This window comes from Amycolatopsis sp. FBCC-B4732 (genome assembly GCF_023008405.1).
GTDB classification, from domain to species: domain Bacteria; phylum Actinomycetota; class Actinomycetes; order Mycobacteriales; family Pseudonocardiaceae; genus Amycolatopsis; species Amycolatopsis pretoriensis_A.
The window spans coordinates 345559-458039 of record NZ_CP095376.1; the positions used below are offsets into that span (position 1 = coordinate 345559).

Annotated in this window: 108 protein-coding genes (2 of these 108 only partly in view); 47 read left to right on the top strand and 61 right to left on the bottom strand. The window is 71.6% G+C overall.

Annotated features, from left to right (window positions below; genetic code table 11):
• On the top strand, positions 1-148 hold the 3' portion of the coding sequence (locus MUY14_RS01240; RefSeq protein WP_247019918.1) for a hypothetical protein. It extends 32 nt beyond the left edge of the window; the window shows 148 of its 180 coding nt (coding positions 33-180); the start codon falls outside the window, past its left edge; the stop codon is at positions 146-148.
• 115 nt (positions 149-263) lie between these two features.
• Here MUY14_RS01240 and MUY14_RS01245 read toward each other — a convergent pair whose 3' ends face one another.
• The 6 genes from MUY14_RS01245 to cbiE form a co-directional block, all read right to left on the bottom strand.
• Positions 264-3353, bottom strand: coding sequence for an arabinosyltransferase domain-containing protein (locus MUY14_RS01245; RefSeq protein WP_247019920.1), 3090 nt, complete (start codon positions 3351-3353; stop codon positions 264-266).
• Positions 3354-3371: 18 nt separating this feature from the next.
• On the bottom strand, positions 3372-4031 hold the full coding sequence (gene bluB / locus MUY14_RS01250; protein ID WP_247019922.1) for a 5,6-dimethylbenzimidazole synthase: 660 nt from the start codon (positions 4029-4031) through the stop codon (positions 3372-3374).
• Positions 4028-4747 (bottom strand): cobalt-precorrin-6A reductase, encoded by a 720-nt coding sequence (locus tag MUY14_RS01255; protein ID WP_247019923.1) that lies wholly within the window; start codon positions 4745-4747, stop codon positions 4028-4030. Before MUY14_RS01255 ends, bluB begins: the two co-directional genes overlap by 4 nt.
• On the bottom strand, positions 4744-5760 hold the full coding sequence (locus MUY14_RS01260; RefSeq protein WP_247019925.1) for a Gfo/Idh/MocA family protein: 1017 nt from the start codon (positions 5758-5760) through the stop codon (positions 4744-4746). Before MUY14_RS01260 ends, MUY14_RS01255 begins: the two co-directional genes overlap by 4 nt.
• Positions 5757-6518 (bottom strand): precorrin-4 C(11)-methyltransferase, encoded by a 762-nt coding sequence (gene cobM, locus MUY14_RS01265; protein ID WP_247019927.1) that lies wholly within the window; start codon positions 6516-6518, stop codon positions 5757-5759. Before cobM ends, MUY14_RS01260 begins: the two co-directional genes overlap by 4 nt.
• 175 nt (positions 6519-6693) lie before the next feature.
• Positions 6694-7887: a precorrin-6y C5,15-methyltransferase (decarboxylating) subunit CbiE gene (gene cbiE, locus MUY14_RS01270; RefSeq protein ID WP_247019929.1), complete on the bottom strand. Its 1194-nt coding sequence runs from the start codon at positions 7885-7887 to the stop codon at positions 6694-6696.
• A 67-nt stretch (positions 7888-7954) separates the two neighbouring features.
• Here cbiE and MUY14_RS01275 point away from each other — a divergent pair, with 67 nt between their 5' ends.
• From MUY14_RS01275 to MUY14_RS01295, 5 genes are all read left to right on the top strand, one after another.
• Positions 7955-9913 carry a putative cobaltochelatase gene (locus MUY14_RS01275; RefSeq protein WP_247019931.1) on the top strand — a complete coding sequence of 653 codons (1959 nt, stop codon included), beginning with the start codon at positions 7955-7957 and terminating at the stop codon, positions 9911-9913.
• Complete coding sequence (gene cobO / locus MUY14_RS01280; RefSeq protein ID WP_247019933.1) at positions 9913-10527, top strand: cob(I)yrinic acid a,c-diamide adenosyltransferase; 615 nt, start codon at positions 9913-9915, stop codon at positions 10525-10527. The genes MUY14_RS01275 and cobO overlap by 1 nt, the downstream gene beginning before the upstream one ends.
• Positions 10521-11852: a cobyrinate a,c-diamide synthase gene (locus MUY14_RS01285; protein ID WP_247019935.1), complete on the top strand. Its 1332-nt coding sequence runs from the start codon at positions 10521-10523 to the stop codon at positions 11850-11852. The genes cobO and MUY14_RS01285 overlap by 7 nt, the downstream gene beginning before the upstream one ends.
• Positions 11845-12861, top strand: coding sequence for an Rv2231c family pyridoxal phosphate-dependent protein CobC (gene cobC, locus MUY14_RS01290; RefSeq protein ID WP_247019937.1), 1017 nt, complete (start codon positions 11845-11847; stop codon positions 12859-12861). Before MUY14_RS01285 ends, cobC begins: the two co-directional genes overlap by 8 nt.
• A gap of 81 nt (positions 12862-12942) precedes the next feature.
• On the top strand, positions 12943-13299 hold the full coding sequence (locus MUY14_RS01295; protein ID WP_247019939.1) for a VOC family protein: 357 nt from the start codon (positions 12943-12945) through the stop codon (positions 13297-13299).
• Here the strand turns inward: MUY14_RS01295 and MUY14_RS01300 are convergent.
• From MUY14_RS01300 to MUY14_RS01315, 4 genes are all read right to left on the bottom strand, one after another.
• Positions 13283-13972, bottom strand: a complete 690-nt coding sequence (locus MUY14_RS01300) for a YafY family protein (protein ID WP_247019941.1) — start codon at positions 13970-13972, stop codon at positions 13283-13285. The genes MUY14_RS01295 and MUY14_RS01300 overlap by 17 nt on opposite strands.
• Positions 13973-14004: 32 nt before the next feature.
• Positions 14005-14712, bottom strand: a complete 708-nt coding sequence (locus tag MUY14_RS01305) for an adenosylcobinamide-GDP ribazoletransferase (RefSeq protein ID WP_247025026.1) — start codon at positions 14710-14712, stop codon at positions 14005-14007.
• 241 nt (positions 14713-14953) lie between these two features.
• Positions 14954-15967 (bottom strand): nicotinate-nucleotide--dimethylbenzimidazole phosphoribosyltransferase, encoded by a 1014-nt coding sequence (gene cobT, locus MUY14_RS01310; RefSeq protein WP_247019943.1) that lies wholly within the window; start codon positions 15965-15967, stop codon positions 14954-14956.
• A 12-nt stretch (positions 15968-15979) separates the two neighbouring features.
• Entirely contained in the window at positions 15980-16582 is a 603-nt protein-coding gene (locus tag MUY14_RS01315) for a bifunctional adenosylcobinamide kinase/adenosylcobinamide-phosphate guanylyltransferase (protein WP_247019945.1), read from the bottom strand.
• Positions 16583-16618: 36 nt separating this feature from the next.
• Here MUY14_RS01315 and MUY14_RS01320 point away from each other — a divergent pair, with 36 nt between their 5' ends.
• Positions 16619-17545, top strand: coding sequence for a cobalamin biosynthesis protein (locus MUY14_RS01320; RefSeq protein WP_247019947.1), 927 nt, complete (start codon positions 16619-16621; stop codon positions 17543-17545).
• A complete protein-coding gene (locus MUY14_RS01325; RefSeq protein ID WP_247019949.1) occupies positions 17542-19023 on the top strand; it encodes a cobyric acid synthase in 1482 nt (493 codons plus the stop codon). Before MUY14_RS01320 ends, MUY14_RS01325 begins: the two co-directional genes overlap by 4 nt.
• Here the strand turns inward: MUY14_RS01325 and MUY14_RS01330 are convergent, their stop codons facing one another.
• Together MUY14_RS01330 and MUY14_RS01335 are read right to left on the bottom strand one after the other, a co-directional pair.
• Entirely contained in the window at positions 19024-19782 is a 759-nt protein-coding gene (locus MUY14_RS01330) for a CbtA family protein (RefSeq protein WP_247019951.1), read from the bottom strand.
• Between the two features lie 18 nt (positions 19783-19800).
• A complete protein-coding gene (locus MUY14_RS01335; protein ID WP_247019953.1) occupies positions 19801-20010 on the bottom strand; it encodes a CbtB-domain containing protein in 210 nt (69 codons plus the stop codon).
• Between the two features lie 195 nt (positions 20011-20205).
• Between MUY14_RS01335 and MUY14_RS01340 the strand changes: the two genes are divergently transcribed.
• A complete protein-coding gene (locus MUY14_RS01340; RefSeq protein WP_247025027.1) occupies positions 20206-21102 on the top strand; it encodes an ROK family protein in 897 nt (298 codons plus the stop codon).
• On the opposite strand, the gene MUY14_RS01345 is transcribed toward MUY14_RS01340, so the two are convergent.
• On the bottom strand, positions 21099-21890 hold the full coding sequence (locus MUY14_RS01345; protein WP_396126683.1) for a DeoR/GlpR family DNA-binding transcription regulator: 792 nt from the start codon (positions 21888-21890) through the stop codon (positions 21099-21101). The two genes, MUY14_RS01340 and MUY14_RS01345, sit on opposite strands and share 4 nt — an antisense overlap.
• Before the next feature lie 103 nt (positions 21891-21993).
• The gene (locus MUY14_RS01350; protein WP_247019954.1) at positions 21994-22626 is read right to left on the bottom strand and encodes an RICIN domain-containing protein; all 633 of its coding nucleotides are present in this window, start codon (positions 22624-22626) and stop codon (positions 21994-21996) included.
• A 259-nt stretch (positions 22627-22885) separates the two neighbouring features.
• Here MUY14_RS01350 and MUY14_RS01355 point away from each other — a divergent pair, with 259 nt between their 5' ends.
• On the top strand, positions 22886-23872 hold the full coding sequence (locus tag MUY14_RS01355) for a helix-turn-helix transcriptional regulator (protein ID WP_247019956.1): 987 nt from the start codon (positions 22886-22888) through the stop codon (positions 23870-23872).
• A 45-nt stretch (positions 23873-23917) separates the two neighbouring features.
• Here MUY14_RS01355 and MUY14_RS01360 read toward each other — a convergent pair whose 3' ends face one another.
• The gene (locus MUY14_RS01360; protein WP_247019958.1) at positions 23918-24526 is read right to left on the bottom strand and encodes a TetR/AcrR family transcriptional regulator; all 609 of its coding nucleotides are present in this window, start codon (positions 24524-24526) and stop codon (positions 23918-23920) included.
• A gap of 84 nt (positions 24527-24610) precedes the next feature.
• Here MUY14_RS01360 and MUY14_RS01365 point away from each other — a divergent pair, with 84 nt between their 5' ends.
• Positions 24611-25486 carry an SDR family oxidoreductase gene (locus MUY14_RS01365; protein ID WP_247019960.1) on the top strand — a complete coding sequence of 292 codons (876 nt, stop codon included), beginning with the start codon at positions 24611-24613 and terminating at the stop codon, positions 25484-25486.
• Between the two features lie 55 nt (positions 25487-25541).
• On the opposite strand, the gene MUY14_RS01370 is transcribed toward MUY14_RS01365, so the two are convergent.
• Positions 25542-26990: a glutamate synthase subunit beta gene (locus tag MUY14_RS01370; protein WP_247019962.1), complete on the bottom strand. Its 1449-nt coding sequence runs from the start codon at positions 26988-26990 to the stop codon at positions 25542-25544.
• On the bottom strand, positions 26983-31554 hold the full coding sequence (gltB, locus tag MUY14_RS01375; protein ID WP_247019964.1) for a glutamate synthase large subunit: 4572 nt from the start codon (positions 31552-31554) through the stop codon (positions 26983-26985). The genes MUY14_RS01370 and gltB overlap by 8 nt, the downstream gene beginning before the upstream one ends.
• A 530-nt stretch (positions 31555-32084) precedes the next feature.
• Between gltB and MUY14_RS01380 the strand changes: the two genes are divergently transcribed.
• Entirely contained in the window at positions 32085-32717 is a 633-nt protein-coding gene (locus tag MUY14_RS01380) for a YigZ family protein (RefSeq protein ID WP_247019966.1), read from the top strand.
• Between the two features lie 512 nt (positions 32718-33229).
• On the top strand, positions 33230-35941 hold the full coding sequence (locus MUY14_RS01385; RefSeq protein ID WP_247019968.1) for a GH92 family glycosyl hydrolase: 2712 nt from the start codon (positions 33230-33232) through the stop codon (positions 35939-35941).
• Between the two features lie 46 nt (positions 35942-35987).
• Here MUY14_RS01385 and MUY14_RS01390 read toward each other — a convergent pair whose 3' ends face one another.
• The 3 genes from MUY14_RS01390 to MUY14_RS01400 form a co-directional block, all read right to left on the bottom strand.
• Positions 35988-36554: a GNAT family N-acetyltransferase gene (locus MUY14_RS01390; RefSeq protein ID WP_247019970.1), complete on the bottom strand. Its 567-nt coding sequence runs from the start codon at positions 36552-36554 to the stop codon at positions 35988-35990.
• A 40-nt stretch (positions 36555-36594) separates the two neighbouring features.
• On the bottom strand, positions 36595-36852 hold the full coding sequence (locus tag MUY14_RS01395; protein WP_247019972.1) for a hypothetical protein: 258 nt from the start codon (positions 36850-36852) through the stop codon (positions 36595-36597).
• 137 nt (positions 36853-36989) lie between these two features.
• On the bottom strand, positions 36990-37448 hold the full coding sequence (locus MUY14_RS01400; RefSeq protein ID WP_086862591.1) for an Lrp/AsnC family transcriptional regulator: 459 nt from the start codon (positions 37446-37448) through the stop codon (positions 36990-36992).
• A 76-nt stretch (positions 37449-37524) separates the two neighbouring features.
• Between MUY14_RS01400 and MUY14_RS01405 the strand changes: the two genes are divergently transcribed.
• On the top strand, positions 37525-38559 hold the full coding sequence (locus MUY14_RS01405; RefSeq protein ID WP_247019974.1) for a Glu/Leu/Phe/Val dehydrogenase dimerization domain-containing protein: 1035 nt from the start codon (positions 37525-37527) through the stop codon (positions 38557-38559).
• Positions 38560-38562: 3 nt separating this feature from the next.
• On the opposite strand, the gene MUY14_RS01410 is transcribed toward MUY14_RS01405, so the two are convergent.
• A complete protein-coding gene (locus tag MUY14_RS01410) occupies positions 38563-39375 on the bottom strand; it encodes a PHP domain-containing protein (RefSeq protein ID WP_247019976.1) in 813 nt (270 codons plus the stop codon).
• Between the two features lie 94 nt (positions 39376-39469).
• Between MUY14_RS01410 and MUY14_RS01415 the strand changes: the two genes are divergently transcribed.
• Positions 39470-42205 carry an FAD-binding and (Fe-S)-binding domain-containing protein gene (locus MUY14_RS01415; protein WP_247019978.1) on the top strand — a complete coding sequence of 912 codons (2736 nt, stop codon included), beginning with the start codon at positions 39470-39472 and terminating at the stop codon, positions 42203-42205.
• On the opposite strand, the gene MUY14_RS01420 is transcribed toward MUY14_RS01415, so the two are convergent.
• The 7 genes from MUY14_RS01420 to MUY14_RS01450 form a co-directional block, all read right to left on the bottom strand.
• Entirely contained in the window at positions 42182-43084 is a 903-nt protein-coding gene (locus MUY14_RS01420) for a phosphotransferase family protein (RefSeq protein ID WP_247019981.1), read from the bottom strand. The two genes, MUY14_RS01415 and MUY14_RS01420, sit on opposite strands and share 24 nt — an antisense overlap.
• A 30-nt stretch (positions 43085-43114) precedes the next feature.
• Positions 43115-43678: a TetR/AcrR family transcriptional regulator gene (locus tag MUY14_RS01425; RefSeq protein ID WP_247019983.1), complete on the bottom strand. Its 564-nt coding sequence runs from the start codon at positions 43676-43678 to the stop codon at positions 43115-43117.
• Positions 43679-43721: 43 nt separating this feature from the next.
• Positions 43722-43919: a ferredoxin gene (locus MUY14_RS01430; protein ID WP_247019985.1), complete on the bottom strand. Its 198-nt coding sequence runs from the start codon at positions 43917-43919 to the stop codon at positions 43722-43724.
• Positions 43920-43923: 4 nt separating this feature from the next.
• Positions 43924-45138, bottom strand: coding sequence for a cytochrome P450 (locus MUY14_RS01435; protein WP_247019987.1), 1215 nt, complete (start codon positions 45136-45138; stop codon positions 43924-43926).
• Positions 45135-45644 carry a PadR family transcriptional regulator gene (locus tag MUY14_RS01440; protein ID WP_247019989.1) on the bottom strand — a complete coding sequence of 170 codons (510 nt, stop codon included), beginning with the start codon at positions 45642-45644 and terminating at the stop codon, positions 45135-45137. The genes MUY14_RS01435 and MUY14_RS01440 overlap by 4 nt, the downstream gene beginning before the upstream one ends.
• A gap of 123 nt (positions 45645-45767) precedes the next feature.
• Positions 45768-46622 carry a hypothetical protein gene (locus MUY14_RS01445; RefSeq protein WP_247019991.1) on the bottom strand — a complete coding sequence of 285 codons (855 nt, stop codon included), beginning with the start codon at positions 46620-46622 and terminating at the stop codon, positions 45768-45770.
• Positions 46623-46786: 164 nt separating this feature from the next.
• Complete coding sequence (locus MUY14_RS01450; RefSeq protein WP_247019993.1) at positions 46787-47425, bottom strand: hypothetical protein; 639 nt, start codon at positions 47423-47425, stop codon at positions 46787-46789.
• 226 nt (positions 47426-47651) lie between these two features.
• Here MUY14_RS01450 and MUY14_RS01455 point away from each other — a divergent pair, with 226 nt between their 5' ends.
• Together MUY14_RS01455 and MUY14_RS01460 are read left to right on the top strand one after the other, a co-directional pair.
• The gene (locus MUY14_RS01455; RefSeq protein ID WP_247019995.1) at positions 47652-48842 is read left to right on the top strand and encodes a cytochrome P450; all 1191 of its coding nucleotides are present in this window, start codon (positions 47652-47654) and stop codon (positions 48840-48842) included.
• The gene (locus tag MUY14_RS01460) at positions 48836-49060 is read left to right on the top strand and encodes a ferredoxin (protein WP_396126685.1); all 225 of its coding nucleotides are present in this window, start codon (positions 48836-48838) and stop codon (positions 49058-49060) included. Before MUY14_RS01455 ends, MUY14_RS01460 begins: the two co-directional genes overlap by 7 nt.
• On the opposite strand, the gene mtnA is transcribed toward MUY14_RS01460, so the two are convergent.
• Positions 49057-50022, bottom strand: coding sequence for an S-methyl-5-thioribose-1-phosphate isomerase (gene mtnA, locus MUY14_RS01465; protein ID WP_247019999.1), 966 nt, complete (start codon positions 50020-50022; stop codon positions 49057-49059). The two genes, MUY14_RS01460 and mtnA, sit on opposite strands and share 4 nt — an antisense overlap.
• Positions 50023-50069: 47 nt before the next feature.
• Between mtnA and MUY14_RS01470 the strand changes: the two genes are divergently transcribed.
• Positions 50070-50468, top strand: a complete 399-nt coding sequence (locus MUY14_RS01470; protein ID WP_247020001.1) for a RidA family protein — start codon at positions 50070-50072, stop codon at positions 50466-50468.
• A 6-nt stretch (positions 50469-50474) separates the two neighbouring features.
• Here MUY14_RS01470 and MUY14_RS01475 read toward each other — a convergent pair whose 3' ends face one another.
• Positions 50475-51269, bottom strand: a complete 795-nt coding sequence (locus MUY14_RS01475) for a PIG-L family deacetylase (protein WP_247020003.1) — start codon at positions 51267-51269, stop codon at positions 50475-50477.
• Between the two features lie 88 nt (positions 51270-51357).
• On the opposite strand from MUY14_RS01475, the gene MUY14_RS01480 reads away from it, so the two are divergent.
• Positions 51358-51840, top strand: a complete 483-nt coding sequence (locus MUY14_RS01480; RefSeq protein ID WP_247020005.1) for a DinB family protein — start codon at positions 51358-51360, stop codon at positions 51838-51840.
• Here the strand turns inward: MUY14_RS01480 and MUY14_RS01485 are convergent.
• From MUY14_RS01485 to MUY14_RS01495, 3 genes are read right to left on the bottom strand one after another with little or no spacing between them, the layout of a single operon-like run.
• Positions 51837-52631: an Fpg/Nei family DNA glycosylase gene (locus tag MUY14_RS01485; protein WP_247020007.1), complete on the bottom strand. Its 795-nt coding sequence runs from the start codon at positions 52629-52631 to the stop codon at positions 51837-51839. The genes MUY14_RS01480 and MUY14_RS01485 overlap by 4 nt on opposite strands.
• A 38-nt stretch (positions 52632-52669) precedes the next feature.
• Positions 52670-53308, bottom strand: a complete 639-nt coding sequence (locus MUY14_RS01490; protein ID WP_247020009.1) for a hypothetical protein — start codon at positions 53306-53308, stop codon at positions 52670-52672.
• A 40-nt stretch (positions 53309-53348) separates the two neighbouring features.
• The gene (locus tag MUY14_RS01495; RefSeq protein ID WP_247020011.1) at positions 53349-53969 is read right to left on the bottom strand and encodes a glyoxalase; all 621 of its coding nucleotides are present in this window, start codon (positions 53967-53969) and stop codon (positions 53349-53351) included.
• 122 nt (positions 53970-54091) lie between these two features.
• On the opposite strand from MUY14_RS01495, the gene MUY14_RS01500 reads away from it, so the two are divergent.
• From MUY14_RS01500 to infA, 3 genes are all read left to right on the top strand, one after another.
• Entirely contained in the window at positions 54092-55486 is a 1395-nt protein-coding gene (locus MUY14_RS01500) for a hypothetical protein (RefSeq protein ID WP_247020013.1), read from the top strand.
• A 223-nt stretch (positions 55487-55709) separates the two neighbouring features.
• Positions 55710-56414 carry an N-acetyltransferase gene (locus tag MUY14_RS01505; RefSeq protein WP_247020015.1) on the top strand — a complete coding sequence of 235 codons (705 nt, stop codon included), beginning with the start codon at positions 55710-55712 and terminating at the stop codon, positions 56412-56414.
• A complete protein-coding gene (infA, locus tag MUY14_RS01510; protein WP_086862560.1) occupies positions 56414-56635 on the top strand; it encodes a translation initiation factor IF-1 in 222 nt (73 codons plus the stop codon). The genes MUY14_RS01505 and infA overlap by 1 nt, the downstream gene beginning before the upstream one ends.
• A 51-nt stretch (positions 56636-56686) precedes the next feature.
• Here infA and MUY14_RS01515 read toward each other — a convergent pair whose 3' ends face one another.
• Positions 56687-56884, bottom strand: coding sequence for a hypothetical protein (locus tag MUY14_RS01515; protein ID WP_247020017.1), 198 nt, complete (start codon positions 56882-56884; stop codon positions 56687-56689).
• A 77-nt stretch (positions 56885-56961) separates the two neighbouring features.
• Between MUY14_RS01515 and MUY14_RS01520 the strand changes: the two genes are divergently transcribed.
• Positions 56962-58095: an IS701 family transposase gene (locus tag MUY14_RS01520; RefSeq protein ID WP_247013887.1), complete on the top strand. Its 1134-nt coding sequence runs from the start codon at positions 56962-56964 to the stop codon at positions 58093-58095.
• A 175-nt stretch (positions 58096-58270) separates the two neighbouring features.
• Here MUY14_RS01520 and MUY14_RS47190 read toward each other — a convergent pair whose 3' ends face one another.
• The 6 genes from MUY14_RS47190 to MUY14_RS01545 all read right to left on the bottom strand — a co-directional run bounded on the left by MUY14_RS47190 (position 58271) and on the right by MUY14_RS01545 (position 62363).
• Positions 58271-58732, bottom strand: a complete 462-nt coding sequence (locus MUY14_RS47190; protein WP_396126633.1) for a transposase — start codon at positions 58730-58732, stop codon at positions 58271-58273.
• A gap of 40 nt (positions 58733-58772) precedes the next feature.
• Positions 58773-59180 carry a transposase gene (locus MUY14_RS47195; protein WP_396126634.1) on the bottom strand — a complete coding sequence of 136 codons (408 nt, stop codon included), beginning with the start codon at positions 59178-59180 and terminating at the stop codon, positions 58773-58775.
• Positions 59181-59267: 87 nt separating this feature from the next.
• Positions 59268-60080 carry a hypothetical protein gene (locus MUY14_RS01530; RefSeq protein WP_247020019.1) on the bottom strand — a complete coding sequence of 271 codons (813 nt, stop codon included), beginning with the start codon at positions 60078-60080 and terminating at the stop codon, positions 59268-59270.
• Positions 60081-60259: 179 nt separating this feature from the next.
• Entirely contained in the window at positions 60260-60721 is a 462-nt protein-coding gene (locus MUY14_RS01535; RefSeq protein ID WP_247020021.1) for a phage tail protein, read from the bottom strand.
• Positions 60722-60846: 125 nt separating this feature from the next.
• Positions 60847-61509, bottom strand: coding sequence for a dienelactone hydrolase family protein (locus tag MUY14_RS01540; protein ID WP_247020023.1), 663 nt, complete (start codon positions 61507-61509; stop codon positions 60847-60849).
• Positions 61506-62363 (bottom strand): arginase family protein, encoded by an 858-nt coding sequence (locus MUY14_RS01545; RefSeq protein ID WP_247020025.1) that lies wholly within the window; start codon positions 62361-62363, stop codon positions 61506-61508. Before MUY14_RS01545 ends, MUY14_RS01540 begins: the two co-directional genes overlap by 4 nt.
• A 65-nt stretch (positions 62364-62428) precedes the next feature.
• Here MUY14_RS01545 and MUY14_RS01550 point away from each other — a divergent pair, with 65 nt between their 5' ends.
• Complete coding sequence (locus MUY14_RS01550) at positions 62429-63781, top strand: TrpB-like pyridoxal phosphate-dependent enzyme (protein ID WP_247020027.1); 1353 nt, start codon at positions 62429-62431, stop codon at positions 63779-63781.
• Here the strand turns inward: MUY14_RS01550 and MUY14_RS01555 are convergent, their stop codons facing one another.
• Entirely contained in the window at positions 63782-65056 is a 1275-nt protein-coding gene (locus MUY14_RS01555; RefSeq protein WP_247020029.1) for a diguanylate cyclase, read from the bottom strand.
• Positions 65057-65262: 206 nt separating this feature from the next.
• Here MUY14_RS01555 and MUY14_RS01560 point away from each other — a divergent pair, with 206 nt between their 5' ends.
• The gene (locus MUY14_RS01560) at positions 65263-65520 is read left to right on the top strand and encodes a hypothetical protein (protein ID WP_247020031.1); all 258 of its coding nucleotides are present in this window, start codon (positions 65263-65265) and stop codon (positions 65518-65520) included.
• A gap of 31 nt (positions 65521-65551) precedes the next feature.
• Here MUY14_RS01560 and MUY14_RS01565 read toward each other — a convergent pair whose 3' ends face one another.
• The 3 genes from MUY14_RS01565 to araD all read right to left on the bottom strand — a co-directional run bounded on the left by MUY14_RS01565 (position 65552) and on the right by araD (position 70417).
• Complete coding sequence (locus tag MUY14_RS01565) at positions 65552-66751, bottom strand: MFS transporter (protein ID WP_247020033.1); 1200 nt, start codon at positions 66749-66751, stop codon at positions 65552-65554.
• Between the two features lie 51 nt (positions 66752-66802).
• The gene (locus MUY14_RS01570; protein WP_247020035.1) at positions 66803-68584 is read right to left on the bottom strand and encodes a VanW family protein; all 1782 of its coding nucleotides are present in this window, start codon (positions 68582-68584) and stop codon (positions 66803-66805) included.
• Positions 68585-68704: 120 nt separating this feature from the next.
• Positions 68705-70417, bottom strand: a complete 1713-nt coding sequence (gene araD, locus MUY14_RS01575) for an L-arabinonate dehydratase (RefSeq protein WP_247020037.1) — start codon at positions 70415-70417, stop codon at positions 68705-68707.
• A gap of 77 nt (positions 70418-70494) precedes the next feature.
• Between araD and MUY14_RS01580 the strand changes: the two genes are divergently transcribed.
• The 3 genes from MUY14_RS01580 to MUY14_RS01590 are packed head-to-tail and all read left to right on the top strand — an operon-like array spanning position 70495 to position 72644.
• The gene (locus tag MUY14_RS01580; protein ID WP_247020039.1) at positions 70495-71148 is read left to right on the top strand and encodes a GntR family transcriptional regulator; all 654 of its coding nucleotides are present in this window, start codon (positions 70495-70497) and stop codon (positions 71146-71148) included.
• Complete coding sequence (locus MUY14_RS01585; RefSeq protein WP_247020041.1) at positions 71145-71648, top strand: metallophosphoesterase; 504 nt, start codon at positions 71145-71147, stop codon at positions 71646-71648. Before MUY14_RS01580 ends, MUY14_RS01585 begins: the two co-directional genes overlap by 4 nt.
• Positions 71649-71657: 9 nt before the next feature.
• Positions 71658-72644, top strand: coding sequence for a PHP domain-containing protein (locus tag MUY14_RS01590; protein ID WP_247020043.1), 987 nt, complete (start codon positions 71658-71660; stop codon positions 72642-72644).
• Here MUY14_RS01590 and MUY14_RS01595 read toward each other — a convergent pair.
• The 3 genes from MUY14_RS01595 to MUY14_RS01605 form a co-directional block, all read right to left on the bottom strand.
• Positions 72634-73269: a L,D-transpeptidase gene (locus MUY14_RS01595; RefSeq protein ID WP_247020045.1), complete on the bottom strand. Its 636-nt coding sequence runs from the start codon at positions 73267-73269 to the stop codon at positions 72634-72636. The two genes, MUY14_RS01590 and MUY14_RS01595, sit on opposite strands and share 11 nt — an antisense overlap.
• Positions 73270-73308: 39 nt before the next feature.
• On the bottom strand, positions 73309-74148 hold the full coding sequence (locus MUY14_RS01600) for a chitosanase (RefSeq protein WP_247020047.1): 840 nt from the start codon (positions 74146-74148) through the stop codon (positions 73309-73311).
• Between the two features lie 681 nt (positions 74149-74829).
• Positions 74830-75420 carry a TetR/AcrR family transcriptional regulator gene (locus MUY14_RS01605; RefSeq protein ID WP_247020049.1) on the bottom strand — a complete coding sequence of 197 codons (591 nt, stop codon included), beginning with the start codon at positions 75418-75420 and terminating at the stop codon, positions 74830-74832.
• Positions 75421-75486: 66 nt separating this feature from the next.
• On the opposite strand from MUY14_RS01605, the gene MUY14_RS01610 reads away from it, so the two are divergent.
• Positions 75487-76959, top strand: coding sequence for an NAD(P)/FAD-dependent oxidoreductase (locus tag MUY14_RS01610; RefSeq protein WP_247020051.1), 1473 nt, complete (start codon positions 75487-75489; stop codon positions 76957-76959).
• The gene (locus tag MUY14_RS01615; RefSeq protein ID WP_247020053.1) at positions 76946-77845 is read left to right on the top strand and encodes an SDR family oxidoreductase; all 900 of its coding nucleotides are present in this window, start codon (positions 76946-76948) and stop codon (positions 77843-77845) included. The genes MUY14_RS01610 and MUY14_RS01615 overlap by 14 nt, the downstream gene beginning before the upstream one ends.
• On the opposite strand, the gene MUY14_RS01620 is transcribed toward MUY14_RS01615, so the two are convergent.
• The 3 genes from MUY14_RS01620 to MUY14_RS01630 all read right to left on the bottom strand — a co-directional run bounded on the left by MUY14_RS01620 (position 77818) and on the right by MUY14_RS01630 (position 82202).
• A complete protein-coding gene (locus MUY14_RS01620; RefSeq protein ID WP_247020055.1) occupies positions 77818-78738 on the bottom strand; it encodes a hypothetical protein in 921 nt (306 codons plus the stop codon). The two genes, MUY14_RS01615 and MUY14_RS01620, sit on opposite strands and share 28 nt — an antisense overlap.
• Positions 78739-78815: 77 nt before the next feature.
• Entirely contained in the window at positions 78816-80915 is a 2100-nt protein-coding gene (locus MUY14_RS01625) for a M4 family metallopeptidase (RefSeq protein ID WP_247020058.1), read from the bottom strand.
• A gap of 126 nt (positions 80916-81041) precedes the next feature.
• On the bottom strand, positions 81042-82202 hold the full coding sequence (locus tag MUY14_RS01630; protein ID WP_247020060.1) for a trans-acting enoyl reductase family protein: 1161 nt from the start codon (positions 82200-82202) through the stop codon (positions 81042-81044).
• Positions 82203-82315: 113 nt separating this feature from the next.
• Here MUY14_RS01630 and MUY14_RS01635 point away from each other — a divergent pair, with 113 nt between their 5' ends.
• From MUY14_RS01635 to hrpA, 3 genes are all read left to right on the top strand, one after another.
• The gene (locus MUY14_RS01635) at positions 82316-83485 is read left to right on the top strand and encodes a lactate 2-monooxygenase (RefSeq protein ID WP_247020063.1); all 1170 of its coding nucleotides are present in this window, start codon (positions 82316-82318) and stop codon (positions 83483-83485) included.
• Between the two features lie 126 nt (positions 83486-83611).
• Complete coding sequence (locus MUY14_RS01640; RefSeq protein WP_247020064.1) at positions 83612-83860, top strand: hypothetical protein; 249 nt, start codon at positions 83612-83614, stop codon at positions 83858-83860.
• Positions 83861-83963: 103 nt separating this feature from the next.
• Positions 83964-87857, top strand: coding sequence for an ATP-dependent RNA helicase HrpA (gene hrpA, locus MUY14_RS01645; protein ID WP_247020066.1), 3894 nt, complete (start codon positions 83964-83966; stop codon positions 87855-87857).
• A 9-nt stretch (positions 87858-87866) separates the two neighbouring features.
• On the opposite strand, the gene MUY14_RS01650 is transcribed toward hrpA, so the two are convergent.
• Positions 87867-88616, bottom strand: a complete 750-nt coding sequence (locus MUY14_RS01650; protein WP_247020068.1) for a TIGR03084 family metal-binding protein — start codon at positions 88614-88616, stop codon at positions 87867-87869.
• Between the two features lie 118 nt (positions 88617-88734).
• Between MUY14_RS01650 and MUY14_RS01655 the strand changes: the two genes are divergently transcribed.
• Positions 88735-90450 (top strand): sialidase family protein, encoded by a 1716-nt coding sequence (locus MUY14_RS01655; protein ID WP_247020070.1) that lies wholly within the window; start codon positions 88735-88737, stop codon positions 90448-90450.
• A gap of 34 nt (positions 90451-90484) precedes the next feature.
• Here the strand turns inward: MUY14_RS01655 and MUY14_RS01660 are convergent, their stop codons facing one another.
• Positions 90485-92173 (bottom strand): bifunctional 3'-5' exonuclease/DNA polymerase, encoded by a 1689-nt coding sequence (locus tag MUY14_RS01660; protein WP_247020072.1) that lies wholly within the window; start codon positions 92171-92173, stop codon positions 90485-90487.
• Positions 92174-92385: 212 nt separating this feature from the next.
• Between MUY14_RS01660 and MUY14_RS01665 the strand changes: the two genes are divergently transcribed.
• Positions 92386-94020: an acyl-CoA synthetase gene (locus MUY14_RS01665; RefSeq protein ID WP_247020074.1), complete on the top strand. Its 1635-nt coding sequence runs from the start codon at positions 92386-92388 to the stop codon at positions 94018-94020.
• Positions 94021-94041: 21 nt separating this feature from the next.
• Here the strand turns inward: MUY14_RS01665 and MUY14_RS01670 are convergent, their stop codons facing one another.
• Positions 94042-94965 carry a hypothetical protein gene (locus tag MUY14_RS01670; protein ID WP_247020076.1) on the bottom strand — a complete coding sequence of 308 codons (924 nt, stop codon included), beginning with the start codon at positions 94963-94965 and terminating at the stop codon, positions 94042-94044.
• A 360-nt stretch (positions 94966-95325) separates the two neighbouring features.
• Between MUY14_RS01670 and MUY14_RS01675 the strand changes: the two genes are divergently transcribed.
• The 4 genes from MUY14_RS01675 to MUY14_RS01690 are packed head-to-tail and all read left to right on the top strand — an operon-like array spanning position 95326 to position 98714.
• Entirely contained in the window at positions 95326-96078 is a 753-nt protein-coding gene (locus MUY14_RS01675) for an SDR family oxidoreductase (RefSeq protein WP_247020078.1), read from the top strand.
• Positions 96075-97130, top strand: a complete 1056-nt coding sequence (locus MUY14_RS01680) for a phosphotransferase family protein (RefSeq protein WP_247020080.1) — start codon at positions 96075-96077, stop codon at positions 97128-97130. Before MUY14_RS01675 ends, MUY14_RS01680 begins: the two co-directional genes overlap by 4 nt.
• Complete coding sequence (locus MUY14_RS01685; RefSeq protein ID WP_247020082.1) at positions 97130-97786, top strand: histidine phosphatase family protein; 657 nt, start codon at positions 97130-97132, stop codon at positions 97784-97786. The genes MUY14_RS01680 and MUY14_RS01685 overlap by 1 nt, the downstream gene beginning before the upstream one ends.
• 10 nt (positions 97787-97796) lie before the next feature.
• Positions 97797-98714 carry an SMP-30/gluconolactonase/LRE family protein gene (locus tag MUY14_RS01690; RefSeq protein ID WP_247020084.1) on the top strand — a complete coding sequence of 306 codons (918 nt, stop codon included), beginning with the start codon at positions 97797-97799 and terminating at the stop codon, positions 98712-98714.
• Here MUY14_RS01690 and MUY14_RS01695 read toward each other — a convergent pair whose 3' ends face one another.
• Positions 98715-99365, bottom strand: coding sequence for an SDR family NAD(P)-dependent oxidoreductase (locus MUY14_RS01695; protein ID WP_247020086.1), 651 nt, complete (start codon positions 99363-99365; stop codon positions 98715-98717).
• A gap of 62 nt (positions 99366-99427) precedes the next feature.
• On the opposite strand from MUY14_RS01695, the gene MUY14_RS01700 reads away from it, so the two are divergent.
• Entirely contained in the window at positions 99428-99979 is a 552-nt protein-coding gene (locus MUY14_RS01700; RefSeq protein ID WP_247020088.1) for a TetR/AcrR family transcriptional regulator, read from the top strand.
• Here the strand turns inward: MUY14_RS01700 and MUY14_RS01705 are convergent.
• From MUY14_RS01705 to MUY14_RS01720, 4 genes are read right to left on the bottom strand one after another with little or no spacing between them, the layout of a single operon-like run.
• Positions 99976-100803: an enoyl-CoA hydratase family protein gene (locus MUY14_RS01705; protein ID WP_247020090.1), complete on the bottom strand. Its 828-nt coding sequence runs from the start codon at positions 100801-100803 to the stop codon at positions 99976-99978. The two genes, MUY14_RS01700 and MUY14_RS01705, sit on opposite strands and share 4 nt — an antisense overlap.
• Positions 100800-101492, bottom strand: coding sequence for an SDR family NAD(P)-dependent oxidoreductase (locus MUY14_RS01710; RefSeq protein ID WP_247020092.1), 693 nt, complete (start codon positions 101490-101492; stop codon positions 100800-100802). The genes MUY14_RS01705 and MUY14_RS01710 overlap by 4 nt, the downstream gene beginning before the upstream one ends.
• Entirely contained in the window at positions 101489-103000 is a 1512-nt protein-coding gene (locus MUY14_RS01715) for a benzoate-CoA ligase family protein (protein WP_247020094.1), read from the bottom strand. Before MUY14_RS01715 ends, MUY14_RS01710 begins: the two co-directional genes overlap by 4 nt.
• On the bottom strand, positions 102993-103745 hold the full coding sequence (locus tag MUY14_RS01720; protein ID WP_247020096.1) for a creatininase family protein: 753 nt from the start codon (positions 103743-103745) through the stop codon (positions 102993-102995). The genes MUY14_RS01715 and MUY14_RS01720 overlap by 8 nt, the downstream gene beginning before the upstream one ends.
• 48 nt (positions 103746-103793) lie before the next feature.
• On the opposite strand from MUY14_RS01720, the gene MUY14_RS01725 reads away from it, so the two are divergent.
• The 5 genes from MUY14_RS01725 (at position 103794) to MUY14_RS01745 (ending at position 108663) form a co-directional block, all read left to right on the top strand.
• Positions 103794-104609 carry a PaaX family transcriptional regulator C-terminal domain-containing protein gene (locus tag MUY14_RS01725; RefSeq protein WP_247020098.1) on the top strand — a complete coding sequence of 272 codons (816 nt, stop codon included), beginning with the start codon at positions 103794-103796 and terminating at the stop codon, positions 104607-104609.
• Positions 104606-105400 carry a tryptophan 2,3-dioxygenase gene (locus tag MUY14_RS01730; protein WP_247020100.1) on the top strand — a complete coding sequence of 265 codons (795 nt, stop codon included), beginning with the start codon at positions 104606-104608 and terminating at the stop codon, positions 105398-105400. The genes MUY14_RS01725 and MUY14_RS01730 overlap by 4 nt, the downstream gene beginning before the upstream one ends.
• Positions 105397-106590 carry a kynureninase gene (locus tag MUY14_RS01735; protein ID WP_247020103.1) on the top strand — a complete coding sequence of 398 codons (1194 nt, stop codon included), beginning with the start codon at positions 105397-105399 and terminating at the stop codon, positions 106588-106590. The genes MUY14_RS01730 and MUY14_RS01735 overlap by 4 nt, the downstream gene beginning before the upstream one ends.
• 193 nt (positions 106591-106783) lie before the next feature.
• The gene (locus MUY14_RS01740; protein ID WP_247020105.1) at positions 106784-107857 is read left to right on the top strand and encodes a Glu/Leu/Phe/Val dehydrogenase dimerization domain-containing protein; all 1074 of its coding nucleotides are present in this window, start codon (positions 106784-106786) and stop codon (positions 107855-107857) included.
• Positions 107854-108663, top strand: coding sequence for a serine hydrolase (locus MUY14_RS01745; RefSeq protein WP_247020107.1), 810 nt, complete (start codon positions 107854-107856; stop codon positions 108661-108663). Before MUY14_RS01740 ends, MUY14_RS01745 begins: the two co-directional genes overlap by 4 nt.
• 32 nt (positions 108664-108695) lie before the next feature.
• Here MUY14_RS01745 and MUY14_RS01750 read toward each other — a convergent pair whose 3' ends face one another.
• Positions 108696-109643, bottom strand: a complete 948-nt coding sequence (locus tag MUY14_RS01750; RefSeq protein ID WP_247020109.1) for a LysR substrate-binding domain-containing protein — start codon at positions 109641-109643, stop codon at positions 108696-108698.
• A 90-nt stretch (positions 109644-109733) separates the two neighbouring features.
• Here MUY14_RS01750 and MUY14_RS01755 point away from each other — a divergent pair, with 90 nt between their 5' ends.
• Positions 109734-110660: an MBL fold metallo-hydrolase gene (locus tag MUY14_RS01755; RefSeq protein ID WP_247020111.1), complete on the top strand. Its 927-nt coding sequence runs from the start codon at positions 109734-109736 to the stop codon at positions 110658-110660.
• A gap of 62 nt (positions 110661-110722) precedes the next feature.
• Here MUY14_RS01755 and MUY14_RS01760 read toward each other — a convergent pair whose 3' ends face one another.
• Together MUY14_RS01760 and MUY14_RS01765 are read right to left on the bottom strand one after the other, a co-directional pair.
• The gene (locus MUY14_RS01760) at positions 110723-110911 is read right to left on the bottom strand and encodes a DUF5302 domain-containing protein (protein ID WP_247020113.1); all 189 of its coding nucleotides are present in this window, start codon (positions 110909-110911) and stop codon (positions 110723-110725) included.
• Between the two features lie 71 nt (positions 110912-110982).
• Complete coding sequence (locus tag MUY14_RS01765) at positions 110983-111939, bottom strand: helix-turn-helix domain-containing protein (protein WP_247020115.1); 957 nt, start codon at positions 111937-111939, stop codon at positions 110983-110985.
• Positions 111940-112077: 138 nt separating this feature from the next.
• Here MUY14_RS01765 and MUY14_RS01770 point away from each other — a divergent pair, with 138 nt between their 5' ends.
• Positions 112078-112481 carry the 5' end (the start) of a carotenoid oxygenase family protein gene (locus MUY14_RS01770; RefSeq protein WP_247020117.1) on the top strand. It continues 1072 nt past the right edge of the window, so only the first 404 of its 1476 coding nucleotides appear in the window; the start codon lies at positions 112078-112080; its stop codon lies beyond the right edge, outside the window.

The following is a 112481-nucleotide window of genomic DNA, read 5'->3' on the forward strand; positions in this document are numbered from 1 at the left end:
AATCGTGCGCCGTGGAAATGCGCTGTGGCTGCTCGTGATAGCGGGTGTGCTGCTGCTTGCGTTGTTCGTGATCGATCGGGGCGATCCAGCCATGCTCGTCGCGCTGGCCGAACTCGTGAGAAGCATCGGCGGCGCGACCGGGCCATGATCAGGATTGCCGTTACCGGCCTTTGTGGTGCGACTGGCTCATCGGGACCCGACCAGAAAGTGGGAAGGCCACCTTGAAGAACATAGAGTTCCTCAAGGTGGCCTTCACGACCGCGTCAGCGGGTGGGGTCCTTGCCGTTCGGCTGGCGGGGGCCGGGACCCGGGGACCACCAGCCCGGCACCGTCTTCTCGCCGTGCACCACCGTCGGGGCGATGCCCTCCGTGAACGGCTCGATCTGCAGCAGCTGGCCCCACGACTGGCTCGGCTGCCCGATCAGGTAGCTCGGCACTTCGGGCTCCTCGGCCAGCTCCTCCAGCCACCCGATCGGCCCGCCGTTCGTCGACGACGCCCACTGGGCCTCGTCCGCCAGGCCGCCCGCCGTGATGCGGTACGCCGGGACCTGCGAGATGCCGTCGTGGGACGTCACCGGCTGGACGCACGGGTACACGAACGACGCCGGCCAGTCCACGTACACCGGCTTCGAGCCGATGCGGTCGGTCAGGGTCGTGAACGTCGGGACGCGGGGGGCGGACGCCGCGATCCAGCCGTCCTCCGTGAGGTCGTTGTCGACGATGTTGATGCGGACCGCGTCCGTCTCCGGGGGGAGGTCGCGCAGGTTGATGCGGGTGTCGTTCCAGCCGCCGGTACCCGCGCCCGGGGGGAGCATGAACTGGCTGCGGACGATCTTCACGCCGTCCGGGGTGTTGTGGCCGTAGTCGAGGCTGACCGACGTCGGGCGGCGGGCCGCGCCCGCGGTCGCCACCACGACCTGGCCGTCCGCCCGCTTCTCCGTCAGCGCGTACCAGTCGCTGCGCAGCCGGCCGGCGCGCGTCTCGGGGTCGAGGAAGCTCGACCACATCGGGACCTTCTCCGGCGTGAACCCGTGCGGCGGCTCGGCCAGCGGGTCCTTGTCGTCGACCGGGCGGGTGTGGAAGCCGGTCTGGACGCGGCCGTTGTCCTGGTCCGGGTTCGGCAGCGGCGAGTTCTCCTGCGGCTTCTCCGCGACGGTCCGCTGCTCGGACTGCGTGTGCAGGATGCTCGTCGCCGCGTCGCGCTCGACCATCACGTGGTCGGAGAGGTTGCAGCTCTTGCCGAACAGGTGCCCGACGTTCGCCGCGCCCAGGCTGTAGCTGCCGGCCTGGTTGTGGATCGCCCACGCCATCGTGACGAACTCGCCCGCCGCCACCAGGCCGCAGACCACCACCAGCGACAGCGACCCGAGCCGCAGCGCGCGCAGCCGGCCCTCCTGCACCGGCGGGGGTGCGTCCGGCCGGTGCGCGCGGACGTTCTCGACGAACGCGTATATCCCGGCGATCGCCGCCGCCACCAGCAGGATCGTCGACAGCGGGATGCCGCCGATCGACGGCGCCACGTTCGTCCACTGGACGCCGAGGCGCGAGACGAACCAGTACGTGTTCGGCCCGGTCGCGGCCAGCGCGGCGACGACCAGCAGCCCGGCCAGGAAGGCTGCCCGGTTGCGCTGGGACCGCAGCACGGTCGAGCTGGTCGCGAGCGCGGTCAGTGCCGCCATCGACGCGCCGACCGCGGCGAACGCGCCGAAGTGGTGCGTCCACTTCGTCGGCGTCAGCGCCAGCAGCAGGAAGAACAACGCCGTCGTGCCGATCAGGCGGCGCGCGGGGCCGAGCGCCGCGCCCTGGATGCGGCCGCGGCGCAGCAGCATCACCAGGCAGGTGGCGGTGCAGAGGCCGACCAGCAGCACCGGGAAGCGGCGGGGCGCCGAGCCGTCCGGCAGGCTTTCGAACAACAGCTGGTAGCGCGCGAGTTCCTGGAACCACGACAGGTTCGGGCCGACCTGGGTGCGGATCCGGGTCGCCTCCTGCACCGTCGCGAACGTCTGGTCGGCGAACACCACGACCAGCACGAGCAGCCCGGCCGCGGCGACCGGCGCCAGCACCGGCAGCCAGCCGCTCTCGTTCGCGCGCTGGCGCACCAGCTTGAACAGCGGCCGCGCAGCGACCAGGAACGGCGCCACCGCGAGCAGCCCGGTCGGCGTCGCGGCCAGGGTGAACCCGGCGGCGGTCAGGCCGAGGCAGAGCGGCAGCAGCCGTCGCGTCACCAGCGTGCGCTCGACCGCGCAGATCGCCAGCAGCGAGCCGAGCGCGGCCACCGGTTCCGGCCGGACGCCGTTGTTGTAGGGCATCCACCAGATCAGGAACACCGTCGCCGCGGCCCAGCTGGCCGGGCGGCTGGTGCGGATCTGGGTGCCCAGGCGCGGCATCACCTCGCGGCTGATCAGCAGCCAGCTGAGCACGCCGAGCAGGAACGACGGCAGCCGGATCCACGGCGGCACCGTGCTGACGTGCGTCATCAGCTCGAACACGTGGTAGAACCAGCCGAACGGCGCCTCGGCGACGCCGAACCAGCGGTGGTAGTTCGTCAGGTAGCCGGTCGATTCGGTGACCCGGGCCATCGTGAGGATGTAGCCGTCGTCCGAGGTCACCGGCCCGATGAAGACCCACGCGCCGAGCGCTGCGATCACCGTCGCGTCCCGCAGCGTCAGCCGCCACCAGCCGACCGGCGCCCAGCGCGGGGCGCGGCGCGCGAAGCCGGAGTCGCGCCGCCAGACCGCGATCATGCAGCCGATCAACGACAGGATGGCGACCACGCCGACGACGATCTTCAGCGCGGTCGGCGACGTCTGGTAGCGCGTGTCCGGCACGACCGAGACGTGCAGGCCGGCGATCGGGTCCTTGCTCGAGTTGATCGAGGAGTAGATGCCGACGACGCGGGGCCGCACGTCGCCGTTGGCGTGGAAGATCGGCGTCCCGGCCACGGCGAGGGTCATCTGCGTCGCGTCGACGTCCAGTTCGACGTCGCACTTCTCGGCGGGCAGCGGCTGCTGGGCGATCTGCTGACCCTGGCTGGAGGCGAGCAGCACGCCGTTGTCCACGCGCAGCTGCATGCCGACGCCGTTGCCCGACTTCGGGTCGGTGCGGCCGTCCGGCACGGTGGCGAACAGCAGACCCGGGCCGTTCGTGCGGGCGTCGACCGAGCGGATCGCCGCGCACGGCAGTTCGGCACGCAGGTCCTGGGCCCAGTACCCGGTCAAGGGCGCGTTGACGGAGCGGGTGTCGCTGCCGGTCGGCCAGACGACCTCCGCCGTGTCCTGCACCACCGGCAGGAAGGGGAAAGCCAGCGCGCACAAGGCCGAGAGCAACCCCAGCGCTACGGCAATCAGACGCATCGGCGCAACGCTAACGGGTCAGCGGTCGGCGGCTGACGCAGCCCCCGGATCACGTGGGGTGAACCGCCCGTGGTGGACCGCCTCCGTCAGGGGACGGCGGTTGCGCCAGCCGTGGCGCTCCAGGTCCGGCACGCTCTCGAGCCGGCTCACCGGGCCCACGCAGAGCCACGCGACCGGCCGGACGCCGTCCGGGATGCCCAGCAGCTCGCTCAGGAACGGCTCCCGGTAGAAGCTCACCCAGCCGACGCCGAGGCCTTCCGCGGTGGCGGCGAGCCACAGGTTCTGGATGGCCAGGCACACCGAGTACAGGCCGGCGTCGGCGATGGCGTGCCTGCCGAGCACGTCGGGCGCGCCGCGGGCCGGGTCGTAGGTGACGACGATGCCGAGGCTCGACTCGAGGATGCCCTCGATCTTGATGTTCGCGAAGGTGCCGGCGCGGTGCTCGGCCAGCTGCGCGGCGAACACCTCGCGCTCTTCGTGGACGTGCTTCGCGAACTTCTCGCGCGTCGGGTGGTCGTCGACCAGCACGAAGTCCCAGGGCTGGGTGAGCCCGACGCTGGGCGCGGCGTGCGCGGCTTCCAGGACCCTCGTCAGAGTCGCTTCCGGGACGGGCGCGCCGGTGAACTCGCCGCGGACGTCCCGCCGCTTGCGCAGGACTTCGTAGAACTCTTCGATCATCGGTGCAGCACCCATTCGACGGCTTCCGGGACGGTCGCGGCGGTCTCGGTCACCGGCCGCGGCGGGCGCCGGACGACCAGGACGGGCTTGCCCAGCTCCCGGGCCGCGGTCAGCTTCGCGCTGGTCCGGCCGCCGCCGGAGTCCTTGGTGACCAGGACGTCGACGCGGCCGAGCAGCTCACGCTCGGCGGCCACTTCGTACGGCCCGCGGGCGAGGATCAGCTCGTGGTGGCGCGGCAGCGGCGGCTCGGGCGGGTCGACGCAGCGGATCAGGAACCACAGGTCGTCGAGGTGCGCGAAGGCGGGCAGCCCTTGGCGGCCGCTGGTGAGGAACACGCGCTTCCCCAGGCCGGGGAGCTTTTTCGCGGCGTCGGCGAGGTCGTCCGCCCAGTGCCAGACGTCCCCCGGGCCCGGCTGCCAGCCCGGGCGGGCGAGCCGCAGCAGGGGAGTGCCGGTGATCCCGGCCGCCTTCGCCGCGTTGGCGCCGATGCGTTCGGCGAAGGGGTGCGTGGCGTCCACGACGGCTTTCACTGCGTTCTCGCGGAGCCACGCCGCGAGTCCTTCTGCGCCGCCGAAGCCGCCTACGCGCACTTCGCCGACGGGCAGCCGTGGCCGCGCCACGCGTCCCGCGAGCGAAGAGACAACGCGGACTTCGCGCGCTGTCAGGTCTTCGGCGAGCTCCCGCGCTTCGCCGGTGCCGCCGAGGATGAGGATCACCGGGGACGTCCGTACCCGACGGCCTCGCGCCACCGGTCGAGAGTTCGCAGGTTGGCCAGGGTTTCGGCCCAGGTCAGCTCGGGGGCCTGCCGGTTCCCGACGTGCGTGGCGACGTGGTCGGCTTCGCGCGCGAAGACACCCTGGGTCGCTTCGACCTCGATGACCTCCGGTTCGCCGCCGGCCGGCGTCAGGATGATCTGCGACGTGCCCGGCGTCCGCAGCGGGTGGATCCACGCGGGCCGCGGGATGTGGAGGTGCCCGCGCGAGCCGTACACGCGGATGCCGTCTTCGCGGGTCAGGCGGATGCCGCACGAGATCGTCGCGAGGATGTCGCCGGGCAGCCGCAGCAGGCCGGTCGCGTACTCGTCGACGCCGTGCTCGCTCAGCCGGGCCATCCCGCTGACTTCGAGCGGCTCGACGACGTCTTCGCCGGTGGCGGCCTGGGCGACGAGCCGGGCGAGCGACGTGCAGTAGCAGCCGACGTCGAGGATCCCGCCTCCCCCGAGCGCCGGATCGCTGAGGCGGGCGGTCTCTTCGGGGTTGCTGTCGAAGGAGAACGAGGTGTCGACCGCGCGGACTTCGCCGATCGCGCCGCTCGCGACGAGTTCGGCCAGCCGCCGCGTCTGCGGGTGCAGCCGGTACATGAACCCTTCCATGAGGAAGACGTCGTGCGCCCGCGCGGCGGCGATGACCTCTTCGGCGTCGGCGGCGGTGAGCGTCAGCGGCTTCTCGCACAGCACGTGCTTGCCCGCCTCGGCGGCGGCGATCGCCCAGTCCTTGTGCAGGGCGTGCGGTGTCGAGATGTAGACGGCGTCGACGCCGGGGTCGGCGAGGAGGTCTTCGTAGCTGCCGTACGCCTTCGGGATGCCGAACCGCGCGGCGAAGTCCCGCGCCCGCCCGGCATCTCGCGCGCCGACGGCGGCCAGCGTGCCGTGCTCGCTCTCTTGCACACCCGCGGCGAAGTGGCCGGCGATCGTCCCGGCGGCCAGCAGGCCCCAGCGCAGTTCCGTCACAACGACTCCGGTTGGTCGGCCCGGTCACGGGCACTCGAGTAGAGGAAGCTGTCGGGGAAGTTCGTGGCGGCCAGCACCCGCCCGACGAAGATCGTGGCCGCGCGGGTCATCCCGGCTTCGCGGACGAGCGCGGGGAGATCGCCCAGCACCCCGCGCACGACGGTTTCCCCGGGCTGGCTCGCGAGCGCGACGACGGCCACGGGGCAGTCGGCGCCGTAGTGCGGGACGAGTTCGCCGGCCACCCGCTCGACGTGGTTGATGGCGAGGTGCAGCGCGAGCGTCGCCCCGGTGGCGGCGAACCCGGCGAGCGTCTCCCCGGGCGGCATCTTGGTGGACCGCGCCTGGACGCGCGTGATGACGAGGCTCTGCCCGATCTCGGGCACGGTGAGCTCCCGTTTCAGCGCGGCGGCCGACGCGGCGAAGGCGGGCACGCCGGGAACGACCTCGTACGGGACACCGGCGACGTCGAGCCGCCGCATCTGTTCGGCGACGGCGCTGTAGAGCGACGGATCCCCGGACGTCAGCCGAGCGACGACCTTCCCGTCCTGGTGCGCACCGACCATCCGCGCGACGATCGCTTCGAGCGCGAGGTTCGCGGTGTCGATGAGGATCGCCTCCCGCGGGCAGTACGCAAGGAGATCGGTGGGCGTCATGCTGCCGGGGTAGAGGCAGACGCCGCACCGGGCGAGAAGGTCCCGGCCCCGCACGGTGATGAGGTCGGCGGCACCGGGCCCGGCGCCGATGAAGTGGACGGTCACCGGCGGCTCCCGAGGATGCGGCCGGCGGCGGTGGTTGGCCGCCCGCGTAGACTCGGGCGCGTGCGGCCGGCGGTGGCGGTGGTTGGCCGCCCGCGTGGACTCGGGCGTGTGCGGTGGGTGGTGGCGGTGGTTGGCCGTGCGCTCAGCCTCGGCCGTGTGCGGCTGCTTTCCGTGCTCATCGGCTGCTCCACTGCGTCACCACCCGGGCCGGCGACCAGCCCGTGAAGCCGCCCAGTGGGGCCGCTCGCTCCACGCCGATGCGCACCAGCTCGCCGCCGTGCTCCGCGTATGCCCGGGCCAGCACCTGTTCCGCCTCCACCGTCACCCCGTGCGCCACCACGCGCGCTCCCGTGGCCACACATGCCTCCAGTACTCCCGTCACCGTCACGCCGCCGCCGATGAACACCGCGTCCGGGGCGGGCAGTGCGCTCAGCACCTCCGGTGCCTCTCCCGTCACCACCTCCAGTTCCGGTACGCCCAGGTCCACCGCGTTGCGGCCGATCCGCTCCGCTCGCTCGGGGTCTCGCTCGATCGCGATCGCCCGGTTCAGCCCGTTCAGCCGCGACCACTCGATGCCGACGCTGCCCGCGCCCGCGCCGACGTCCCACAGCAGCTCGCCGGGGCTCGGCGCGAGCCTCGACAGGGCCGAAACCCGCAGGTCGCGCTTCGTCAGCTGGCCGTCGTGGGCGTACACGTCGTCCGGGATGCCGATCAGGGGCAGTGCCGGACCCACGCACTCCAGCGCGAACACCGTCAGCGGGCCGGGATCGCCGGACCAGCCGTCGGTGATGCGCTCCTCGGGGCCGCCCAGGTTTTCCAGCGCGAACAGCTCGCTCTCGCCATACCCCCGCACGGTGAGGAGGGAGCGCAGCGCCGTCGCGTCGGCACCCAGGACGAGCACCCGCCGCCGCGGGGCCAGCACCCGGGCGACGCGGGCCGACGAGCGGCCGACGATCGTCACCACCTCGGTCTCTTCGGCGGACCAGCCCAGCCGGGCCCGGGCCAGTGTCACCGACGAGACCGCGGGGAACGCGTCGACCTCGTATCCATGTGCCACGAGCGTAGTGCCGACCCCCGACAAAAACGGGTCCCCGCTGGCCAGGACGCAGATCCGCTGCCCTTCGTGCTCCGCGATGAACGCGTCGAGCGCCGGCAGCAGCGGCGAGGGCCACGGCACCCCGCCGACCTCCGGCGGCAGGTACGCGAGCTGCCTCGGCGCACCCAGCACGACGTCGGCGCCGAGGACGAGGGCCTGGGCCGGTTCGGACAGGCCGGGCCACCCGTCGGCCCCGATCCCCACCACCGTCAGGCGGGTGGGGCCGTCGGGTGCCGCCTGTTCCGAGCCAGGTCGACGTGATTTTTCGCGCACGATTTCCCACCCTAAGCGAGGCGGGCGCTGTGCGATGATCGGCCGGTCGCCGACCTCAGGAGTGCTGTTGAAGCCCTACCCGTTCACCGCCGTCGTCGGGTTGCCGGACCTGCGTCTCGCCTTGGTCCTCTCCTCGATTTCGCCCGCCGTCGGCGGGGTGCTGGTGCGCGGCGAAAAGGGCACCGCGAAGTCGACGATGGTCCGCGCGCTCGCCGGGCTGCTGCCGGGCGTCGACGTCGTGGACGGGTGCCGGTTCTCCTGCGATCCCGCCGCGCCCGACCCGCTCTGCCCGGACGGCCCGCACGACGGCGCCGCGGCGCACCGGCGGCCCGCCAAGCTGGTCGAGCTGCCGGTCGGCGCGGCCGAAGACCGCGTCATCGGCTCGCTGCACCTCGAACGCGCGCTGGCCGAAGGCGTCACGGACTTCCAGCCCGGCCTGCTCGCCGCCGCGCACCGCGGGCTGCTCTACGTCGACGAGGTCAACCTGCTGCACGACCACCTCGTCGACACCCTGCTCGACGCCGCCGCGATGGGCCGCGCGACCGTCGAGCGCGAAGGCGTTTCCGTTTCGCACGCCGCGCGGTTCGTGCTGATCGGCACCATGAACCCGGAAGAGGGCGAGCTGCGCCCGCAGCTGCTGGACCGGTTCGGGCTGACCGTCGAGGTCGCCTCCAGCCGCGACCCCGAGCAGCGCGTCGAGGTCGTCCGCCGGCGCCTCGCCTACGAAGCCGATCCCGACGGTTTCGCCGCGCGGTACGCCGAAGAGGATGCCCGGCTCGCCGAGGAGATCGAGTCGGCGCAAAAGCTCCTGCCCGCGGTCAAGCTGCCCGACGACGCCCTGCGCCAGATCGCCGAGATCTGCGCGTCCTTCGAGGTCGACGGCATGCGCGCGGACATCGTGACCGCCCGCACCGCCGTCGCGCACGCGGCCTGGGCCGGCCGCGACGAGGTCACCACCGAAGACGTCCGCGTCGCCGCGCGGCTCGCGCTGCCGCACCGGCGCCGCCGCAACCCGTTCGACGCGCCCGGCATCTCGGAGGAGCAGCTGGAGCAGGCCCTGCAGGACGCCGGGGCGGGAGAGCAGCCCGGTCCCGAGGACGACGGCCCCGGCTCGGGTTCGACGCCGGACGAGGCCCCGCAGGAGGTTCCCCAGGGCGACGCTCCGCAGGGGCAGCCGCCGCAGCAGCACCAGAACGGCGGGCAGCAGAACACCGTCGGCGCCGGGGAAACGTTCAAGGCCAAGGTCTTCCGCGTCAAGGGCATGGGCGAGGGCGAGCGTGGCCGGCGCTCGCGCGCGATCACCGACAGCGGCCGCACCATCGGCGTGCAGCCGCCGAGCGTCCGCGACGGACGGCCGCACCTGGTCGCGACCGTCAAAGCCGCGGCACCGCACCAGAAAGCCCGCGGCCGCGACGGCGCCGCGCTGAAGCTGTGTCCTGAAGACCTGCGGTACGCGCGGCGGGAAGGCCGCGAGGGCAACCTCGTGCTGTTCTGCGTCGACGCGTCCGGCTCGATGGGCGCGAAGGCCCGCATGCGCGAGGTCAAGACCGCGGTGCTGTCGCTGCTGCTCGACGCCTACCAGCGCCGGGACAAGGTCGGGCTGGTCACGTTCCGCGGTGCCGCCGCCGAACTGGCGCTGCCGCCGACGATCAGCGTCGACGCCGCCGCGTCCCGCCTCGAAGGCCTGCCCACCGGCGGCCGGACGCCGCTGGCGGAAGGGCTGCTGGAGGCCGCGCGAGTGCTGCGCGTCGAGGAGATCCGCGACCCGCGGCGCCGTCCGCTGCTCGTCGTCGTCACCGACGGCCGCGCCACCAGCGGCCCGGACGCCGTCGCGCGCGCCCAGGCCGCGGCCGGGCTCCTGACCGGCGTCACGACGGTCGTGATGGACTGCGAGAGCGGCAAGATGCGGCTCGGCCTGGCCGCCGACCTCGCCGCCCACCTGGGCGCGGACCACGTTCCCCTCGCCGACGTCGCCGCCGAATCGCTGGCGGGCGCCGTCCGCGCCCGGACCGGAAGGGCCGCCTGATGCCGCAGGGCAAACCGGAAACCGTGCCGGACGACGGGCTGACCACGCGCCAGCGCCGCAACCGGCCGTTGCTCGCCGTGCACACCGGCGAGATGAAGGGCAAGTCGACGGCTGCGTTCGGGATGGCGCTGCGGGCCTGGAACCAGGGCTGGTCGATCGGCGTGTTCCAGTTCGTCAAGTCCGCGAAGTGGCGCGTGGGCGAGGAAGCCGCGTTCAAGGCGCTGGGCAAGCTGCACGTCGACACCGGCGAGGGCGGCCCGGTCGAGTGGCACAAGATGGGCGAGGGCTGGAGCTGGGCGCGCAAGTCCGGCACCGAAGACGACCACGCCGCGAACGCGCGTGAGGGCTGGGCGGAGATCAAGCGCCGGCTCGCGGCCGAGGCGCACGGCTTCTACGTCCTCGACGAGTTCTCCTACCTGCTCAAGTGGGGCTGGCTCGAGGTCGACGACGTCGTTTCCACCCTGGTCTCGCGGCCCGGGCACCAGCACGTCGTCATCACCGGCCGGTACGCGCCGCCGGAGCTGATCGATGCCGCCGACCTGGTCGCCGAGATGACCAAGGTGAAGCACCCGATGGACGCCGGCCAGAAGGGCCAGCGGGGGATCGAGTGGTAGCGCGCGTGGTGATCGCCGCGCCCGGCTCCGGGCACGGCAAGACCACCGTCGCCGCCGGGCTGATGGCGGCCCTGCGCACGGCCGGGCACCGCGTGTCCGGGCACAAGGTCGGGCCGGACTTCATCGACCCGAGCTACCACGCGCTCGCCACCGGGCGGCCCGCGCGCAACCTCGACCCCTTCCTGCAGGGCGAGGACCGGCTGATCCCGTTGCTGCGCCACGGTTCGGCCGGCGCCGACATCGCCGTGATCGAGGGCGTGATGGGCCTGTTCGACGGCGCGCTCGGCACCGAGGGCTACGCCTCGACCGCGCACGTCGCCCGGCTGCTCGACGCGCCGGTCGTGCTCGTCGTCGACGCTTCGGCCGCTTCGCGCAGCGTCGCCGCGACCGTGCTCGGCTTCGCCCACTACGACAACCGCGTGCGGCTCGCCGGCGTCATCCTCAACAAGCTCGGCTCGCAGCGCCACCTCGATGAGATCGCCTCCGCGCTCGAGGCGACCGGCGTGCCGCTCTTGGGCGCGTTGTACCGCAACGAGGAGATCCACGCGCCGAGCCGCCACCTCGGGCTCGTCCCGGCGGCGGAACGGGCCGCGGAAGCGCAGCACGTGCTGCCCGCGCTGGCCGCGTGGGTCACCGAAGGCGTCGACCTCGAAGCGATCGTCCGGATCGCCTCCGCCGCACCGGGGCTTTCGGCGCCGCCGTGGGAAGCGCCCGGTGTGGACGGTCCGCGCGTGACGGTCGCCGCCGCCGGTGGCGCGGCGTTCACCTTCCGCTACACCGAGAACGTCGAGCTGCTGGCCGCGTGCGGGGTCGACGTGGTCGACGTCGACCCGCTGCGCGACGAAGCCCTGCCCGAGGGGTGCGCCGGGCTGTACTTCGGCGGCGGGTTCCCGGAAGTGCACGCGGCCGAGCTGTCGGCGAACACGGCGTTGCGCGCGCAGGTCGCTTCGGCGATCGAGCGCGGGATGCCGGTCAGCGCCGAATGCGCCGGGCTCCTTTACCTGTGCCAGTCCCTGGATGGCCTCCCGATGGTCGGTGCGGTGCCCGCGGACGCGAAGATGACCGCCCGCGGCAAGCTCGGTTACCGGCGCGCGGTCGCCGTGGAGGACAACCTCCTGGCCGCGGCCGGGCAGCGCGTCACCGGGCACGAGTTCCACCGCACCGAGGTGACGCCTTCGCACGGCGCCAAGGCGGCCTGGGGCTGGGACCGGCAGCTGGACGGGTTCGCGTCGCCGACGCTGCACGCGTCCTACCTGCACGTCCACTGGGCCGGGTACCCGGAGCTGGCGCACCGGTTCGCCGCGCGGGTGCGGGTCCGTGCCTGACTACGACCTCCACCACCACGGCGACCGCGAGGTCGGGCCGGGGCTGGTGGACCTCGCGGTGAACGTCCGCCTCGCGCGGCCGCCTTCCTGGCTGCGTGCCGAACTGGTGTCCGCTTTGGACGCCCTGGCGGCTTATCCCTCCTCGGCGGACGCCGCGGCGGCGGTGGCCGCGCGGCACGGGCGTGCGGTGGAAGAAGTCCTGGTCACGGCCGGTGCCGCGGAGGCGTTCACGCTGCTGGCGTCGGCTTTGCGGCCGCGCCGCGCCGTCGTCGTGCACCCGCAGTTCACCGAGCCGGAGGCCGCGTTGCGAGCCGCCGGGCACGACGTTTCGCGCGTGATCCTGTCCGAAGCGGACGGCTTCGTCCTCGACCCGGCGCTGGTCCCGGCCGACGCCGACCTGGTGTTCGTGGGCAACCCGACCAACCCGACTTCGGTGCTGCACCCCGCTTCGGTGTTGCTGGCCTTGACGCGGCCCGGGCGGCTGCTCATCGTGGACGAGGCGTTCCTGGACGCGGTGCCCGGCGAAGGGGAAAGCCTCGCCGCCGGCCACCCCGGTGTCGTCGTGCTGCGCAGCCTGACCAAGACGTGGGGCCTGGCCGGGCTGCGGGCGGGGTACGTGCTCGCCGAACCCGGCGTCGTCGAGCGGCTGCGGGCGGTGCAGGTGCCGTGGTCGGTGTCGACCTTGGCCGGGGTCGCCACGGTGGCGTGCTGCCGGCCGTCCGCTTTGGAGGAAGCCGAGAAGCTGGCCTACGCGGCGGAGTCCGACCGCGAATACCTGGTGTCCGGGCTGGCTTCGGCGGGCCTCGCCGTGCTCGGCGACCCGCGCGGCCCGTTCGTGCTGGTGCGGGCCCCTGGCGGCGCGGCGCTGCGGGAGCGGCTGCGCGACGCCGGCTACGCGGTCCGCCGCGGGGACACGTTCCCCGGCCTCGGCCCGGACCACCTGCGCCTGGCCGTGCGTGACCGCGCGACGACGGACGCGTTCTTGAAGGCGCTGGAAGAAGTTCGCTAAACACCGACAGGGGGCTGTCGCCGCCACCGCCCAGAGTGGGCGGAGCCGGGAAACACCCGGTGTGGCAGCGAAAGGAACAGCATGCCCGGATTCAACGACGTCGCCTGGTTCGAGATCGGCGCCACCGACCCGGCGGCCGCCGAACGGTTCTACGGTGACGTCTTCGGCTGGAAGGTCGCGCAGGACGACACGGCGAGCACCGACACGGCGTACCGGGTGATCGACACCGGCGGCTCGCGCGGCGGGCTCTCCACCGGTACCGAGGACTACGCGATCTTCACCGTGCTCGTCGAGGACGTCGCCGCCGCGTGCGAGCGCGCCGAAGCCGCCGGGGGCCGCGTGCAGCGCGCGCCCACCGTCAACCCCGTCGGCGTCACCTTCGCGCACCTGCTCGACCCGGCCGGCAACCATTTTTCCGTGTTCACCCCGCCAAAGTGAGCTGGTCGACGACGCCGTAGGGGATGTCGAGGTCCTCGCGCCGCAACGGGCGGGGCGGGGGCACCTCGGCGGTGACGGCGACGGAGGTGATCCGGTCGGTGCGGAAAGCGCGGATCTCCTCGCGCAGCCGGCACCACGCCACCAGGTACCAGTGGCCGGGCTTGCCGACGTACCCGAGCGGCTCGACGTCCCGCCGCGTCACGGCGCCCGCGCGATCGCGGTAGCCGATGCGCAGGACGCGGCGGGTGTCGAGCACCTGCGGCATCGGCGGTGGGCTGCTCGCGTCGCCGAGCAGGTGGACGCGGGAAGCGAGGTCCTGCGCCGCGGCGGCGTCGTCCTGCCGCATCGCCGCGACGAGCTTGCGCAGCGCCGAGCCGGCTTCGGCGCGGAAGGGCGTGCCGTCCAGCCGGCGCAGCGCGAGCGCCATCGCGACGGCTTCGCCGGGCGTGAGGTTGACCGGCGGCAGCGTGTGCGCGCGGTCGAGGCAGTACCCGCCGGTGCGGCCGGGTTCGGCGTAGATCGGGACGCCGGATTGCTGCAGCGCGCCGATGTCGCGTTCCACGGTGCGGGCGCTGACCTCGAACCTGGCCGCGAGCCAGCGCGCGCTGCGCGGCCTCGGTGCCACGGCGCGGAGCTCTTCGACGAGCGCGTACAGACGGTCGGTGCGGTTCACGCGGCCGACTTTAGGGGTGGGGTACGACAGTTTCAGGCGAGCGCGAGGAGGGCGGCCGCGACGGCGGCTTCGACCCCGGCGCCGAGGACGTCTCCGGTGATGCCGCCGAGCCTGGTCGTGCACCGCTTGAGGAGGAGGGCGGTGACTCCGTAGGCGAGGAGTACCGCGAGCGGTCCGCGCCACCAGGGGAGCCCGGGCAGCAGCGCGCTCAGCGCGGCCGCGGCGAGGCCGATGGCGAGCGCGGCGGTGCGGGGGACCGAGCCGGCGACGGTGGCGCCGAGGCCTTCCGGGCGCGCGGAGGGGACGCCGTTCGCACAGGCCATGGAGAGCGTGCACCTTCCGATGAGGACGGCGGCGAACGCTTGGTAAGGGGTGGTGAGGGCGCCGGCTTGGACGAGGAGGGTGAGGACGAGGGTGGCGACGCCGGTGGGGCCCGCGTCGCCGCGGCGCATGACGTCGAGGGCTTTGGTGCGGTCGTAGGACGCGCCGAGGCCGTCGGCGGTGTCGGCGAGGCCGTCGAGGTGGAGGCCGCGGCTGCCGAGCGCGACGGCCCCGATGGCGAGGGCGGCGGTGGCGAGGGCCGGGAGGTGGAGCGCTTGCCCGGCGGCGACGACGAGCCCGGCGGCGAGCGCCAGGGGGACGGCGGCGAGGGGGGCCAGGAGCATGGCGCCGCCGGCCGTGCGGCGGTCGATGACCCGGGGTGCCGGGACGGGGATGGTGGTGAGGGTCCCGACGGCCATCCGCGCGGAGTCGGCCCAGCGGCTCACGGCTGGTTGTCCACAGGTGGCTCGGCGGCGGCTGAGTTGTCCACAGATCGCCGAGCGGGGGTTTCGGCGGTGGGGCGGCCGGTAGACTGGACTTGGGACGGCCCCCTGGGAGTGGTGGGGTTTTGTCTTCTCCCGGGGGCGGCCAGGCAGCAACCGCCCGGGCCGGAGCCGGGGGCCGTGGACGTCAGGTCGGGGCCCCCGGGCGGCTCGTGCGTCACGCCAGGTCCGCCAGCAGGCCCATATCCGCCAGGATCGCCCGGGCCGCTCGCAGGGCCGGGACCGCCTGCACCGCGCCGCTGCCTTCGCCCAGCCGCAGGCCGAAGTCCAGGATCGGCTCCAAGCCCAGTGCCTTCAGCGCGAACGCCTGCGACGGCTCCGTCGACCGGTGCCCGGCCAGCCACCACTGCTCCACGCCCGGGGCGATGTCCCGGGCGACCAAGGCCGCCGCGCCGGAGAACACGCCGTCCAGCAGGACCGGGATGCCTCGGACCGCCGCCTCCACCAGGAAGCCCGCCGTGGCCGCGAGGCATGCGCTGCCCAGCGTCGTCAGGCGGTCGAACGGGTCCTCGACGCGGCCCTCTGCCCGTGACAAGGCCGCGGCCACCGCCGAAGTCTTGCGGGACAGGCCCGCCGCGTCCACGCCCGTGCCCGTGCCGACCACCTCCGCGGCCGGGAGGCCCAGGGAAGCCGCGACCACCGCCGCGCACACCGCGGTGTTGCCGATGCCCATGTCGCCCGGGATCAGCAGGTCCGCGGCGGCCTCCTCGGCGGCGATCGCCCGGCCCGCCTCGAACGCCGCGCGTGCTTCGCCGGGAGCCAGGGCGTCCTCGACGTCGATCGAGCCCGAACCGCGGCGGATCTTGTGGGCCGTCACCGCGGCCGGTACGTCCGAACCGTCCCAATCCACGCCGAGGTCGGCCACCCGGACCTGCGCGCCGACCTGCGCGGCCAGCACGTTCACGCCGCTCTTGCCCGCCAGGAACACCCGGACCATCGCCGCCGTCACCTCGCGCGGGTACGCCGAGAGCGCCGACACGCCGTGGTCGCCCGCGAAGACCACCACCCGGACGTCGTCGAGCGGGCGCGGCGGGACGCTGCCGTGCGCCGCGGACAGCCAGGCCGCGAGCTCCTCCAGCCTGCCGAGCGCGCCGAGCGGTTTGACCAGGCCGTCGAGCCGCTCCAGCGCGGCGGCGCGGGCGGCGGGGTCGGGCACGGGTACGTCGAACACGGGCGCCTCCAGCTACAGGTCGAGCGCCCGGCCCGCGACGACCAGCACGACCCGGTCGGCGTCGGCGGACACCCGGTTGTTGAGTGCGCCCAGCACATCACGGAACAGCCGTCCGGACGACGTTGCGGGCACCACACCGCTGCCGACTTCGTTGCTGACCGCGACCACCGGCACCCGCGCCGCGGCCCACGCGGCGAGGAAGTCTTCGAGCCGGTCGTCCAGCCGGTGCTCCCAGCCGCGCTTCTGTTCCCACGCGCCGACGTCGTCGAGGACGCGGGAGAGCCAGGTGCCGAGGCAGTCGATGAGCAGCGGCTCGGTCGCCGTGCGCAGGGTGCCGGCGAGGTCGGTCGTCTCGACGGTCTTCCAGTGCGACGGCCGCCGCGCCTGGTGCGCGGCCACCCGGGCGGCCCATTCGGGGTCGTCTTCGCCCGCGGGCAGGCCGGGCGCGACGTAGACGAGGTGCGGGTGGCCGGCGACGAGCCGCTCGGCGTGCCGCGACTTCCCCGAGCGGACCCCGCCCAGGACGAGCACCTTGCCTTCGTCGCGTCCGTACCGGCGGAGGGCGCGTGCCAGGGTCTCGAGGTACCCGGCGAGCCGGTAGGTCAGCTTGGTCATACCCGGCATTGTGGTGCACGCGCTACCGTGCGCCACGTGCCACTCCGTCTAGGGACAACAGCGGCCGGACTCGTTACCGGATACGTCGCCGACGCGCTGTTCGGTGACCCCCGAACGGGTCATCCGGTCGCCCTGTTCGGCAGTGCCGCGGCTCGCCTGGAACACCGTCTGTGGGCGGACTCGAAGCCGCGCGGAGTCGCGTACGCGGGGTTGTGCACCTTCGCCGCCGTAGGGCTGGGCGTCGCGCTTCAGACGGCGACGCGGCGACGCCCCTTCGCGCGCTTCGCGGTCACCGCCGCGTCCACCTGGGTCGTGCTCGGGGGCCGTGGGCTCGCCGCCGAAGGCGCCGAAATGGCCAGACTGCTCGAAGCGGGCGAAGTGCCCGGAGCGCGTCAGCGGCTGTCGCACCTCTGCGCGCGCGACGCGACAACGCTCGACACCGCCGAGCTGACCCGCGCGGCCACCGAGTCGATCGCCGAGAACACGTCGGACGCCGTGGTCGCGCCGCTGTTCTGGGGTGCGGTCGCCGGGCTGCCGGGCCTGCTCGGGTACCGGGCGCTCAACACGCTCGACGCGATGGTCGGCTACCGCTCCCCGCGGTACCGGAACTTCGGCTGGGCCGCGGCGCGGGCCGACGACGTGGCCAACCTGGTGCCCTCGCGGCTGGGTGCGGCGCTCGTGGTGGTGTGCGCGGGCGGCCGGGCGCGGGAATCCTGGCGGGTGTGGCGCCGGGACGGTTCGCGGCACCCCAGCCCGAACGCCGGCCAGGTCGAGGCGGCTTTCGCGGGCGCGCTGGGCATCCGGCTCGGCGGCACGAACAGCTACGGCGGTGAGGTCGAGAGCCGGGCGAGGCTGGGGGACGGGCGCGACCCGGAGCCGGTGGACCTGAGGCGCGCGGTGCTCTTGTCCCGCCTGGTCGGGGCGGTGGCGGTCCTCGCCGCGGCCGCGGTGGCGGCGCGATGAGCGGCCTTCTCGTCGCCGGGACGACGTCCGATGCCGGGAAGAGCCTGGTCACCGCCGGGATCTGCCGGTGGCTCGCGCGTCGCGGCGTCCGTGTGGCGCCCTTCAAGGCCCAGAACATGTCCAACAACTCGATGGTCTGCGGCGACGGCGCCGAGATCGGCCGGGCGCAGTGGGTGCAGGCCCGCGCCGCCGGGGTCGAGCCCGAGGCCGCCATGAACCCCGTGCTGCTCAAGCCGGGCAGCGACCGGCGCAGTCACGTCGTCGCGCTCGGGAAGCCGTTCGGGACGCTCGAAGCCGGCGAGTACGCCACCGGGCGGGCCGGGCTCGCGGAGATCGCCTTCCAGGCGTTCGAGGACCTCAGCGGGCGCTACGACGTCGTCGTCTGCGAGGGCGCCGGCAGCCCGGCGGAGATCAACCTCCGCGGCGGCGACTACGTCAACATGGGGCTGGCGCGACGGTTCGGCCTGCCCGTGCTGGTCGTCGGCGACATCGACCGCGGGGGCGTGCTGGCCGCGATGTTCGGCACCCTCGCGCTGCTTTCGGCCGAAGACCAGGCGCTCGTCGCGGGCTGGGTGGTCAACAAGTTCCGCGGCGACGTCGGCCTGCTGCGCCCGGGCCTGGACAGCCTCGAAAAGGTCACCGGACGGCCCGTGCTGGGCGTCCTGCCCTGGCTCGACCGCGTGTGGATCGACTCCGAGGACGCGCTGGCGGCCGCGGGCTGGCGCCGGGAGACCCACGGTCGTGGCCTGCGCGTGGCCGTCGTGCGGTTCCCGCGCGCGTCCAACGCCACCGACGTCGACGCGCTCGCCGCCGAGCCCGGGGTCACCGTCACGCTGACCGCCGATCCGGACGTCGTCGTGGCCGCGGACGTCGTCGTGCTGCCCGGTTCGCGCGCCACCGTCGACGACCTCGCCTGGCTGCGCGAGCGCGGCCTCGACACGGCGGTGGCGGCCCGTAAGACCGCCGGCCGGCCGGTGCTCGGCATCTGCGGTGGCTACCAGATGCTCGCGGAGTCCATTGTGGACGACGTCGAGTCCGGGGCCGGTACGGTGCCCGGCCTCGGCCTGCTGCCGACGCGGGTGACGTTCGCCGCCGAGAAGGTCCTCGCCCGGCCGTCGGGCGAATGGCGCGGCAACCCCGTGCACGCCTACGAGATCCACCACGGTTCGGTGACTGTGAACACCACCGGGGAGTCCTTTTTGGACGGTGTACGCGCCGGCCCGGTGTGGGGCACGATGTGGCACGGCGCCTTCGAGAACGACGCTTTCCGCCGCGCGTGGCTCACCGAAGCGGCGGCGCAGGCGGGCATCGAGTGGGCCCCGGCGCCCGATGCGCCCGGGTTCGGGGACCTGCGCGAAGAAATGCTCGACAAGCTCGCGGACGCGATCGAGGAGCACCTGGACGCGGCGACGCTGCTGGCGTTGCTCGACCGGGGCGCGCCGGCGGGACTTCCGTTCGTCCCGCCGGGCGCTCCCTAGTCAGGCGGCGACGGCGACGGCCTTCTTGTTCAACGCCTTCTCCGCGAACGCGCCGAACGCCAGGCCCAGCGCGAGCCACAGCGTCACCTGGGTGCCGACCGACGCCGTGCGGAAGCTCCACAGCGTCGACGCCGGGAACTCCGCCGGGACCTCGTCGACCACCGGCATCAGCCAGGCCACCACGCCGATCACGACGAGGTAGCCCGCCGCGGCGAGGAGGAAGCCGTTCCAGGCGCCGAAGCGGTCGGCCAGCTTGCGGCCGAACACCGTCGCGAGGATGCCCGCGAGCAGGGACACCGCGACGAACCCGAAGTAGAGCTCGGTGCGCGAGCCGATCGTGCCCGGCTGCCCGACCGCGGGCGGGTTGGCCGGGTACTTCAGGAACGGCACCAGGAACACCACGGTGAACGCGCCCGCCGTGAGCAGCAGGGCCGTCACGCGGGGGCGCAGGTTGCCGAGGCGTCCTTGGGCGAACGCGAAGGCGAGCGAGAGCAGGCCGCCGATCGCCACGCCGTAGACGAGGACGCCGGCGAGCAGGCCGGCGGTGCTCTGGACGTCCCGGGGGACGAGCTCCTCTTCGTGCTCTCCAGCGGGCTCGGCGCCGGTGCCCGCGTCGTGCGAGTGGGAATGGCCGCCGGACTCTTCGAGGCCGATGGCGGTGTTCACCGACGGCTCACCGAAGGCGTAGGCGAACCCGAACGCGAGCACACCGGCGATCAGGCCCGCGAGCATGCCGCGGACCAGCAGGGTCTTCATCATGGGAGTGCGTGCCGCCGATCAGTGGCAGGGGAAGGCCAGCAGGTGCCGGCCGTCGTGCACGAACTCGTGGACGTACATGTTCGCGAACACCGCGGTGGCGCCCTGCTCGGCGCTCACGAAGTACAGCGCGATCAGCGCGAGGAGCACCACGAACACCGCCCACGGCACGATCTCACGGATCGGGATGCGGATCGGGAGCGGGACGGCGGGAACTGCCGTGTGGGACATGAGCGTGGCCTCCTCGGGCTTTCGCGGCCTCATCGGGGTCGGTCACGAGGGTCCGGGTCTGGCTTCCCCCTGGCGGGGGTCACAGTGGCGCGACCGCGCGGACTTGCACCGCGTTCCGGAATCTCCTCGTCTGGCCGGTTGAGCGTAGGTCCGCCGTTCCGCGCGCGTCAATGTGACAATGCCGCGGTGACTCGAATGGTGGCGGCCCTCGATGTGGGCGGGACGACGATCAAGGCGGCGTTGCTCGACGAGCAGCTCCAGCCCCAGGCGGCACTGCGGGCGGAGACGGCCCGCAGCGCGGACGGGACGGCGCTGGCGGCGCAGGTCGTGGACATCGTGGCCGCGCTGGCGGAGCAGGCGGGCACCGGGCAGCCCGCCGCCGTCGGCGTCGTGGTGCCCGGGATCGTCGACGAGCAGACCCGGATCTGCCACTTCTCCGCCAACCTCGACTGGCGCGAAGTGCACTTCGGCGAGCTCCTGGAAGGGCGGCTGGGGCTGCCGGTGGCGTTCGGGCACGACGTCACCGCGGGCGGCATCGCCGAGTTCCGGGTCGGCGCCGGGCAGGGTGCGACGAACGCGGCGTTCATCCCGGTCGGCACCGGGATCGCGGCCGCGCTGCTGCTCGACGGCCGGATCCACCGCGCGCACGGGCAGGCGGGCGAGGTCGGCCACATCGACGTGGGCCACCCCGGCAAGTGCGGCTGCGGCGCGACCGGCTGCCTGGAGGCGATCTCGTCGGCGGCCGCGATCGCCCGCCGCTACACCGAGCGCACGGGCCGCCCGGCCGACGGCGCCCGCGAAGTGGTCGAGCTGGCCCGCGGCGGCGACGAGGTCGCGGTCGCGGTGGTCCAGGACGCCCTCGACGGGCTCGGCCACGGCATCCGGACGCTGCTGACGCTGCTCGGCCCGGAAGTGATCGTCCTGGGCGGCGGCCTGTTCACCGCGGCCGACTACGTGCTGGAGCCGGTGCGCGAGTGGCTGGCCGCGCACCTGACGTTCCAGACGATGCCGGAGCTGCGGATCGCGAAGCTGGGCGACGAAGCCGGCCGCCTGGGCGCCGGCCTGCTGGCCCTGGACCTGCTGGACGGCTAAGCCAGGAGGACGTCGACCCCGGCCGCTTCGAACGCCGCGACGTGGCCGGGGTCCGCGCCCGAATCCGTGATCAGCCGGTCGACCGCCGTCGTGTCGCAGATGCGGGCGAAGGCGTGGCCGCCCAGCTTGCCGCTGTCCGCGATCACCACCACGTGCCGGGCCCGCGAAGCCATCAGCCGGTTGATGCTCGCCTCGCCCTCGTGGTGGGCGTACGCGCCGCGCTCGGCGTCGAACGCGTCCACGCCGAGGAACAGCAGGTCGAGCGTGATCTGGTCGAGGAACAGGGTCGCCAGCGGCCCGGTCAGCTCGAAGGAGTGCTGCCGGGCGACGCCGCCGGTCACCACGATCTTGATGTGCGGGCGCACCGCCAGCTCGTGGGCGATGTTGAGCGCGTTGGTCACCACGGTCAGGGCCGGGGAGCCGTCCCGGCCGGGTGCTTCCGGGCGCAGCGCGAGCGCGCGGGCGACCTGGGTGCTCGTCGTGCCGCCGTTGAGCCCGATCACCATGCCGCGTTCGACCAGGCCGGCGGCGGCGGCGCTGATGCGCTGCTTTTCGGGGGCGTTGCGCGCGGCTTTGTGCCGCAGCGGCAGGTCGTAGGCCACGTTACTGGCCACCGCGCCGCCCCGCGTGCGGGTCAGCAGCCGGCGCCCGGCCAGGTGGTCAAGGTCGCGCCGGATCGTCGCGGGGGAGACGTCGAGCTCTTCCGCGGAGGCCTCGACGTCGATCTTTTCCCGCTGCCCCACCATGTCCAGCAGTGCGCTGAGCCGTTCGTGCCGGTCCAAGCCCATCCCTCCGCAGCACCTTCCCGAGCTGCCAAGGTACTACGCGTGACGGTGCCGGGACGCGGAAACGCGGGCCCCGTGTGGGGCCCGCGTTCCGGTGCCTAGCGGATCAGAACCACCACTGGGACTTGCCGCCCGCGATGAAGTCCCACAGCTGCAGCTTCGTGCCGTTGCCGCCCACCGTGCCCTCGGCGGTCAGGTAGCGCGGGCTGGCCGGGGTCTGCTGGCGCAGGTAGCCCTCGGGGATCTCGGTCAGGCTCCACCACTGGTTCTTGCCACCGGCCTGGAAGTCCCAGAGCTGGATCTTGGTGCCGTTCTTGCCGATCGAGTTCGCGTCGGCGTCGAGGTACCGGCCGCTCTGGTAGTTCTGGAACCGGTAGTAGCCCTCCGGGTTCTGCGTCAGCCACCACGCCTGGTTCGGGGCGGTGTCGTTGCAGTCCCACAGCTGGACCTTCGTGCCGTTGGCGTTGATGGTGTTCGCGTCGGCGTCCCAGCAGCGGCCGAAGGCCGCGGACTCGATGATGTACGGGCCCGGGTCGACGGCCGCGGCGGCCATCGTGTTCGTCGACTTCTTCTGCTGGACGCCGGCCACCTTCGCCGGGCGCAGCTTGAGCTGGCCGAGCGAGGAGACCGCGGTGCCCTTGCCGTCGGCGGGCGCGGCGCCGGCCTGCGGCACGGCGATCAGGCCGAACAGGCCCGCGGTCGCGGCGACCGTCACCATCAGGCGCTTCATCTTCGTCATCGTTCCCCTTTTCGGATCATCGGTGTGCTGACGACGAAGGCGCGCGGCAACCGGCGCCGGGCCGCTGCGGCCCGGCGCCGGGAAGTGCCGGCGAATCCCCCTCGTCGAGACCGCGAACCCCCGAAAGCGGTCTCTGAAACCATCATTCAGGGCCGGTCCGTCCCCGTCGAGAAGATTTCCCGGAGAGGCAAAAACGCAGGTCAGATATGTAACGGAACGAGATCTTCACCCGATGGAGGGGCAAAGACCCGGGGGGATCGTGCGCATCGAACTGACGTTGCCGGACCTCGTCCGCGTCGGCCTCGCCGCCGCGGCCGACCCGATGGGTGAGCTGGCCGCGAGCCTGCAGCTCCTGCAGCGGCGCGACGGCGGCCGCAACGCGGCTTCCGCGGCGTTCAACCGGTGGCGCTACCGCGTCTGGCAGGGGCTGCCGGACTCCGCGGCGGTGCTGATGTGGCTGTGCCGGCCGGACGCGCCGATCCCGGAGTTCCTGGTGCCCGCGGCGGGCCGCTACGACCTCGAGACGGGGCTCGCGGCGGTGCTGAAGGCGGATCCGGTGAGCCTCAAGGCATCGCTGCGCACCGCGCCCCCCGACCATGACCTGCCGTCGTGGGCGGCCGCGTTCGCCGACGGCGACACCGCGGGCCTGCCCCGATTGGTCCAGGCCATGCAGGACTACCACGACCTGGCGGTCGCGCCGGGCTGGGACGCGGTGTGCGCGCAGGTGGACGCGGACCTCGGGATGCGCACGCAGGTGCTGCTCCACGGCGGCGTCGACGCGCTCCTGACCGGCCTGCGCCCGAAGATCCGCTGGGCGGCACCGGTCCTGGAGGCCGACGACGGGCTCCCCGGCTCGCTCCCGTCGGAAGGCACCGGCCTGCTGCTGGTGCCGACGTACTTTTCCGTGGGCCCGGCGCTGGTCCCGCCGGTGCCGGGCGGCGTGCCCCGGCTGCTCTACCCGTGCGTCCGCCACGCGGCGCACGCCGCGGGCCTCGACCGGGCGGTCCGGAAGCCGCCGGGCAACGCGCTGGCGGACCTGCTGGGCCCGACCCGCGCGGCGGCGCTGACCATCCTGGCGGTCGGCTGCTCGACGTCGGAACTGGCGGCCCGGCTGGGGGTCACGCCGTCGGCGGTCAGCAAGCACACGACGGTGCTGCGGCGCGCCGGGCTGATCATCACGCACCGGGAGCGCAACACCGTGCTGCACTCGCTCACCCCGCTGGGAAGCGCTCTCTTGGACAGCTGAGGACCGGGGCCGTCCGGGGTGCGGCGGATGTAGTGAACGACTCTTTCATGACGTCCGGTCCCGGGAATCATGGTCGGGTGCCCTGCCGAGCGCGGCGGTCGCCGCCACCAGTTCGGCCAGCGCTTCCCGGCAAAGCTCGCCGAAGCCGCGTTCGTCCGACGGCTCCAGCCACCGCTGGAAGCCCGTGGTGAAGGCTAGGCCGCCGATCTCGGCCGCCAGGCTCGCCGCCGGTTCGCCGACGCCGCGTTCCCGCAACGCCTCGGCCATCGCGGCCCGCAGTTTCGCGCGCTTGAGCAACTCTCGTTCCCGCAGGTCGCTGTGGCCCGCGACCACCACCTGGACCTTGCGCGCCCACTCGCGCCGCTCGGGCCCGAACACCTCGCCGATCGCCGTCAGGGCCGCCGAGATCGCCTCGACCGGCGTCGCTTCCGCGGGCGCCGAAGCGATCGAGCCGGAAAAGAGGCGGCTCAGGATGTCCTGGCCCGCGAACAGCACTTCGCGCTTGTCGGCGTAGTGGCGGAAGAACGTGCGCTTGGTGAGCCCGGCCCGCTCGGTGATCTCGGCGACCGTGACGCTCTCGTAGCCCCGGTCGAGGAACTCCGCCACGGCGGCGCGCATCAGCCGCTCGCGCGTGTTCGGCTCCCACCGGCTCATGGGGCCCAGCTTAGGCGATGGCACCGGGTGTCATCACGGTGCTACGGTGATGGCACCAAGTGTCATCACTGCGCGGAGGTCGTCATGCGTGTTTTCGTCACCGGTGCGTCGGGCTGGATCGGCTCGGCCCTCGTCCCCGAACTCCTGGGCGCCGGCCACGACGTCGTCGGCCTGGCCCGGTCGGACGGCTCGGCCGCCGCGATCGAGGCCATGGGCGGCGAGGCGCTCCGCGGCGGCCTGACCGACCTCGAGCTGCTCCGGAACGCCTCAGCGGACGCCGACGGCGTCGTCCACCTGGCCTTCGGGCACGACTTCAGCCGGATCGAGGAAACGATCGAGACCGACGCGCGGGCCGTCGAAGCGATGGGCTCGGCGCTGGCCGGCAAGCCGTTCGTGGTCGCGTCGGGCACGCCGGTCGTGCCCGGGCGCGCGTCCCTGGAGGACGACAACCCGGACGGCGCCGGTCCGGTCGCGGGCCGCACCGAGATCGCCCGCGCGGTGGTCGCGATGGCCGGGCGCGGGGTGCGGTCGTCCGTCGTCCGCCTGCCGCGGTCGGTGCACGGCGAAGGCGACAACCACGGCTTCATCGCCCAGCTGATCGGCCTGAACCGCGAAAAGGGCGTCTCGGCCTACGTCGGCGACGGAACGCAGCGCTGGCCCGCGGTGCACGTCGTGGACGCCGCACACCTGTTCCGCCTGGCACTGGAGCAGGCCCCGGCGGGCGCGGTGCTGCACGCGGTCGGCGACGAAGGCGTGGCGATCCGCGACCTGGCCGAGGTGATCGGCACCCGGCTGAACCTGCCGCCCACGTCGGTTCCGGCCGGGGAGCTGGGCTTCCTGGGCCTGATCCTGTCGGTGGACCAGCCCTCGGGCAGCGCGCGCACGCAGGAGCTGCTCGGCTGGCGCCCGACGCGGCCCGGCCTCCTCGAAGACGTCGAGAAGGGCCACTACTTCGGGTAGGAGTGGGACAGCGCCGGCGGAGGTGGCGACAGTGACACCCCCGCCGGCGCCGGGCTTACGCGATCGGCCGGTCCGTCGGCGCGATCGGGGCGGGCAGGAAGTCCCGCCCGGTCAGGAAGGCGTCGACGCCGGCCGCGGCGCTGCGGCCCTCCGCGATCGCCCAGACGATCAGGGACTGGCCGCGGCCCATGTCGCCGGCCACGAACACGTTGTCGAGGCTCGTCTTGAACGCCTTGTCGCGGACGACGTTGCCGCGCCCGTCCAGCTCGACGCCGAGGTCTTCGAGCAGGCCCTGCTTCTGCGGGCCGAGGAAGCCCATGGCCAGCAGGACGAGCTGCGCGGGCAGCTCGCGCTCCGAGCCCTCGACGGGGACGAACTTACCGCCCTCGTTGCGCACCTCGACCAGCTTCAGAGCCCGCACGCGGCCGTCGGCGTCGCCCAGGAACTCCTGCGTGTTCACCGCGTACAGCCGCTCGCCGCCCTCTTCGTGCGCCGAGGACACCCGGTAGATCATCGGGTACGTCGGCCACGGGTGGGCGTCCGAACGGGACTCCGGCGGCTTGGGCATGATCTCCAGCTGCGTCACCGAACGCGCGCCCTGGCGGTGCGACGTCCCGACGCAGTCCGCGCCCGTGTCACCGCCGCCGATGACGACGACGTCCAAGCCCTCGGCCGAATACGGCGAGACGTCGAGGTCGCCTGAGGCGACCCGGTTGGCCGGCGGCAGGAATTCCATGGCCTGGTGGATGCCGTCCAGTTCGCGACCGGGGATCGCGAGGTCGCGCCAGTCGGTGGCCCCGCCGGCGAGCACCACGGCGTCGTGGGCCAGCAGCTCGGACACCGGCAGGTCCGCGCCGACGTTCACCGACGCCCGGAACTCCGTGCCCTCGGCTTCCATCTGCGCGAGCCGGCGGTCGAGGCGGGACTTCTCCATCTTGAACTCGGGGATGCCGTAGCGCAGCAGCCCGCCGATCTTGTCGGCCCGCTCGAAGACCACGACGCTGTGGCCCGCGCGCGTGAGCTGCTGCGCCGCGGCGAGTCCCGACGGGCCGGAGCCCACGACCGCGACCTTCTTGCCGGTCTTCACCGCGGGCACTTCCGGCGTGATCCAGCCCTCTTCGAAGGCGCGGTCGACGATGGAGATCTCGACGCGCTTGATCGTCACCGGGTCGTCGTTGATGCCGAGCACGCACGCGGTTTCGCACGGCGCCGGGCACAGCGTGCCGGTGAACTCCGGGAAGTTGTTCGTCGCGTGCAGCCGCTCGATGGCCTGGCGCCAGTCGTCCCGCCACACCAGCGTGTTCCACTCGGGGATGAGGTTCCCGAGCGGGCAGCCCTGGTGGCAGAACGGGATGCCGCAGTCCATGCAGCGGCCGGCCTGCTTCTCCAGCTTCGTCGACGCGAAGTCTTCGTAGACCTCGCGCCAGTCCATCAGCCGGAGGTCGACCGGACGGCGCTTCGGCTCTTCGCGGGTGGTGGTCAGAAAGCCCTTGGGGTCAGCCATGTGCGGCCTCCATGATCGCCTCGTTCACGTCGCGCCCGTCGCGCTCGGCCTGCACCTGGGCGGCGAGCACGCGCTTGTAGTCCTTCGGCATGACCTTCCCGAAGCGGTCGACGCCCGCGTCCCAGTCGGCCAGCAGTTCCCGCGCGACGGCGGATTCCGTTTCGTCGTAGTGCTTTTCCAGCGTTTCGCGCAGGAAGTCCGCGTCCTCGGAGTCGAGCGGGTCGAGGTCGACCATCTCCGGGTTGACGCGGTGCGCGGGCAGGTCGAGCACGTAGGCGATGCCGCCGGACATGCCGGCCGCGAAGTTCCGCCCGATCGGGCCGAGCACGACCATCCGGCCGCCGGTCATGTACTCGCCGCCGTGGTCGCCGACGCCTTCGACGACGGCCAGCGCGCCGGAGTTGCGCACGCAGAACCGCTCGCCGACCTTGCCGCGGATGAAGATCTCGCCGCTCGTGGCGCCGTAGGCGATCACGTTGCCGGCGATGATCTGCTCTTCGGCGACGTAGCTGGCTTCCTTCGGCGGCCGCACGATCAGCCGGCCGCCGGAGAGGCCCTTGCCGACGTAGTCGTTGCCGTCGCCGATCAGCCGCAGCGTGATGCCCTTCGGCACGAACGCGCCGAACGACTGGCCCGCCGTCCCGGTGAAGGTGACGTCGATGGTGTCGTCGGGCAGGCCTTCGCCGCCCCACCGCTTGGTCAGCTCGGAGCCGAGCATGGTGCCGACGGTCCGGTTCACGTTGCGCACCGGCAGTTCCAGCCGCACCTTGTCACCGGAGTTCAGCGCGCCTTCGGCCAGCTGGATCAGCGTGTTGTCGAGCGCCTTCTCCAGCCCGTGGTCCTGCCGCGTCTGCTGCAGGCGCAGCCCGGCCGGGGCCAGCTCGGGCACGTGGAAGATCGGCGACAGGTCCAGCCCGGCCGCCTTCCAGTGCTCGACGGCCTTGCGCTTGTCGAGGAACTCGGCGTGCCCGACCGCCTCGGCGATCGACCGGAAACCGAGCTCCGCCAGGTACTCGCGCACTTCCTGGGCGATGAACTCGAAGAAGTTGACGACGTATTCGGCCTTGCCGCTGAACTTCTCGCGCAGCTTCGGGTTCTGTGTCGCGACGCCCACCGGGCACGTGTCGAGGTGGCAGACGCGCATCATGATGCAGCCCGACACCACCAGCGGCGCGGTCGCGAAGCCGAACTCCTCGGCGCCGAGCAGCGCCGCGACAATCACGTCGCGGCCGGTCTTGAGCTGGCCGTCGGTCTGCACGACGATCCGGTCGCGCAGCCGGTTGGCCAGCAGCGTCTGCTGCGTCTCGGCCAGGCCGAGCTCCCACGGGCCACCGGCGTGCTTGATGGACGACAGCGGCGACGCGCCCGTCCCGCCGTCGTGACCCGAGATGAGCACGACGTCCGCGTGCGCCTTGGACACGCCCGCCGCGACCGTGCCGACGCCGACCTCGGACACGAGCTTCACGTGGATGCGCGCGTTCGGGTTGGCGTTCTTGAGGTCGTGGATCAGCTGCGCCAGGTCCTCGATCGAGTAGATGTCGTGGTGCGGCGGCGGTGAGATGAGGCCGACGCCCGGCGTCGAGAACCGCGTCTTCGCGATCCACGGGTACACCTTCGCGCCGGGCAACTGCCCGCCCTCGCCGGGCTTCGCGCCCTGCGCCATCTTGATCTGGATGTCGTCGGCGTTGACGAGGTACTCGCTCGTGACGCCGAACCGGCCGGACGCGACCTGCTTCACGGCGCTGCGGCGCTCCGGGTCGTACAGCCGCTCCGCGTCTTCGCCGCCCTCACCGGTATTCGACTTGCCGCCGAGGCGGTTCATCGCGATGGCGAGGGTCTGGTGCATCTCCATCGAAATCGAGCCGTAGGAGATGGCGCCGGTGGCGAACCGCTTGACGATCTCCGAGACCGGTTCGACCTCCTCGATCGGCACCGGCGCGCGCTTGCCGTACTTGAAGTCGAACAGCCCGCGCAGCGTCAGCAGCTTCTCGGCCTGGTCGTCGACGGACTTCGTGTACTCCTTGAAGATCTCGTACTTGCCGGACCGGGTGGAGTGCTGCAGCTTGAAGACCGTCTGCGGGTTGAACAGGTGCGGCTCGCCCTCGCGGCGCCACTGGTAGTCCGCGCCGGTTTCGAGCTCGCGGTGCGCCGCCCGGACGCCGTCGGCCGGGAAGGCGTAGTTGTGCCGCTTCGCGACCTCTTCGGCGAGGGTTTCGAAGCCGACACCGCCGAGGCGGGACGTCGTGCCGGTGAAGCAGTTGTCGATGACCTCGTCGCCGAGCCCGATCGCCTCGAAGATCTGCGCGCCGGTGTAGGACGCGACGGTCGAGACACCCATCTTCGACATCGTCTTGCGGACGCCCTTGCCGAGCGCCTTGATCAGGTTCTGCGTGGCTTCCTTCGGCGTCACGCCGGGGATCAGGCCCTGGCGGGCCATCTCTTCGACGGTCGCCATCGCCAGGTACGGGTTCACCGCGGCGACGCCGTAGCCGATGAGCAGCGCGATGTGGTGCACCTCGCGCGCGTCGCCGGCCTCGACGATGAGGCCGACCTGCGTGCGCGTCTTCTCACGGACGAGGTGGTGGTGCACCGCGCCGGTCAGCAGCAGCGACGGGATCGGCGCGTGGTCCTCGTCGACCCCGCGGTCGGACAGCACGATCAGCCGCGCGCCGTCCTCGATCGCCTCGGACACCTCGGCGCGGATCTCGTCGAGGCGCTTGACCAGCGCCTCGCCGCCGCCGTGGACGTTGTAGCGGCCGAGCACGGTGACCGCCTGGAACTCCGGCAGGTCGCCGTCGTCGTTGACGTGCACCAGCTTCGCGAGCTGGTCGTTGTCGAGCACCGGGAAGGGCAGCACGATCCGGCGGCAGCTGGCGGCGGTGCCGACGAGCAGGTTCGGCTCGGCGCCGATCTGCGTGCCGAGCGCGGTCACGAGCTCCTCGCGGATGGCGTCCAGGGGCGGGTTCGTCACCTGGGCGAAGAGCTGGATGAAGTAGTCGAACAGCAGCCGCGGCCGGCTCGACAGCGTCGCGATGGGCGAGTCGTTGCCCATCGAGCCGATCGGTTCCGCGCCGGTGCGGGCCATCGGCTCGAGGATGGCGTCGAGCTCCTCCTCGGTGTAGCCGAACGCCTGCTGGCGGCGCACGAGCGCGGCGTGCAGCGGGACCTCGCGGTCGCGCTCGGGCAGGTCCTCGAGGTTGAGCAGCCCGGCCTCGACCCACTCGTCGTACGGGTGCTCGGTGGCCAGCTGGGTCTTGATCTCTTCGTCCTCGATGATCCGGCCCTCGGCGGTGTCCACGAGGAACATCCGGCCGGGTTCGAGGCGTCCCTTCCGGACGATCGTCGCCGGGTCGAGGTCGAGCACGCCGACTTCGGAGGCCAGCACGACGAGGCCGTCGTCGGTCACCCAGTAGCGGCCGGGACGCAGGCCGTTGCGGTCCAGGACCGCGCCGATCTGGCTGCCGTCGGTGAAGGCGACCAGCGCCGGGCCGTCCCACGGCTCCATCAGCGTCGAGTGGAACTCGTAGAAGGCGCGCCGGGCCGGGTCCATCTCCTGGTGGTTCTCCCAGGCCTCCGGGATCATCATCAGGACCGAGTGCGGCAGCGAGCGGCCACCGAGGTGGAGCAGCTCGAGCACCTCGTCGAAGGACGCCGAGTCGCTGGCGCCGCGGGTGATCACCGGGTAGATCCGCTTGAGGTCGCCCGGGACCAGGTCGGTCTCGAGCAGCGCCTCGCGGGCGTCCATCCAGTTGCGGTTGCCGCGCAGGGTGTTGATCTCGCCGTTGTGCGCGACGTACCGGTACGGGTGCGCCAGCGGCCACGACGGGAAGGTGTTGGTGGAGAAGCGGGAGTGCACCAGGCCGATGGCGCTGGTGACGCGCTCGTCGGTGAGGTCGGCGAAGAAGCGCTCGACCTGCGGCTCGGTGAGCATTCCTTTGTAGACGATCGTGCGCGAGGACAGCGACGGGAAGTAGACGTCGTCCTCGACGAGCTCGTGCTCGGCGCGCTTGCGGACGCAGAAGGCGCTGCGCTCGATGTGCAGCGGGTCCGAATGCTCCGGCTTCGGGCGGCGCGCGGCGAGGAACAGCTGCGTGAAGTGCGGCATGGTCTCGGCGGCGGTCGGCCCGCAGTGCTCGGTGTGCACCGGCAGCTCTCGCCAGCCGAGGACGCGCATGTCCTCTTCGGCGGCGATGCGCTCGATGGTCGTCATGGCCCGGCCGCGGCGTTTTTCGTCCTGCGGCAGGAAAGCGGTGCCGACGGCGTAGGTGCCCGGCTCGGGCAGCTCGAAGTCCACGACTTCGCGGTAGAACTCGTCCGGGACCTGGATGAGCAGGCCCGCGCCGTCCCCGGTGTCCGGTTCGGCTCCCCGCGCCCCTCGGTGTTCCAGGTTGCGCAACGCGACCAGGGCTTTGGCGACGATCGCGTGATCGCGCCGCCCGGTCAGGTCGGCGACGAAGGCGACACCGCAGGCGTCGTGTTCGTAGTCGCTCCGGTAGAGGCCCTCGGCCTCGGCGTTGCTGAACTGCTCCCCGAACGGGGGCAGGGAATTGGCACGGTGGGTCACGGCTGGCCGCCTCCCAAGGCGTTGGCGCGACCGGTACTCACTCCATCGTGTGGTTCGAGCTGAACCGGTTAACGAAGTGGTCCGGGACCGCGATGGTCAGTCGAGAACAGTTGCTGTTGTCGAAGTGCAAGATGCCGCGAAGCGTCGGCCGAGCTCCGATGCTCGGAAACCGGACGCGGGTCATCTGGGAGGCCGCACAGCGCTGGGCAGCCGAACGTGTCGGTCCTGCGAGCGCGCACGACGGACCACTGTGGTGGGGGTCAGCCGAGCGCGCGGTGTTACTCCCGGGTTCGCCGGGTCTTATGACGATAGTGTGAATTCGCTGTTATCGACATACGTCGTTGCCCCCGGGTGGGAAATGCCACGCTTGCGTTGACGCGCCAGGGGGTAGTCCCATATGTCGGTCTGTCCCTCCCGATTGCTGGTGCGGCTGGCCGCTGACCTGCGGAAACGTCTGTCCCAAGTGGTCTGGGGCACGTGCCGGCGCGTCGTGGCGGGGTGGGAAGCTGGGGACATGGCGGACTCGGCCGATGACTGATCGTTATCTCTCCGTGGCTCGATCCGGGGTCCACGAGATCGAGATCAAGCGCTCCCGGTTCCTCTGCGCGCTCGCCCCGGCGACGTCGGAGGAGGTCGCGCGCGAGTTCATCGCGGGCCGCCGTCGCGCCGAACCGGGCGCGCGACACCACTGCCACGCGTTCGTTTTGGGGCCGGACGGGCGAACCCAGCGCTCCAGCGACGACGGCGAACCGGCCGGTACCGCGGGCACGCCGATGCTGGAAGTGCTGCGCCGCCGCGAGGTCACGGACACGGTCGCGGTGGTGACCCGCTACTTCGGCGGCGTGCTGCTGGGCGCGGGCGGACTGATCCGCGCGTACGGACAGTCCGTTTCGGAGGCACTGGAAGTTGTTGGTGTACTAGAACACCGGCGTCTCGCACGGGTGGAAGTGGCGGTGAGCTACGACCGCGCGGGCCGGCTGGAGAACGACTTGCGCGCGTCGCCGTACTTGCTCCACGCGACGCGGTTCGACGAGAAGGCGCGGTTCGAGATCGGCTTGGCGCCGGGGGAGGCGCCGGCGTTCGAGAGCTGGCTGGCCGATCTGACGAACGGCGAGGCGTCGACGACGCAGCTCGGCGACCACTGGGTGACCCGGGGTTCCTGAGGCGCCGCCGGGCGCGTGCCCGGCTTGGGCGAGGGTCGCGAATGGGTCATCCGCGACTTCGTGTCCGGCTGGTTGGTGGCGGCGGTGCCGCGGGGGTCGGCGGCCGCTGGGGTTGGCGAGTGCCCGCCGGGCGCGTGCTCGGGAGCGTGGGCGCCGCCGGGCGTGTGCTGGGCTTGGGTGAGGGGTCGCGAATGGGTCATCGGCGGCGTCGGTGGTCCCGAACGAGTCATTCGCGACCTCGCGCCCGTCCGGGTGGCACTGGTGGTGCCGACAACCACCGGGTGATCCACCGCGGCCGCGTGGTCCGGTCCGGAACCGCTTGGCGCGCAACGAACTTTCGGTGCTTCCGCCGACCCGCCTTCCCGTGGCACCATGTCGTGCCACCGAGTTCCGGTACCACTTCGATCCCCTGAACGTTGTCAGCGCGGCGCATGCCGAGCTGACAACGTTGTCACCACGCCCGACAACGTTGTCGCCCGGCGGAAAGCGTGCGGCAAGGAGAGGAAGGGTCCATGTCCAGACCACTCTCGAGGCTGTCCAGACGGCTGCGCGCGGCCGTGCTCGCCGCGGCCGTCGTGGGGGCGGGGGTCGTCGCGACCCCGGCCCACGCCGCGACGCTGGCCCTTACGCAGTACGTGAATCCCTTCATCGGCACCGACAACAGCAACTCGCCCAACCCCGTGCCGGGCGGGGCCGGCGGCAGCACCTACCCCGGGGCCACCGTGCCGTTCGGGATGGTGCAGTTCAGCCCGGACACCCCGACCGCGTCGCCGTCCGGGTACCGCTACAGCGACACCGGCATCGAAGAATTCAGCCTGACCCACTTCAACGGCGCCGGCTGCCCCAACAACGAAGACCTCGGCCTGCTGCCGATCACCGGCGCCATCGGGACTTCGCCGGGCACCGGCTGGACCGGGTACGCGGGGCGCTACACCAAGGCGAACGAATCGGCCGCGCCCGGCTACTACAAGAACAAGCTCGACAACTACAACACGACCGTCGAGCTTTCCGCGACCAAGCGGTCCGGCTCGATGAAGCTGACCTACCCGAACACGACGTCCGCGCGGCTGCTGGTCAACACCGGCCGCAGCGCCACCGGCAACCGGAACGGGTCCATCAGCATCAGCGGCAGCCAGCTCACCGGTGCGGTGACCGGCGGGGGGTTCTGCGGTTCCTCGAAGACGTACCAGATCTTCTACGTGATCCAGTTCGACCGCGCGCCCAGCGGGTTCGGCACCTGGCTCGGCGGCACGGTGAGCGCCGGTTCCGCGAGCACCAGCGGCACGAACTCGGGCGGCTACGTCACTTTCGACACCTCGAGCAACGCCACCGTGCAGGCGAAGGTCGGTATTTCGTTCGTCAGCCTGGCCAACGCGCAGGCGAACCTCGCCGCCGAGAGCCCCGGCTTCGACTTCGCCGGCGTGCGGTCGGCGGCCGACACGAGCTGGAACACCATCCTCAATCGCGTCCAGGTGACCGGCGGCGCGGCCGCGGACCTGCAGAAGTTCTACACGGCGCTATACCACGTGTTCCAGAACCCGAACACCGCCAGCGACACCAACGGCCAGTACCGCGGGTTCGACCAGGCGGTCCACACCGCGTCGCACACCGTCTACCAGAACTACTCCGGCTGGGACATCTACCGGTCGTGGGCCGCGCTGATCGGGCTGGTCGCGCCGAACGAAGCCAGCGACATCGCGAAGTCGATGGTGCTGGACGGCCAGCAGGGCGGCCTGCTGCCCAAGTGGTCGCACAACAACAACGAGCACTTCGTGATGACCGGCGACCCCGGGCCGATCGTCGTCGGCAGCATGTACGCCTTCGGCGTCCGCGGCTTCGACACGTCGGCGGCGCTCACGCTGATGGACAAAAGCTCCAACGGCGGAACCGCGCAGGGGCAGGCGATCCGCGGCCGGGAAAGCGGCTACCTCAGCCGGCACTACATCACCGAAGACCCTTCGGACTCGCTCGAATACTCGGCGTCCGACTTCGCGATCGCGCAATTCGCGAAGTCCGTCGGTGACACCGCGAAGTACACCACCTACATGCAGCGCGCCCAGTGGTGGCAGAACGTGTTCGGCACCGATTCCGGCTACATCCAGCCGCGCGGCACCACCGGCACGTGGGCGTGGCCGGTCGTGCCGTCGAGCAACAGCGGCTACACCGAAGGCAACCCGTCGCAGTACACGTGGATGGTGCCCTACAACTACCAGGGGCTGATCAACCTGATGGGCGGCACCAAGACCGCCGTCCAGCGGCTCGACCACCACTTCACCCAGCTCAACGGCGGCCTCACCCAGCCGTACTTCTACATCGGCAACGAGCCCGAGCACGGCGTGCCGTGGGCGTACAACTACGCGGCCCACCCGCAGGGCACCAGTTCGGCGGTGCGGCGCGTGATGAACGAGTCGTTCACCACCGGTGCGGGCGGCGAGCCCGGCAACGACGACCTCGGCGCCACGTCGGCGTGGTACGTCTTCGCCGCGCTGGGCATGTACCCGGCGACGCCGGGTGCGGACGTCCTGGCGCTGCACGGGCCGCTGTTCCCGTCGGTCTCGATCGTCCGCCCGAGCGGCACGATCCAGATCACCGGCACCGGCGCGGGCCAGGGCGCGCAGTACGTGCAGAACCTGAGCGTCAACGGGACTTCGACGACCAGGTCGTGGATCCGCTACGGCGACATCGCGGGCGCGTCGACGCTGAACTACACGATGGGCTCGTCGCCGAGCGGCTGGGGCACGGGCACCGCGGACGTCCCGCCGTCGTACAACGACGGGTTCACGCCGCCGCCTGCCGCACCGGATCTCGGCACGAACCTGGCGCAGGGCAAGGCGGCCACGGGCTCGGCGACGTGCAACTCGGCCGAGAGCGCGGACAAGGCCGTCGACGGCAGCCTGGCGGACAACAGCAAGTTCTGCAGCACCGCGGCGACGAAGTTCCTCCAGGTCGACCTCGGGTCGGCGCAGAACGTGTCCTCGTTCGTGGTCGACCACGCCGGCCTCGGCGGGGAGACGACGGGCTGGAACACCGGTGCGTTCACGATCCAGACGTCGACCGACGGCTCGACGTGGACGACGGTCGCGAACGTGTCCGGTTCGCGCGCCAGCCGCACGTACCACCCGATCACGACGCGCTCGGCCCGGTACGTGAAGCTGAACATCACCACGCCCGCCAACGACGGCAACGGCGCGGCGCGGATCTACGAGTTCGAGGTCTACCGCTGACCCCCCGGTCGTGAGTGTTCAGGGCGGTTCCAACCGTCCTGAACACTCACGACCGGCTGGACCACTGCTCTCGGGTGATGGCGTACTCGACTTCGCCGTGCTCGCTGCCCGGGGCGCGCTCGTGCTCGGGGAACTCCTCGAAGTACGTGCGGACGAACGTCATCCCCAGTTTCTCCATCACGCGCCGCGACCGCTGGTTCACCGTCATGGTGAACGCCGTCACGCGGGTGACCCCCAGTTCGGTGAACCCCTTCGCGAGCAGTGCCGCTGAGCCTTCGGTGCCGTAGCCCCGCCCCCAGGCCTTGCGGTGCAGCCGGTACCCCAGCTCCGGCGCGTCGGGCGGGTCCTGCGGACGCGGGCGGAAATGGAACCACCCCAGGAAATCGCCGGTCCGCTTCTCGATGGCCGCCCAGAACCCGTAACCGGGGAAACGCTCGTAGTAACCGAGGAACGCGGGGAGATCGAGGGTGACGATCTCCGTGCGGTCGGCCGGCAGGCCCCCATTGAGGTACTTCATCACTTCCGCGTCGTCGTAGAGCTCGAAGAGCGCGTCCGCGTCGTTCTCGGTGAACCGGCGGAGGATCAGCCGCTCGGTTTCGAGGAATACGTGCATCGGGTGATGCTGGCAGTGACCCCAGTGCGTGGCAACGAAATTACGCGGCGATGGCGAGGACTTCGCCCAGCGCCTGCGAGCCGGCCTCGGTCAGCAGGGCGGGGACGCGCTCGCCGCACTTGCCCGGGTGGGCCGGAGCGATCATCCCGAGCCGGGCGAGCCGGTGCACGGTGGACTGGTCGCAGCAGCTCAGGCCGTCGATGAAGAGGTCGGGCTCGCAGCTGCAGCTGATTTCGGCGCGGCCCCCGGCCACGGCTCTCAACGTGGCCCGCTCACGATGGTTCAATTCGGTGATCATGGCGGTGCCTCCTTCCGTCTCGCTCATTAGACGCCTCACCACCGACAGTTTCCGCCTCTGAGCGTGCGAACCCGGGTATTTCAGGGGTTCACGTAGGGGTGGCGTGTCGCGCTTTTCCGGGTGATCCCCGGATACCCCTAAGCGAGCGGTTCAAGCGTCGTCTTGCGCAAGTGGCGGAAAACGATCGACGTGCGGAACCCCACGATCTCCCGGCGCAGCGCCAGCCGGTCGGTGAGGAAAGCGTGCAACGCGTCGATGTCCGGCGTGGTGACTTCGATCAGGAAATCGTCACTGCCCGCGGTCACGTACACGGAGAGCACTTCCGGCAGTTCGGCGATCGACCGCTGGAAGGAGTCGATGACCGCCCGGCTCAGCGGCCGCACCTGCGCCGTGACCAGCGCCCGGACGCCGCGGTTGAGGCTCGCCAGGTCGATGTCGGCGTGGTAACCGCGGATCACGCCGCGTTCGCGCAGCAGCCGGATGCGTTCGAGGCACGTCGAGGGCGCGATGCCGACCTTGCGGGCGATGTCCCGGTTGGTCTGCCGCGCGTCTTCCTGCAGGTGCCGCACGATCGCCGAATCAAGTTCGTCGAGCACCGTGACCTCCTCGTCGAACCGAATTTCGTTCGGTACGGCGTCCGCACCGCCGACGATCACTCTAACTTCGGCTGCCATGACCGCACATGAGCACCTCGTCGCCCGGCGTGGCCGTCGATCCGGCGTCACCACGATGGTCGCGATCCACTCGACCGCGCTCGGCCCCGCCGTCGGCGGCTGCCGCTTCAAGCCCTACCCCACGATCGAAGAAGCCGTCGGCGACGTCCTGCGGCTGTCGGCGGCCATGACGGCGAAGTGCGCCGTCGCCGGGCTCGCGTTCGGCGGCGGCAAGAGCGTCATCGCGCCGGAGCCCGGGCGGGTGCTTTCGCCCGAGGAGCGCCGGGACGTCCTGCTCGACCACGCCGACCTGGTCGCCGAGTTCGGCGGGGCCTACCGGGCCGGTCCGGACGTCGGCACCGGCCCGGCCGACATGCTGGTGCTGCGCGAGGCCTCGCCGTACGCGTTCTGCACGCCCGAGTCCGCCGGCGGAACCGGTTCCTCCAGCGGTCCGACCGCCGTCGGCGTGCTCGCGGCGCTGCGGGCCGCCCTCGGCACGGCGGACGTGGCGGGACGCCGGGTGGTGATCAGCGGCTACGGCTCCGTGGGCGCGCACCTCGCGGCGAGCCTGCACGCGGCCGGCGCCGACGTCGTCGTCTCCGACATCGACCCCGCGAAGCGCGCCGACGCCGAGAAGAGCGGCCTGACCTGGACCGAACCCGGGAAAGCGCTCACCCTTACCGCCGACGTGCTGATCCCGGCGGCGGTCGGCGGCGTGCTCAGCCCCGAGACGGTCGCCCGGCTCGACACGCCGCTCGTCGTCGGGCCGGCCAACAACCAGCTCACGGCCGACACCGTGGCCGACGACCTGGCCGCCCGCGGCGTGCGGTGGATCCCCGACTACGTCGCGAGCGCCGGCGGGATCCTGTACACACTCTCGCGCGAAGCGGAGGGCCTGGACCACGAGGCCGCGCTCGCCCGCGTCGAGACGATCGAGCAGACCGTCACGAACCTCCTGGACTCCGCGGAGGCCAACGCGACCACCCCGCTGCACGAGGCGGCCGCGCTGGCCGGGCGACGGCTCACTTCTGGTGCGGCGCCACGTACTCCCTGAAGTTCACGGCCTTCCGGCAGCCTCCCGCAGCGCCGCGAACACCTCGGGTGACGTCGTGAAGTCGCCGAGGCGGACCGGCTTGCGGTCGCCGTGGAAGTCGCTCGACCCCGTCGTGAGCAATCCCAGGTCCGCGGCCACATCCCGGAGTCGCGCGCCGACCTCCGGTGGCTGCTCCGGGTGGTCGACCTCGATCCCGGCGAGCCCGGCCACGGCCAGCGTGGCCAGCTGCGTGTCGGAGACCTCGGCCCGCCGCTTGACCGACCGCGGGTGGGCGAGCACCGCGACACCCCCGGCTGCCCGGACCAGCCTGATCGCGTCCGCCGTGGCCAGGACGTGCTTGGGCACGTCCGCGCGGCCGCCGTCGGCGATCCACTCCGGGGTGAAGGCGTCGGTGATGCCCACGGCGGCCAGCGCCGCGGCGATGTGCGGCCGGCCGAGCGGCGCGCCCGCGGCGATCTCCTTCACTTGCGAAAGGGTGATCGGCGCGCCCAGCTCCCGGCACCGTTCGACCATCCGCACCCCGCGGTGGTCCCGGTCGGTGCGGATCAGCTCGAGCGCGGCGGCCAGTCCCGCGTGCCCGGGAGCGACGAACAGCCCCAGCAGGTGCACCTCGGCGTCGTCGAGCCGGCACGAGATCTCGACGCCGGGGATCAGCTCGATGTCCGAAGCAGCGGACGCCGCGGCCAGCCCCGCGAAGGTGTCGTGGTCGGTGAGCGCGAGTACCGTCAGCCCGGCTTCGGCGGCGAGCCGGGGGAGCTCCGACGGCGGTGTCGTCCCGTCGGACGCCGTGCTGTGCGCGTGCAGGTCGATCGTCACCCGGCGGAGGATCTCACAGCGGTCGCACCCGGTGTGGCTCCCGACATACCCGGCTGGAGAGGTACGCGGGCGCCCGGTCGACTTGAATGGAGGTGTGGAGATCCTCACCGACGCCGCCACGCTCGCGCTCTACACGACCGACGCGTCCAACTACCGCCACGTGCCGCGCGGCGTGGTCCTGCCGGAGTCCGTCGACGACGTCGTCGCCGCGGTCGCCGAAGCCCGCGCCCGTGACCTGCCGGTGATCGCGCGCGGCGGCGGCACAAGCGTCGCCGGGAACGCGTGCGGGCCCGGGCTGGTCATCGACGCGTCCCGCCACCTCGGCGGGGTGCTCTCGCTGGACCCGGGGACCCGGCTCGCGCGGGTGCTGCCCGGGACCGTGCTCGACGACCTGCAGGCGGTCGCGGCGCCGCACGGGCTGCGGTTCGGGCCGGACCCGTCGACGCACAGCCGCTGCACGATCGGCGGGATGATCGGCAACAACGCGTGCGGCTCGCACTCGGTGGCGTGGGGGCGCACGGTCGACGTCGTCCGCTCGCTGGAGGTGCTGCTCTACGACGGCACGCGGCTGCGGTTCGGGCCGGACGAGCCCACCGAAGGCCGGATCTTCGACGAGCTGCGGGCTTTGGTGCGCGACAACCTGGCGTTGCTGCGCAAGGAACTCTCGACGTGGCCGCGCCGCGTTTCCGGCTACGGGCTCGAGCACCTGTTGCCGGAGAACGGCTTCGACGTCGCCAAGGCGCTCGTCGGGAGCGAGGGCACGTGCGTGACGATCCTCGAAGCGACCGTGTCCCTCGCCGAGCTCCCGGACCGGAAAGTGCTGGCGGTGCTGGGCTTCCCGTCCGACATCGCGGCGGCTGACGCGGTGCCGGCGATCCTGCCGTGGTCGCCGCTGACCGTCGAAGGCGTGGACGCCGAGCTGGTCGCGATGCTGCCGGGCCGGGCCGCCGACCTGCCGCCGGGTGGGGCGTGGCTGTTCGTCGAGCTGGCCGGGGACGACCCGGCTTCGCGGGCACGAGCCTTGGCGGCGTCCCTCGATCTGACGGGCTTCGCGATCGTGGACGACCCGGCCGCGCAACGCGGGCTGTGGCGGATTCGCGAGGAGGGCGCCGGGCTCGCGACGCGGCTCGCCGACGGGTCGGAAGCGTGGCCGGGCTGGGAGGACGCCGCCGTCCCGCCCGAGCGGCTCGGCGCGTACCTGCGCGAGTTCAAGGAGCTCATGCGGGCGCACGGGCGCCGCAGCGTCGTGTACGGCCACTACGGCGAAGGCTGCTTGCATCTGCGGCTCGACTTCGACCTGCTGTCGTCCTCAGGCGTGGCGGACTTCCGGCGCTTCCTGGAAGAAGCCGCGGACCTCGTCGCGGCGCACGGCGGTTCGCTGTCCGGTGAGCACGGCGACGGCCAGGCGCGGTCGGAGCTGCTGTCCCGGATGTACAGCCCCGAGATGATGGACGTTTTCGCGCGGTTCAAGGGGATCTTCGACCCGGCCGGGCGGATGAACCCCGGCATCCTGGTGGCGCCCCGGGCGATCGACGCGGACCTGCGCGTGCGCTCGGCGGCACCGGCCGTCGAGGACGCCGTGTTCCTCGGCTACCCCGAGGACCGGGGGAGTTTCGGGCAGGCGATGCGGCGCTGCGTCGGCGTCGGGAAGTGCCGCAACACCAGCGGTGGCGGCGTGATGTGCCCGAGCTACCGGGCCACCCGCGAGGAGCAGCACTCGACGCGCGGGCGCGCGCACCTGCTCGCCGAGATGATCAACGGCGAAGTGATCAAGGACGGCTGGCGATCGTCCGAAGTGCACGATGCCCTCGATTTGTGCCTGTCCTGCAGGGGATGCCTGTCGGACTGCCCGGTCGACGTCGACATGGCGACGTACAAGGCGGAGTTCCTGCACCAGCACTACCGGCGGCGGCTGCGCCCGGCGTCGCACTACTCGATGGGCTGGCTCCCGATGTGGCTGCGGCTCAGCGCGCGGGCACCGCGGCTGGCCAACTTCGTCGGGCGCTCCCGCTTGGCGGGCCTGGTGAAACGGCTCGGCGGGATCGCGGCGGAACGCGATCTGCCGTCGTTCGCGCCTTCGCCGTTCACGCGTAGCCGGGCCGATCTTCGCCGACGGGCCTCGGGCGAGCGCCGGGTGGTGCTGTGGCCGGACTCGTTCAACAACTACCTGACGCCGTCGGTGCTCGACGCCGCGTACGAGGTGCTCACCGCGGCGGGCTACGACGTCGTGCTCCCGGACCGCGGAGTCTGTTGTGGACTGACGTGGGTGTCGACGGGCCAGCTCGGCGTGGCCCGGCGCGTGCTGGACCGGACCCTGGACGTGCTCGCGCCCTACCTGGCCGACGGCTACGAGGTGGCCGGCCTGGAACCGAGCTGCACGGCGCTGTTCCGCGGCGACCTCCCGGCGCTCATGCCGGGTGACGAGCGGGCCTCCTTGCTGGCGTCCCGCACGTTCACCTTCGCGGAGCTGCTGGAGCGGGCGCCGATCCCGTTCGCGGCGCTGGACGTGGACGCGATCACGCAGGTGCACTGCCACCAGCACGCGGTACTGGGCTTCGGCCCCGACGAGTCGGCCCTCGCGGCGGCGGGCGTCCGCAACACGACGCTGGACTCGGGGTGCTGCGGCCTGGCGGGCAACTTCGGCTTCGAGCGCGGCCACTACGACGTGTCCAAAGCGGTGGCGGAGGACCGGATGTTGCCGGCGATCCGCGCGGCTTCTCCGGAGACGGTGGTGGTGTCGGACGGCTTCAGCTGCCGGACGCAGATCGAGCAGGAGTCGGGCCGCCGTCCGGTCCACCTGGCCGAGCTACTGCGGCGTGCCTTGCCCTGAGCCCCACCATGCCGTCGCCAGTGCGTTCAGCGTCGGCGCCGGGGGTGCGGGCATTTCCCTGAAGTACCAAGGGAAGTTGCTGTAGACGTGCAGCAGCGCGTACGCCAGGCAACGGCGGGGATCGACCTGCTGCCCGTAGCCGTCGAGGAACCGGCGCAGGAGGTCGCCGTCGCCGCTCGTCACGAACAGGCCCACCGCCACGAAGTCGTACTCCGCGGCGCCGCGCATCGCGGGTTCGAAGTCGAACAGGCCGGTGATGCGGCCGCCGTCGAGCATGACGTGGTCGCGCATGAACTCCGTGTGCAGCGGCACGACCGGCGGCGTCCCGAGGTCGACGGCGTCGAGGAACACCGGGACCTGCGCCACCCACGTCTCGTCCAGCCCGGTCCGGCGGTGGTGGGCGACGGCCTTTTCGCGTTGTCCGGCGACGAACGCGGTCCAGCCGGCCGGCGGGAGCGCGGCCAGCCGCGGGTCGTCGAGCGCGTGCAGCGTGGCCAGCAGCTCGCCCAGTTCGGGCATCAGCCGCCGCCTGTCCTCAGTGGACAGTGCGGGCCAGGCTTCCTTGAGCGTCCGGCCGGGCAGGCGTTCCATCAGCAGCCAGCCCCAGCCGTCGTGCTCGCCCGCGTCCTTCAGCGCCGGCGTCGGCAAACGGCCGTGCAGCACTTCGAGCGCCGTGCGTTCGGTGGTGAGCTCGTCGCGGTACAGCGGCGGGTACAGCTTGAGGACCAGGTCGTCGCCGGCGGCGTAGACCGGCAGCGAGCCCTCGGTGAACGGCACGACGTCGTCGCGGCCCAGCAGTCCGGTGACCGCGGGCAGCAGGCCGGCGCGGGTGAGCGCCGCGAACCCGGCCTCGGTCGCCGCGGGCGGGAAGGGCACCATGATCCCGACGGTAGGGCGGGTGTCCAGCGGTTATTCGCTGCGCTCCAGCAGCGTGCGCGTCGCGGTGAGCACGAGGCGGCAGACCTCCTCGGGGTCGGCGCTGGCCAGCGGCTCCTTGCCGGAGATCTCGCGGACCAGCGCGATGCCCATCAGCCAGGCGAGCGCGAGGTCGGCGCGCAGCTCGGCGTCCGGCGCGTCGGTCAGCGTGGCCAGCACGCGGGCGTACTCCTCGCCGATCTCCTGCCGGATCGCGGCCGCGACGCCGTCGCTGCCCGATGAGCGCAGGTACGTCTCCAGCGTCCGGTTCCGCGCGCCCTCCGGCGCCAGCATGCTGAGCAAGGAAGCGCTGAAGAGCCGTTCGGGCGGCGTGGCGGCCAGCTGTTCGCGCCCGTTGCGCGCGATGACCGCCTCGAACAGCGCTTCCTTGCTGCCGAAGTACCGGAAGAGCAGCGACTGGTTGACCCCGGCCAGCTTGGCGATGTCCCGCACGGTCGTCCGGTCGAACCCGCGCTCGGCGAACAGCTTCGCGGCGGCGTCCAGCAGCGCCAGCCGCGTCGCGGCCGCGTCCCGCTTCCGGCCGGGCTGTTCGCTCACCGGTGCAGGCTAACCGGCAAACCGGACGCGCGTGCGCCCGCCCTTACGAGCCGGTGAGGCGGATCGCGGCGGCCGGGCAGGTCAGCTCGGCCTGGCGGACCGCCTCCTCCTCGCCCGCCGCCGGCTCCCCGGTGAGGAGGACGACCGTGCCGGTCTCCTCGTCCTGGTCGAACGTGCCCGGCGCGAGCAGCACGCACTGCCCGGAAGCGACACAGCTGGCGGTGTCGGTGGTGATCTTCATCGGCTCACCACTCCACGGGGACGCGGTCGACGCCGCCGGCCACGCGGTTGGTGCGGACCCCGATTTCGTCGATCCCGACCGCGAGCCGCAGGCCCGGGAAGCGCCGGAACAGCTTTGGGAAGACCGTGCGCAGCTCGGTGCGGGCCAGGTTGGCGCCGATGCAGACGTGGGCGCCGGTGCCGAAGGCGAGGTGCACGTTCGGCGTCCGGTCCGGGTCGAACTCGTCGGGGTCGGCGAACACGGCCTCGTCGCGGTTGGCCGCGTCGCTGGAGATGAGGACGGCGTCGCCGCGGGTGATCCGGATGCCCGCGACCTCGACGTCTTCGTGCGCGTAGCGCAGCAGGCCGGTGCCGCTGGTGGCGGTGAGCCGCAGGATCTCCTCGACGGTCTGCGCCACCTGGCCCTCGGGGTCGGCGGCGAACCGGTCGCGGCGGGCGGTGTCGGTGAGCAGGAACAGCGTGCCCATCGCGATCCGCGTCGACGTCGTCTCGTGGCCGGCGAACAGCAGCCCGGCTCCCATCCGCGCGAGGTCGTCGTCGGTGAACGTCGGGTCGTCGGCCTGCACGGCGACCATGTCGGAGATGACGTCGGGCTGCGGGTCCGCGCGCTTGGCCTCGGCCAGTTCCGTCATGTAGGCCTTGAACTCGGTCATCGCGGCCTGGGCGTCTTCGCCGCCGTCCATCATGGCGATCCGCTCGGACAGGCCGCGGAACTTCTCGCGGTCCTCGTAGGGCACGCCGAGCAGCTCGCAGATCACCAGCACGGGCAAGGGGAACGCGAGGAAGTCGGTGAGGTCGACCGGCGCGCCGGGGTCGGCGTCGCGCGCGGCCTGCAGGTCGTCGAGGCAGCGGTCGGTCAGCTCGGCGATCCGGTCACCGAGGGCCCGCATGCGCGGCGCGGAAAAGGCGGGCGCGAGCATCCGGCGCATCCGCTTGTGCTCGCGCTCCTCGCTTTCGAAGTCCCCGCTAGGGCCGTCCTGCACGGCGGCGTAGGAGATCCGCGACGCCTGCTCCGGCGCCGGGTGCGACCGCCCGAAGCGCTTGTCGCGGAAGACTTCCTTGGCCTCTTCGTACGAGGTGATGAGCCACGCCGGATCACCTGCTGGGGTGAGCACGCGGCTCACCGGCGCCTGCCGTCGCAACGCTTCGTAGTCCGGCGCGATCTCGAGCGCGTTGCCGCGGGAAAAGGGGAGCCGAGGCGTCTGTTCGGTGGTGGTCATGCGTCGCTCCTGGGGTCGCGGTTCAGGTCGGAAAGCCAGCGGAGTTCGGCGTCGAACCGCCCGAGCACGTGCCGCAGCGCGGCCCGGCTCCACGGATCGGCCTGCCCGGCGGCGAGCTCGGTCAGCCGGCGGTGCTCGGCGGTCAGCGCCCGTTCCCGGACTTCGAGCACCCGCGCCCGTTCTTCCGGGCGCAGCCACCCGAAGTTGCCGACGCGCGCCAGGAATTCCTCCTGGCTGAGCGCCAGCTCGGGCGGGAAGTCCGCCAGCATGTCGTGCAGCAGCTCCCGCCCGACATCGGTGACGGTGTAGACGTGCCGCGGCGGCTTGGCCTCCTGCTCCTCGGCACTGCGGCTCACGGCGCCCGCGTCGACGAACCGCCGAAGCGTGGGGTACAGCGAGTTGTTCGACAAGGTGTGCCCGGTCGAGGACTCCACGGCTTTGCGCAGTTCGTAGCCGTGCATCGGTTCGCGGGCCAGCTTCGACAGCAGGAGGATCTCGATCCACACCTAGGTCACCGTAACCTAGTCCTTGGTGACCCGGCAATGGCTCACGGTGACAGGTGGGCGGAAACTTTCCGTTACGGCGGTGACATGGAGTGATCGTTCAGGTGACTCTCGTGCTCGGCCGCCTCAGCACGCGGGGCGGTGCATCTGCGCGGCACCCGAGGTGTCGAGCCGGATGGCGTCGCTGCGGGGCACGATCACGGCCGTGCCGGTGCTTGCGCTCCAGCCGGACGGGACGAACAGGTACTGATCGCCCGACTGCATGATCAGCTTGAGCCCGTCGTACCGGTACTTGAACGCGGCTTCCCGGTTCTTGCAGTCCGTCCTGGTCACGCCCGGCGCGGAGATGCTCAGATCTTTTTCGGTGTACAACGCGATATCGGGATAGCTCGCGAGACTTTCCAGTACTTGCTCGCCCCGGCGGGACCCGACCGAAGCGGAATAGTCGGCGGCGGCCCAGAACAGGCCGACGACCACCAGGAGAAAAACCGCCGACCACTCCCAGAAGACGGTGAATTCCGGTGTGGGCGCTTCTTTGCTGTTCGCGCGGTTCCGGTACAGGTGTGCGGCGGCCGTCAAGCAGAGGATGCCGCAGCTCAGGCCGAGTCCGGGAAGGGTGGGGACCTCTTCGAGGCCGGCGGGGTCGGCGATACCGACCGCGGCCAGCGCCAGGAGTCCCGAGCCGATGAGGACGGCTGCGCTCCCGGCGATCCACGTGCCGGCCTTCCGGTTTCTCCGGAGCAGCAGCTTGATCGCCGGGTGGACGATCCAGGCGGTGGCCAGGACCGCGACGGCCAAGGTGGTCAGGGGGACGAAAAGCCCGTCCGCGCTGCGAAGGAGGTAGTCCTGGGTGGTGAACTTCATCACCGTGTAGTCGACGCCGAAGGTTCTGAGGAACCAGTAGGCGTGCAAGAGGCCGAAGTAGTACATCAGTGCCGTGAGTGCCGCGGTGGGTCCGATCGCCGCGGCGATCGCCTTCAAGGTGGAAGCCGGTGTGCCGGGGAAGCCGGACGGCGGTCCGGCGACGTCCGTCGTCCCGGGTTCGGAGGTCCTGCTCGGGTTCGGCTCTGGCTCTGGCGCCGGTGGAACGGGTGGCGGATCTTCCTGGTGGAGTTCGGGTTCTTCTCCGGAACTTTCGTCCGGCTTCACGGCGCAGGGGTCTGTGAGGCGCCCGAATCGCTCGACGGCGCGGGCCCCGTGCACAACGACCACAAGACCAGCGTGATTTCGCTGCCGCGGCTGGTGGTCACGTACGAACGACCGCCTTCGTCCTTGGCTCCCCGGACGAAGTGGACCCGGTTGCACGAGTCCGGGTTGTCGTTGGCCGGGTCGTCGTCGACCGCTTTGCCGATGGTGAGGCACAGTGTGCCGTCACCGCAGGACTCCCTGATGATCGAGCTCAATTGCCGTTCGGCTACTTCGAATTCCTTGAAGAAGAGCCCGTCCAGCGGCAGGGGAACCCGGATCGGCGCCGGAACCGTGTTGTTGCTGTGACTGCTCGGCCCCGGGGGCGGTGGGGCACCGGGTGTCGGTGCGCCGGGTCCGGCGGGCGGTGTGGCGGAGTGGGGAACGGTGACGCCATGATCGTTGTCCGCCGCGGCTGTCGGCGGGGTCGTGGGGTGTGCTGTGGTCGCGAGGGTCGACGCCGCCGTTGTTGTCGCCGACGGTCCGGGTTCGGAAACCGTGTTGTTCTTGACCGGGCTTCCGCAAGAGGTCAGCCATGCGGCCACGCTGATGCAAAAGATCAGTCCGGGTGTTGCTTTGGTGCGGGTTCTGATCATCATTTAGACGAGTTTCGCTCGGATTCGATCAATGTGGTTGTGCTATTCGAATGAATCGTTTACCGGCGGGGTCGTGTTGCGCTTTTCGGCAACCTCACTCGAACGGACCATCGGCCGTCGTCTGCGCGGCTCGTGTGCACACCGTGCTCGACCGGGTGCTCGACGTGAGCCCTCGTCCTGTGTAGCGTTGTAAGCAGCTGCTTACAAACCTGGAGCACGGGGGTTCCGCATGACAGTCACCCACACCGAGCCGCTCTCGTACCCCTTCAACGAGGAGGCGGGCCTCGACCTCAACGAGGCCTACGCGGCCGCTCGGGCAGGCGAAGGCATGGTCCGGGTGAAGATGACCTACGGGGAGCCGGCGTGGCTGGCCACCCGGTACGCCGACGCCCGGCTCGTGCTGGGCGACCGGCGGTTTTCGCGCGCGATGGAGAAGGAGAAGGACGCGCCGCGGCGCATGCCGGTGCAGCGGGACGGCGGGATCCTGCAGATGGACCCGCCGGACCACACGCGGCTGCGGACGCTGGTCGCGAAGGCGTTCACCATGCGCCGCGTCGAACTCCTGCGGCCGCGCGTCGCTTCGCTGGCTTCGGAGCTGATCGCGGACATGAAGGCGGCCGGCGCGCCCGCCGACCTCGTCGATGCCTACGCGCTGCCCATCCCGGTCGCGGTGATCTGCGAGCTGCTCGGCGTCCCGGTCGCCGACCGGCCGAAGTTCCGCGTGTGGAGCGACGCCGCGCTGTCCACCAGCGGGCTCACGCCCGAGGAGTTCGAGCGCAACCGCGAGGAGCTGCGCGACTACATGCGCGGCCTGATCGCCGAGCACCGCGCGGCGCCGCAGGACGACCTGATGACCGCGCTCATCGAGGCCCGCGACGTCCGCGACCGGCTGACCGAGCTGGAGCTCGTCGACCTCTGCGTCGGCATCCTCGTCGCCGGGCACGAGACGACCGCGAGCCAGATCCCCAACTTCGTCTACGCGCTGCAGGACCAGCACGAGCACTGGGAGCGGCTGGTCGCCGAGCCGGACCTGATCCCGGCCGCCGTCGAGGAGCTGCTGCGGTTCGTCCCGCTCGGCGCGGGCGCCGGCTTCGCCCGTTACGCCACCGAAGACGTCGAGGTCGGCGGGGTGCTCGTGCGCGCGGGGGAGCCGGTGCTGGTCGCGGTCGGCGCGGCCAACCGCGACGGCCTGCAGTTCGACGACGCCGAGGAACTGCGCTTCGACCGCGGGGACAACCACCACCTCGGCTTCGGCCACGGCGTCCACCACTGCCTCGGCGCGCCCCTCGCGCGGCTCGAACTGCAGGAGGCGCTGCGCGCGTTGGTCACCGAGATGCCGGGCCTGCACCTGGCCGGCGATATCGTGTGGAAGACGCAGATGCTCGTCCGCGGACCGCGGTCGATGCCGATCGGATGGTGACGATGAGCTGGGACGTGCAGATCGACGAACAGACCTGCATCGGGTCGGGCATGTGCGCCGCCCTGATGCCGGAGGTGTTCGCACTCGACGGCGCTGTCGCGCACACGCTGACGTCGTCGGTCGACGGCGACGAAACGGTGCTCGACGCGGCGGACTCATGCCCGGCGATGGCCATCACGGTGACCGACGGCGGCCGCGAGATCGGCCCGCGGCCCTAGGGCGCCAGGCGCCCCCGCTCGGTCACCACGGCCGTGATCAGGTCGAACGGGGTGACGTCGAAGGCGGGGTTGAACACCTCGGTGCCCGGTGGCGTGACCGGGGTTCCGGCGTACTCGGTGAGTTCGCGGGCATCGCGTTCTTCGATCGCGATGCCCGCGCCGTCCGCCAGCTGCTCGTCCACAGTGGACGAAGGCGCGACCACGACGAACGGGACGCCGTGGTGCCGGGCGGCGATCGCCAGGCCGTAGGTGCCGATCTTGTTGGCGACGTCGCCGTTCGTCGCGATCCGGTCGGCGCCGACCAGTACGCAGTCGACCATCCCGCGCGCCATGGCGGCCGCGGCCGCCGAGTCGGGCTGGACGCGGTGGGGGACGCCGGCCTGCGCCAGCTCCCACGCCGTCAGCCGGGCGCCTTGGAGCAGCGGACGCGTCTCGTCGACGAGGACCTCTTCGACGAGCCCGCGTTCGTGCAGGTGCCAGACGACGCCGAGCGCGCTGCCCCAGCCGACGGTCGCGAGGCGCCCCGCGTTGCAGTGGCTCAGCAACCGCAACGGCCGGCGCGGGCACTCCGCGAGCACGATCTCGGCGGCGTGCGCGGAAGCCGTCTTGTTGAGCTCTTCGTCCTCGGTCAGCAGGGCCAGCGCCTCGGCGAGGACGGCGTCCGCGCCCTGGTCGAGCTTGGCGAGCGCCCGCCGGACGCCCCAGGCGAGGTTGACCGCGGTCGGGCGCGCGTGCGCGATCAGCTCGGCGTCCGCCTCGACGTCACCACCCAGCCGGGCGGCCAGCGCGACCCCGAGCGCCCCGGCGGCCCCGAGCGCGGGCGCCCCGCGGACGGCGAGCCGCTTGACGGCGTCGACGAGCTCACCGACCGTCCGCAGCTCGAGCAGCCGGTAGTCCCCGGGCAGCGCCGTCTGGTCGATGATGACGACGGCGCCGTCGGCCCAGTCGATCGTCCTGCGCACGAAACCCTCCCGCGAAATCCGGTTGCCGCACTGGTGAAGATGCGGTGGTGACCATTGAACGGCAGAACCCGCCCGGCCTGCACACGCCGCCGGGCTACCACCACGTGACGGTGACCACGGCGACGCGCACGGTCCACCTGGCCGGTCAGTGCCCGCTCACCGCCGACGGCTCGGTGGTCGAGGGCGGCGTGCTCGCCCAGGCCGACCAGGTGGCCGCCAACACGGCGGCCGCGCTGGCGTTCGCCGGCGCCGGACCGGCCGACGTGGTCCGCACGGTGATCTACGTGGTGACCACCGACCGCGAGACGCTCTCGGCGGTGTGGGCGCGGCTGACGGCGTCCCCGATCGGCGAGGCGTTCAGCTCGGCGAGCACCTTGCTGGGTGTCGCCCAGCTGGGGTTCCCGGGCCAGCTGGTGGAACTGGACGTGACGGCCGCGCTCGCCTGACGGCGTTCAGAGTCCGGCCATCAGGTCCGTTTCCGTGATCCCCGGCCCCTGTCCCCACCGGATGAACCACTCCGTGCCGAAGGCGAACGCGAAGGCGTCATCCGGCATCGCCAGCATGAACATCTCCTCGCTGATCTGACTGGGGTGCGCCCGCATCGCCGCCCGTTTGACCGACGAGTACTTCGCCACGTCGACCGCCGCCGTGATTTCCGCTTCCGGTTTGCCGAACTCGACGTTCTCCGGCGGTTTCGGGGCCGCCTCCGGCGGCATCAGGCCCTGCTCGACCGCCGCTTCGAAGCCGCGTTGCATGAATTCGCGGTTGAACGTCGCCTGGAAGACGCGGCCGGTGCCGGCCAGCTCGGCCGCGCGCATGCCGACGCGGTGGACCTGGATGTGGTCCGGGTGGCCGTAATCGCCGTTGTCGTCGTAGACCGTCAGGACGTCGGCCGATTCCTCGCGCAGGATCGCCGCGAGCTGCTCGGCCGCCTTTTCGACGTCGGCGCGCCAGAAGCACGACGGGTCGTCGTTCGTCGGTTCGCCCATCATCCCGGAGTCGCGGTAGCCCAGGAACTCGACGCGTTCGACCCCGAGGATCGCCGCGGCCGCGTGCGCCTCCTGGACCCGCCGGTCCTCGAGTTTCTCGCCCTCGGCGAGGAAGCCGTCGGGAACCTCGCCGACTTCGCCCTTGGTGGCGACGACGAGCACGACCCGGTGCCCGTCCTCGACGGCTTTGCGCATGACGCCCGCGGTGCGGAGGCACTCGTCGTCCGGGTGGGCGTGGAAGGTGACCAGTGTTGCCATGACTGCGACGCTACCGAAAGGGTCCGACAAATTCCGCTCGCCGCCGTGCGCCGGTTTTCGTCGGTGGGTGCCGCTAGCGTCCGTGCCCGTGACCGACGACGAGAAGAGCACGCTGCTGGCGTTCCTGCGGGCGCAGCGCGAAAGCGTTCTGGCGATCCTCGACGGGCTCGGGGAGGAGGAGCTGACGAGGCCGGTCCTGCCGTCCGGCTGGACGTCGCTCGGCATGGTGGAGCACCTGGGGTACGCCGAGCGGCACTGGTTCCAGGAGATCGTCACCGGCTCGGCGGATCCCCTGCCCTGGCCGGACGACCACCGGCCGCTGACCACGCCACGGCGTCCGGAGGCCGTTTTCGCGTTCTACCGCGAGCAGTGCCGCCGGTCCGACGAGGTGTTCGCGGCGACGCCGTTGTCGACGCCGCCGCGGGCGCGCCACCCGGGTTCGCTCGGCGCGGAGATCACCGACCTGCGCGGGGTGGTGCTCCACGTCATCGAGGAGACGGCGCGGCACGCGGGCCACCTCGACGCGGCGCGCGAGCTGCTCGACGGCCGCACCGGGCTGGGGCCGCGTTAGCCGGTCTGTTCCTTCGAGCACCACCAGGTCGAGCGGCCGCCGACGGTGCCGTGCGCCATTTCGGCACCGCACCGCGGGCAGTGGTCCCCGGCCCGGCGGTGGCCGATGATCTCGCCGGTGTGCACGCCACCGTGCTTGATCGCGGCGCGCAACGCCTTCCGCAGCGCCTTGTGGAGGCCGGTGAGCTCGTCGTCGTCCAGGTCGTTGACCGGTCGTGCCGGGCTCAGCGCGGCTTGCCAGAGGGTCTCGTCGGCCAGCAGGTTCCCGATCCCGGCGACGACGGACTGGTCCAGCAGCCGGGCCTTGAGCGGCGCCCGCCCCCGCCCGACGCGCTCGCGGAAGTCTTGGCGCGAGATCTCCCCGGCGTCCGGCCCGAGCGCGTCGAGATCGGGATCGAGCCGCACCCGGCTGAGCCGCCGGGTGTCGAAGAGCCGCAGCTGTTCGCCGTCGGCGAAGGTGATCGCGAACCGGAACCACTCGGGCTTCTCGTCGCGATCACGCCGCCGCCGGGGTGGCCCGCTCTCGTCGCCGAACCGCAGCTGCCCGGCCATCCCCAGGTGCAGGCCGAGCGTGGGACCGGGTTTCCCGCGGCCGTTTTCGGTTTCACACCACAGGGTTTTCCCCCGCCGGTGCGCTTCGGTGAGCTTGCCGCCCCGCAGCGCGCTCCGGATGTCCCCGGGCGCGTGCGGGCGGCAGACCCAGTCGTCGTGGTCGTCGACCTCCCGGATCTTCCGCCCGAGCGCCCCGGCGAGGACTTGGCGGGCGAGTTCCACTTCGGGCAGTTCCGGCATCGCCCCAGTCTGCCGACTGCGGCGGGGGTTCGCAGAAGTCAGGCGGTCCAGGCACCGGTGAACAGGGCCATCTCGACGCGGTCCGGTTCGTTGCCGTACTCCGGGCGCCGGGCCTGCTCGGCGGCCCAGCGCAGGTAGTCCGACCAGGTGCTGCTCCACCACGCCGTGGTGTACTTCCAGGCCGGGCCCGCCTCCTCGGGCAGGCGCCTCGCCACGACCCTGTCCAGGATCAGCGGCTGGACGCCCCCTTCGCCGCGGCGGTACCCGGCGAAGTAGAGAAGCTTCGTGAAGAACGCCGCCCCGAGGCCGCGGACCTTCGCGGTGGTGCCGAACCGTTCGTAGCTGTCGAGCAGCACGTCCGGGGTGACGTCCGCCCGGAGTCCGGCCAGCGCCGCTTCCAGGCGTTCGGCCGCGCCCGGCTGTTCCAGGACCCGGCTGGTCCGGTGGGGCCCGTAGCCGCGGATCCCGTGGCCCCACGCCAGTACCCCGGCCGTGAACTGCAGGGCCGGAACGTCCAGCGCCCGCCAGCGATCCGCGAGTGCGAACACGTCGGCACGCCGGACCTCGCCGTCGAGCGCGAAGTCTTCCGGCCACGCGCCGGGCGGGAGCCGGGCCGCCCACCGCTGCGGGTCGACCAGGATGGCCTCGGGTTCGCCGGGCAGAGCAACGTGGGGCATGAGCAGGTAGTCGGGTTTCCGGCTCCGCTCATTACACGGTTCAGGACAGCTCGGCCGCGGCGGTCGTCTCCCACGCGAAGCCGTCCGGGTCGGTGAACGCCGCGCCCCCGACCGCGATGCGGTGCGAGCCCGTTCCCTCCGGGGAGACGCCCGCGTCCTTCGCCAGCGCCTTGCGCCGGTACAGCGCCAGCTTGACCGGGCTCTCGCCGGTGTCGAACTCCACGTACATGCGCCCGAAGCTCTTGCCGACCGGGAAGCCGTGGTCGCTGTAGAACTTCTTGCTCGCCGCCACGTCGGCGACGCCCAGCAGGAGCACGACCGGGCCGAACTCGCGGGTGGCCGGGCCCGTGTTCTTCTTCGCCGACGTCGCGATCTTCCAGATCGTCCCGTCCGGGGCCTGTACGACCGCGCCATAACCCCACATGGACTTCGCGGGCGCCTTGAGCGTCGTCGCGCCGGCCTCGAGGGCCGTGCCGACCAGGGAATCGACGTCCGCGGGCTGGGCGACGACCAGGGAGAGTGTGAAGCCGCGGAAGCCGGTGGACGACTCCTGGCCGGCGCGGAAGCGCAGCGGGAGGGCCGGCCCGAAGGCGGCGGTGTGGAAGCGTTCGGCGGCGGCGGGGTCGGCCACCTCGAGGGTGATGGTGTCGATGTTCGTCATGCCGGTAACGCTAGGTCCGCCCCCGTGACCGGCGCTTCTCGATTCCTGACCGGTCCGCGCTAAACCGTTCGGCCCAGTCGCGCGTGGTCCACCCGACCTGGCACGGCACGGAGAGGACGGCGATGGGGTTCGCGCAACAGCTGGACGAGACGGTCGAACGGATCATCGACGAGGCGATCGAGTTCTTCATGGCCTCGCGCGGCTGGCAGCGCAACTTCCACGGCAACTACGAGCAGTGGCCGGCCACCAACGGCGCCGAGATCACGCCTCCGGGCAGTCCTTCCCGGACCTCGGGCGGCCAGGTCCTGAGCGGCGGCCTGCCCGGGTACGCCGACGGTCTCGACCACGGCTCCGGCCCGAACGCGGGTTCGCAGGTCTACGGGTACTTCGAGACGACGATCCGGGACCTGTTCCGCCCGTGGCGGTCCATCCCTGACCCGGCGGACTTCGACGCCTACCTCGACCAGGTCCGCGACGCCGCCTGGTACGTGTCGCTGACGAGCGCCGCCGACCGGGTCAGCTCGGTCGGCAACGCCGCGCTCGACACCGTCGGCTACCTGCAGGAGAAGATCGGCGGCGAAAACATGCGCGGCGCCACGATCTTCGCGTTCGACCAGAACTTCTGCACCCCGCTGCCGACGGTGCTCCACGGCCAGTACGCCGTCGCGCTGCTCGCCGGCGTGACGTTGTGCGGCGAGAAGGAGATCTGGGCGAAGGCGCGCGAGGACGTCCACGCCATCGCCGACAAGATGCACGCGGCCATGAAGGACCGTGGCTCGGCTGTCGCCGACCTCGGCACGATCACGGCGTTGTTCGCCCTCGCGGCGGCGTTCCCGACCCCGGCACAGCCGATCCTGGCCGGCGTCGGCGCGGCGCTCCCGGCGCTGGAGACGCTGCTCCACGCCGGCGACGAGCCGAACAAGCAGCCGGTCGAGTTCGCCGGCGGCACCCCGGAGAAGGTGATCGCGAGCGCGGGGGAGGCGCTGAAGACGCTCGCGCGCACTATCCGCGACTGCGAGGACGACATCAAGGGCAAGATCAAGGACGGCATGGACACCGTCACGCGGCGGTCGAAGTCGTTCGCGATGCCGAAGCCGGCGCTGCTCGAAGCCCTCGACGTCAGCGGGATCAAGGTCGACCTGGAGGTGCTGCACTTCCTCGCCACCGACACGCTGCCGCAGATCGAAAAGCAGATCAACGAGGGCGCGGACCTCGTCTACTGGGGTTCGATGTGCGGCGCGGCCTGGTACCGGCCGAGCGACCTCGGCGTGTCCGACACGACGGACGGCCCGTTCCCGGCGTGGCAGGAACTGGCGGCGCTGGCCGGCAACCTGATGTCCGACCTCGCCTGGGAGGTCAAGGAGAGTGCGGCCCACCTGCAGATCGCGGCCGACCGCCACGGCCGCACGGAGGCCGAGATCACGGAGTCCCTGCGCCGCCACGCCAAGAAGCTCGAAGGCTTCGCCGGCCACGACCCGATCGGCACGCCGACGAGGTGGCTGAACGAGCACCCGTGATAAACCGTTGGACGGCTGCGCGAGGGGTTTGGTAGCTTGCCGTCGAACCGTGATCTTGCCCGAGGAGGTGGTACCCGTGAACGTTGGATCGTCGTGGGTGCTCCCCTCGTTGTCACGGTCTGGCGGCTGACGCAGGGGCCGCCGGGAGCGCTGTGAGTAAGCACTCCCGAAAGGCTTTTCCATGGACTCTCCGCATTCCGAGCCCGCTACGGTCATCACGCGGGTGGCGGAACACCATTGGCACGCACTGTCTGCCGACCGCGTGGTCGGCCGGGCCGAAGCGTCCCGGCGCCCCGACGGGCGCCTGTTCCTGAGCATCGACACGTGGCACACCGACGACTTCACGCGGCTCGCGTCGGCGATGCTGCCGGCGTTGCCCCGTCCGCTGTACACCGTGGTCGACGAGGCCGACGACGGGTTGAAGTCCTGCTGGGAGCGCGCCGGTTTCACGACCCGGCGGCGTGAGTTCGAGTACGTCGTGGCCACTGCCCCGGGGACTGTTCCGCCCGGGACGACGATCGGGCCCGCGGCGGACCAGGATCTGCTGCGTTCTCTCGACGACGTCGTCCGCGCCGAGGTCGAGGCTTCGGCAGGGTGGGCTTCGATGCCCGCCGAGGTGCTGCCGCGTCCCGCTGTCCCGGACTTGGCGAAGTACGTGGTGGCTTCGGAAGCCGGGCACTACGTGGGTCTGGTCCGGTTGGGCCCGGTGCGGCGTCAGACCCGGATCGGGTTGATCGCGATCCGTGCCGATCATCAGCGTCGCGGGATCGGACGCTCTTTGCTGACCTACGTGCTGGATTCCTTGTGCGGTCGGGGAATCGAGTCGGTTTCTTGTGAGGTCGACGAGGGCAATGCGGCGGCGATCGCGCTGGTCCAGGGCTTCGGGGCGCGCCGGATGGGCAGCACCGTCGAGCTGGTGGTGCGCTGATGGGCGGCAAGGGAGGGATCGAAGTCGAGGGCACGGTGCTGGAGTGCCTTCGTGACGCGACTTTCCGCGTGGAGCTGGAGAACGGGCACAAGGTGCTCGCGCACATCAGCGGGAAGATCCGGAAGAACTACATCAAGATCCTGCCGTTCGACCGGGTGCTGGTGGAGCTGAGCCCGTACGACCTGAACCGCGGGCGGATCCTGTTCAGGTACCGGAATTGAGCCACCGCCGTCGCCGGGCTCCGGCCTGGCGACGGCGCTCCCCGGGCCGGTTCAGTGCATCCCTTCGACCACGCTGACGATGTGCTGGGGGTTGATCGTCCGCGGGTTCCCGGGCTGCTCGAAGCCCATCGGGAGGGTGATCAGCCCGCCGGTCTTGAGCGCGTTGTCCACGAGTTGCACGAGTTCGCGGAACTCGACGAGCACGCGGTAGGTGGTCCCGTTCGTCATTTCGACCTGGTTGAACGACATCGGCGCGTCCTTTCTTCGGCGATTCGACCGGACTAGTACTGCAACGGCAGTTAGTGGTGTTGTGGTAGATCATCCTGGTGGTGGTCGATGTGGTGATGGATCAGCTGGACCGGGTGCATGAGCGGATTGCGGGCCGGTTCGCGCGGTCGGAACCTCGAGGTCGGGCGCGGGAGTATGTGTCTGGGCTGGTCGCGGGTCTGGAGCGGAAGAACGGGTGGACGCTGGCCGAGCAGGCCGGTGAGGTCTCGCCGGACGGGATGCAGCGGCTGCTGCGCTGGGCGGACTGGGACATCGACGGTGTCCGCGACGACGTTCGGGACTACGTGATCGAGCATCTCGGCGAACCCGGTGGCGTGCTGATCGTCGACGACACCGGGTTCCTGAAGAAAGGCACCCGGTCGGCCGGCGTGCAGCGGCAGTACTCCGGCACCGCCGGGCGGATCGAGAACTGCCAGATCGGCACCTTCCTGGCCTATGCCGGTGCCGGCGGACATGCACTGATCGACCGGGAGCTCTATCTGCCCGAGCCGTGGATTGCCGACCAGGATCGGTGCCGGCGAGCAGGGATTCCGGCCGGGACCGAGTTCGAGACCAAACCCCGCCAAGCCATGGCGATGCTGGCACGGGCATTCGCCGCGAAGGTGCCGTTCACCTGGATCACCGCCGATGAGGCCTATGGGCAGGTCAAGTACCTGCGGTTGTGGCTGGAAGCCCACGACGCCGCGCACGTGCTGGCCACCAAGGTCAACGACACCCTGGTCTCCACCGGCGGTCGCGAAGCCCGCGCCGACGAACTGATCGCGCAGTTGCCCGCTCGGTCGTGGCGGCGGCTGTCGGTCGGTGCCGGGGCGCACGGGCCCCGCGAGTACGACTGGGCGCGGGTGCCGATCCGGATCGGCTGGCAGCCGGGACGTGGACACTGGCTGCTCGCCCGCCGCTCACTCTCAGACCCGACCGAGATCGCCTACTACGTCTGCTACGGACCTCGCCGTTCGAGCCTGCTGAACCTGGCCTGGATCGCCGGGACTCGCTGGCGGATCGAGGAGTGTTTCCAGCAAGCCAAGAACGAAGCCGGACTCGACCACTACCAGGTCCGGTCCTGGCGGGCTTGGTATGCCCACATCACCCTGGCCATGCTCGCTCACGCCTGGCTTGCGGTCTCCCGATCCCTTGTCGCAAAAGGGGAACCGGCGTCGCCGAGCCGGGCATGATCGGATTCACGCTACCGGAGATCAGGCGTCTGCTTATCAAGCTGGTGCTGCGTGTCGCCGACGCCGCCGACCACATCTGGGCCTGGTCCCGCTTCCGCCGTCGACGACAACACCAAGCTCGCCTCAGCCACTACAAACGACGAGGCTACCCACTCACCTAACTGCCGTTGCAGTACTAGGGCGTGTCTGACAATGCCTTGGTCCAGGTGATCACGGCGTGGAGGACGACCGCAGATCGGTAGACGATAGCCAGCTTGTCGTAGCGAGTTGCCAGGCCACGCCACTGTTTGAGCAGGTTGAACCGTCGTTCGACAACGTTGCGGCCGCGGTAATCGACCGCGTCGAAGGCGGGTGGACGACCGCCGCGGGAACCGCGGCGTTTGCGGTGCCCGGCCTGGTCAGCAGGTTCTGGGATCACTGCGGTGATGCCGCGGTCGCGCAGATGCCCGCGGATCGCTCGTGAGGAGTAGGCCTTGTCGCCTCGGACGCGGACGGGCCGGGTGCGAGCCCGGCCGCGTCCGGCTCGGCGGATTCGCAGGTGTCGCATGAGATGCGGGAACATCGGTGCGTCCCCGGCCTGGCCGGGTCCGACCAGCGTGACCAGCGGGCGGCCGTTGCCGTCGACGAGGTGGTGCACTTTGGTGCTCCAGCCGCCGCGGGAGCGGCCGATCGCATGGTCAGGCGGCTCGGTGCGCAGATCCGTGTAGTTCGACCCAGCCCCCTGTGGGACGGGTGATGTTGGTGGCGTGCTGATGCGCTCGGGCGATCGTGGAATCCACCGACACCGACCAATCCACCAAGCCCGCTGCATCCGCTTCAGCGAGCAAGCGCTGCAGGACGGTGTCCCAGGTGCCGTCGCTGGCCATCCGGCGATGCCAGGTCCAGATCGTCTGCCACGGACCGAACACCGCCGGAACATCCCGCCAGGCAATCCCGCACCGATAGCGGTAGATGATCCCTTCGACCATCGCTCGCGCGTCGGAGAACGGGCGGCCCCGCTTGCCGGTGCGGACCGGCAGCAGGTCCTCGATCAAGGTCCATTGATCGTCGGAAAGCAACTGAAACCGCGACACGACCGACAGCATCCCAGCGACCCGCCGAAACTTTTGTCAGACACGCCCTAGGTCGGGTACCGCGGACACGTTGTTACACCCGGACAGTCGAGAACCCGATCAAGTCGGCCGATTCGCGTGCCGTTGGGCTCCGGCGAGAAGAGTTCCCGCGCTGTTGACCCTTTCGAGTCGAGAGTTGCGGTACTCGAGATTCGTGAGCTCCGTACCCGAGACTTCGGTGCCGTGCAGGTAGGTCTTTCCCTGCCACCGCACGCCGAACGTCCGCCCAGGGCCTTGCCGGTAGAGCCCCACCAGCTGGGGTGCTCCTCCGGTGAGCGCATCCGCTCCCGAACCGACTGCGTCGCAGAAGGCGCTGAAGACGGCTCGGCTCGTCCGATCCTTTTCCGATCCCGTGGGCTTCACCCAGGCACGGTGATTCTTTTCCAGCTGTGGCCGGCCGCTTCCCAAAAATTCGATCTTCGAGCTGACCGCCGGTACCTGGAGGTCGGTGGTGGTCCAACGGGTCTCTCCCGCCGGCAGGCGCAGGATCTGAACGCCGAACTTCGACGGCATGGCCGACCCGATCCGGCAGCAGTGCACGATCTGGCTCTCCAGCCGAAGCTGGGGAGGTGCACCGCGCCAGGCCGCGGTGACCAGTTCCAGAACGCGAGCTTGGGCGCTCTCGATCGTTTCGTCGTCCGGGCACTCGTCCAGTTGCGCCGTCACCGTCGGCAAGGTCAAGGCGGGGAAGAGCACGTCGCCGACGTAACCCATGATGTGGGCGCCCCTCGTGGTGGCGTACGTCTTGCGGGCGCCGTTCCAGTGAGGGTCTCCGGGCGTGCCCGCCGGCCAGCTGATGCGGCTGTCGGTGGCGATGTACGCCGAGGAAGGCCCGCGTTGATCCACTGCGACCCACACCACGAGGCTCGTCATGCCGCTCCTTGACAACCATCCGCTCAGGTGGTGCTATTTTCCGGCAACTCCGGGGGCCTCCATCACGCGGGGGCGGCGAGGTGCCCACGGTGGTCTCGAGTAGAGACCTGTGTTCCGTGCCTCCGGTCTTCGAAGCGCCGGGCCGAGTCCACCTCGGTCCGGCGCTTTCGGTTCCAGGGTCAGTACTCCTTCTTGATCACGAAGTACGACCCCCGGATCGTTCCCGCCAGCTTGGACTTCTGGCGGGCGAACTTGAACGCCGCCAGCTCCGCCGGCACCTCCATCCCCTCCGACAGCTTGAAACCCACCGCTCGCTTCCCGCCGTCCTCGAGGGTGTACATCACGTTGATCGACAACCCGCTCTCGTAGAACACGTACGCCATCCGGATGCCCTCGACCTCGAACTCGGTCGCCTCCAGGGCCGGGGACGAGACGACGATCTCGCGCTCCTCCGACAGGATCCGGTGCACCCACTCGACCGTGGACGGCACCTCGCCCGCGGGGGACACCGTGAACACGTGGCCGTACTTGTTCTTGAAGTAGCGGGCCTCGTTCGCGCGCAGGCCGGCGAGGGCGTCCGCCACCTGGGATGACTCCAGGCCGGTGGTCGAGACGGTGGTGAAGTCGACGGCTTCGGGCATGGTTGGCTCCTCCGGGGTCAGCGGCTGGTGACGAAGGTAGACCACACGCGAGCCGGCGGCACGGGTCCCGGCCGGCCGCAGGCCGGGCGGCGTGGCCGGCGCCGGGTGGTGGGATCGCGGTCCGCTCACGCCGGCAACGTGCGCCGGAGGAAGGCCAGCGTCAGCTCCCACGCCCGGGCCGCCGCCTCGGGGTGGTGGAACATCGGGGCCGCGTGGTTGTGGAACGCGTGCCCGGCCTCCTCCTGCACGTGGATCTCCGCGCCTTCATGAGCCGCGACCGCGGACTCGACGACAGCCACGTCCGTGCGGGGGATGTACGGGTCCTTCCCGCCGAAGTGGAACTGGATCGGGCACGTCACCCGGGGCAGGTCCCCGATCGACGACGCCACCGTCGAGCCGTAGAACGACACCGCTGTGTCCGGGTCGCCTTCGGCCGCCGCCGCGAACGCCAGCGAACCGCCCAGGCAGAAGCCCAGTACGCCGACGCCGCCGGTCACCGCCGGCCGGGAACGGAGGTGGGACACCGTCTCCAGTACGTCCGCCAGGCCCAGCTCCGGGTCAAACGACGCCGCCACCTTCATCGACGCCGCCACGCCCGCTTCGTCGTGCGTCGACGACCAGCCCGGGGCGATCCGCCGGAACAGTTCCGGGATCGCCACCACGTACCCGGCCGCCGCGAGGTCCGATGCCACCGAGCGCAGGTAGTCGTCCAGGCCGAAGATCTCCTGGATCAGCACCAGGCCCGGGCCGCGACCGGATGGCGGGTGCCAGATCGGGAGGTCGGTCATCGCAACGCCCTTTCCAAGATGTCGGCGACCAGGGCGGCCTGGTGACCGTCCGGGTCGAGGTCGGGGTCGAACACCGTCAGCTCGAAGCCCGCCGCGCCTGGGCGCGCCAGCAGCTCGCGAAGCACCGAAACCAGCGTCGAAGGGTCGAGACCGCCGGGGTCGGGACTGTCCACTGCAGACACGTGTGCCGGGTCGAGGACGTCGATGTCCACGTGCACCCAGAACCCGTCCAGGTCCGGGAAGGCCGGCGGCACCGGTGTGCCGGCCATGAGCGACTCCGACGTGACGTGCGCGATGCCCGCCGCCTCCAGCCGGGCCGACTCGGCGGACCGGACGCCCAGGACCAGGACGTCCTCGTCGCGGACGTACGGCCGGAGCCCGTCGATGTCGGCCAGGTCGTCGGCGCCGCGGCCGGTCATGATCGCCAGGTCCTCGCCCGCCGCCGCGCCGACGTGCTCGGCCGCGGGCAGGTGGCGGAAGTCGTCGTGGCCGTCGAGGAAGGCGATCCCGTAGCGGCCGCAGCGGCGCAGCGCCAGCATCGCGCCCAGCGAGATCGAGCAGTCGCCGCCCAGGACGACCGGGAAGCCGCCGCCGGCGCGCACCGACGCGATCCGGGCCGCGAGCGCCCGCGTGTACGCCGCGATCGCCGCCGAGTTGCGGACGCCGTCGCCCGGCTGCCAGGTGCCCACGTACCGCCCGGGCGTCACGACCCCGCCGTCCGACGCGCCCAGGCGGCGCAGGATGCCCAGGTCGCGCAGCACGCCGGGCGTCTTGTAGCAGCCGGGCGTCGCGCCCTCGGCGGGCGGGCGCAGGCCCAGGTTGGACGGAGCGTCGAGCAAGACCAAGTTCCCCACCGGGTCACCGTACTGGCTCCGCGGCCGGTCGCGACCTAAGTTGGGAGACCGACCTAGGAGGCGCGATGGCCGACCGCACCAAGTACATCCTGGACGAAGCCGATCTCCCGACGCAGTGGTACAACGTCGTTCCCGACCTGCCCGAACCGCCACCGCCGCCGCTGCACCCCGGCACCCGCGAGCCGGTCGGACCGGCCGATCTGGCGCCGCTCTTCCCGCAGGCGCTCATCGCCCAGGAAGTGACGACCGATCGCTTTGTCGACATCCCGGAGGAGGTCCGGGAGGTCTACCGGCTGTGGCGGCCGTCGCCGCTGTTCCGCGCGCGCCGGCTGGAGAAGGCGCTCGGCACCCCGGCGCGGATCTACTACAAGTACGAGGGCGTCAGCCCGGTCGGTTCGCACAAGCCGAACACCGCCGTGCCGCAGGCGTTCTACAACGCGCAGGAGGGCGTCACCCGGCTGACCACCGAGACCGGCGCCGGCCAGTGGGGGAGCGCGCTCGCGTTCGCCTGCGCGCAGTACGGCATCCGGTGCGAGGTGTGGCAGGTCCGGGCCTCCTACGACCAGAAGCCCTACCGCAAGCTGATGATGGAGACGTTCGGCGCGATCGTCCACCCGAGCCCGTCCGAGCTGACCGAGTCCGGCAAGGCCATCCTCGCCGAGCACCCGGACTCGACCGGCAGCCTCGGGATCGCGATCAGCGAAGCCGTCGAGCAGGCCGCGCAGGACCCGGACACGCGGTACGCGCTGGGCAGCGTCCTCAACCACGTGCTGCTGCACCAGACGATCATCGGCGAAGAAGCGCTGAAGCAGTTCGAGCTGGCCGGTGACACCCCCGACGTGCTCGTCGGCTGCACCGGCGGCGGCTCGAACTTCGGCGGGCTCGCCTTCCCGTTCCTGCGCGAGAAGCTGGCCGGCCGGATGGACCCGGTCATCCGCGCGGTCGAGCCGGCCGCGTGCCCGACGCTGACGCGCGGGAAGTACGCCTACGACTTCGGCGACACGGCCGGCCTCACGCCGCTGCTCAAGATGCACACGCTCGGCCACGACTTCATCCCGGACCCGATCCACGCGGGCGGCCTGCGCTACCACGGGATGTCGCCGCTGATCTCGCACATCTACGAGCTGGGTCTGATCGAAGCGCTCGCGATCGGGCAGCAGGAGTGCTTCGCCGCGGGGGTGCAGTTCGCGCGGGCGGAGGGGATCATCCCGGCCCCCGAGCCGACCCACGCGCTCGCGGCGTGCATCCAGGAAGCGTTGCGGTGCAAGGAAACCGGTGAGGAGAAGGTGATCCTCACGGCGCTGTGCGGGCACGCGCACCTCGACCTGCCCGCGTACGGCGCTTACCTGGCCGGGGAGATGGTGGACAACGAGCTCCCGGACTCGGCGCTCGAAGCGTCGCTGGCGACCCTGCCGTAGTCAGCGCGCGTCGGGGATTTCGGGGCGGGTGAGCTCCGTGCGGGCCGTGGCCAGGACCACCCGGTCGCGGCCCGCCGCCTTCGCCTCGAACACCGCGTCGTCCGCGGCCTGCAGGAGGATCGTGTACTCGGCGGCCGTTTCCGGGTAGACCGCCGCACCGATCGACGCGGTCAGGCCGGCGATCACCTCGGGCTTGCCCGGGCGGATCACCGGGACCGCCACCTCGACCCGCGCGATCGCCGTCCGGATGCGGTCGGCGATCGCCACGATCTCCGCGCCCGTCGCGCCCGGGAGCAGCACCACGAACTCGTCGCCGCCGAAGCGGCCCACGTAGTCGCCGCCGCGGACCGAGCCCTGGATCGCCGCCGCGATCGCGCGGAGGACCTCGTCGCCCGCCAGGTGGCCGTTGCCGTCGTCGATGGCCTTGAAGTGGTCGATGTCGATCATCAGGACGCCCGCCGTCGAGGCGAGCTCGGTCGCGCGGGCCAGTTCGTTGCGGGCCAGCTGGACCCAGAACTCCGGGGCCAGCAGCGCCGTCTTGGAGTCGGTGCGCGCGGCGGCCTGGAACTGCGGGAGCAGCAACCCGATGTGCAGCGCCACCGGCGTCACCATGAGCACCGGCAGCAGCCACGGCCGGACCGTCATCACCAGCGCGATGCCGCAGCCGACGCCGACCGCGGCCAGCACGATCAGCACGTCGGACGGGTTGCCGAACGCCTGCCGCGGTGGCTTGCCCGGGTTGCTCATCAGGATCGCGAGGATGACCAGCACGTAGTTGAGCCCGAAGTACACGAGGCCGGCCGCCAGCAGCGCCGTCATCCCGCCGAAGCCGTCCAGGTGGGGGACGTACGGCGCCACGTACCCGGTTCCCGCCCGGAGAACGGCGCCCGCGGCGAAACAAGCGAGGATGACGGTGGCTCCGGAAAACACTTTCCGGTGAATCACGCCGCGTCGTTTGTAAACGCGGACCCAGGAATGGGCGTAGCTGACGACGATGACGAGTGTGGCCAGTGGCGGGGGCAGCAGGAGCAGCCCGGCGAAGATCCAGATCGACTGCAGGTGCATGTGCGGACGGCCGTCGGCGGCGAGCTCGCGGATGCGCTCGATGCGTTGCGCCGCTTCGAGGTGCACGATTTCGCCCGCGAGGATCAGTCCACACCAGAGCATCGACTGGGCGGTGATCGGCACGAGCGTGGCCGTCGCGACGACCGCGATCAGCGCCAGCGCGTCGACGACGAGGACATAGCCGAACACCGGAGTGGTCAGCTTCCACATCGCCCACGTACGGATACCTGATCGTGGACGTTCTGAGCTGGGCTTTCGCCCTGGGGACCCGGACAATCCCACGAAACGCCCCTCTTCTCAGGACGGAACTCTTCGCGGAAATCGTCACTGTAATCGAATGAACGCGGTGTGTCACTAGGCCGGTCAGGCTACCGTCCGGTTACGCACCGTACAACAACCCTCACCTAGGAGAAACCATGTCGCACTTCCTCCCCACCGGCAACATCGTCCCGTCCCGCCGCCGCGCGCAGCGGCCGACCGACTGGACGCGGCAGCTCCCCACCGACTGGACCCGCGCGATCCCGACCGACTGGACCCCGCGGCGGCTGCCGACCGACTGGACCGCTCGCGAACTGCCCACCGACTGGACCGTGCGCGAGCTGCCGACGGATTGGACCCGCCCCGGCGTCTCGTCACCGCTGCCGCAGTGCCCGACCGACTGGACGCGGTCCTGACCCGTGCCCGGTGACCGGCCGGCCGGGCCGGTCACCGGGGATCCGGTTGCGCACGACGCCACAGCGCCGCCGCGCCGATCGCCGCCGCCACGCCGATCGCGCCCGCGCCGGCGACCACCCCGTGCGGGGCCGCGCGTTCCGCCGCGAGCCCGGCCAGCACGACGCCCAGGCCCTGCGACACGCGCAGCGCCGTCAGCGCGAAGCCGAACGCCTGCGCGCGCTGGGTGTCCGGGGTCAGCTGGACGAACGTCGTGTTCGCGATCAGGTTGTACGAACTGGCCACCCCGGACAGCGTCAGCAGCGCCAGCGTGCCCTCGAGGTTCGGCCGCAGCGCGCAGCCGAGCAGGGCCGCGCACGCCAGCACCGCCAGCGGCCCGAGCAGCCGCGCCCGCCGCTCGGGCGGGATCCGCGACAACGCCGCCATCCCGAGCACGTTCCCCAGCGCGTACGCCGCCAGCAGCAGCCCGACCACCACCGCGCCGCCCCCGAGTTCGGCGGCGTACGGGGCGGCGATCGCCTCGCCCGCGATGTAGATCCCCGACACGCACCCCAGCGCCACCAGCGCGAGCCGCCGCCGGTCGCCGGTCACCACCGTCCAGCCCGCGCGGACGTGCCGCCACCAGCGGACGCCGGACGATTCGCGGGGCGCCCGCGCGTGGACGCCGGTGACCAGGAACAGCGCCGACGCCGCGAAGCTGACCGCGTCCGCCAGCAGTGCCCCGCCGGTGCCGATGGCCGCCACGAGCAGCCCGCCCAGCGCGAAGCCGGCGACCTGGCCCGCCTGCACCAGCATCATCAGCAAACCCATGCCGGGCACGAAGGTGTCGCCGGGCAGCACCTGCGGCAGCAGTGCCGCGCGCGCCGCGTTCCAGACCGGGTTGAGCAGCTGGACGCCGACCAGCAGCGCCGCCACCGGCGCCAGCGGGAGACCGGGCACCGCCATCACGGCCACCGCGGCCGCGCGCAGGACGTCGGCCACGACCATCACCGTCCGCGGTGGGTGGCGGTCGGCCAGCCCGGACAGCAGCGGCCCGCCGACCAGGTCCGGCAGGAACGTCAGCGCGTACGCCAGCGCGGCCCAGCCCGGCGAATTCGTGCGGTCGTAGACCAGGATCGACAACGCGACGCGCGCCAGCTGGTCCCCGGTGACCGAGACCAGCTGGGCGGAGAACAGCGCCCGGAACTCGGTCACGCCGAGGACGTCCCGGAACCCGGCCGCGCGTGCCGTCATGGGCACTCAGGGTACCGGCGCGGACGCCCAGCGTGAACGGCCGTTAGGAGGTCACTGGCCTTCGCCGCACGTGATTTTCGGCTGCGGGTTGTAGTGGACCGTCCGGGTCGAGCGGCTGACTTCGCGGCCGGACGCGGCGTCCTTGAGCACGCGCGTGTCCGTCGTGGTGAAGCCGGGCGCGCCGTTGGACGCGTGGCAGTTCTCCGCCGGGCCCGGCTTGGGCTGCGGGTCGCTCGGGTTCGAGCGGCCGCCGGGGATCGACTCGACCGTGTAGCGCTTGGTGCCCCACAGCTTCACCGTGATCGACGACGGCGACCAGATCGCCTGGATCGCGATGCCGGTGGCCGAGTCGTTGGTGAACTTGAGGTCGATCACGCTGGAGCCGTTGGGGTTCTGGAACACCGTCGCCTCGCGCGCGGCGGGGTAGCGGCTGATGTAGTAGCTGTGTTCCTTGTGCCCGGCGTCCTTCATACCCGCGAAGTAGGACGCGTTGTACAGCGTCGTCGCGAACTGCGAGATGCCGCCGCCGACCTCGCGGCCCGGGGCGCCGTCCTTGATCACGCCCGCCTCGACGTAACCCTGCGGCTTGCCGCGCGGACCGGTGAACCCGTTGAGGCTGAAGGTTTCCCCCGGCTTGACGATGGCGCCGTTCACCTTCTGCGCGACGACGCGGATGTTCGTGCCGGAGTCGGCCGCGAAGCCGCCGGTGGTGAACTCGCCGACGACCTCCTTCACGCCCAGCTGGTTCGCCTGCTCGGTGGTCACCTTGGCCGGCGCGTCCTTGTAGACGGCGGGCACCTCGCGCCCGTCGGTCTTCTTCAGGACGTCGGGCAGCGGCTTGAGGCTCGGGTCCCAGTCGATGGTCCGCCCGTCGGTGGAGGGGGCGACCGTGGGCTTGCCGCCCTCGAAGACGATGGTCGCCTCCTTGCCCTCCTTCTCGGTGGACTTCAGCTGCGGCCCGGCGGCTTCGGCGATCTTGGCGTTGTCGATCTTCGGGTTGAGGCCGCCGCCGTCGGCGGGCTCGAACGTGATCGCCGCGGCGATCGCCTCCGGCTGCACGGTGGCGTTCTTGCCTTCGCCCTTGACCACCAGCGGACCCGAAACGGCGGGCCGCGCGAACTGGTCGAGCGCGGCCTGGACACCTTCGGGGGTGGTGCGGACCGGCGTGCTCGTCACCGGCAGCGCGACGGTCTCGCCTCGCGCCCAGTGCTCGACGACGGCAGTGCTCGCGGCCGGCACGTCGAGCTTCTGCCCGGCCTTCGGCGGCACGGCGACCGGGTTCACGCCCTCGAACTTCACGGTGCCTTCGGCGGGGTCGCGGTCGACCTGGCCGCGCAGCTGCTCCAGCGCGGCGGTGAGCTTGGCGTCCTCGGCGTGGCTGACGACGCCGACCTCGCGGCTGGAGAACAGCGACGACAGGCGCGTGAACGGGTTCAGCGGCTGCTCGCCGGCCTGGTCGAGGGTCTGCGGCCAGTCGAGCTTCAGCCCGGCGAGGGTCGGCGAGAGCGTGCCCTGGACATCGCCCGCCGTCACGGCCAGCGGACGGGTGAGCCGCGGCTCGATCCGGCCGCGCAGCTCCTGCTCGGCGGCGGCGCGGTCCATCCCGCCGACGTCGACGCCGGCCACGGTCACCCCGCGCGGCACGCTGCCCTGGCTGACCAGCAGGTCGATGCCGTAGACCACGACGAGGAAACCGAACACCCCGCCCGCGATCCAGCCGGCTTTGCGCAGGTCGCGCTGCTTCGGGGGCGTGGCTTCCGGCTCGGGCCGGACGACCGGCAGGACGTCCGTCTGCTCACCGTGTGACTCGGGCCAGCGCGGTTCGTACGGCAACTCTCCACCCCTTCAACGCGGCACCGGATCGCGCCGGTGACGGCCTCAGCGTACGGGGCACCCGGACAAGCCGTACGACTCGCCCTAACGGGGGATGAACCGGTCACGGAACGGCCAACCTCACCGCGCGTCGGGCTCGGGATTGTGGCCCGCCCGGGCCAGGAAGTCGAAGTCGCAGCCCTCGTCGGCCTGCGTGATGTGTTCGCTGTAGAGCGCGCCGTAACCGCGTTCGAACCGCGGCGCCGGGGCCACCCAGGACGCCCGCCGTCGCTCGAGCTCCTCATCGGACACCTCGAGCCGCAGTGTCCGGGCGGGAACGTCCAGGGTGATCAGGTCGCCGTCGCGGACCAGCGCGAGCGGGCCGCCGACGTGCGACTCGGGGGCCACGTGCAGCACGCAGGCGCCGTAGCTGGTGCCGCTCATCCGGGCGTCCGAGATCCGGACCATGTCCCGGACGCCCTGCTCGAGCAGGTGCGCGGGGATCGGCAGCATCCCGTACTCGGGCATTCCGGGCCCGCCGAGCGGGCCGGAACCACGCAGCACCAGCACCGAGTCGGCGGTGATGTCGGGGTTGTCGATCCGCTTCTTGAGGTCCGCGTAGTCCTCGAACACCACGGCCGGGCCGGTGTGCGTGAGCAGGTGCGCCTCGGCCGCGATGTGCTTGATGACCGCGCCGGACGGCGCCAGGTTGCCGTGCAGGACGGCGACCCCGCCCTCGGCCGCCACCGGGTTGTCCCGCGGCCGGATGACGTCGTCGTCGTGCACCTGCGCCGCGGCGAGGTTCTCGCCGAGGGTGCGCCCGGTGACGGTGGGCCGGTCGGGGTGCAGCAGGTCGGTCAGCCGCGACAGCAGCCCGGGCAGGCCGCCCGCGTAGTAGAAGTCCTCCATCAGCCAGTCGCCGCCGGGGCGGATGTTCGCGAGCACCGGCACGCGCCGCGCGATGGCGTCGAAGTCGGCCAGCGACAGCGGGATCCCGCTGCGCCCGGCCATCGCGATCAGGTGGATCACGGCGTTGGTCGAGCCGCCCAGCGCGAGCACGGTGGTGATCGCGTCGGCGTACGCGCGCTTGTCCAGCACCTGCGTGATCGTCAGGTCTTCCCAGACCATGCCGACGATCCGCGCGCCGCTCGCCGCGGCCATCCGGTGGTGCGCCGAGTCGACGGCGGGGATCGACGCGGCGCCCGGCAGCGTCACGCCGAGCACCTCCGCGGCCGACGTCATGGTCGAGGCCGTCCCCATCGTCATGCAGTGCCCGGGGGAACGGGCGAGACCTCGCTCCAATTCGGACATTTCCGCGTCGCCGATGAGCCCGGCACGCTTGTCGTCCCAGTACTTCCACATGTCGGTGCCGCTGCCGAGGACTTCGTTGCGCCAGTGCCCGCGCAGCATCGGCCCGGCCGGCACGAAGATCGCGGGCAGCCCGGCGCTCGCCGCGCCCATCAGCAACGCCGGCGTCGTCTTGTCGCAGCCGCCCATCAGGACGGCGCCGTCGATCGGGTAGGACCGCAGGATCTCCTCGGTCTCCATGGCGAGGAGGTTGCGGTAGAGCATCGGCGTCGGCTTCTGGTAGGTCTCCGACAGCGTCGCGACCGGGAACTCCAGCGGGAAGCCGCCGGCCTGCCAGACGCCGCGCTTGACCTGCTCGGCACGTTCGCGCAGGTGCATGTGGCAGGGGTTGATGTCGGACCAGGTGTTGAGGATGCCGACGACCGGTTTGCCGAGGTGCTCTTCCGGGTTGTAGCCGAGCTGGCGGCCGCGGGCGCGGTGGCTGAAATTGCGCAGCTCGTCGCCGCCGAACCAGCGGTGGCTGCGGAGCTCCTCGGGCGTCTTCATGCGATCCAGTATGGCATCTGATATATGATCTCGGGGGCCTGGTTGAATGGGTTCCGACACTAGTGAGGGAGCGCGCCATGACCGGGACGTTCAGCTTGCCGGCCTCCCGGACCGAAGTGGTCCTGGAGGAGATCCGGCGCGGCATCCTCACCCGCGAGCTGGTTCCCGGCCAGCCGCTCGTCGAAGCGGAGCTGGCCGCGCGCCTCGGCGTGTCCAAGACGCCGGTGCGCGAGGCGCTCAAGGTGCTCTCCAACTCCGGGCTGGTGACGTTCAGCCCGTACAAGGGCGCGTCCGTGGTCACGGTCGACGCCGAGCTGGCGAAGTCCGTCTACGACGTCCGGACGGTGCTCGAGCCGGAAGCCGTCCGGCGGACCGTCGAGCGGCGCGACCCCGCCCTGCTCGAGGACGCGGCGGAGGCGCTGAAGGAGGCGTCGTCGGCGATCGCGGACAAGGACCAGGCCGCGCTCAGCCTGCTGAACCGCCGGTTCCACCGCGCCCTCTACCGCGGCTGCGGCAACCCGCTGATGGTCAGCATCCTCGACGACCTCAAGGACCGCGCGGCGCTGATCAGCGTCGTCGGCTGGGAGGCCAACCCCAGCTGGAAGAAGGAGTGGACCGAGCACAAGGCGGTGCTCGCGGCGGCCAAGAAGGGCGACGCCGACGGCGCCGCGGCGCTGCTGCGCGAGCACATCGGCGGCTTCCTGGACCGGGTGCTGAAGGCCATCGGGTGAAGCTGCTCCTCATCTCGGACACGCACCTGCCCGCCCGCGCCCGCGTGCTGCCGCCGCAGGTGTGGGCCGAGGTCGAGGCCGCCGACGTCGTCGTGCACGCGGGTGACTGGGTCGAGGTCGCCCTGCTGGACGAGCTCGAGGCGCGCAGCAAGCGGCTGATCGGCGTCTACGGCAACAACGACGGCGCCGACCTGCGGGCGCGGCTCCCCGAGGTCGCGCGGGCGGACCTCGACGGCGTCCGGCTGGCCGTGATCCACGAAACCGGCGCGAAGCAGGGCCGTGAGCAGCGGTGCGACGCGCAGTTCCCGGACACCGACGTGCTCGTGTTCGGGCACAGCCACATCCCGTGGGACACCGTGGCGCCGTCCGGGTTGCGGCTGCTCAACCCCGGTTCGCCGACCGACCGCCGCCGCCAGCCGCACTGCACGTACCAGACCGCGCGCGTCGAGGACGGCGCTCTGGTGGACGTCGAGCTGCATCAACTGCCCCCGAGGGGGTAGACAGGTCCCATGGATCCGGCATGGGCCTTGCGGGAGATCGCGTTCCAGCTCGAACGCGCGGGGGAACCGACCTACCGCGTCCGGGCGTTCCGGAACGCGGCCGCGACCGTCGACAAGACCGACGCTTCGCAGCTGGCCTCGATGGCGGAGAACGGCACGCTCACCTCGCTGCCCGGCATCGGCAAGGCGACCGCCGGGGTCGTCGAGGACGCGCTGGCCGGGCGCGATCCGGCGTACCGCGCCAAGCTCGTCGAGAAGGAACTGCCGGACGGTGAGCCGCTGCGGTCGGCGCTGCGCGGGGACTGCCACACCCATTCGGACTGGTCGGACGGCGGCAGCTCGATCGGCGAGATGGCCGTCGCGGGGCGGGACCTCGGCCACGAGTGGATGGTGCTGACCGACCACTCGCCGCGGCTGACCGTCGCGAACGGGCTCTCGCCGGACCGGCTGCGAACGCAGATGCAGATCGTCGCGAAGGCCAACGAGTTGATGGCGCCGTTCCGGCTGCTGCACGGCATCGAGGTCGACATCCTCGACGACGGTGCCCTCGACCAGGAGGACGAACTGCTGGGGCAGCTGGACTTCGTCGTCGCGAGCGTGCACTCGAAGCTGCGGATGCCGGCCAGGGACATGACCCGGCGGATGGTGGCGGCGGTCCGGAACCCGCGCACGCGGGTGCTCGGGCACTGCACCGGCCGGCTGGTCGTCGGCCGTGGCCGTCCCGAGTCGGAGTTCGACGCCGAAGCCGTGTTCACCGCGTGCCGCGAGAACGGCGTGGCGGTCGAGATCAACTCCCGGCCGGAGCGGCTCGACCCGCCGATGCGCCTGCTGCGGCTGGCCGCGGAGATCGGCTGCGACTTCACCATCGACAGCGACGCACACGCGCCGGGCCAGCTCGACTGGCTGGGCTACGGCTGTGAGCGCGCGATCAAGGCGGGGATCGGCCCCGAGCGGATCCTCAACACCCGCACGGCCGACGAGCTGGTCAGCCGCTGATCTCGATGACCGGGTGCCGGGCCGGGTCGAGCCAGCGCAGCAGCTCTGCCAGGTCCGCGCCGGGGATCGCGACGCAGCCGGCGGTCGGCTTCCCGTCGGTGACGTGCAGGAAGAACGCCGAACCCGCGCCCGGCACGACCGGTGCGCGGTTGTAGTCGATGACGACGGCGTTGGCGTAGACCGCGCCCGCCTTGCCGAGGTTCTCCCCGGCGGCCTCGTCGAACGGGCACGTGCCGGGAGCGCAGGAGAAGTGCGTGTTGTAGTGCGGGGAAGCGACGTCGGACACCCACCAGTCCGAGGTGGTGACTTCCCGGTAGGGCAGCCGGGTTTGCGCCGGTGCGATGCCGAACGCCTCGGTCAGCGGCCAGACGCCCGCCGGGGTGTGGGACGTCGACTCGCTCGCCTGCCCGACCCCGTTCTTCCCGACGTGCGCTCGAACCGGGCCGTAGGCCTTCGTCCACTCGCCGCCGGTGCGCTGCCAAGCCGTGAGGACGGCGGTGGTCGCGTCCGCCGGATCGGCTCGGACGGTGATGCGCTGTTCCGGCTCGGGCTGCTCCGGCGAGGCGGCCCCGCTGGTCAGCAGCGCGGCCGCGGCCAGCGTGACACCGAGGGATCTCCTGCGCATACCGGAGAGCCTAACGGTGCCACGCGGGCCGCGCCGGGTTCAGTTGATGGTGTAGGAGTCGCCGTAGACCTTCCACTTCAGCGGCGTGTGCAGGTCGAAGTTGCCCGCGTTGAGGAACACCAGCTGCTCGGTGTCGACGCGGGAGGTGTCGGCGTGCGCCTCTTCCTGCTTCATGATGACCTTGCGCGCGGCGAAGAACGCCTTGAGGTAGGTCGCCTCGTCGCCGCCCTGGGCCGGCGTCTTCGCCTTCTTCATCGCGGCCTTGCGGATGCCGCCGAAGCTGTCGGAGCTGTCACCGGGGCCGTGCATGACGATCGCGTCGTAGTAGGCGAACTGGCCGAGGTTGCTGAGGCCGTCCGACTTCCCCTGGCTCACGGCCGGGTTGAAGTAGACGCGGTCGCGCTCGTTGTTCTGCGCGGTCTGGAACGCGCTGGTGGCCGCGGCCTGCTTCCACGCGCTCTCGAACGCCGAGCCGAGGCCGCTGTGCGAATCGGTGCCGTTCACCTTGCGCAGCGCGGGAAGGAACTTCGCGAGCGGGTTGTCCGGGACGGAATTCGTGTACGCCTCGACGAGTTCGAGCATGTCGCCGGTGCCGGAGCAGAACCCGATGATGCCGGCGGTGTACCCGCGGCCGTCACCGATGTCCTCGATGTACTTGTACTGCGCTTTCCAGTCCAGCGACGAGTTTTCCGCGCTGGAGACCAGCTTCATCGCGATCTCCTTCTTCGCCGGCACCGACAGGTCACCGGCGGCTCGGACGCTCGCGCTGGTCACGCTGGTGGTTTCGTTCGCGGCGATCGCGGGGGTGGTGATCACGAGGGCGGCCACGGAGGCGGCGCCGAGCGCGCCGACGAGAACCGGCCGCAACTTCTTGCTCATGGGAGGAGACCCTTTCCGCGGTGTGCGCCGTGGGGGATCACGGCGGTTACGGGTGATGCGGGTGGAGCTGCGGCGTAGCGACACGGTAGCGAAGAGTCAGCGGGCTCCACAAGAGGCGGAATTCGTTCATGTTCGTGAACGGTCCAGACCAGTGCGGGGGTCCGGTTAGGACGGTGGCCGGGGGCTGCGCCGAGGTCGCCACGGGGGCCGATGTCATGAACGACCCTTTCACCGCGTGGGGCGCGGTGAACGACTCGTTCATGACGTTCCGGTGGGCAGGGCGGGCTGGGCGGTCGCGGCTTTGCCGCGGCGACGGAGCGCTGCCCGGGTTCGCGGGCGATGCCGTGAACGACCCTTTCATCGCGTGGGGCGCGGTGAACGACTCGTTCATGACGTTCCGGTGGGCAGGGCGGGCTGGGCGGTCGCGGCTTTGCCGCGGCGACGGAGCGCTGCCCGGGTTCGCGGGCGATGCCGTGAACGACCCTTTCACCGCGTGGGGCGCGGTGAACGACTCGTTCATGACGTTCCGGTGGGCAGGGCGGGCTGGGCGGTCGCGGCTTTGCCGCGGCGACGGAGCGCTGCCCGGGTTCGCGGGCGATGCCGTGAACGACCCTTTCACCGCGTGGGGCGCGGTGAACGACTCGTTCATGACGTCCGGGCGGGCCGGGACGGCCGGGAGGGTCAGCGGGCGCCGGCGAAGAGCCGGATCACGTCCGGGAGCACGTTCACCGGGATCGTCGGGTCGATCGCCCGCTGCACGCCCAGGCCGATGCCCAGGCTGAGCAGGGCCGTCGCGGCGTCGTCGGCCGACATCGGGAGAGTGATCGCGAAGCGCTCGGCGTACCCCGTGAGCAGGCCCGCGATGGTTTCGCGGATGGCCTTGTCGCGCGCGGCCAGTTCGGCGCGCACGTGCGGGTCGCGGCGGGCGTTCGTGGCGAACTCGACCTCCAGCGCGGTCCAGGCCTCGTCGCCGATGCTGCGCTCGGCCCACGCCTGGAACGCCGTGAGCAGCCCCTCCATCCCGTCCGCGCCGGACAGCGCCTCGGCGACCAGTGTGACCTGCTCGTCGTGGATCCGGTCGAGCACCGCGAGGCAGAGCTCGTCCTTGCTGCGGAAGTTCGAGTACACCGCGCCCTTCGAGTAGCCGGCCTCGTCCGCGACCTTCTCCAGCGACGTCACCGAGTAGCCGTCGCGCAGGAAGAGCTCCTTGGCGGTGTCGATCAGCTGCTGCCGGGTGCGTGCCTGGCTTTCCGCGCGGGTGAGTCGGGCCATGCGTGCACTCTAGTCAGGTCCGGGATCGGGGTACCGACAGTATCGAGATACTGTTAGTCTCCGAAAATGGAACAACGCCACTTCGAAGTCCTCGTCGTCGGAGCCGGGGCGTCGGGATTGGGCGCGGCCGTCCGCCTCGGCCAAGCCGGGGTCACCGACCTCGCCGTGCTGGAGAAGGCGGACGCGCTCGGCGGCACCTGGCGCGACAACACCTACCCCGGCTGCGCTTGCGACGTCCCGTCCGCGCTGTACTCCTACTCCTTCGCGCCGAACCCGGAGTGGACGCGCGCGTTCGCCGGGCAGCCGGAGATCCGGGCGTACCTGCACGAGACGGCCGCGCGGTTCGGCGTCACGGAGAAGATCCGGTACGGCGTCGAGGTCACGCGGTCGCAGTGGAATCCCCGGGATGGCCGGTGGGAACTGGAAACTTCGGCCGGCCCGTACACCGCGCGGATCCTCGTCGCCGGCACCGGGCCGTGGCACGAACCGAAGGTCCCGGACCTGCCCGGTCTCGCGGAGTTCCCCGGCGAAGTCTTCCACTCCGCGCGCTGGAACCACGGCTACGACCTGGCGGGCAAGCGCGTCGCGGTGATCGGCACGGGCGCGTCCGCGGTGCAGTTCGTGCCCGAGATCGTGCCGCGGGTGGCGGAGCTGCACCTGTTCCAGCGCACCGCTCAGTGGGTGCTGCCGAAGCCCGACCACCACGTCCCCGGCGTCGAACGGTTCCTGCTCCGGCGGTTCCCGGCGCTGCAGCGGGCGTTGCGCCGGGCGGAATACGGCGCGATGGAGACGCTCGGGTTCGGCTTCCGGCACCCGTGGCTGCTGCGGCAGGTGCAGAAGATCGGCCTCGCGCACCTGCGGCTGACCGTGCGGGACCCGGAGCTGCGCAAGGCGCTGACGCCGGACTACACGCTCGGGTGCAAGCGGCTCCTGATGTCCAACACGTACTACCGGTCGCTCACCGAGTCCCATGTGGACGTCCACGCGACGGGCGTCTCGGCCGTCCGGGACGGGCGCGTGCTCGGCGCGGACGGCTCGTCGGCCGAGGTCGACGCGATCATCTTCGGCACCGGCTTCCACATCCTCGACATGCCGGTGTCGGCGCGCGTGTTCGACGGCGACGGCCGCAGCCTCGACGACCACTGGAAAGGCAGCCCGCGGGCGTACCTCGGGACGACGGTGGCCGGCTTCCCCAACCTGTACCTGCTGCTCGGGCCGAGCCTCGGCACCGGGCACTCGTCGGCGTTCATGATCATGGAAGCCCAGCTGCGGCACACGGTGGCGGCGGTGACCGGGACGCTGCGCTCGGGCTGGGCGTCGGTTTCGGTGCGGGCTTCGGTCCAGGAGGCGTTCAACGCGGACGTCCAGGCGGCGCTGCCGGGCACGGTCTACCAGTCCGGCGGGTGCTCCAGTTATTACACGGACGTCAACGGGCGCAACAGTTTCAGCTGGCCGTTCTCGACCGGACGGCTGCGCTCACAGGTGGGTTCGTTCGACGAGGCGGACTACGAAATCAGGAGGGCCCATGCGGTTCGGTAGCGGCTACCCGGTCATCGACCCGCGCGGCGCGGTCGTCGCGATCACCGGCGGGGCAAGGGGAATCGGCCGCGCGACGGCGGCCGAGTTCGCCGCGCGCGGGGCCACGGTGTGCGTCGGCGACCTGGACACCGTGCCGATCGCGGACGCGCACAGCTTTCCGCTGGACGTGACCGCGCGCGAATCCTTCGACGCCTTCACCGAGGCGGTGACTTCGCGGTTCGGGCGGATCGACGTCCTGGTCAACAACGCCGGTGTGATGCCGCTCGGGGATTTCCTGGCGGAGCCGGACGAGGTCGGCCGGACCACCCTGGACGTCAACGTCCAGGGCGTGGTCAACGGCCTGCGCTCGGTGCTGCCGGGCATGATCGCGCGCGAGCGGGGACACGTGGTGAACGTGGCGTCGATGGCGGGCAAGATCCCGCTGCCGGGCATGGCGGTCTACAACGCGAGCAAGTTCGCGGCGGTCGGCCTGACGGCGGCGGTCCGCCGCGAGTACGCGGCGACGGGGGTGAGCGTGAGCGCGGTGCTGCCCGGCGCCGTGCGGACCGAGTTGTCTTCGGGGGTGCGGCTCGGGGGAGCACTGCCCACAGTGGACCCGGAGGACGTCGCCAAGGCGATCGCGGGCACGCTCCGGACCCGGCGCGCGGAGACGGCGGTCCCGCGGTGGCTGGCGGGCTGGGACCTGCTGGCGGCGATCACCCCGGAACCGGTGATGTCCTGGGCCCGCGGCCTGATCGGCGACGACCGGGCGCTGACGGAACTGGACCCGGCGGGGCGGGCGGCGTACGCGGGCCGGGTCGCGGCCCAGGTGCGGTCACGACAACCCGGCCACCCACCCGACCGGCGGCCGGGCTCGGCTCAGTCCCACTCCCAGACCATCCCGTAGACCCCCGGCTGGGCGTCCAGCACCGCGATGTGGCTGGTCAGGCTGGGCCCCACCGGCAGCTCCCGCGACCGCTCCCCGTCCGGCGAGCCCTCCCGGGGCTGGTGGTAGCGGTAGCAGCGCACCGGCACCGCCGCCGGGTCGAAGGCCGCCTGCAGCACGATCTGGCGGGCCGGTGCGCGCACCCCGAACTGCAGGTAACTCGTCTCCGGCGGCGTCCCCTCGTACCCGAACTCGAAGTCGAACACGTACGTCTCGCCCGCCCGCAGCGGGTAGTCGAAGCGCAGCTCCACGGCCATCAGCTCGGACGCCGGGTCGCGGCGGACGCGGCCGGGGCGGCAGCAGTTCGCCGACCGCAGCACCGGCCGGTGGCCGCCGCCGGTCTGCGGGCGGAAGAAGGAGACCCAGCGGTCGACGCCGTCCTCGCGGCTGGTCACCACCAGCTCCGAACGGACCGAGCGCTCGGTGCGGTCCGGGCCGAGCGTCGCGCGCTGGTGGACCGAGGCCAGCGCCAGGCGGGCGTTGCCGTCGAGGTCGATGCCGTCGCAGGAGGCCAGCTCCGTCGGCTCGGACCCCAGCGCGCTGGCCAGGCTGACCCCGCCGGGCCACGGCGTGCGCTCGCGGGGGCGCGCGACCAGCGTCGTCAACGCGTCCGCGGGCAGGCCGAGGCACCCTTCCGCGACGCCGACCGCGTGCAGCGAGCGGTGCCCTTCCGGGTGACGCCGGCCGCGGCGCCAGTAGCTCAGCGTCGCCAGGCTGACCTGGGCGCCGTGCGTGGCCATCCGTCGCTGGAGTGCTTCCAGGCTCAGCCCGCGGTGCCGGATCGCCGCGTCGAACGCCACCTCGAACGGTCCTTCCCGGACCGCGGTGGCGACTTCCGCAGGCAGCGCTTCCATCGGGTAAGCATGAATTCTCGCGGAACACCGCGCAACGAGGCCTGCCACCAAAGTAGGTGACAGGCCTCGCCGGGGGATCAACTGACCGTGAGCGCGGTGTCGTCCACGGCGAACGACGTCTGCAGGGACTGGTCCTCGGTCCCGGCGAACTTCAGCGTGACCGTCTGCCCGGCGAACGACGACACGTCGATCGTCTTCTGGACGTAGGCCGAGTTGCGGTCGAGGTTCGAGTACGTCGCCAGCGTCGTCGAGCCGAGGGACACGACGAGCTTGTCGTAGGCGACGTTCTCGGTCTCACCGGTCCACACGCGCAGCCAGAACGTCAGGCTGGCGCGGCAGTTCGCGGGGATCGTCACCGACTGCGAAACCGTGTCGGTGTGCGCCGAACCCCAGCCGCCGAGCCACGAGCCGTAGCTGCCCGAGCGCGCCGGCGCCTGGCTGCCCCACTGGCCGATCGTGGTGTTCGGGTCGGTCCACGACGCCTGGCCCGACTCGAAGCCCGGGTTCTGCACCTGCTGCCCGCTGCACCCGCCCGGGGGAGGCGTGGTCGTGGTCGGCGGGGTGGTCGTCGTCGGGGGAGTGGTGGTGGTCGGCGGGGTGTCCGTGCACGTCGGGTCGCCGGACTGCGCCGGCACGCTCACCGCGTTCCACGCCGCCTTGACCGTGTTGAACTCGGTGCAGCTGCCCGGGTACAGGTTCTTCGCGGCCTGCAGCGTCCACGTGCGGTAACGCAGGTAACCGCTGCCGGACGTCTTCAGCTGGACGGCGCCGTGCATGATGTTGATCGCCTTGCGGATGCCCAGACCGGTCACCGAGGTGTTGTTGCACGTCGAGCTGGCCGGCTGCCCGTTCGTCGGGTTGCTGCCCTCGGCCAGCAGGTAGAACCAGTGGTCGCCGGGCCCGGCCGCCTTGTGCACCTCCGCGTTCGGGGTCGAACTGGAGTAGCAGTTCGGGTCGCCGACCTTCGACGGGTCGTACATGTAGCGGATCGCGCCGGTGCCGACCAGGTTGACCTCCTCGCCGATCGCGTAGTCCGGCGGGTCGTACTGCGACGGCTCGTTCGCGTAGAACTCCGTCGCGGTGCCGAAGGTGTCGGCGATGAACTCCTGCGTGCCGCCGCCGGAGAAGCCGCCGGAGCCGGAGTAGTCGTCGATGCCGTGGCCCATTTCGTGGCCCAGGATGTCGAGCGAGCCGACCCATTCGCCGCTCGGGTTGTGCCCGAGGTTCACGTAGGCCGGGCGCGAGTTGTAGTAGTACGCGTTTTCGTCGTCGAGGCCGACGCGGATCTTCCACGCGCCGCCGTTGCCGGTGAAGCCGTTGCGGCCCACCCATTCCGAAAGCATCTTCTTTTCGGTCTGCGCGACGAACAACGCGTCCGCGCAGCCGGTTTCGATGTTCGTTCCGCTGCCGTTGCCCCAGCTGTCGTCCGGTCCGGTGAGGACGGCGTCGCTGCTGTAGTTGCGGCAGTCCAGGTTGGCCGTGTTCGGGTCGGCCATCGAGTACGTGCTGCCGGACTTCGTGGTGTTGAGCGCGAGCGGCGACGGGCCGTTCCACTTGCCGGTGCCGGTACCCGCGGCGACGTGCTGCACGCTCCGCAGCACCCGGCCGTCCACGGCGTCGACGTAGACGCTCAGGCTGCTCGGCTCGCCGTGCTCGTCGGTGCCTTCGACGTTGCTTTCGTAGGCCAGCCGCCCGCTGCCGTCGGCCACCACGACGAGCTTGCCGCCGGGCAGGCTCTTCGGCCCGCGAACCTGCTTGCGGGCGACGGCCTCGGCCTGCTGCGCGGACAGCTTGGCGCCGCGGACGTCGAGGTCGCCGAGTGCTTGCTGCTGCGCGACCGACGTCGTCTTCACGGTGCCGGCGGCGTCGGTGGCGATGACCAGGTCGCCGCCGATCACGGGCAGGCCGTCGTAGGTGCGGTCGTAGACGACGTACGACAGGCCGCCGGCGGACCGCACGTCCCGCTGGACGAACTTGTCGTGCGTGCCGGTGAACAGCGCGGCGGGGCGGGCCGCGACCAGGCTCGCGGCGGCGCCGGTGGCGTTGGCCTGCGCCTGCGCGGCGGAGGGCGGCGGTTCGGGCGCGGGCTGCGCGGGCGCGGCGACGGCGATGCCGACCACCACCATGCCCGCCGCCGTGGCGCCGCCGAGCGCGGCGAACCGTTGCGGCAATCTCATGACGCTCCTTGGAAAAACGCGAAGGGGAGGGGAGAACCCGATCGACGCTAATCGCGGAGCAGGGGCGTCAGAAGATTCATCACAGCACCGGATTTTCACGCCCGCCGCTGTGAAAGCGTGAAAACCTCAGAGCGTCTCGAAGCGAATGCCCGCCTTGACGAGGCGGTCGATGAGCGCGTCACCCATCGCGGTCGCCGTGGTCACCTGGCCCGCCGTTTCCGGGAGTTCGTCGGTCGCCAGGCACAACGCCGATTCCGCGAGCATCTTCGCCGTCTCGTCGTAGCCGGGGTCGCCGCCGGACACCTCGGTGACGACCCGCGAGCCGCCGCCTTCGCCGATGAACCGCACCGAGAACCACGACCGCGCGCGGCGCTCGGGGCTCGGCCCGCCGCCGGGCGCGAGCAGCCGCGACAGCGCCCGCCGCGCCGGCGGTACCTGCGCCGCGGCGAGCAGGGCACCCGCACCCGCCACGCCACCGGCCAGCACCGGCAGGTGCTTGACCGCGGCGAAGTGCCGGTAGGTGAAGTCGGGTCCGTAGCGCTCGGACGCGGCCGCCGACCGGCGGACGACCTCGGGGTCGATGGTCGGCAGCGGCACCGCCCACCAGCCGGGGTCGGCGACGCGGTGCGGGCGCCCGAGCGGGGCGTGCGCGAACCGGCCGGCGGGCCGGGGCTCGGCCGCGGCCCGTTCACGAGCGACCCGGGCCCCGGCCGGCAGCCGGGACATGATGGTCAGCGCGCTGAGGAACGTGCCCCCGGACGGCATCCCGCCGGCCCGCACGTAACCGTCGATCTGCAGCGGCACGCCCTCGGGCAGCTGCCGCACGGTGAACCACGCGCCGAGGTCGTGCGGGATGGAGTCGAAGCCGCACGCGTGCACCAGCCGCGCGCCGGTCTCGCGGGCGCGCCGGTCGTGCGCCAGGTACATCCGGTCGACGAACTCGGGTTCGCCGGTGAGGTCGACGTAGTCGGTGCCCGCCTCGGCGCACGCCGCCACCAGCGGTTCGCCGTGCGTCAGGTACGGCCCGACGGTCGTGATGACCACTTTCGCCGATTCAGCTACGGCCCGCAGCGCCTCGGGATCCGCTGAGTCGGCGATCAGCAGGTCGAGCGCGGCGAACCGGTCGTCGATGGCCGCCAGCCGGGCCCGGACGGCTTCGAGCTTGCCGCGATTGCGCCCGGCGAGGGCCCAGCGCAGGTCGGCGGGCGCGTGGCGGGCCAGGTATTCGGCGGTCAGCCCGCCGGTGAACCCGGTGGCACCGAACAGGACCACGTCGTGCGCGCGCATGTCACTCCTCATCGTCCGACGTCGGGCCCGCTCAGGTTACCCGCCGGTCAGTTCGCGGCGCCGGGTGGAAGTACCGGCGAGTACAGTGCCCCCTCGAACGCGAGGAGGAGCCCGTGACCGAACGCTTCGGCAGCTACCAGAACGAGATCTACCTGCAGGGACTCGGGGGTCAGCTGCCGCCGTGCTCGACCGACGCGACCAAGCTCGAGGCGTCGGCCCGCGAGGTCATGGCCCCCGGTCCGTTCTCCTACGTCGCCGGCGCGGCCGGTTCCGGCGCGACCGCGCGCGCCAACCGCGAGGCGTTCGACCGCTGGCGCGTCGTCCCGCGGATGCTGACCGGCGCCACCGAGCGCGACCTGGCCACGACGGTGCTCGGCACCCGGCTGCCCGCCCCGGTGGCCGTCGCGCCGGTCGGCGTCCAGTCGATCGTGCACCCGGACGCCGAGTCCGCGACCGCCCGTGCCGCCGCGTCGATCGGGCTGCCGTTCATCCTCTCCACGGCGTCGTCGACGAGCATCGAGGACGTCGCCGCGGCCAACGGCGACGGCCCGCGCTGGTTCCAGCTGTACTGGCCCGGTGACGCGGACGTCTGCGCGAGCCTGCTTTCCCGCGCGAAGAGCGCGGGGTACACGGCGCTGGTCGTCACGCTCGACACGTGGACGCTGGCCTGGCGACCGTCCGATCTGGACCAGGCGTACCTGCCGTTCCTCAAGGGCGAGGGGTGCGCGGTCCCCTTCACCGACCCGGTGTTCCGCGGCCTGCTGGAGAAGACCCCGGAGGAAGACCTGAACATGGCGATCCTGCGCTGGATCGGCATGCTCACCGGCACCGACCGGACGTGGGACCAGCTGCCGTTCCTGCGCGAGCACTGGGACGGCCCGATCGTGCTCAAGGGCATCCAGCACGTCGCCGACGCGCGCCGTGCGGCCGAGGCCGGCATGGACGGCATCGTGGTCTCGAACCACGGCGGCCGCCAGGTCGACGGCGCGATCGGCGCGCTGGAAGCGCTGCCCGGCATCGTCGCGGCGGTCGGCGACCGGCTGGAGGTCCTCTTCGACTCGGGCGTCCGCACCGGCTCGGACGTGCTCAAGGCACTGGCGCTGGGCGCGCGGGCGGTCCTGGTCGGCCGCCCGTGGGTGTACGGCCTGGCGCAGGCCGGCGAGGACGGCGTCCGCCACGTGCTGCGGAGCCTGCTGGCGGACTTCGACCTGACCATGGGGTTGTCGGGCCACCGGACGCTCGCGGACCTCGGCCCGGACTCGCTCCAGCGGAGCGCGAGGTAACGAATCGGGAAACCCCGCGACAGGGCCGGGACGGCCGGTTAACCTTCGGTCCCAATCGTGGGCCGTCGGGGGCGGCCTGCTCCCGTTTTCCTTTCCCGTTGGGGGTTTTCCATGGCCGGAATCGCCATGCGCATCGGTGTCATCTTCGCTGTCCTCGGCTTCGGCTCGCTCATCCTCGAGCAGTTCGACTACGAGTTCCGGCTCATCGCCTGGGCTTCGGACATGCAGCCGTTCTTCGGCATCGGCCTCGGCGTCGTCGGCCTCGCGCTGGTCGGCGTCTCGGCGCTGCTCAACCGCGCCAAGGCCACGCCGCCGCAGCCGGCGCCGGGCACGCCGCAGCAGCAGTACCCGCAGCAGCCCGGCCAGCCCGGCTGACGCCTGACCCGGGCGCCCCTCGGGGCGCCCGGGGTGGGCCGGGTCACGCGAGCGGGATATTGGGAGGCCCGGGTCGTGACGCACGGCTATCCTCGGTCCGAGAATGTCCACGCCATCCCCCTTCGCAGAACTGCGGGCGCGCCTGCCCGAGCTGATGCCGCGCGACGAACTGCGTCTGCGCCGCCGGCTCGACGGTGCCCGCAAAGCCCGTGACCGCGATGCCGCCCTCGCCCAGATCTCCGCCGACGTCGAGAAGGCCGAGCTGCGCGTGCAGTCGCGGCGCGAGAGCGTGCCCAAGATCGAGTTCCCCGAAGAGCTGCCGGTCAGCAGGCTCAAGGGCGAGATCGCGGCCGCCATCGAGAAGCACCAGGTCGTGATCGTCGCGGGAGAGACCGGCTCGGGCAAGACCACCCAGCTGCCGAAGATCTGCCTCGAGCTCGGCCGCGGCATCCGCGGGCAGATCGGGCACACCCAGCCCCGCCGGCTCGCCGCGCGCACGGTCGCCGACCGGATCGCCGGCGAGCTGAAGACCGAGCTCGGCGACACCGTCGGCTACAAGGTCCGGTTCACCGACCAGTCCGGGCAGGACACGCTGGTCAAGCTGATGACCGACGGCATCCTGCTCGCCGAGATCCAGACCGACCGCTCGCTGCGCCAGTACGACACGCTGATCATCGACGAGGCCCACGAGCGCAGCCTCAACATCGACTTCATCCTCGGCTACCTCAAGCAGCTGCTGCCGCGCCGCCCCGACCTCAAGGTCATCATCACCTCGGCCACCATCGACCCGGAGCGCTTCTCCCAGCACTTCGACGACGCGCCGATCGTCGAGGTCTCCGGCCGGACGTACCCGGTCGAGACGCGCTACCGGCCGCTCGTCGACCCCGACGACCCGGAGGGCGACGACGAGCGGGACCAGACCCAGGGCATCCTCGACGCCGTCGAGGAGCTGTGCGCCGAGGGACCCGGCGACATCCTCGTGTTCCTCTCCGGCGAGCGCGAGATCCGCGACACCGCGGACGTGCTCAACCGCGCGGACCTGCGCGGCACCGAGGTCCTGCCGCTGTACGCGCGGCTGTCGGCGGCCGAGCAGCACCGCATCTTCCAGTCCCACGCCGGGCGGCGCGTGGTGCTCGCGACCAACGTCGCCGAGACGTCGCTGACCGTGCCGGGCATCAAGTACGTCGTCGACCCGGGCACGGCGCGGATCTCCCGCTACAGCCACCGGACCAAGGTGCAGCGGCTGCCGATCGAACCGGTGTCGCAGGCGTCGGCGAACCAGCGCAAGGGCCGCTGCGGCCGCACGTCCGACGGCATCTGCATCCGGCTCTACTCCGAAGAGGACTTCGAGAGCCGCCCGGAGTTCACCGACCCCGAGATCCTGCGGACCAACCTGGCGTCGGTCATCCTGCAGATGACGTCGCTGGGGCTGGGCGACATCGCCGCGTTCCCGTTCGTCGAGCCGCCGGACCGCCGCCAGGTCGCCGACGGCATCGGCCTGCTGCAGGAGCTGGGCGCGTTCGACAGCGCGGCCGCCGGGAACAGCGACCGGCGCCTCACCGACACCGGCCGCAAGCTCGCGCAGCTGCCGGTCGACCCGCGGATGGGCCGGATGGTCCTGGAAGCGGCAAAGAACGGCTGCGTCCGCGAGGTCATGATCATCGCCGCCGCACTGTCCATCCAGGACCCGCGCGAGCGGCCGGCGGACAAGCAGCAGGCGGCCGACGCCCAGCACGCGCGCTTCGCCGACCCGACGTCGGACTTCCTCGCCTACCTCAACCTGTGGGAGTACGTCGCCGAGCAGCAGAAGGCGTTGTCCGGCAACCAGTTCCGCCGGATGTGCCGCACCGAGTACCTGAACTACCTGCGCCTGCGGGAGTGGCAGGACATCTTCAGCCAGCTGCGCCAGCTGGCCAAGCCGCTCGGCATCTCGCTGAACACGAACGCGTCCCCGGTGGACCCGCAGCGCGTGCACACGTCGCTGATCGCCGGGCTGTTGTCGCACATCGGGCTCAAGGATCCCGCGAAGGGCGACTACCTGGGCGCGCGCGGCGCCCGCTTCGGCGTGTTCCCCGGCTCGGCGCTGTTCAAGAAGCAGCCGCGCTGGGTGATGTCGGCCGAGCTGGTCGAGACGTCGAGGCTGTGGGCGCGGGTCAACGCGCGCATCGAGCCCGAATGGGTCGAGCCGCTGGCCCAGCACGTCGTCAAGCGGAACTACTCCGAGCCGCACTGGGAACGCAAGCAGGGCGCGGTGATGGCGACGGAGAAGGTGACGCTCTACGGCGTCCCGCTGATCGCCGACCGCCGCGTCAACTACGGCCGGATCGACCCGGAAGTGTCGCGGGCGATGTTCATCCGGCACGCGCTGGTCGAGGGCGATTGGCAGACGCGGCACCACTTCTTCGCCGAGAACCGGGCGCTGCTGGAAGAGGTCGAGGACCTCGAGAACCGGGCGCGGCGCCGGGACATCCTCGTCGACGACCAGACGCTGTACGAGTTCTACGACTCCCGGGTCCCGGACGACGTCGTTTCGGTGCGGCACTTCGACAGCTGGTGGAAGAAGGCCCGGCACGAGCAGCCGGACCTGCTGTCGTTCGAGAAGTCCATGCTCATCAACGAAACCGCGGGCGGCGTGCGGGAGTCGGACTACCCCGACTCGTGGACGCAGGGCACGCAGGTCTTCAAGCTGACCTACCAGTTCGAGCCGGGCGCGGACGCCGACGGCGTCACCGTGCACGTCCCGCTGCCGGTGCTGAACCAGGTGACGCCGGACGGGTTCGACTGGCAGGTACCGGGTCTGCGCGAAGAGCTGGTCACCCAGCTGATCAAGTCGCTGCCGAAGGCGTTGCGGCGCAACTTCGTCCCGGCGCCGGACACGGCCAAGTACGTCCTTTCGCGAGTGTCCCCTTCGGACGGTCCGCTGCTGGAGGTGCTCGGGCGCGAGCTCCGGGCGCTGCGCGGGATCACGGTGCCGTACGCGGACTGGGACCTTTCGTCGGTGCCGGAGCACCTGAAGACGACGTTCCGCGTGGTCGACGAGCGCGGCAAGAAGGTGGCCGAGGGCAAGGACGTCGAAGCGCTGCAGCGGCAGCTGGCCCCGAAGGTCCGCGAGACGATCTCGAAGGCGGCCAACACGCTGGAGAAGGCCGGGCTGACGAAACCGTCGTTCGGCTCGCTGCCGAAGGTGTTCGAGTCGACCCAGCGCGGCCACGACGTCAAGGCGTACCCGGCACTGGTCGACGAAGGTGCGTCGGTGGCGGTGCGCATGCTGGACACCCCGGGCCAGCAGGCTCATGCGATGTGGTCGGGCACGCGGCGGATGCTGCGGCTGAACCTGAACTCGCCGATGAAGTTCATCACGAGGTCGCTGTCCAACTCCTCGAAGCTGGTGCTGAACCGCAACCCGCACGGCAGCGTCGCGGCCCTGCTCGAAGACTGCGTCGACTGCGCGGTGGACGCGCTGATGACCGCCGGCGGCGGCCCGGTCTGGGACGAGACCGGGTTCAAGGTGCTGCTGGAGAAGGTCCGCGCCGGCCTGCACCCCGAGGTCCTCGGCGTGCTGACGGACGTCGAGAAGATCCTCCGCGCGGCGAACGACGTCGAGGTCCTGCTGCCGGCCACGCGCGGTCCCGCGGAGTCGCTCGCCGACATCCGCGCGCAGCTCGCCGCGCTGATCTACCCGGGTTTCGTGACGGAGACGGGTGCCTCGCGGCTGCGGAACCTCGTGCGTTACCTGCAGGGCATCTCGCGCCGGCTGGAGAAGCTGCCCACGGAGCCGACGCGCGACCTGCAGCGCACCGCCGACGTCGCGTGGATCCAGGCCGAGTACGCCGACGCGCTGGCCTCGCTGCCGCCGGGCACGTCGTCCCCGGCGTTGCGCGAGGTGCGGTGGATGATCGAGGAGCTGCGGGTTTCGTTCTTCGCGCAGACCTTGGGGACGGCCCACCCGGTGTCGCTGAAGCGGATCACGAAGGCGATCGACGACGCCCTGGCGTGAGCCCCGGTCTCAGAGGAAGACGCGCGCGATGTCGAGCCACTCGTCCGCGTCTTCGCCGACCGCGGTGAGGCCGGTTTCGGCGCGGGACCGGCGGTGGGTGACCCGGAGGCAGAAGTCGAGCGCGCTGCCCTGCACGCGTTGCGCGGCGTCTTCGGGACCCCAGGTCCAGAGCTCGCCGCCGGGACCGGTGAGCTCGACGCGGAACGGCTCGCCCGGCATCGGCGACTGCGCCGCGGAGAACGACAGCTCCCGCCCGGCGACGCCCAAGGCGGCGACGTGCCGGAGCCGCCCGGTGGGCCGGTGCACGACGCCGAGCGCGTCGAAGACGTCCTGGCCGTGCGCCCAGGTTTCCATCAGCCGGAGCGGCACCATCAGGACCGCGGTGACCTGCGAGCCGAACCAGGGGAAGGTGTGGTCCAGCGGCACGTCGCCGAGCGCGTCCGCGAGTTCGGCCCGGCCGCCGCGCCAGCGTTCGAGCAGCTCCGGCCGCGGTTCGGCGGCGCCCGCCGCGGCATCGAGGTCGGCGTCCTTCGGCACGACGTCGAAGGCTTCGGGCGTGCGGATGGCGGTGAGCACGTTGGCGTCGGCCGCGGCGAGGTGGGCGAGCTGGTGCGCGATCGTCCAGCCTTCGGCCGGGGTCGGCCGGGACCAGTCGGGCTCCGTCGAGACCAGGGCGTCGAGCTCGTCGCCCTCGGCCACCAGGTCCTGGAGTGCGCGTTCGCGCGGTACCGCGGAGAGGTCGAGCCCGTAGTCGATCATCGCCGTTCAGGCTACCGGAAGTGCGGTTTGTCCGGCTCCGGACTTCCGTCGGTTGACCGGGTGCGGGCACGCGAGAAGCCTGGTCCGGCCGGAGACCCTCCTGGGAAAGGACCGTCCGATGTCCTTGGGTGTTTCGTCCGCCAAGCGAAGAATCTTCGCCACGCTCACCGCTCTCCTCTTGCCGCTCGCCGTCGTGCTCGCCCCGGCCGCGCAAGCCGCCGAGCCGCGGCACGACGTGCCGAACCCGTTGCTCAAAGAACGTTTCGCCGAGGGGGAAGAGGAGGACGGCGACGACCCCGCGCTGTCCGCGCTCTGCCAGACCTACATCGGCAAGCCGAACCCGTACCGGCCGCTGGTGCCCAACCGCGACGTCATCGACGGCGACACCATCGTGCCGACCGGCAGCCAGACCGGCTGCAGCACCGCCCAGAACGAAACGACCATCGCCGTCAACCCCGAGAACCCGCGCAACATCGTCGCCGGGTCCAACGACTACCGGCTCTACAACACCCGCGAGTCTCGCAACGACTCCGGCGGTTTCGCCTACACCTCGTTCGACGGCGGCAAGACCTGGGCGAACGTTCGGCTGCCGCACCTGGACTTCCCGACCGGGGCGGCCGCGCCACTGTCGTACATGGACGCGGCGGGCGACCCGGCCATCGCGTTCGGACCGCACAACACCGTCTACTACTCGACGCTCGTCTTCAGCCGGGCCGCGGTCCCGGACGACCAGCAGCAGGCCAGCGGCATCGCCGTGTCGGTGTCGCACGACGGCGGGCGCAGCTTCGGCGACCCGGCGATCCTGCACCTCGACGGCGTCACGCCGGCCGGCACCCCGACGCCCGCGAACATCTTCAACGACAAGGAGTGGATCGCCGCCGACCCCGTGTCGGGCACGGTGTACGTCACCTGGACGCAGTTCACCTACGACGCCGCCGGCAACTTCGTCGAATCGCCGATCGTGCTGTCGAAGTCCGGCGACTTCGGCCGGACGTGGTCGCCGGCGCGCCGTGTTTCGCCGTCGTTGACCGGCTTCCCGGGCGGCATCACGCCGTTCGGCAGCGGGTCGAACCCGGTGGTCACCCGCGACGGGACGCTCCAGATCGCCTACGAGACGTCGGTGTGCGCCACGGCGGCGTGCGACCGGCCGGCCGACCACGACGCCATCGTCGTGGCGACTTCGCGTGACGGCGGCCGGACCTTCCGGCACGCCGAGGTGGGGCTCGACTTCGACTTCCCGGTCGACGAAGGCGTCGCCAACAACGCGTTGACCGGGGAAAACTTCCGGGTCAACAGCTTCCCGCAGCTGGCGTACGACCGGGTGACCGACCACCTCTGGGTGACCTGGGCCGACGACCGCCACGGCACCTACCGCGACGGCGAGTCGGTCAAGACGGACGGGGACGCCTTCCTGAGCGGCTCCGACGGCCGGCACGGCTGGTCGGCGCCGGTGAAGATCGGCACGGGCGCCGACGAGGTGTTCCCAGCCGTCGCCGCGCTGGCCGGACGCGTGGCGGTCACCTTCTACACGCGCGCCTACGACCCGCACGGCATCGGCCTGGACTACGCCTACGCCACCGGGTGGGGCGACGGGGCCGGCACGGCCCCGATCCGGCGGATCACCACGCAGACGTCGAACCCGCAGGTGCAGTTCGTGGCGGCCGGCGCGGTCACCGGGAAGGAGCTCCAGGGCGTGTTCATCGGCGACTACACCGCGGCCGCGGTCGGCGCCGACTTCCGGCTGTACCCGTGCTGGACCGACTTCCGCGGCAACCCGGGCCGGACCCTGCCGAACCAGGACGTCGTGACGCAGCCGCTTTCGATGTTCCCTTGAGGTGCGGGAGCCGTGCCGGGATGACCGGCACGGCTCACTTCGCGTCGGCGTAGGTGTCCACCGGGGCGATGTGCAGCGGGAACCGCACCGGGCAGGCCGGGCCGAAGAGCATTCGCGCCGCCTCCGCCACGCTGTCCGTGATCGCCGTCGTCACCTCCGCCGCCAGCTCGGCCGGGGTGTGGACGATGACCTCGTCGTGCTGGAAGAACACCAGGTGCGCGGGGGACGGGAGGCGCTGCCGCAGCGTCGCCAGCATGACCGCCGTCATGTCGGCCGCGCTGGCCTGGACGACGAAGTTGCGCGTGAACCGGCCCCAGCCGCGGGAGGCTCGGCGGGCCTTCAGCTCCCCCGCTTCGTCCGAAGCCAGCCCGCCGGTGAGCGCGCGCCACGCCGCCGACGGAGCCGGGGACGTGCGGCCCAGCCGGGAGCGGACCCGCTCGCCGCGTTCGCCCGCCTGGGCCGCGTGCTCCACATAGGACACCGCGTCCGGGAACCGCTGGCGCAGCAACGCGAGCAGGGGGCCCGCTTCGCCGGACGTGCCGCCGTACATCGCCGACAGCATCGCGATCTTCGCCCGCGCCCGGTCGTCGCGGTCGTCGTCGGCTGCCGGGACCCAGCGGGCGCCCGAGAACAGCGCCTCGCCCAGCCGCGCGTACAGGTCCGTCGCCGCCGCGACATCGGCCAGGCGCCGGTCGCCCGACAACGCCGTGAGCACCCGGGGCTCCAGCTGGGCGGCGTCGGCCACCACCAGCTTCCAGCCCGGATCGGCTCGGACGCAGGTGCGCAGCACCTTCGGGATCTGCAGCGCGCCGCCGCCCCGGCTGGCCCAGCGCCCGGACACCACCCCGCCCACGACGTAGTGCGGCCGGAACCGCCCGTCGGCGACCCACTCCTCGAGCCACGCCCACCCGTTCGCCGTGTACAGCCGCGAGAGCTCCTTGTACTCCAGCAGCGGCCCGACCGCCGGGTGGTCGATGCCCTTGAGCAGGTACTTCCGCGCCGCCGGGACCTCGATGCCGGCTCGCGCCAGCGCGCGGACCACGCTCGGCGGCGAGTCCGGGTTCACCGGCCGTCCGCCGAACGCCTCGCTGATCTTCGCCGCCAGCTCCACCAGTACCTTCGGCCGCTCGCCGGGCCGCACCCGCGGGCCGAGCCGGGAGACCAGCAGCGCCTCGTGCAGGTCAGCCCGCCAGGGCAGCCCGTCGGCCGACATCTCCACGGCGGCCAGCGCGCTCGCCGACTCGGCGGCCAGCAGCAGCCGCATCCGGTCGGGGTGCCCGGTCGCGGCCACCCGCCGCTCCTGCTCGGCCAGCACGCGCCGGACCGCCGTGACCACCGTCACGCCCTCCGGCAGCGTCGGCACCCGCGTGTCGAACAGCGTCGGCTGCGCCAGCTCGACGGCGGTCGAGTCCGGCGGCGCTTCCTCGCCGTTCGCCCTGGCCCAGGCCGCGCGCAGGCTCCGCGACTGCCCGTCCGCGCCCTCATACGCCAGCAGCAGCCCCTCCGCCAGCGCGACGTCGTAGCAGCGCCGCACCCGCACCCCGGCCGCGACGAGCACCGGGTACGTCGACTCCGCCGAGGGGAACACCCACCGGGGCTCCAGCGACGCCTCCAGTTCGCGCGCCGACCTGGCGAAACCCGCTTCGTCCAGCCCCGTCACCGTCGACGACGACGTGTGCACGGTGAAGCTCCCGTCCTCCTCACGACCCGCGATCACCTGCACGAAGACATTGTGCCGACCACCACCGACATTTTTCGGGGTTCGGGTGGCGGAGCCCCCGTCCTGGGGCGAAGCCCCAGATGACACCGACAGTTTCCGCGCGCTCGCGGGTGGTGCGTTCGGCCTACGTTGGTTTACTCTCCAGTAGCTCCCATACCGCCGGTACGCCCGCCGTCGGCGTGGGCTCTCTTCCCCGCAGCGATGGAGGTGCCTGGATGAGCCTGGTCGAGCTCGCCACGCAGGTGGCGGACAAGGTGGCCGAGACGGCCCGCAGCGTCGACGTGATGCGGCGCGCGGGGCTCGTCCCCTTCCCCCGGCTCGACGAGGGGGTCCGCTCGCTGGTCGCGATCCGCAAGTTCGGGCCGTTCGCCGGCGCGAACCACATCTCCGCGCGCCGCGACCCGACCGCCGTTGGCATCGTCGACGAGCTCGGGCCGCTCACCTACAAGCAGCTCGACGACCAGTCGAACGCGCTGGCCAGGGCGTGGTCGCACCGCGGCATCGAGCCGGGCCAGGTCGTGGCCGCGCTGTGCCGCGACCACCGCGGCCTGGTCCTCACGATGGCGGCGGCGGGCAAGCTCGGCGTCCGCCTGCTGCTGATGAACACCGGGTTCGCGAAGCCGCAGCTGGCCGACGTCGCCAAGCGCGAAGGCGTCACCGCGCTGATCTACGACCAGGAGTTCACCGGCCTGCTCGACGCGATGCCCGAGGGCGTCGGCCGCTACCTCGCCTGGGTCGACCCGGACAGCGACCTGACCGGCCGGGACGTACCGGTGCTGAGCGAGATCATCGCGAGCACCGACGACCGGCCGTGGCCCGCGCCGGCCAAGCCGGGCGGGTTCGTCCTGCTCACCAGCGGCACGACCGGCACCCCGAAGGGCGCGCCGCGGCCGCACACGTCGGCGCTGGCGTCGGCGCAGTTCCTCGACCGGATCCCGTTGCGGTCCAACGAGGCCACGTACATGGGCGCACCGCTGTTCCACGGCACCGGGCTCTCGCAGTTCATCCTCTCCTTCGCGCTCGGCTCGACGGTCGTGATGCGCCGCAAGTTCACCCCGGAGGAGGCGCTGCGCGGCGTCGCCGAGCACAAGTGCACCGCGCTCGTGCTGGTGCCGACGATGCTGCAGCGGATCGTCGACCTGCCGAAGGAAACCCGCGAGAAGTACGACACGTCGTCGCTGCGGATCATCTTCGTGGCCGGCTCGGCGCTGTCGCCGGACCTGGGCAACCGCGCGAACGAGGCGTTCGGGCCGGTGGTGCACAACCTGTACGGCTCGACCGAGGTCGCGGTGGCGACGGTCGCGACGCCGGAGGACTGGCGGAAGGCCCCGGGCACGGTCGGCCGCGCGCCGGTCGGCTGCAAGGTGGCGCTGTACGACCCGGCCGGCCGCCGCATCACCGAGCCGCACGTGACCGGCCGCGTCTTCGTGGGCAGCGGCCTCAGCTTCGGCGGCTACACCGACGGCCGCCACAAGGAGATCATCGACGGCCTGCTGTCCAGCGGCGACGTCGGCCACTTCGACGAGGACGGCCTGCTGTTCATCGACGGCCGCGACGACGAGATGATCGTCTCCGGCGGCGAGAACGTGTTCCCGATCGAGGTGGAGAACCTCTTGGTGGAGCGCGAAGACGTCCTCGAGGCGGCGGTGATCGGCGTCGAGGACCCGGAGTTCGGCCAGCGGCTGAAGGCGTTCGTGGTGCTGGCGGACGGGGTTTCACCGGACGCCGACGAACTCCGCGACTACGTCAAGGCGAACCTGGCGCGGTACAAGGTGCCGCGGGACGTCGAGTTCCTCGACGAGCTGCCGCGCAACGCGACCGGGAAGGTGTTGCGCACCAAGCTTTCCTGACGTCCGCGCCTGCCGATCGGGTCAATCCCAGTCGATCCCGAACACCCCGGGCCCGAAGTCCAGTGCCACGGCGTGCACCCCGTCGCCGCCGTCGAGCTTCAGCTGACGGCGGGCCAGCGAGCCCGCCGAGCCGTTGTGCGAGTACTGCCAGCAGCGCTCCGGCGCCGTTCCCGGCGCGAACCGGACCTCCAGCAGGTACTCCCGCACCGGGCGGCGGAACTCGCGGTAGTGGGTGTTGCGGCACTCCGGGTACGGCGGCCCGCCGTTGGTCAGCGTGTACTCGATCAAGTGCGTCTCGCCGCGGTTGATCGGCTGGTCGAAGAGGAGCTCGGCGACGATCAGGCCGTGGGCCTCGTCGACCTCGGCGCGGCCGACGCGGCAGTTGCGGACCGCGTGCAGCTCCGGGGCGCCCGCCGCCGGGTCGTCCTGGGTGTACACCAGGAGCCAGCGGTCCTGGCCGTCCGAGACCGCCTGGAACACCGCGCGGGCCGTCACCGCGCGCTGGCCGCCGTCCGCGGCGATGTCGCACAGGTCGTGCAGCCCGACCAGTTTCAGCGGGAGCTGGCGCTCCAGCGCGTTCGGGGCGCCGACCTTGTCCAGCAACGGCTGCAGCACCTCGCGCGGGAACGACATCGGCTCGCCGCCCGCCTGGCGCTTCCCGGCGCCGCCGCGGGGCCGGGGCGGGGGCAGCAGGCCGAGCAGCGCGCCCGCCGGGACGTCGAGGATCTCTTCCAGCGTACGGACGGCCGAGAGCGAGCTCTGCCGCTCGGGCTGGCGCTTGCCGGACTGCCAATAACTGAGGGCGGTGACGCTGACGACGACCCCGCGCGCCCGCAGCCGGGCCTGGATCCGGTCCAGGGACAGCCCGCTCGTCGCGATGGCCGCACGCAGCTGCGTGGCGAACGCGGTACGCCCGTTCTCGTCGCCCGCCGTGCTGCCCGCCATTGCCGATCCGCCCCGTGCCGTCCCCCGACGATCCCCGACACGGAGCACGTTAGCAGGATTCCCCGCCCCGGCCGCGTCCCTCTTCGCCGGGCGGTCCGCTGGGGCGAACGGGCTAGTACTGGCAACTGTGAACCATTGCCCCGGCCAGGCCGGACACGCTTGTATGACTTGCCTGCGCCGGTGGCCCCGCCTCCCCCCTCACGGACCACCCGGGCGCCGGCCGAGAAGCCGTGGACAACGGCTCCGGTTCACCCGGCCGCGTTGTGCGACCGGCCGGTGTGGCCGCGCGATGACCGGTGGCCCGGCGACGCCCCCAGCGCCGGGCCACCGGTCTTATTACCAACGGGTAGCATCCGATCCATGACGCTCCGGAAGAACATCCTGATCACCGGCGCCAGCAGCGGGTTGGGCGAGGGGATGGCCCGCCGGTTCGCGGCGAAGGGGCGCAACCTGGCCCTGTGCGCGCGACGCACCGAGCGGCTCGAAGCCCTGGCCAAGGAGCTCGAGGAAGCCCACCCCGGGGTCAAGGTCGTCACGCGCACCCTCGACGTCACCGAGCACGACCGCGTGTTCGCCGTCTTCGAGGAGTTCCGCGCCGAGCTGGGGTCCCTCGACCGGGTGATTGTGAACGCCGGGCTCGGGAAGGGGCAGCCGGTCGGGAAGGGCCGGTTCGACGCCAACCGCCAGACCCTCGAGGTCAACTTCGTCGCGGCGGCGGCGCAGATCGAAGCCGCCGCCGGGATCTTCCGGGACCAGGGCGCCGGGCACCTGGCGGTGGTCTCCTCGTTCAGCGCCATCCGCGGGCTGCCGGGCAACCTCACCGCCTACGCCGCTTCGAAGGCCGGGATCTCCGCGTTCGTCGACGGCACCCGGCTGGAGCTCAAGCGCAAGGGCATCACCGTCACCGACGTCCGGCCGGGCTACATCGAGTCGGAGATGAACGACCGGATCGGCCGCAACCCGTTGCTCGCCAAGGCCGAGAACGGGGCCAGGGCGCTGGTCAAGGCGATCGAAGCCGAGCGGGCCCGCGCCTACGTCCCGGCGTGGCCCTGGGTGCCGCTGAGCCTCGCGATGCGCGTGGTGCCGGCCGCGATCCTGCGGAAGTTCGCATGAGCACCGTCGAGGTGCGCGAGGAAGACGCCTTCGACGTCGCCGCGGTGCACGCCTGGCTGACGACGAAGGTCGAGGGGCTCGGCGGCGAGCCGCCGGGCGTCCGGCAGTTCCCCGGCGGCGCGTCGAACCTGACCTACCTGCTGACCTACCCGGACCGCGAGCTGATCCTGCGCCGCCCGCCGGCCGGGCACAAGGCCGCGTCGGCGCACGACATGCGGCGCGAGTACCGGGTGCAGCACGCGCTGGAGCCGGTGTTCCCCTACGTGCCGCGGATGCTGGCCTTCGGCGACGACGAGAGCCTCTTCGGCGGCGACTTCTACGTCATGGAGAAGCTCGACGGCCTGATCCTGCGCGGCGACCTGCCCGAAGGTCTCGAACTGAGCGCGGACCAGGCGCGCGAGCTGTCCGGCAAGGTCGTGGACCGGCTGGTCGACCTGCACGCCGTCGACGTCGGGAAGGCCGGGCTGGCCGACCTCGGCAAGGGCGCGGGGTACGTCGAGCGCCAGATCCGCGGCTGGTCGGACCGGTTCGCCGCGGCGCGCACGGACAACGTCGGCGACTTCGCCGAGGTGCGCGCGTGGCTGGCGGAGAACCAGCCGGCCGAGGTGAAGATCTGCTTGATCCACAACGACTACCGGCTCGACAACCTGGTGCTGGACGGCCCGCGGACGCTGAACATCACCGGCGTGCTGGACTGGGAGATGGCCACCCTCGGCGACCCGCTGATGGAGCTGGGCAGCATGCTGGCCTACTGGGTCCAGGCCGATGACGACGACGTCATGAAGGCGAGCCGCCGCCAGCCGACGCACCTGCCGGGGACCTTCACGCGCGAGCAGTTCGTCGCGCGGTACGCGGAGAAGACCGGGCTGGCCGTGGGCGACTGGCGGTTCTACGAGGTCTATGGCCTGTTCCGGCTCGCGGCGGTGCTGCAGCAGCTGTACCGGCGCTACCGGGAGGGCGCCACGCGCAACCCGGCGTTCAAGGACTTCTGGCAGTTCGTCGGCTACCTGGACTGGCGCTGCCGGGAAATCATCGCGAAGGGAAGCGTGTAGTGGGCGCGATCTACCTGGTCCGGCACGGCCAGGCGTCGTTCGGCGCGGCCGACTACGACGCACTGTCCCCGCAGGGCTTCGAGCAGTCCACAGTGGTCGGTGCGGAACTGCTGCGCCGCGCCGTCTCCTTCACGCAGATCCGCTCGGGCACGCTGGCGCGGCAGCGGGACACCGCGGCGACCGCGCTCAAGGTGCTGGGCAGCGACGTCCCGGTGGTCGAGGACCCGCGCTGGAACGAGTACGACCACGTCGACATCGCGCGCCACCACGCCGGTGGCGCGCCGCAGGAGGATTCCCGGTCGTACCAAGGGGTGCTCGACGCGGCGCTGACCGCGTGGACGTCGGCGGGCACCGGCGGGCCGTGCGCCGAGACGTGGCCCGCGTTCCTCGCCCGCTGCCGTGCCGCGCTCGAAGACCTGGTGGCGTCCCTCGGCAAGGGGGAGCACGCGCTCGTGTTCACCTCGGGCGGCGTGATCGCCACCGTCTGCGGCCTGCTGATGGGCACGCCCGAAGCCGGGCTGTTGAAGCTCAACCGCGTCACGGTCAACGGCGGCATCACGAAGCTCGTGTCCGGCCGCGGCGGCGTCACCCTGTTGTCGTTCAACGAACACCCGCACTTCGAGGCCGACGCGGCTTCGCTGCTCACCTACCGGTAGGAGACGTTCGATGCGGTTCGGCGAGGTCACGATCCACCCGGTCAACGGCCACGGCCCGGAAGACGTCGTGGTCGACGCGGAAGGCCGGATCTACACCGGCGTCGACGACGGCCGCATCCTGCGCCTGTCCCCGGACGGCCGCCGCATCGACGTCCTCGCCGACACCGGCGGCCGTCCGCTGGGGCTCGAGTTGTACGGCGAGGACGAGCTCCTGATCTGCGACGCCCGCGCCGGCCTGCTGGTCGTCCCCCTTGCCGGTGGGACGCCGTCGGTCCTGGCGACTTCCGCGCTGGGCCTGGACTTCGTGTTCTGCAACAACGCGGCGGTGGCCGCGGACGGGACCGTGTACTTCACGGACTCGTCCCGCCGCTTCGGCATCGACAACTGGCGCGACGACCTGATCGAGCAGACCGCGGGCGGCCGACTGCTGCGCCGCTCCCCGGACGGCTCGATCGACCTGCTCCTGGACGGCCTCCAGTTCGCGAACGGCGTGGCACTGGCCCCGGACGAGTCCTTTGTGGCCGTGGCCGAAACGGGAGCGTGCCGGGTGTCACGGGTGTCCCTTCCGGACGGTCGTGCCGACGTCCTCGTCGACGGCCTGTGGGGCTTCCCGGACAACATTTCGACGGGCACGGACGGGCTGATCTGGATCACGCAGGCTTCGCCGAAGGTGGCGGCGCTGGACGTGGTGCGCCGCCTGCCGGCGTTTCTCCGCGCGGGTGTCCGCCGGCTGCCGACGTCACTGCAGCCCAGCCCGGGCCGCGAGGTGGGCGTGCTGGGAGTGGCGGCCGACGGCAAGGTGGTCCGCGAACTGCGCGGCGAGATCGACGGCTTCCACATGCTGGTGGGCGTCCGCGAGTGGCGGGGGCAGCTGTACTTCGGCTCCCTGGAGGAGAACGCGGTCGCGGTCACCGCCGCCGCGGGGTGATTACCACGGCACGGTTTCCCCGTGCCGGTCCAGGAACCGCAGTCCGGGCTTGCCCGCCTGGGTCTCGAGAACGTCGACCACCGAAGGGATCGACTCCTCCGGCGCCAGCGGCGCGTCCGGGCCGCCGAGACGCGTCCGGTTGTGGCCGGGGTCGATCAGCAGCTTCGTGTGCCCGTCACCTTCGTACCGGGTCGCGTAGCTGCGCATCAGCTGGTTGAGCGCGGCCTTGCTGGCCTTGTACAGCTCGTAGCCGGGTTCGGTGTTGAGCGTGATGCTGCCCTGCTCGGACGACATCACCGCGACCGTCCCGCCCGGGACGACCAGTTCGCGCAAGGCTTCCAGCACCCGCACCGGGCTCAACGCGTTGGTGATCATCACTTCGGTGAACACCTCCGTCGGCACCTCGCCGATCGCCAGGTTGCCGCGGTCGACGGCCGCGTTCACGAACAGCAGGTCGAACCGTCTGCCGCTCAGCCGCGCGCGCAGGGCGGCCAGCTGCGCCGGGTCGGTCATCTCCAGGGTTTCGACGGTCAGGTCCGGGGGAGCGTCGCCGCGGGTGGTGGCCGTGACCTGCCAGCCGCGGCGGGTCAGCTCGCGGGACAGGACCAGGCCGAGGCCGCGGGAGGCGCCGATGACGAGTGCTTCGGACATGGGGAACCTCATTTGTCTAGACGCGACGTTGCGTCTAGACAGTAGCACGCTATCGTGGCCGCATGCCCACTCCGCCCAGGGCCCGCTCCGGCAACCGGCGCGACGAAACCGCGCGTCTCGCGGTGCTGCACGCCGCCGACGACCTGCTCGTCGAGCACGGGTTCGGCGGGCTGACCATCGAGGCGATCGCGCGCGAGGCCGGCGTCGCCAAGCAGACGATCTACCGCTGGTGGCCGTCGAAGGTCGAGATCCTGCTCGACACGCTGATCGAGGACACCGCCAAGCGCTTGCCGGTCCCGGAAAAGGGGCTCCGCGAATACCTGCACGCCTTCGCCGGCTTCGTCACCGGCGACCCGGCGGGCAAGGTCCTGCTGACGCTGCTCGCCCAGTCCCAGCACGACCCGGCCACGGCGGCGAGCTTCCAGGAGCGCTACCTCGGCCCACGCCGAGAGCGAGAACGCGAGCTGATCACGCGCGCGATCGACGCGGGCGAGATCTCCCCGCGCCTCGGCCCCGATGCCTTGCTGGACGCGCTGTTCGGCCCGATCGTCTACAGTGCACTGATCGGGTCGGACCAGGACCTGGCCGGCGCGCTCGTCGAAGAACTGCTCTAGCGGCCCGTCCACCGCGGCTCGCGGCCCGCCGACCAGGCCGCGTAGAACTCCTTGTGGTCCTTCGCCGTCATCAGCAGCGCCTGCGTGATCGCTTCCAGCTCGATCGCGCTGCCCAGGTCCATGTCCAGTTCGCGGGTCAGCAGCACCTTCGTCGTCGCGTACGCCAGCGCCGGGCCGTCCGCCAGCCGGCGAGCCAGCGCCGACGCCGTCGACGCCAGTTCGGCGTCCGGGACCACTTGGGACGCCAGGCCGATCTCCAGCGCACGGGCGGCCGGGAGTTTGTCGCCCAGGATCAGCAGTTCCGTCGCGCGGCCGAGCCCGACCAGGCGGGGGAGCAGGTACGCCGAACCCATGTCCGCGCCGGCCAGCCCGACCTTCGTGAACAGGAACGCGAACTTCGCCGACTCGGCCAGCAGGCGGAAGTCGCTCGCCAGCGCGATCACCGAACCCGCGCCCGCCGCGACGCCGTTGACCGCGGCGATCACCGGGATCGGGCACTCGCGCAGGGCTTTCACCACCGCGCCCGTCATGCGCGTGAACTCCAGCAGCTCCGCCGTCTCGAACTTCTGCAGCTCGCCGATGATCTCTTCGACGTCGCCACCGGAGCAGAAGCCGCGGCCCTGCCCGGTGATCACCAGCACCCGGACGTCTTCGTGCTGCGGCAGCTCCAGGACGAGGTCGCGCAGGTCGGCGTAGACGTCGAAGGTCAGCGCGTTCAGCTTTTCGGGCCGGGTGAAGGTGACCGTGGCGACCCCGCTGTCCACGGTGAACTCGAAGTGCGCCCACTCCTTCGTCAGCGGTGCGGTCGCGCGGAACGGGCTCATGACTGGATTCCTCCGCCGTCGAGTACGAGGGTCTGGCCGTTGATCGCGGCGGCTTCCGGGGCCGCCAGGAAGGAGACGGCGAACGCCACCTCCGAAGGTTCGAGCAGCCGGCCGAGCGGGGACGCCGCCGCCAGCGCCGCTTCGGCGTCGTCGGGCGACCGGCCCGTGCGTTCCCGGATGCGGGCCACCGAGGACGCCGTCATGTCGGTGCGGACGAACGCCGGGCACACCGCGTTCGCCGTGACGCCGGTGCCGGCCAGCTCCGCCGCCACCGCGCGCACGAGACCCAGCGCCGCGTGCTTCGACGCCGTGTAGGCGGCCGTGTAGCGGTAGCCGACGTGCGAGGCCGTCGAAGCGACCGTGACGATCCGGCCGCGGTCGCGCTCGCGCATCCCGGGCAAAACCGCTCGGGTGCAGAAGAACGCGCCCGTGGCGTTGACTTCGAGCTGGCGGTGCCAATCGTCCGAAGTGGTCCGGGCGGCCGGGGCGCTGGAAGAGATCCCGGCGTTGTTGACGAGCACGTCCACCGGGCCCGCCGCCGCGAAATACGCGGTGACGGCCGCTTCGTCGGTGACGTCGCACTCGGCGCTGCCGGGCGCCAGCACGGTGTCGCCGAGCGAGCGGAACCGCGCGGCGATCGCCGCGCCGATGCCGCGGGTGCCGCCGGTGACCACGACCAGGCGGCTCACGGGCGGGCCGCCAGTGCGCGCCGGTCGAGCTTTCCGTTGGCGGTACGGGGAAGTTCGGTCACGAACACCACCTCGCGGGGGTACTTGTGCTTGGCCAGGTGGGCTTTCGCGTGGTCCTTCAGCTCGGCCGCGGACACCGGTTCCCGCACCACGACGTACGCGCGCGGCACGACCAGGCCGTCGGTCTCGTGCCCGACGACCGCGCAGTCCACCACCGACCCGTGGCCGAGCAGGCAGTCCTCGATCTCGCCGGGCGCGACGAACACGCCGCCGACCTTGAGCAGCGCGTCGGCGCGGCCGTGGTGGCGGAAGTACCCGCCGGACCTGCTGAAGAGGTCGCCGGAGGTCAGCGTGTCGCCGTCGAACGTGCGCGCGGACTTCTCCGGGTCGCCGAAGTACTCCAGCGCGATCGTCGGCCCGGTCACCCGCAGCGGCCCGATTTCGCCGTCGGGCAACGGGTTCCCCAGCTCGTCGACGACCTCGGCGGTGTAGCCGGGGACGGCCGTGCCGAGGGTGCCGGCGCGGGCCTGTCCCGGCCGGTTCGACAGGTAGATGTGGTAGGCCTCGGACGAGCCGATGCCGTCGACGACCGGCACGCCGAAGGCCGCGTCCCACTTCCGGTGCAGCTCCGAGGGCAGCGCCTCGCCCGCCGACGTCGTCATCCGCAGGCAGCTCAGGTCCTGCTCCGCCGCGGCCGGTTGGGCGACCATCGCGCTCATCATGGTCGGCACGTTGACCAGCACCGTCGGCCGGTGCCGGGCGATCAGCTCGAAGATCAGGTCGGCGGTGCTGCGCTCGGGGAACGCGATACCGGCGGCGCCGACGCCGAACGGGAACAACGCCACGAGGTCGCGCGCGTAACCGAAGAACAGCTTGGGCACGGCGAGAACGCGGTCGTCTTCGCGGAGACCGAGGACTTCGACGGCGTACCGTTCGAAGCTCTCCTTGGGACTGCGCAACGGGTGCACGCACGCCTTGGGCGCGCCGGTGCTGCCGGTGGTGAACTTCCAGATCCCGATGTCGTCCACAGTGGTCGGTGCGGCGTCCAGCGTGTCCGGCGCGGCGTCGAGCAACGTCCGGAAGGGACGTTCGCCGGGGAGCAGCTCGCTCTCGGGAACCCCGGTGACCAGCAGGTTCCGGGCGCCGGCCGTGCGCAACGCGGGCAGCGTGACCGCGTCGGCGAGCACCGCGACGGCTTCGGTGTAGCCGAGGTAGTACGCGTAGTCCTTGGGCTGCAGGAACGGGTAGACCTCGGCGGTGACCGCGCCGATCTTCTGGGCGCCGTACCAGGCCGCGACGAACTCCTCGCCGTCGCTCAGCGCCAGCAGGACCCGCTGTCCTCTTCGGACACCGGCGTCTCGGAACACGTGCCCGGCGCGGTTGGCCAGCCCCGCCAGCGCCGCGTAGCTGACCGAGCGGTCCCCGACGAGCAACGCCGTTCGCGCGCCGCGGCCCGAAGCCACGTGCCGGTCGAGGAAGTGCGTGGCGAGGTTGAACGGCTCACTCACGGGCCAGCTCCCGGATCGCTTCCACCAGCAGGTCGGTCAACGTCGAGAAAGTCTCGGCGCCTTCTTCCGGAGTCGCCTCGGCGGGCTTCCCGCAGTACGCGTCGGTCATCCCCATTTCGAGGAAGCCGCCGTCGGACGGGGCCGAAGCCAGGCTCACCGGCACGTGCGGCAGCGTCCGCATCAGCGGCTGGTCCACCAGTTCGGGCCGGTCGGCCAGCACCAGCGACGTCTCGTACCGCCCGGCGTGGCACTCGCCCGACCGGAACTCCTCGGTCAGCCGCGCCGCGTGCCGCCGCCGGACCAGGTCGAGCAACGCCGCGCGCCCGTCGTAGGCGAAGTTGAGCGTCTCCACCGCCCGCCGCAGCGTGACCAGGTGCGCGGGCTCGAAGTGGTTGTTGACCAGCAGGATCCGGCGGAACCGCTGGCCGATCAGCGCGGCCCCGATGTCCACCAGCAAGGCGTGCAGCGTCTCTTCGCCGATGTGGACGCCGCCGGCGAACCCGGTCGCGAACCGCGTGACGCCGTAGGGGACCTCGGGCAGCACCAGCACGTGGACATCGTCGTCGGCGGCCAGCCGCTCGGCCGCGCGCTCGCACATCCCGCGGGAGATCAGCGGGTCCGTGCCCAGCGGCGCGTGCGGCCCGTGCGGCTCGATCGCACCCAGCGGGAGCAGCAGCACCGGCACGCGCGGGCCGTCCGCGAGGGCGGCGACCTGCCGGGAGGTGAGGTCCGCGAAGTACGTCACGCAAATCAAGCTACACCGCAGCGGCCTGAGGTGTATAGAGTTGCGCCCATGCCCGTCGACGCCTTCGAAACCGGTCCCCAGGACCTGGTCGTGACGTTGCTGGGCAGCTACGTGCACCCGCGCGAAACCCGCCGGGTGTGGTCGGGCGGCCTGGTCGCGGTGCTCGCCGAGCTGGGCTTCTCCGACGGCGCGGCCCGCATCGCGCTGACCCGCCTGGTGCGCCGCGGCCTGCTGCAGCGGCACCGCGAAGGCCGCACCGTGCATTACTCGCTGACCCGGCGCAGCATCGCCCTGCTCGCCGACGGCGACCGGCGGATCTTCTCCCTCGGCCGCCGCGAGCGCGCCGCGGGCGAGTGGACCGTGCTGTGGCAGAGCATCCCGGAGAGCCGCCGCCAAGCCCGGGAACGCCTGGTCCGGCGGCTGCGGTTCCTCGGCTTCGGGCCCTATCAGGACGGCACCTGGATCGCCCCGCACGACCGCGAGGCCGAGGTGCTCGCCCTGCTCGGCGAGCTCGACGTCACCGAGCACGCCGGGCTACTGCTCGGCCGGCCGTCGGCCGCGCTGGACGTCCGCCGGTTCGCCGGCCGGGCCTGGGACCTCGACGACCTGGCCGCCCGGTACACCGGGTTCGTCGAGCAGTTCGGCGGGTACGCGGGCCGCGAGCCCCCGGACCCCGAAGCGTTCGAGGTCCGCACCCGCCTGGTGCACACCTTCCGCGCGTTCCCGTCCCTCGACCCGGAACTGCCCGCCGACCTGGTGCCCGCACCGGATCGCCGGGCGGCCGCAGTCGAGTTGTTCCACGATCTGTACGCCGCGCTCGCGGACCCCGCGCAGCGCCACTTCGACGAGGTGACCCGAGGATGACCGAACCCGGCCAAATGACCCAGGAAGCCTTGAGCTACACCTCGTACCTCGCGCTCGACGAGGTGCTGGGCGCTCAGCGCCTGCGGTCGGACGAGCACGACGAACTGCTGTTCATCGTGATCCACCAGGTGTACGAGCTGTGGTTCAAGCAGATCCTGCACGAGGCGGAATTCCTGCAGCAGAACCTGGAAGCGGGCAACACCGCCCATTCGATCCGCACACTGCGCCGGATCCTCACGATCCTCAAGGTCGCCGTCGCGCAGATCGACGTGCTGGAAACGATGACGCCCAGCCAGTTCACGAGTTTCCGCGCGCGGCTGGACGCGTCGAGCGGCTTCCAGTCGGCCCAGTTCCGCGAGCTGGAAGCCGTGCTCGGGCGGCGTGACGAGCGCGTGTTCGCGCACTACCCGGAGGGCGGCGAGCAGCGCAAAGGCATTGCCGAGGCGATGGCGCGGCCCTCGTTGTTCGACTCTTTTTTGGCGTACCTCAAGGCTTCTGGCTATCCCGTCGAGTGTGACCGAGACGTCACTCGACCGGTGGAGCCGTCCCCGGCCCTGCAGGCGATATTGCTGGACGTGTACAGCGACGACGGCGGACCGTCGGTCGTCGCGGAATGTCTGGTCGATCTCGACGAAGGGATGCAGGAGTGGCGCTACCGGCACGTGAAGATGGTCGAACGCACCATCGGCGACAAGACCGGAACGGGGGGATCGTCCGGCGCGACTTACCTGCGCACCACGCTTTTCCAGCCGATGTTCCCCGATCTCTGGGCAGTACGGAGCCGACTGTGACCACCCTCGACGACGTCCGCGCGGACCACAACGCGCTGGCCGCGCACTACTCCCGGTTCGCGGTGGCCGATCGGCTGCTGCTGTCCGGGCATTCGCACCAGGCCTGGCCGGACGTCGCGGAGGAGGGCCTGCTGGAGTCCTTCGCGGACGCCGCCCGCGACGTCGACGCGAAGTGGGAGCGCGCCTTCGCAAAGGCCGACGAGCTGCGCGCCGGGTTCCGGCTGCTGCTCGGCGACCCGCACGGCGAGTACGCGCTCGGCGCGAGCACGCACGACCTGGTGCTGCGGTTCCTGTCCGCGATGGAGCTGCCGCGAAGACCCCGCCTGGTCACCACCGACGGCGAGTTCCACACCCTGCGCCGCCAGTTCGCCCGCCTCGAGGAGGAGGGCGTCGAGATCGTCCGGGTGCCGCTCGACCCGGTGCCCACGCTGGCCGAGCGCGTCGCCGCCGAGGTGGACGACGACACCGCCGCGGTGCTCGTCTCGGCCGTGCTGTTCGAGACGTCGCGGCTGGTGCCCGGGCTCGCGCACCTGGCCGACGTCTGCCGCGACCGCTCGATCGAGCTCGTCGTCGACGCCTACCACGCGCTCGGCGTCGTGCCGTTCCCGCTGCACGACCTCGGGCTCACCAACGCCTGGGTGCTCGGCGGCGGCTACAAGTACCTGCAGCTCGGCGAGGGCAACTGCTTCCTGCGGCTGCCCGCGCACGCCCAGGAGCTGCGGCCGGTGATCACCGGCTGGTACGCCGAGTTCGGGGCGCTGGCCGACGAACGCAACCCCGGCAAGGTCGCCTACGCCACCGGCGGCGACCGCTTCGCCGGCGCCACCTACGACCCGGCCAGCCACTACCGCGGCGCCCGGGTCCAGCGGTTCTTCGCCGAGCAGGGCCTCACACCCGAGTTCCTCCGCGAGGTTTCGCAGCACCAGGTGGGCCTGCTCGCGTCGGTGTTCGACTCGCTCGCCCTGCCCGCGGACGTCGTCACGTGCGACCGGGAGACGCCGCTGGACCGGCTCGGCGGCTTCCTTTCGCTGCGCTGCGCCGACGCGGGCGGTCTGCAGGCCGCGCTGGCCAAGCAAGGTGTCCGCACCGACAGCCGCGGGGCGTACCTGCGCTTCGGCCCGGCACCGTACCTTTCGGACACCCAGCTGGAGACGGCGATGGCCGCACTCGGGCGGGTGGTCCGCGGCTGACCCCCTCAGGTACCCCCTAACCCGGGGGTTACCGGTCCGTATCGCGGGACCTGCACTGGTCCGGCGGACGGCGGGGATCTAGGTTGATCCGGGGAAATCGCACTCGGGCGGACGACCTCCGCCCCGCGCCCTTGGAAACCTTGAAGCGCGTCCCGGCCACGAACCGGGCGCGGGAGACAAAGGAGTCACCACCGTGACCGAAGGAGTGTTCACCCGGGGCACCGGGCACGAACAGGTCGTGTACTGCCACGACGAAGCCAGCGGCCTCAAGGCCATCATCGGCATCTACTCCACGGCGCTGGGCCCCGCTCTGGGCGGGACGCGCTTCCACCCCTACGCCACCGAAGCGGACGCACTCGACGACGTGCTCGCGCTGTCGAAGGGCATGGCCTACAAGAACGCGCTGGCCGGCCTCGACCTCGGCGGCGGCAAGGCCGTCATCATCGGCGACCCGAAGACGCTGAAGTCCGAAGCGCTGCTGCGCGCGTTCGGGCGCTTCGTGCAGTCCCTCGGCGGCCGCTACATCACGGCGTGCGACGTCGGCACGTACGTGCAGGACATGGACATCGTGGCCCGCGAGTCCCGTTTCGTCACCGGCCGCTCGCCGGAGGACGGCGGCGCGGGCGACTCCTCGGTGCTCACCGCGTTCGGCGTCTACCAGGGCATGCGGGCCTCGGCCGAGCACCTCTGGGGCAGCCCGGACCTCGCGGGCAAGCGCGTCGGCGTGGCCGGCGTCGGCAAGGTCGGGCACATCCTCGTCGGGCACCTGGTGGCGGCCGGCGCGCAGGTGACGATCACCGACGTGTGGGCCCCGGCGATCGAGCGCACCCGGTCGATCTACCCCGACGTCCGCGTGGTGTCCGATGTGGACGCCCTGCTGCGCACCGAGCTGGACGTCTTCGCCCCGTGCGCCCTCGGCGGCGCGCTCAACGACGAGACCGTGGCGCTGCTGAGCGCCCAGGTCGTCTGCGGCGCGGCGAACAACCAGCTCGCGCACCCCGGCATCGACAAGCAGCTGGCCGACCGCGGCGTCCTGTACGCGCCGGACTACCTGGTCAACGCCGGCGGCGTGATCCAGGTCGACGACGAGCGCCACGGCTTCGACTTCGACCGCGCCAAGCGCAAGACGACCGCGATCTTCGACACGACGAAGGCCGTGTTCAAGCTGGCCGAGACCGAAGGCGTGCCCCCGGCGACGGCGGCGGACCGGCTCGCGGAGCGGCGCATGGCGGAGATCGGCAGGTTGCGGTCCATCATGGCCGGGTGAGTCCTTCCCCCGAAGAGATCTTCGCGACGGCGGGCGTGCAGGGGTTCCTGCACGCCCGCCCTCTCGATTCCTCCCTCGAGTTCTGCCTCGGCGCCGACGAGCCGGTCGTGCTGGCGTCGGTGGTGAAGGTGGCGCTGGCCTACGAGTTCGCCCGGCAGGTCTCGGCGGGGCTGCTCGACCCGGCCGACCAGGTGCGCGCGACCGCCGCGGACCGCCTGGGCGGCAGTGGCTCGGCGGGCTTCGCCGACGACGTCTCCTACAGCCTGCGCGACGCGGCCCGGCTGGCCCTGTCGGTGTCCGACAACACGGCAGCGGACCTGCTCTTCGACCGGGTGGGCGTGGCGAACGTGCGCTCGCTGCTGGCCGAGCTGGGCCTGTCGCGGACGTCGGTCATCGGCGCCCCGCGTGACCTACTGCGCACGATCATCGAGGACACCGAGGCCGGGCGGCCGCTGCGGGCGCTGGATCCCCGCCGGACGACGGCGAGCACCCCGCGCGAGATGACCGCGTTGCTGGCGGCGATCTGGGCCGATCCGGTGGGCGTCCCGGTGCGCGAGTGGATGTCGGCCCAGGTGAGCTGGCACCGGCTGACGGCGGGCTTCCCGCCGGAGGTCGCGGTGGCGGGCAAGACGGGCACGATGCCGGGCATCCGCAACGAAATCGGCGTGGCGACCTACCCGGACGGGCTCGCGTACGCGGTCGCAGCGTTCACGGTGGGCGGCGCGGAGACGCTCCGACGTCCGGACATCGACCGGGCGATCGGGGACGCAGCCCGGGTGGCGGTCGAGCAGCTCCGCGGCTCGTGAGTGTTCAGGGCGGTTCTAACCGCCCTGAACACTCACGAGGTCTGGTAGAAGACGTCCCAGGGCCGGGCCTCGACCGGGTTCGGGGGCACGATCCGGGAGATCCCGTCACCCTCGAGCACCGCCGCCGCCAGCTCGGCCAGCTTCGCGGCTTGGGGGTGCGGGCTGGCCGGGGGCCAGGCGAACGCCATCCGCGAGCGCAGCACCTCGCCCTCCAGCGGCCGCCACACCACGCGCGGTTCCTTGCGCGGGCCCGGTTCGAACGCGACGCCGTGGCCGGCCAGCACCAGGCCCAGCGCGAACTCCGGGTTGCGTGCGTGGCGGATCGACGCCGGGCGGAAGCCGTGGTCCCAGCACGTGCGCAGGAGGGCGTCATAGCTGCCCGGGGCCGCCGCGCGCGGGGCGTGCACCAGGCCTTCGCCCGCGAGGTCGGCCAGGGAAAGCGAACTCCGGCGGGCCAGCGGGGAATCGCGGGGGAGGACCACGCCCAGCGGGGTGTCGATCACCGGGCCGAGCTCCAGGTCGACGACGTCGACCGGCAGCTGCAGCAGGCCCGCGTCCAGCGACCGGTCCGCGAGCAGCCGGGTCTGCTCGGCGGTCGTCAGCTCCTGCAGGTCGAGCCGGACGGCCGGGTGCTGCGCGGCGAACGCCGTCAGGATGCCGGCGAGGACACCGCCGGGCAGCTCCGGGGGCACGCCCGCGCGCACCGCGTCCAGCTCGCCGCGCTCGGCCTTCGCGACCAGCGACGTCATCCGGTCCCACCGGGCAAGCAGGTCGCGGGCTTCGGCGCGCAGGACTTCGCCGGCTTCGGTGAGCGTGACGCGGCGGCCGCGGTCGAACAGCTTCGCGCCCAGCTCCGCTTCGAGCCGCTTGACACGCTGGCTCAACGGCGGCTGCGCGATGCCGAGCCGCTCCGCCGCACGGCCGAAGTGGAGTTCGTCGGCGACGACGAGGAAGTACCGCAGCGAACGGAGGTGGTCCACGCTGCGACGATAGCCGTACCCCTATCGACATGCCGGCGGATCGATCTTGGACAGCGGTCCGCGGTTCATGGTCGGGTGTCCGATATGGACATGGGATTCAACAGGCGCGGGCTGTTCGGCGCGGGTGCCGCGGCGGCGGCCATCCTGGCGGGCGCGGGACCGGCGGCGGCCGCGGCTTCGGGTACGTCGGGGATGACGCTGCGGTGGTGGGGGAACAACGGCTGGGAGATCCGCGCCGGGGCGAAGACGATCCTCGTCGACCCGTGGCTGACGCGGTTCAAGACGGGCACCTACACCCAGGCCGGTGCGAACCCGAAGACGCCGCTGTCGGTCAACCGCTCGCTGATCGACGGCTTCCTCGACCGCGGCGAACTGCGCGCGGACCACATCCTCGTCACCCACGGCCACTACGACCACCTCACCGACGTCCCCTACCTGGCCAAACGCACCGGCGCGACGGTCATCGGCACCGAGACTCATTTGAGTCTCATGGCCGCTTTGGGTGCCCCGGAGGACCAGCTGGCGGTCGCGAGCGGCGGCGAAGACCTGACGTTCGACGGCTACTCGATCCGCGTCCTGCGCTCGTTGCACTCGGCGACGGGCGAACGGGCGCGGGTGGCGTTCCCGGGCTCGCGGCCGCTGTCGCGCCGGGACCGGCCGTGCGTGATCGAGGACCTGGTGGAGGGCGGGACGCTGGCCTACCAGGTGACCGGCGCGGGCGCGAGCGTGCTGAACTTCGGCGGTTCGAACTACGTCGAGTCCGAGGTGGCGGGCCTGCGCCCGGACGTCGTGTGCCTCCCGGCGGGCGGCGCGAAGGTGACGCAGTACGTGCCGCGGCTGCTCACGGCCCTCGGCCACCCCCGCTACGTGGCGGCGACCCACTGGGACGACTTCGACGAGCCGCTCGGCAAGGTCGTCGACGCAGGTGGGCTGGAGCCGCTGCGCACCGCCGTCACCGCCGCGAGCCCCACCAGCCGGTTCGTGGTCCTGGACCACCTCGGCTCGTTCGTCCCCTGAACGCCGTGAAGGCCACCTCGAGGAACGTGGAGTTCCTCGGGGTGGCCTTCACGAAGGCCGGATCAGCCGCTCTTGCGGCGGAACGTCCGCTTGTTCGCCGCCGGGCCGTGGGCGTGCTGGTTCTTGCCGCCGCCGTTCTCGTGGGAGGCGCCGGAGCGGGCGTGGGCCTGCTTGCGCTCCAGCGCTTCGCGGAACTTGCGCTTGACGTCGTCCTCCTCCTCGCCGCTGGGCGACGGGTTCGGTTCACTCATGCCTACCTCCGGAAACGACGACGTGTGACCGCTCCAGCCTGTCAGTCGCGCACCGGCTTGGCGAGTCGATTTCAGCGTTTCGGGGACGGAACTCCACCGAACTGCACCGACTTGCGCGTCAGGGGGCGGCCGCAGTGGTCGCACAGCAGGATCGGCCGCAGCCGGTTGCCGCATTCGACGTGGTGCAGCGTGATGTCCGGCTCCTGGCCGGTCACCTCGAAGCCCCGCGACCACTCGGCGATGAACGCCAGCGCCGGGAAGAACGCCAGCCCCTTCGCGGTGAGGCGGTAGTCGCGGGCGTCGGTGCGGGTCTTCGCCGTCCCGGTCCGCAGCACGCCGACCTCGACGAGCTTGCTCAGCCGGCCCGACAGCACGCTCGGCCCGATCCCCAGCTCGCGCTCGAACTCCGAGAAGTGCCGGCAGCCCAGCAGCGCCGACACCAGCAGGCCGGTCGACCAGCGGTCCCCGAGCAGCTCCATCGTGTCGGGGAAGAACATCGTCGGGTCCCCGGCCAGGGATTCGGCGTCCTTGCGGCGGAAGCGCTTGGACGCCGTCGCCGCCGCGACGCCGGTGCTGTCGAGGCGCTCGGCCCGCACGTCACGGGCGTCGACCCGCCGCCCGCAGGCCGCGCAGCCCAGTGGCGCTGATGTAGCCAGCTCGCAGTCGAGGTGGATCAGCGTCGGCAGCACCTCGCGGCGGCCTTCGACCCACTCGCGCTCCCACGCCCAGATCGAGATCAGCAGCGGCCACAGCTCCAGGCCGCGTTCGGTGAGCCGGTACTCGTGCCGCGTGCGGCGCGCGTCGCGGTAGGGGACGCGGGTGAGCATGCCCGCCTCGACCATGTCCCGCAGCCGCCCCGACAACGCGGTCGGCGAGATGCCCAGCCGCAGCCGAAGCTCCTCGTAGCGCCGGAAGCGCAGGAACAGGCTCTGCAGGATGAGCAGCGTCCACTGGTCGCCGACCAGCTCCAGCGCCCTGCGGAGCGGATCCCCCGCCGGCCGGACGCGGTGTGCGGTCGCCTCGGTCACCGTCTTTCCCCCCTTGTTCAGCGGCCTCAGGGTAACACCTGACTACACCTAGAGAAGCCTATTGACACCTGACTACACAAATCATAGTCTCGTCCCCATCAGCCAGCGCGGTGAGCCCGACAGCCAGGGAGCAGCCCGATGACCAGCACCTCCGAACAGCCGCTCATGGTGGCCCGGACGGCGGACGCGGCCGAGGAGCCCAACCCCTACCTGCTCGGCGTCTACGCCCCGGTCGGCACCGAGATCGACGCGGAAGACCTGCAGGTCATCGGCGAGATCCCGAAGGACCTCAACGGCGTCTACCTGCGCAACGGTCCCAACCCGCGGTTCGCCCCGGAAGGCCGCTACCACTGGTTCGACGGCGACGGCATGATCCACGCCGTCCACCTGGAGAACGGCAAGGCCCGCTACCGCAACCGCTGGATCCGCACCAAGGCCTTCGAAGCCGAGTCCGCGGCCGGCAAAGCGCTCTGGACCGGCGTCATGGAGAACCCGAAGGGCAACCCCTTCGGCAACGCGCACGGCCTCGGCCTCAAGGACAA

Bases quoted from the DNA above. Each gene is read 5' to 3' on its own strand.
- MUY14_RS01245 (WP_247019920.1), bottom strand. From the start codon at position 3,353: ATGCGTCTGATTGCCGTAGCGCTGGGGTTGCTCTCGGCCTTGTGCGCG.
- bluB (WP_247019922.1), bottom strand. From the start codon at position 4,031: ATGATCGAAGAGTTCTACGAAGTCCTGCGCAAGCGGCGGGACGTCCGC.
- cobO (WP_247019933.1), top strand. From the start codon at position 9,913: ATGCCGCAGGGCAAACCGGAAACCGTGCCGGACGACGGGCTGACCACG.
- MUY14_RS01295 (WP_247019939.1), top strand. From the start codon at position 12,943: ATGCCCGGATTCAACGACGTCGCCTGGTTCGAGATCGGCGCCACCGAC.
- MUY14_RS01305 (WP_247025026.1), bottom strand. From the start codon at position 14,712: ATGGCCGTCGGGACCCTCACCACCATCCCCGTCCCGGCACCCCGGGTC.
- MUY14_RS01315 (WP_247019945.1), bottom strand. From the start codon at position 16,582: ATGACCAAGCTGACCTACCGGCTCGCCGGGTACCTCGAGACCCTGGCA.
- MUY14_RS01325 (WP_247019949.1), top strand. From the start codon at position 17,542: ATGAGCGGCCTTCTCGTCGCCGGGACGACGTCCGATGCCGGGAAGAGC.
- MUY14_RS01330 (WP_247019951.1), bottom strand. From the start codon at position 19,782: ATGATGAAGACCCTGCTGGTCCGCGGCATGCTCGCGGGCCTGATCGCC.
- MUY14_RS01335 (WP_247019953.1), bottom strand. From the start codon at position 20,010: ATGTCCCACACGGCAGTTCCCGCCGTCCCGCTCCCGATCCGCATCCCG.
- MUY14_RS01340 (WP_247025027.1), top strand. From the start codon at position 20,206: ATGGTGGCGGCCCTCGATGTGGGCGGGACGACGATCAAGGCGGCGTTG.
- MUY14_RS01345 (WP_396126683.1), bottom strand. From the start codon at position 21,890: ATGGGCTTGGACCGGCACGAACGGCTCAGCGCACTGCTGGACATGGTG.
- MUY14_RS01350 (WP_247019954.1), bottom strand. From the start codon at position 22,626: ATGACGAAGATGAAGCGCCTGATGGTGACGGTCGCCGCGACCGCGGGC.
- MUY14_RS01360 (WP_247019958.1), bottom strand. From the start codon at position 24,526: ATGAGCCGGTGGGAGCCGAACACGCGCGAGCGGCTGATGCGCGCCGCC.
- MUY14_RS01365 (WP_247019960.1), top strand. From the start codon at position 24,611: ATGCGTGTTTTCGTCACCGGTGCGTCGGGCTGGATCGGCTCGGCCCTC.
- MUY14_RS01370 (WP_247019962.1), bottom strand. From the start codon at position 26,990: ATGGCTGACCCCAAGGGCTTTCTGACCACCACCCGCGAAGAGCCGAAG.
- MUY14_RS01380 (WP_247019966.1), top strand. From the start codon at position 32,085: ATGACTGATCGTTATCTCTCCGTGGCTCGATCCGGGGTCCACGAGATC.
- MUY14_RS01385 (WP_247019968.1), top strand. From the start codon at position 33,230: ATGTCCAGACCACTCTCGAGGCTGTCCAGACGGCTGCGCGCGGCCGTG.
- MUY14_RS01390 (WP_247019970.1), bottom strand. From the start codon at position 36,554: ATGCACGTATTCCTCGAAACCGAGCGGCTGATCCTCCGCCGGTTCACC.
- MUY14_RS01395 (WP_247019972.1), bottom strand. From the start codon at position 36,852: ATGATCACCGAATTGAACCATCGTGAGCGGGCCACGTTGAGAGCCGTG.
- MUY14_RS01405 (WP_247019974.1), top strand. From the start codon at position 37,525: ATGACCGCACATGAGCACCTCGTCGCCCGGCGTGGCCGTCGATCCGGC.
- MUY14_RS01420 (WP_247019981.1), bottom strand. From the start codon at position 43,084: ATGGTGCCCTTCCCGCCCGCGGCGACCGAGGCCGGGTTCGCGGCGCTC.
- MUY14_RS01430 (WP_247019985.1), bottom strand. From the start codon at position 43,919: ATGAAGATCACCACCGACACCGCCAGCTGTGTCGCTTCCGGGCAGTGC.
- MUY14_RS01435 (WP_247019987.1), bottom strand. From the start codon at position 45,138: ATGACCACCACCGAACAGACGCCTCGGCTCCCCTTTTCCCGCGGCAAC.
- MUY14_RS01450 (WP_247019993.1), bottom strand. From the start codon at position 47,425: ATGATGATCAGAACCCGCACCAAAGCAACACCCGGACTGATCTTTTGC.
- MUY14_RS01455 (WP_247019995.1), top strand. From the start codon at position 47,652: ATGACAGTCACCCACACCGAGCCGCTCTCGTACCCCTTCAACGAGGAG.
- MUY14_RS01460 (WP_396126685.1), top strand. From the start codon at position 48,836: ATGGTGACGATGAGCTGGGACGTGCAGATCGACGAACAGACCTGCATC.
- MUY14_RS01475 (WP_247020003.1), bottom strand. From the start codon at position 51,269: ATGGCAACACTGGTCACCTTCCACGCCCACCCGGACGACGAGTGCCTC.
- MUY14_RS01485 (WP_247020007.1), bottom strand. From the start codon at position 52,631: ATGCCGGAACTGCCCGAAGTGGAACTCGCCCGCCAAGTCCTCGCCGGG.
- MUY14_RS01490 (WP_247020009.1), bottom strand. From the start codon at position 53,308: ATGCCCCACGTTGCTCTGCCCGGCGAACCCGAGGCCATCCTGGTCGAC.
- MUY14_RS01495 (WP_247020011.1), bottom strand. From the start codon at position 53,969: ATGACGAACATCGACACCATCACCCTCGAGGTGGCCGACCCCGCCGCC.
- MUY14_RS01500 (WP_247020013.1), top strand. From the start codon at position 54,092: ATGGGGTTCGCGCAACAGCTGGACGAGACGGTCGAACGGATCATCGAC.
- infA (WP_086862560.1), top strand. From the start codon at position 56,414: ATGGGCGGCAAGGGAGGGATCGAAGTCGAGGGCACGGTGCTGGAGTGC.
- MUY14_RS01515 (WP_247020017.1), bottom strand. From the start codon at position 56,884: ATGTCGTTCAACCAGGTCGAAATGACGAACGGGACCACCTACCGCGTG.
- MUY14_RS47195 (WP_396126634.1), bottom strand. From the start codon at position 59,180: ATGCTGTCGGTCGTGTCGCGGTTTCAGTTGCTTTCCGACGATCAATGG.
- MUY14_RS01530 (WP_247020019.1), bottom strand. From the start codon at position 60,080: ATGACGAGCCTCGTGGTGTGGGTCGCAGTGGATCAACGCGGGCCTTCC.
- MUY14_RS01535 (WP_247020021.1), bottom strand. From the start codon at position 60,721: ATGCCCGAAGCCGTCGACTTCACCACCGTCTCGACCACCGGCCTGGAG.
- MUY14_RS01540 (WP_247020023.1), bottom strand. From the start codon at position 61,509: ATGACCGACCTCCCGATCTGGCACCCGCCATCCGGTCGCGGCCCGGGC.
- MUY14_RS01550 (WP_247020027.1), top strand. From the start codon at position 62,429: ATGGCCGACCGCACCAAGTACATCCTGGACGAAGCCGATCTCCCGACG.
- MUY14_RS01555 (WP_247020029.1), bottom strand. From the start codon at position 65,056: ATGTGGAAGCTGACCACTCCGGTGTTCGGCTATGTCCTCGTCGTCGAC.
- MUY14_RS01560 (WP_247020031.1), top strand. From the start codon at position 65,263: ATGTCGCACTTCCTCCCCACCGGCAACATCGTCCCGTCCCGCCGCCGC.
- MUY14_RS01565 (WP_247020033.1), bottom strand. From the start codon at position 66,751: ATGACGGCACGCGCGGCCGGGTTCCGGGACGTCCTCGGCGTGACCGAG.
- araD (WP_247020037.1), bottom strand. From the start codon at position 70,417: ATGAAGACGCCCGAGGAGCTCCGCAGCCACCGCTGGTTCGGCGGCGAC.
- MUY14_RS01580 (WP_247020039.1), top strand. From the start codon at position 70,495: ATGACCGGGACGTTCAGCTTGCCGGCCTCCCGGACCGAAGTGGTCCTG.
- MUY14_RS01590 (WP_247020043.1), top strand. From the start codon at position 71,658: ATGGATCCGGCATGGGCCTTGCGGGAGATCGCGTTCCAGCTCGAACGC.
- MUY14_RS01595 (WP_247020045.1), bottom strand. From the start codon at position 73,269: ATGCGCAGGAGATCCCTCGGTGTCACGCTGGCCGCGGCCGCGCTGCTG.
- MUY14_RS01600 (WP_247020047.1), bottom strand. From the start codon at position 74,148: ATGAGCAAGAAGTTGCGGCCGGTTCTCGTCGGCGCGCTCGGCGCCGCC.
- MUY14_RS01605 (WP_247020049.1), bottom strand. From the start codon at position 75,420: ATGGCCCGACTCACCCGCGCGGAAAGCCAGGCACGCACCCGGCAGCAG.
- MUY14_RS01610 (WP_247020051.1), top strand. From the start codon at position 75,487: ATGGAACAACGCCACTTCGAAGTCCTCGTCGTCGGAGCCGGGGCGTCG.
- MUY14_RS01615 (WP_247020053.1), top strand. From the start codon at position 76,946: ATGCGGTTCGGTAGCGGCTACCCGGTCATCGACCCGCGCGGCGCGGTC.
- MUY14_RS01620 (WP_247020055.1), bottom strand. From the start codon at position 78,738: ATGGAAGCGCTGCCTGCGGAAGTCGCCACCGCGGTCCGGGAAGGACCG.
- MUY14_RS01625 (WP_247020058.1), bottom strand. From the start codon at position 80,915: ATGAGATTGCCGCAACGGTTCGCCGCGCTCGGCGGCGCCACGGCGGCG.
- MUY14_RS01630 (WP_247020060.1), bottom strand. From the start codon at position 82,202: ATGCGCGCGCACGACGTGGTCCTGTTCGGTGCCACCGGGTTCACCGGC.
- MUY14_RS01640 (WP_247020064.1), top strand. From the start codon at position 83,612: ATGCGCATCGGTGTCATCTTCGCTGTCCTCGGCTTCGGCTCGCTCATC.
- hrpA (WP_247020066.1), top strand. From the start codon at position 83,964: ATGTCCACGCCATCCCCCTTCGCAGAACTGCGGGCGCGCCTGCCCGAG.
- MUY14_RS01650 (WP_247020068.1), bottom strand. From the start codon at position 88,616: ATGATCGACTACGGGCTCGACCTCTCCGCGGTACCGCGCGAACGCGCA.
- MUY14_RS01655 (WP_247020070.1), top strand. From the start codon at position 88,735: ATGTCCTTGGGTGTTTCGTCCGCCAAGCGAAGAATCTTCGCCACGCTC.
- MUY14_RS01665 (WP_247020074.1), top strand. From the start codon at position 92,386: ATGAGCCTGGTCGAGCTCGCCACGCAGGTGGCGGACAAGGTGGCCGAG.
- MUY14_RS01670 (WP_247020076.1), bottom strand. From the start codon at position 94,965: ATGGCGGGCAGCACGGCGGGCGACGAGAACGGGCGTACCGCGTTCGCC.
- MUY14_RS01675 (WP_247020078.1), top strand. From the start codon at position 95,326: ATGACGCTCCGGAAGAACATCCTGATCACCGGCGCCAGCAGCGGGTTG.
- MUY14_RS01680 (WP_247020080.1), top strand. From the start codon at position 96,075: ATGAGCACCGTCGAGGTGCGCGAGGAAGACGCCTTCGACGTCGCCGCG.
- MUY14_RS01690 (WP_247020084.1), top strand. From the start codon at position 97,797: ATGCGGTTCGGCGAGGTCACGATCCACCCGGTCAACGGCCACGGCCCG.
- MUY14_RS01695 (WP_247020086.1), bottom strand. From the start codon at position 99,365: ATGTCCGAAGCACTCGTCATCGGCGCCTCCCGCGGCCTCGGCCTGGTC.
- MUY14_RS01700 (WP_247020088.1), top strand. From the start codon at position 99,428: ATGCCCACTCCGCCCAGGGCCCGCTCCGGCAACCGGCGCGACGAAACC.
- MUY14_RS01705 (WP_247020090.1), bottom strand. From the start codon at position 100,803: ATGAGCCCGTTCCGCGCGACCGCACCGCTGACGAAGGAGTGGGCGCAC.
- MUY14_RS01725 (WP_247020098.1), top strand. From the start codon at position 103,794: ATGCCCGTCGACGCCTTCGAAACCGGTCCCCAGGACCTGGTCGTGACG.
- MUY14_RS01730 (WP_247020100.1), top strand. From the start codon at position 104,606: ATGACCGAACCCGGCCAAATGACCCAGGAAGCCTTGAGCTACACCTCG.
- MUY14_RS01755 (WP_247020111.1), top strand. From the start codon at position 109,734: ATGGGATTCAACAGGCGCGGGCTGTTCGGCGCGGGTGCCGCGGCGGCG.
- MUY14_RS01760 (WP_247020113.1), bottom strand. From the start codon at position 110,911: ATGAGTGAACCGAACCCGTCGCCCAGCGGCGAGGAGGAGGACGACGTC.